Here is a 115,343-nt window from a genome sequence, read left to right on the forward strand (position 1 = left end):
GCCTCGTATTCTGTACGGAACTCAAGGGGGAGAAGGACAGCCTCAGACGCAAACGGCGATTTTAACCCGAATGATTGACTATGGCATGGATCCTCAGCAGGCGATCAACGAACCGAGATGGCTGTGGGGGAGAACGTGGGGGACGAGCACATCGGATTTGAGAATCGAAAACCGGGTTGACTTACGGACGATTGAAAGGTTGAAAAAGGCGGGTCATGCGGTCCATGCGGTGGCTGACTTTGACGGAGTGATGGGGCACGCGCAGGCGATACGGATCGACGATCAAAACTTTTTGCGCGGAGGAGTCGATCCGAGAGGCGACGGCGCAGCAATTGGCTGGTAATTCGATTAATATGATTCAAATCATCTAAATGAATCGGGGAATGGATATGGCGGGTAATGGAAAATTTGCTGATGATTTCTCTTTAACGAGAGTTCCGCAAGAAGCGCGTTTGCCCATGTGGGAAATTCTGCTGGTGCGCATTGGCGCACAGACCGCTTTGTCTCAATTGATGCTCGGTGCTGCGCTTGGTTACGGGATGACTTTTTGGCAGGCCGTGGCAGCGACGATATTAGGAGGCGTGCTGTTAACCGTCATTAGTCTGTTTCTCGGGATCGCGGGGGCCAAGGAGGGGCTCTCTACAAGTCTCCTTGCCCGGTGGGGCGGTTTTGGTACCTATGGATCGTCCATCATTAGCGCAGTCATCGCGATCGGACTGATTGGCTGGTTCGGCATCCAAAACGGGGTGTTCGCCAAAGCGTTGAATCAATCCGTAAACGGTGCATTAGGCTTGCCATTATCCGCTGTCATTACCGGGTTATTCGTTACGTTAATTGTCGTTTTCGGTTTTAAATGGTTAAGTTGGACGGCCAGAATTGCTGTTCCAGGCTTCCTGCTTGTCGTTTCATACGGATTTTACCATGTATTGCGGGAGAATTCGTTAACGGACCTGTTATCCTCTCCGGCGCCGGGGCCCGCCATTGCGTTGGGAACGGCGACAACGATGGTAGCCGGCAGCTTTATGGTAGGGTCGATCATCACCCCGGATATGGGCCGATATTGCCGAAGCAACAAAGATATGTTCTGGATTATCGTAATCGGTACTTTTATTGGCGAATTAGGCGTTAATATCATTGGCATCCTATTGGCTCATGCGGCCAGAAGCTCCGATGTCCTGGATATTATGCTGAAAACGACCGGCTGGCTGGGAGCTGCCATTGGCGTGCTCGCAACGGTGAAAATTAATGATTTTAACCTTTACTCCTCTTCGTTAAGCATCACCAACGTCATTGATACCTTATTTAAAAAGAAGGTTAACCGGGGACTTGTCACGCTCATTATCGGATTAATCGGCACCGTTCTTTCCGCGATTGGTATTTTAGGAAAGTTTCAAGGTTTTCTTGTGTTTTTGGGTGTGTGGATTCCCCCGGTCGCCGGAATTATTTTGGTCGACTATTTCATTCTTAAAACAAGCAGAAATCTCCTCGATGCCACTCGGCCGGAAGGGAAGCTTCCAGCTTCTGCAGCGCGGATAAATCCGATTGCATTAGTTGCATGGATCGTCGGTTTTTTGGTTGGTTATTTTGTGCAGTTCGGCATTCCTTCCATCACTTCGCTGCTTGTGAGCAGTGCCGTTTATTATGTCGGGATGCTTTTATTGAAAAGGCGGCATGTCGTGATCGTTACGGAAGCAAACCATGGGATCAAGTGAGGGCGAGGAAGTAATGCGAGAAAAGGCTACGATGATAATCTCATCGCAGCCTTTTTTTTCGTTTATCCTGAATGGACGATACAGCTTGTAAACTGCTCCTGAAGCCATTTCTTATCCAGATTTTTGCCGATAATAACGAGCTCGGTGCGAATAGACTCTTCCGGTTTCCATTCCCGATCCGCTATCGACTGAAAAAAAGAATGGACCCCTTGGATGACGACTCTTTTCGGCTCATTGTTAATATTCAGGATGCCTTTATAGCGAAACGTATCCTCTCCATGGACGGAAAGCCAGGCAGCAAGACATTGTTCAAGCTTCCGCTTATCCAAAGGGCGTTGTTCCTTAAAAACAAACGATCGAATATGCGGCTCATGTTCATGGTCCGATGCAACGGCTGTCTCTTTCATCGTCGTATTTTTATTCAACTGGAATGCGTTCAAGTTCAAAATGTTATCAACGGCAATGATCGATTGCCTTGTATGGAATATCAAGGCCATGGGGTTGATACGCTTCAGGCGATTCTCGAGATGCGGAATCATTTCCGCTTCGATAAGATCGGTTTTATTGAGCAAAATCACGTCTGCATAAGCAATCTGCTTGTGCACTTCAACTGTTTTATCCAAATGAAGACCGACATGGAACGCATCGACAAGTGTAACGACCCCATCGAGCCGATAATGTACGGCCACTTTTTCGTTTGTCATAAACGTTTGAACGATAGGGGCAGGATCGGCTAGCCCGGAAGATTCCAGAAGGATGTAATCGAAGTCAAGCTTGCCCCCGTTGCCGTCGTTTTTCGAGCGGTATAATTCAGCAAGGACGTCTATTAAATCTTCGCGTACGATATCGCCGTTGTTTGAATGACTTCTAAGCGTGCAGCAGATGCAGCCGTTGTTCATTTCCACGACTTTTTCCGCAGATTGGACAATCAGCCGAGTATCAATTCCGACCTCACCGAATTCGTTAACGATAACGGCTATTTTTTTTCCGTGGTCAGCAGTTAGAATATGGTTCAGCAAGGTGGTTTTACCCGCGCCCAAAAATCCGGTAAGGATGGTAACGGGGATTCGATTATCAATTCGGGCTCGTACGGTCATCATGCGCACACTCCTTCTTTATTTTACGATGTAGCATTATTTGAATAATTGGGGTAAAATTGTTTAAGCAACGGCCTATTTATTAAACAATCGATAGAAATATGATTTACAATGGAAAGGGACATGAGCCATGGAATTCGAAAAACTCGATTCAATCGATAGAACCATTTTGGAACATCTGACCGAGAATGGCCGGATCAGTTATGCAGAGCTGGGGCGAATTGTCGATTTGACCAGAGCGGCAGTCCGTGACCGGATCAATTCACTCGTGGAACAGGGCATCATCGATAAATTTACGATTATTGTCAATCCGCGGAAAGCCGGCAAAACGCTTTCGCTTTTTTTCGATATCGAGGTGGAATGGAACAAATTGTTGTCCGTTGCGGATAAGGTAACTCAAATCGAAAATATAACCAATGTCTATCAAATGAGCGGCAAACCGAGCTTGCACGTGCACGCGTTAGTCGATGACCAGGAACAAATTGAAGCGTTATTAAGAGATTTGAGAGTTATTGACGGAATCACCTCCATAAAATCGGATATTTTGCTGACGCGGTTTAAAGAAAGAGGTTCATTTCTCGTTTGAAATATCGCGGCATTTCCTGGTTGCAAGAGCCCTTATAGGCTCTTTTTTTGTTTGTAATGATAATTACAATGTATCATATTTTTTATTACATTGTAAAGTATTTAATATTAATATAATTACAATGTATATAATATCGAGTAAATTATGATTTTTTATTTACAATGTATATCTAATGTTGCGTCTGAACCAAACAACGAAAAAGACGGAGGGGCAATGCAGCGGCTTCGATGCGCGTACGGTTGACGTTGTCGTGAAGGGAGAGCAGAAGCTATGCATCTTTGAATGGCCCGGGTAGACATTTCCTCATGCGGCGGAACGATGGATGCGTTCCGACCTCGGTCGGGGAAAATATACGGCGCAGGTCCAACGCAGGGTGCACGATGAGATGTTATACTCTTACTAAATTAACGATCCAGAGGAAAAAAGAGGAAGATAAGGGTCATCAAATTCGGGAGGTCATGATGAACAAACGTGCGGGTATCTTGCTGATTGCGGTAGGGGTCATCCTGCTGGTGCTAACTTTTACGAGCAAAGGAGGATATGCAAATTCGTGGTTCAGCTTCGGTACGGAAGCGATTGATTTGGAACAAACGGTGGAACCGGCAGGCATCGCCAAGCTGAACGTCAGCACCAACAGCACAGATGTCGAGCTCGTACGCGGCAGCGGCAGCGCCGATCAGATTCAAGTTCGGCTGGAAGGGAAAGTGCGCTCTGGCGCCGCCGATCAGACGAAACTCGTCGTGGAACCGAAAGGCGAGACGTTATCGGTCGGGGTGGAAAGACCGCGCGGGTATAATTGGGGCTTCTATGTTCCGGAGGTAACGCTCGTCGTTGAGCTGCCGGAAAAGCAGTGGGATACGGTCAAGATTTATACGGGCAGCGGCGATCTTACGGCCGATGAGCTGAGCGGCAACTCGGTAACCGCAGAGGTACGGAGCGGCGATATCGATTTAACGAATATCAAAGCCGCCGATCTTAACGTTTCGGCGAGCAGCGGCGATGTAACGGTCACCGGGCTGACGGCCGACGAAGCGAGTCTCGAAGCCAAATCCGGCGACATTACCGCGCAGCGGTATTCCGCCGGCAGGCTTGCCGTTCATGCGAGCAGCGGCGACATTAAACTGAAGGATGGAGAAGCGGCTCTAGTTGGAGAAACGAGTTCCGGCGATATTGACATCGACGCGGCCGGGTTGCTGCACAATACCGATCTGAACGCACGCAGCGGCGATGTAACGGTGAAGCTGTCCAGCCCGCCGCAGTCGTTGGCGGTCGATTTCGAGAGCAGCTCGGGGGAAGGCCGGATTCAATGGGACGGCATGAAGTACGAAGAAAAGAACGACGAGGAGAACCGGATCAAAGGCTCGTTCGGCGCGGGTGACGTCAAGCTTACCGTCCGCATCAACTCCGGCGATTTTGATTTGCAAGAAGGCTAAGTGATCATAAGCTGGTCCGTGATTCGTGGTTAGACCTGAATCACGGTTTTTTTCATTGTTATGCGAATCTAAGTGGATCTAGCGCATGGCTGGCAGCGATGGGGCCGGAGGTTCAGCCGTCGCACCTCATGCGGGGAACTTCGCCACGCGACGTTCGAGAGCTAACGGCTTGCACGGCCGTTATTATGCTCAAAATGCCCTTTGCAAAATGTAGCGGTTGTGAGAGACCTTATTTGATGGTTTTCGGCCAAATAGGACTATTATTGCAACCAATAGCTGCGCTCATCTCCGTTAGAACATCAAAACGGTCATTTTCATCAAATTAGCAGCTGTGGCAGCCGTTAGGAAATAACCCGGCATCCATCGACTCCCTATCCGGAACGAATCGAACCGGGCAGAGTCGAACGGAGTCTAAACGTGTGGCATCTCGCTGATTTCCGCTTTACGTCGAAATAAATGGGGAGGATGTGAGCTTGGAGAAGCAGGAGACATGGAAACAGCGTGGTGTTGTGAAGCGAGAATTAAAAGATCACGTTCATTTGCTTGTTGATAAGGAAATTTGATCGGCGGATATGCGGCTTTTCCGTTTTTCGTTGGCAAGTTGTGGGTACATGGGAAGGGTGACGACCAAATGAAATTCATGCCGGAGGAGATGAAAAGTATGGAGGGTGCTGCTCGCGAACAAACGGAACAAATTGCAAGCCGTCTGTCGAAACGTAAGGTCCGGCTGCCGGACGGAACGTCTTTGCCTTGTATCGGGCAAGGAACTTGGCAGATGGGGGATGATCCGTCCGCGCGTAAAGAGGAAATCAGGGCACTGAGATTCGGTGTGGAACTTGGCATGAAGGTCATTGACACCGCCGAGATGTACGGGGACGGAAGAGCGGAAACGCTGGTCGGAGAAGCGATTCGGGGCGTAAGAGACGAGGTGTTTCTCGTATCGAAGGTGCTTCCCCACAATGCGGGGGGCAGCCGCCTCGCCCGCAGCTGCGAGCAAAGCTTGAAGCGGCTCGGCACCGATGTCGTTGATCTCTATCTGCTGCATTGGCGCGGCAGCGTGCCTCTGAGCGATACGGTAGAGGGGATGGAGAAATTGGTGCAGGCGGGCAAAATTCGCCGCTGGGGTGTATCGAACCTGGATACCGACGATATGGAGGAGCTGTTCAAGCTGGCCAAAGGAACCCACTGCGCCACCAACCAGGTACTGTACCATCTCGGCTCACGCGGCATCGAATTCGATCTGCTGCCCTGGATGCGGGAGCGCAGCATGCCGGTTATGGCCTACTGCCCACTGGCACAGGCCGGTTCACTGCGCCGCGGAATGACCGATCATCCGGTCGTGAAGGAAATTGCCGCGGACCATAACGCCTCTGCGCTGCAGCTGCTGCTGGCATGGTGCGTCCGCGGCGGGAATGTGCTCGCCATCCCGAAAGCGTCGACAACAGATCATGTGCTGGACAACGCCAAGGCGGGCATGATCGAGCTGTCGCCGGAGGAGCTGGCGCGATTGAATGACATTTTTCCGGCACCGACGGAGCAGGTGCCACTGGACATCGTGTAGCGGTTGTTGAGACGAGTTACCAGACCTAGTTCAGCCGGATTTTATGGCTCCCCGACGAAGAAGGAGACGAAGGACGGCTGATGCACGATGACCGCCGTTCTGACGCTCGGCGTCTCAAGGAAAGAAGGATCGGCGGAAAGCGCAGCGGCAGATCGTATCCCGTATAAACGCAGCCGAAGCGGCTTAGCGCTTCAGCGGATAAGACCGTTTTCCGCACGGAGATTGGGCCGGAAGGGAAACGGTCTTTGTGTTGTGGGCAGGTCCGAGTACTGGTTTTTTCATCATCTTCAACGGCCCTGCAAAGCCTTCGTTTTTTTCCATTCTTCATGCAATTGCCAAACACGCTTCCATAACAGCTCCCGCTCCAGTATGCTATAATTCAGCAGCTTCTCATGGAACACGTCTCCTAATACTTCTAGCCACTGTGACTTGGTGTATAATTCGATTTTCTTTACACCGTCATGGTCCCGTTGACTCCAAATACAGCCTCTTAGCTCGTTGCTTCCCGCAGCGTGCCTGTGGCGAACGAGAAACAGATTGATCCAAGGTGATTCCGAAGACAAACTGTAAAATGAATGATTCGGTTTAAACACTTCCAGGTCATGTACTGGCTCGAAGTCATAATCCGCACCAGCGGAAGATCCTAACGGATCATGCTCAAGCCTCCAGCCCTTTGGTTCAACCTCGGACGGAGCAACCTTATACAGGAAAGGTCCTTGCCGATAAGAGCCAATTACAAGCGGAAGCGGCTCATACGGCATATCCCCAATACCCACGTCAACAATCAATCGTTCCTCTTCCTGCTGTTCATTCGTCAATGTGACGGACAACCCGAGATGAAAAGAGTTAATTCGCGGCTCTTGACCAAGCGGCTGGACGCCGGCTCTGTGCCAAGAAACCTGATAGCCAAGCGATCGAAGAAGCTCTCCGAAAGCCGTTCAGGTGAAAACAATATCCGCTTCTCCCGTTAATCATAAGCTGAATGGAGGAGTGCAGATCAATAGGTGCCGGATTGCCCGCCACGATATCGACCGTTTGCCACGGAATGAATTCGACATGCGCTTTATGCAGTTCGAAAAGAAAGGATAGAGTAGGCGGTTGTATATCCGTGAATCCAAGACGATTTAAATAGCCTTTCATTTCGGCGTTTGTCATCATATGAAAGTACCTCCTTTGTTATTTAGTGTCTGCAATTATGGCCCTCGCACTTAAGTTAGCTAATATCTATTTGTTGTTTATAGATTATCGCGGAATGATTTTGTCAGCCATAGAAATATTTCGAACTGTACCGATACAAACGGCCCTGTCGCAGATGCTGCGAACAGAGGGGCAGGCACAATGCTGCCGGATCACTTGCCGTTCAAAACGATTGACAGTCCATGTGAGATGCATATATAATGTCTATAAGATAATAATTATTATAAACAAGTACTAATTTTAAAATTTACTCCAAGAGGTGACCCGGATGACTGAACGCCATTATTTGACGACAAACCAAGGTGCCCCCGTAGGCGATAACCAAAATTCCCGCACGGCCGGACAACGTGGTCCGACGCTGCTTGAAGACTATCATCTGCTTGAGAAAATCGCTCATTTCGACCGGGAGCGCATCCCGGAACGCGTCGTCCATGCGCGCGGCGCAGGCGCATACGGCACATTTGTTACCGAGCATTCGATGAAGCGTTATACGAAAGCAGACTTTTTGCAGGATGCAGGTACGCAAACGCCGGTATTCGTCCGTTTCTCCACCGTTATTCATGGTCAAGGCTCGCCGGAAACGGCGCGCGATCCGCGCGGGTTTGCGGTTAAATTTTATACGCAGGAAGGCAACTATGACTTGGTTGGCAACCATCTGCCGGTCTTCTTTATCCGCGATGCGATCAAATTTCCGGACATGGTGCATTCGCTCAAGCCGGCACCGGACACGAACGTGCAAACTCCAGACCGCTACTGGGATTTCATGTCGCTCTCGCCGGAGTCGACCCATATGATGACCTGGGTATTTTCCGATTACGGCACGCCGGCCAATTACCGTGAAATGAACGGATTCGGCGTTCACGCCTTCAAGTGGATCAACGGGTCGGGCAATTACGTTTATGTAAAATACCACTGGAAGCCGCAGCAGGGCGTGCGGAACTTGTCCCGCGCGGAAGCGGCAGTCGTTCAGGGACAGGATTTCAGCCATGCGACCCGCGATCTGCACGAGCATATCGACGCCGGCAATTTCCCGAAATGGGATCTGTACGTGCAGCTGCTGCAGCCGGAGGATGCGGATTCGTTCGACTTCGATCCGCTCGATCCGACGAAGGTGTGGCCGGAAGATTTGCTTCCGCTGCATAAGGTCGGCAGGCTGGAGCTGAACCGCAATCCGGACAACTTCTTTGCGGAAGTAGAGCAGTCGGCTTTCTCGCCGAGCGTGCTCGTGCCGGGGATCGAGCCTTCCGAGGACAAGCTGCTGCAGGGACGTCTCTTCTCTTATCCCGATACGCAGCGGTACAGACTCGGGGCCAACTACCTGCAAATTCCGGTCAACTGTCCATACGCGACGGTGCGGAACCATCAGCGCGACGGCGCGATGCAGGTGAAGCAGCAGCCGTCTCCGGTCAACTATGAGCCGACCCGTCATGAGCAGTCTCCGCAAGAGGCGGAGCAGTACCGGGACAGCAAGATGCCGCTCGCCGGCACCGCCGGACGCCAAAAGATCGACAAAACGAACGATTTCGCGCAGGCGGGAGAAACATTCCGCAGCTTCAGCAAGGAAGAGCAGGATAACCTGATCGGCAATCTGGTCGCGGATCTGGGCGGCGTGCACGAGCGGACGAAGCTGATAGCCATCTGTAATTTTTACCGGGCGGACCGTGAATTCGGCGAGCGCCTGGCAGCAGGATTAAACGTCGATATTTCAGCTTACGTTCAGCACGTTAAAGGTTAATAACGTATATGAAGGTTAAGGCTGGACAGGAAGGTTGGAGATGATGCAATGGAGCATCGCGATCTGGACACAGCAATGAAGAAGCTGGAAGAGCAGCATATCCGGCTGACGCCGCAGCGGTATGCGGTGATTGAATATTTGTACGCCAGCCACAGTCATCCGACGGCGGAGGACATTTATCAGTCGCTCGCCCTGAAGTACCCCAGCTTGAGCGTCGCAACGGTATACAACAACCTGAAAGTGTTCAAAAAGCTGGGGCTTGTAAAGGAATTGACGATGGGAGATTCCTCCCGCCGCTATGAAGCCGTCACGACGGAGCATTATCACGTCATATGCAACGAATGCGGCAAAGTGGTCGATGTCGACCTGCTGGAGCCGCTTGCTTTCAAGGCGCAGATCGAACGCGAAACCGGTTTTGTGATCGATATCCACAATGTGGACATGCACGGCACATGCCCGCAATGTTTAAAAATAAATTGAATCGTGAAAAGGGATCTCATTTCGCGATGTATGATGCGGCTGCGCCAAGGCGCGCCCGCTGCCTGAACCCGGCTTAAAACGGCCGGCCGTTATCTTGCCGAACCCGATTGAACCAAAGAGCCCTCCGGTAATGGAAACCGGGGGGCTCTTTGGCGGACCCCCTTGCAGGCGTCAACGTTCTGCCATTTTTCGATAGAAGAGTCGACAGACTGTATGTGATATGATAGAGAAATACGATTCTAGGTGGAATTAGGTGTACGTAATGGAACTGACGGACCTCTCGTCCTATTTTACCGAACAAAATATTCGCGAACTGCTGGAGCGATACCGCTCCTTCGGCCCGCTGCCGGGCATCGCGCTCACCTTTCTGAAGTCGTTCGTCCCGCCGCTGCCAACGCTGCTCATCGTGGGCATCAATGCGGCCGTATACGGCCTGTGGCCCGGTTTCTTATACTCGTGGCTCGGCATTGTGGGCGGCAGTATGACGACCTTTCTCATCGTCCGGGCAATGGCCGCTCATCCGTTCCTGGAACGTTGGGCACGCAGGCCCAAAGTGGCAAAACGATTGAAATGGATGCGCCGCAACGCGTTCGGTTATGTGTTTTTGCTCAGTCTGTTTCCGGTCGGACCGTTTGTCGTGGTCAATATGGCGGCGGCAATCGCGCGGATGCGCATCCGCTCGTTTCTGATCGCCGCCGGAGCCGGCAAAGGCGTTATGGTATTTTCCGTCTCGTATCTCGGTCATGATGTCGGGAGATTGCTGAAGGATCCTCTGCAGATTGTGTACGTGGTGTTGTTCGTGGCCGCTTCTCTGCTCGTCAGCAAGCGGATCGAAGCTTATTTTGCGGGCAAGGAATCGGCCGGGAAAGAGACGGGAGGCAAGGAAGCGGCGCGCAGGGCCGACGTTACAGCCGGGAACAGCCGCGACGCTTAAGCTTGAGGCGCCCACGCCGATGAAGGTGACGGCAGCCGTTTCGGCTTCGGTTTAAAAAAAGAGTCTTTCTCCCGAAAAAATGGAGAAGGACTCTTTTTTAATTTATAGAAGCGAGAGATGCGATTTTATTCGGTTTGTGCGCCGGCTGCGAGATTTGGTTCAGCCGTGCGCTGCGTCGATACCGCTTTGCGCCCTTTTACGAGGAAATAGACAATTCCAATCGCATAGATGGCAACGACGATCGTCCAAAGCGGCATCGCGGTGCCGAACAGCGGCAGGTCGGTCGTAATGAGGCTGTAGCGGATGACGCAGTAGAGGAACAGCAGTCCCAGTACAAGCGCAATCGCGGGCACGATCGGAAACGACACTCTGAACGGGCGCTCCAGTGACGGCTCCTTGCTGCGCAAAATGAAAAGCGAGATCATGCTGAGCACATACATCAGCACGGCGCCGAACACGGAGAGCAGAATGAGGGCATTGGCGAACGATGCCGACCCCGCGCAAATGACGCCGATGGCTCCCGGCAAAATCAGTCCCCATACGGGAATGCCCTGCTTGTTCAGACGGGACAGAAATTTAGGAAAATAACCGGCACGCGACAGGGCGTACGTTTGCCGGGAATACCCGATAATGATGCCGTGCAGGCTGGCAATGAGGCCGAACAGCCCGATAATCGTAACCGCGATCGTCACCCAGCTGCCTTCGCCGTATACGCTGCTGAGCGCCTGCGGCAGCGGATAGTCGGCCGGCTTGCCGTTGCCGCCTCCAAGTCCGGCCGTCACAAGCAGCGTCAGAACGGTAGCGGCTGCAAGCGTCAGAATGCCGGTAATGAAGCCGATCGGAATGTCGCGCTTCGGATTTCGCACTTCCTCGGCGGCCATCGCGCCGCCTTCGATCGCAAGGAAGAACCAGATGGCAAACGGAATGGCGGCAAGCACGCCGGAGGCGCCGCCGGTAAACGCGTTTTCGTTGAACAGGTTGTCCATTGTCACGTGCGGCAGACCGGCGCCGTAAAACAAGGCGAGTCCGGCCAAGGCGGCGACGGTGGCGATCAGCTCGATCAGCGCAGCTCCTTTCATGCCGACCATATTAACGAGAATGAACAGGATAAATACACCGGTCGTCACATAAACTGTATTTGCGGCCGGGATGAGAAAGTGGACGTAAGCGCCGGTGGACACCGCGATGGCCGGAGGCGCGAACACGAATTCCATCAGACAGGCGATGCCGGTCATAAAGCCGCCGAAAGGGCCCATCGCCCTTGCCGCATATTCGGACGGCCCTCCGGCGTGCGGAATCGACGTCGACAGCTCCGCATAGCTGAAGATGAAGCAGGCAAAAAATACGGTGACAAGCAGCGAAGCGATCGCCATTCCGATAATGCCGCCCTCGGAAAACCCATAGTTCCACCCGAAATATTGTCCCGAAATAACCATACCGACGGCGATGGCCCACAGATGCACCGGCTTAAGCGTTTTGTGCAAACCTTGGTTCTCCATACGTTACCACTCCTTTAATTGTTTAATTGGGAAACTGTAAACGGTGTAAATCTTCTATGAGGTAAAAGCTTTCTCTACACGATAAGCTTCACGCCGCTCACCTGCTGCTCGATCATTTTGCGCAGCAGCGTGCCGATGTGCGCGCCGGCCTCGACCGGCGGAGTGCCGCCCCGGTGGATGTTGGAGATGACCATCCGGTCGGAATCTTTGCGGCCCGGCTGCGGGCGGAAGCACATATAAGCGCTCATGGACGAGGCCGTGACGAGACCGGGGCGTTCGCCGATCAGCAGTACGAGCGTTTCCGGCTGCAGCAGCCGGCCGATGTCGTCCATGCAGCCGACGCGCCCGCCGGTGACGAAAAACGGCGTTCCGGCCGCCAGCCCGTTCGCTTCAAGCGAATCGGTCAAAGCGGGCAAAATGTCATCCAGATTGTCTTCTACTGCTTTGGCGCTGAGACCGTCGGAGACGACGATCTGCACCTGCGGTTTCATGACGCAGCCGAGCACAATCGCCTCTTCCGCCTCGGGTGTCAGCACTCGGCCGCTATCGGGCCGTTTCAGATAGTGATCCTTGTCCCGGTATTGCGTTTCGACGGCGAACAGACCGAACTTTTCAAGAAAAGCGGCTGGAACCGTTCCGTATACCGCATCGACCGCCTCGGCGTGGTCAAGCCGCAGCTTCAGCATTTCATGCGTCAGCGGCCGGGTTCCCGTCCTTCCGACGTTCAGCCGCGCCGGCGTCTGTTTCATCAGGTTCGCGAACAGCGCCGAGGCCGCTTCCAGATCGTTGTTTCGCATTTTTAGTCCTCCTTAAGTTTTGCGAAGCAAAAACACTTCGAAAGCATTAAAAGACAAATTTGCTGCCGTCGCCCGCTAGGCGCGTCAACCTTCCTCCAGAGAGGATGCCGTTCTTCTCCAGCCAGCCTTCGAACGCCGGAGCGGGACGCTTCTGCATCGCTTCGCGAATGGTGGCGATATCGTGATAGCTCATCGACTGGTAGTTCAGCATGCAGTCGTCAGCCATCGGTACGCCGATGACAAAATTGACGCCCGCCGACGCGAGTGCGACGCCAAGTAGCTCCATGTCGTTCTGGTCGGCTTTAATATGGTTCGTGTAGCAGATATCGACGCCCATCGGCAGACCGTGCATTTTTCCCATAAAATGATCCTCCAGGCCCGCGCGGATGACCTGCTTGCTGTCGTACAAATATTCCGGCCCGATAAATCCGACAACCGTGTTCACGATGAACGGCTTGAACCGTCTGGCCAGACCGTAGCAGCGCGCCTCCATCGTCAACTGGTCAATGCCGAAGTGGGCGTCCGACGACAGCTCCGAGCCTTGACCCGTTTCGAAATACCAGCGGTTCGGCCCGGCGCCCGTGCCGCGCTCGCGAATAAGGGCGTCCGCTTCATTCAGCAGAGCGAGGTCGATGCCGAAGCCGCGGTTGCCTTCCTCGGAGCCGGCAAGACTTTGGAACAGCAAATCCGAAGGCGCTCCCTCCGAGATGGCTCTCATCTGCGTCGTCACGTGGGCGAGCACGCAGTTTTGCGTCGGAATGGACCAGTGATCGATCGTTTCGGCGGTCGCATGCAGCAGCGCTTTGATCGTCTCCGTCGTGTCGCTGACGGGATTGATGCCGATTACGGCGTCGCCGATGCCGTAGCTGAGGCCCTCGAACAGCGAAGCCTTCATTCCGCCGACATGGTCGGTCGGGTGGTTCGGCTGCACCCGCGAAGCGAGCGTTCCGCGCTGTCCGATGGACGTCCGGCACGTCGTAATCACTTCGATTTTACCGGCGGCCTGGATCAGATCGAGATTGGACATCAGCTTGCACACGGCAGCGATCATCTCGCTCGTCATTCCTTGGCCGATGCGCAGCATCTCACTGCCGGAAGTTTCGGAAGCGAGCAAAAACTCGCGCAGCTCCGCGACCGTCCAGCCGCGGATGGAAGCAAACACTTCCTCGTCCACATCCTCTTCGATGACGCGCGACACCTCGTCCTCCTCCGGCGGCAGAAGGGGGTGATTGCGGATATCGCCGAGCGTAACGCCGGCGAGGACATACTTGGCGGCGATTCGCTCCGTCGTATCCGCCGCCGCAATTCCGGCCAGCTCGTCGCCGGACTTTTCTTCATTCGACTTCGCCATGACTTCCTTTAAATCCCTGAAGCTGTAGGGGGTTCCTCTTAGCAGCGTTTGCAGTTTCATTTGGGCTCACCTTCAATCGTTGGTTTGGTGAATACGAGCGTCTTGATGACAACCGGCACGATATCCTCCTTCAGGGGCTCCCCGACATCCAAATAATCGCCGCTTGCCGGCAGCAGCTGGTCGATGCATACGATGCGCCAGCGGTCGGCGGCCTTTTTGCGCAGCGCGTGGCCGAGCGATTTGCCCATGTCGCGTTCGCAGACGACAAGCAGAAGGCCGGCTTCAGGCGCTGCGGAGCGGTAGCTGTCCGCAATAACGGACGCCAGCCGCTGCGTGCGGCGGTAGGAGCAGTAGCCGTCCGCCCGAATCGCCAGCGCGAAGGGCGGGTCCGACGGCGCCGTGCCGTAAATGGCGAGCGCGGCGCTCATCGCGCGGCCGATTTCCGCACGCAGCAGTTTCTCGTCCGCGCTCTCGCCCTCCGCTTCATCCGGAAGCCGGCAGACGGCGGCGGGCGCGTTGCGGATCGGCAGCGCGCCATCTTCGCAGTACAGCGTCGCGCCGCTTACTTCCGTCGTCTGCGTGCCGGCGCCGATGACGGTCGCCCGCTCGGCCTGCTCAGCGGGCACGATCGGAACGCCGGATTGTGCCGACAGCTCCGTGAGCGCCGCCGCGAGCAGCGGGCCGATGTCGCCGTAGCGCGCCGTCTCGGTAACCGAGAGCGGGGGGGAAGCGCGCATCATGCCGCCGACGCCGCCGGAGATCCAGATCTCGTCCGGGACGGGAAGCCCCTTCGCCGTGCCGCTCACAAGCAGGGGAGCGACGGCCGGATCGCCGCCGCGTTCACCCATCACGATGGAGATGAGCGCATCCGCCATCGCGCGGCAAAGTTCCTGCAGCTGAGCGTAGCCGGCGCATTCGCCGGGCTCAAGAGCGGCGAATGCCGGATCCGGCCCGCCCGGAGGCGGCACCGTTTTTGGCGGCGCAGCCGCCGCCAAACCGGAATGCCCATGCGCGCTTCGCGCCGCTTCGGGGCGGCCCGCCGCGTTCGGTGCCGCAGCCGTTTGACTTGCTTCGCCCTGCACGTTCGGCGCCGTATCCGCCCGACCCGCTTCGCTCTGCGCGCTTTGAGCGGGTTCCGCGCCGCAAATTCCCGCTTCGCGCATCCGCTCCAGCCATCGGCTTAGCGGCTCGGCGACATACTCGACCGTTCCGCTTTCGCTCAGCCGGACGAGCCGGCCGCCGATATGCAGCGTCACGGTCGCGATCAAATCGCCGTCCAGGAAATAAGCGGCGTTCGCGGTGCCGCCGCCGATATCGACGTTGGCGATGATGCCGCGCTTGCGGAGCGAATGCGCCTGCGCGCCGGACCCTTTGCCGGCGAGCAGCGATTCCAGATCGGCTCCGGCGGTGGCGACCACGAACGGTCCGGCATGGCTCGCCACCAGGTGCACAAGCTGCTCCGCGTTCTTTTTCGTCGCCGTCTCGCCCGTAATAATAACCGCTCCGGACTGCACGTCGGCCGGCACAAGTCCTGCCCGTTCATATTCTTCCGCCAGCAGCCGGGAGAGTGCTTCGACATCGATTCCGGTCGGGCCGCTCAGCGGAGTCGTATAGATCGGGCTCATATACTGAATCTCGCGCTGAGTGATCTCGTAGCGCGGCAGCGAGAAGCCGCCCGAGATGAGGGAGAGCTTCAGCCGCGAAAGCACCCATTTGGTCGTGCTCGTTCCCAGATCGATGCCGACGCTCGTAATCCATTGTTCCTGCATATGGCTGTTTCACCCCTTTTCAGAAAGAAAAAAGACGCTTCGAATCCGCAAGGCATACCGCTCCCGTGAGAGGTCAGGCTGCTTGCGTCATCAAAGCGTCATTGCTTTGTCGTTCATGTATTCACTTGTCACCTTTGGCTTGTTCAAATTCGCGGATGATACGGTCCGCAATTTGCTTAAGGCCGGTCCTCTCGCGCATGCTAAGGCTGCGAAGCTCTCCGAAGGCGGTCTCTTCATCGAGACCATCCCGCTGCATCAGCAGTCCTTTCGCTTTGTCGATCACCCGGCGCTCTTCCATCTTCGTCTTCAGCTTGCGGACATCGTCCCGAAGCTCGCGCATTCTAAGCTGCTGGGAGAGGGCGATCTCAACCGCCGGAAGCAGCGTCGCTTCCGTGAACGGTTTGGCGACGAATCCCGCCGCGCCCGCCTGCCTTGCCTCCGCCGCGCATTCCTTGTAGCTGTAAGACGTCAGAAACACGATGGCGGGATCGTACCATTTGCCGATCTGGACCGCGGCCTTGATCCCGTCGATATCGGGCATGCGCACGTCCATCACGACCAGGTCGGGCTGCCGCTCGTAGCCGATCCGGATCGCTTCCTCTCCGTTACGGGCGTGGATAATGTCGGCATACCCGGCTTCCCGCAGCATTTCCTCCAGATCGAGCCGGACGATCGGCTCATCGTCGGCGATCATGACGACAACGTTTCGATTCATAGCGTCAGCCCTCGATCGGAAAATGGATCGTAACGGTGCAATAGCCGCTTCCGGCTTCGCGCCGCAAGCGCCCGCGCAGCTTTTCTTCCGCCAGCAGACGGATGATCACGAGCCCGAGCTGCCCGCTTTCGCCTGAAACGGCGGGAGCGGTGAGGGCGGTGGGACCGTCCGGAGCTGCGGAAACTGCAGGGGCTGCGAAAACTGCAGCATCTGTGGAAGCCGTAGGATCTGCAGATGCTGTACGATCTGCGGGAAAGGCTGCAGCAATCGGGTTACCCGCCGATTTGTCCGTCACCGTCGGAGCGCCTAAGCGCTCCTCCCAAACAAAATGCGCTTCGCCGCCGTCCGCAGGCCGCAGCATAACCGTTATGGCGCAATGGCCGCCGGGAAGCGCCGCATGTTTGACCGCGTTTTGCAGCAGCTCGTTCATGATCAGCGCAAGCGTGGAAAATTGCCCGGAGACCAGCTCCAGCGGCCGAACGTCCCAGCTAAGCTTGATGCGCTGGTCCGGCTGCGCCATCGCGCGCAGCATTTCCTTGCCGATCCCGGCAAGTGCCTCGGCCGCAGCTACTTTTTCCCCGCCCGATTCAGCCAGCAGGCGATGAATGCGCGCCATGCCTTCAATCCGGCTCAGACTTTCATCGAGCGCCTCGCGCACGGACGGATCGGCATGTCTGCGCTGCTGAAGCCGCATCAGGCTCGCGATCGTCTGCAAATTGTTGTCGATCCGGTGCTGAATTTCGCGGATCACGACCGATCCGAGCAGCAGCTGGCGCTCCTTCTCTTTCACTTCCGTACGGTCGCGCAGCAGCACGACGGTGCCGCCTCGCACATCACCCCGGTACAGCGGAATCGTGCGCCGGGTATAAACCCGGCCTTCAAGCAGCAGCTCGCTACAGTCCGCGCCCTCGTACAGCCACGAAGCCTTCCCGGACCCGCAGCCGATCAGGCGCCGGCCGTGCTCGTTGGCGTAGCGGATCCGGTCCTTGTTATCGAGCAGCACGACCGCTTCCTCGAACAGATTCGGAATGTCGCTCTCCGTAAAAGATTCCGCCAGCAGCATTTCGGTCATATAGGCGTTGGAGCGCTCGAGCGCTTCGATGCTGATCTGCTGTTCGACCACTTCCGTCATATCCTGCTCCTGAATGAGGACGGCGACGACGTTTCCCCGTTCCCCGAAGACCGGCACGACGTTTTGGCGGATCGGAACGCCTTCCTGCGAGACGCCTCTTGCGTCCGTCACCGGAACGCCGGTTGCGAATGCTTGAAACACGCCTGGTTCGTTGACCTCCAGCGCCGCTTCCCCGACAATGTCCCGGGCATAGAGCGACGGGGCGGCCGACGGCCTGCTCTGGGCGACGACGATGGCGCCGCCGCCGTCCTTGCTCAGACAGTCGATAAAAACGTCCGCGCGCGACAATTCGGCCATCATGGGCAGCTGCTCGGCAAGACGCTCAATAACCGCGATATCGCCATCGTCCAGAAGCGTCAGTTCCGTGCACAAAGCACGGATCGTTAACAGTTTGTTGTCGAAATATATGAATTCATCCACTCGCTATCACTTTTGATTAATTAACATTAGCTGACCTTTATTATATGCGTTTTCCAATTTTAGTGTCAATATAATTGACACGGGCACTCTGACGCTCTTTTCCATGCCATTCGACAGCTTCAAACCGTGATCTGCCGCGTGCGGGAAGAGGTTCCCGCTGAGGGATTTCCGTATTCATCCCGGCTTTGCAAGCGGAGTCGTTCGATTTTTCTGTGTCGAGACTTCCGTGAATGCCTGTTTGGCGTGTTTCTGAGCGAAGGGGATAATGCTCCAAAGAATCGCAATAGACTGACACCTTGCTTACAACCTCTGCACTTGAAACGCCGCAGCGCGGGTAATACTACTACAGGCCGGCAATTCGGGAAGCAGTGGGCTTGGACAGGCATGAGATAACAGCGGGCATGGGATAATAGCAGACAAGGAATGCAGCAAGGAATTATAGAAAGGATGGGAGAACGCGATGGAAGAGCCGGTAAAAGTGGACAATGGCTACATCATTCGTGACGGTAACGAAACGGTGGCGGAAATTACGTATGTGAGGGAAGGCGAAGGAACGCTGGTCATCGACCATACCTATGTCACGCCGGAGCTGCGGGGAGGGAAGGTGGCCGACAAGCTGCTCGGTCTTGTCGTGCAGGAGGCGAGGGATACCGGGAAAAAGATCGTCCCCGCCTGCGCGTACGTATTGGCGCGGTTTAAGCGCGACAAAGGATTCGCCGACGTGTGGCAGCGCTAGAAGAGGGGAGAAGCTCTTTTCGGCGGCAATAGCCCACGCCGGTCCGTCTATTGCCCTCGTTTGCAAAAAAAACAAGCACCTGCATGTAAGGTGCGGCTTTCGTTAAGCCGCAGCCTGTAGCAGGTGCTTGTTTGCATTCGCATTCAACTGAACAACCTTATTTTTTGCGCAGCTCGAAAAACTCGCATTCCCCGCGGGAATGATACGAAATATCACTGACGCTCGTCTGCAGCACGACGGTCGTCTCGTCAAAGCGGATCATCGGGCTGCCGGATTCGATCATATGGTCGCCCTGGAAGACGCGCACCGCAAGGCGAAGATCCATCGCTTCCTGGAAATCGGCGTCGGTAAGTAAACGGCGGATATGTGCCATCGAACAACCTCCTCGGTTCCCTATTATATCACAACGGGGAGTGCGTCTTCGAAGCGGTCCAATCGCCGGGAATGAAACGTAAATTGATACATTTTCCGGTTGCGCTTCGCCTGGATAAGGTGGCCTTATGGGGTGCGTATGATAAAATATAATGTGACAGATGGAAATGATGGACAAGGTCAAAGTAAGCTGCGATCAAGAAACGGACAGACGACAATGGAGGAGATCGGATGGAAGCTTTTGGTCATATTAAAGGGACGGCTGAAATGAATGTCATTACGCGCAGACGCGAAGAGCTGCTGATGTACATGCCGCCGCTTACGCAAGGAAAGGAAAAGCTGGAAGCTTACTGGCAGCCGCAGCTGCAAGCTGCATCAGCCAAGCCTCTGCGCGGTGCGCGGAATCGTACGGAGGATGACTTTTTTCCCGGAACGGAAGTGTACCGGGTTTCCTATGAAGGCTATGACGATACCCCTCTGCACGGATGGTTTATGGTGCCGCCGGTCCGCAGCTCGGACAAGCTGCCTTGCATCGTCATCTATCCCGGATATACGTCGGACAGCGGCTACCCGGACAAGCACGCATCCTGGCTGCTGCAGGGCTTCTGCGTATTTGCGGTTGATGTGAGAGGGCAGGGCGGAGAAACGGGAAACCGGCTCCAGGCAGACAGCGGCCAAAGCAAAGGCTGGATTACACAAGGAATCGCAGACGGAGGAACGCCGTATTACTTGGCGGTCCTTATTGATGCGCTGCGGGCGATTGAGTTTGCGGCCGAACAGCCTGAAGTCGATCCCGCGCGCATTGTCGCGGCCGGAGCGAGCCAGGGCGGCGGACTCGCCCTCGGCGCCGCGGCGCTGAGCGGGATGGGCAGGGAAGCGGCAGCTGCGGGTACGCCTCCTTCCTTCACACCGGTGCGCGCCGTGCTGGCCGATATTCCGAATCTGTGCCATCTCGATTACGCCATTATGCATTCCACCGGATCGATGACGGAAGCGGCCCGTTATTTGAACCGTTATCCCGACCGGCTGCCGGACGTGCTGTGCAATCTGGCCCGTTTCGATATGATGAATCTGGCGTGCTGCATTAAAGCTCCGGTGCTGATGTCCGTCGGCTGGAAGGACACGGTCTGTCCGCCGGAAACGGTTTATGCCGCATATAATCGGATTCACGCGGTGAAAGCAATTCGCGATTACCCGTTTGCCGGCCACGAAGTTCCGTCTTACCACAGTCTCGAACGGATGCGTTTCCTGCAGAAACATCTCTAGCTTGCAGGCGCAAGGCCTTCCTAAAAGGGCTAAGCAGTATGAGTCTCTCAATCAAACAAAGAAGCTTCCAAAACTACGAATGAAGTGGTTTTGGAAGCTTCTAAGTGAACTCAATTGTATCTATTTAACAAAATTTTTTGATTATTTTCATAGGATTCCTTCTAGGAGTTTTCTCATATTTCACCGCGAAACATTCGATCGCTGATTAAGGCAGCGATCGAATGTTTTTGCTGATCGAAAAGAATAGATTCCGGACATTATTCCGTTTTCAGCTTCCTACGCAGCTCGGCAAGCTGCTCGTCGAGAATTGCCGTCCGTTCCTGCTGGGCGGAGGCTGCGCCTGCGTCCTGTGCGCCGGTGCCGGATGCGCCCCCGGCAGACTGGCCGCTGTAAACGCCGTACGTGCCGCGACTTTGTTTGGACAGGTCCAGCTGCGCTTCCCACTGCAAAATCTTTTCCTCGACGCGTCCGAAACCGCGCGCCGCCGCTCCGTGATGGATGCCGCTGCTGAAGCTTGGCGCAGAGGTGCGGGACTCCGCTTCCGCCTTCTTGATGCGGGCGGACAAATCTTCACGTTTCTTAAGAAGCGTCTCGTATTCCGCTTTCGCCTCATCCAGCTGCTGCTCCAAAGCGGCAATCTGCATGGACGCCGTGTCGTACAGGTGCTTGTACTCGGCCGACTGCTCGGTATAACGCAGCCTGGCTTCCAGCGCCAGCCGCGCTTCGGCTTCGAGCCCGGCGCTCATCGCATCCGCGGCTTTGGACTGCTGCAGTTCGGCGAGCTGAACGCATTCCTCCAGGCGGCTGTTGTACGCTCTGGAAGCCGCTTTCAGGCGCGCCAGCTCGCTTTTCAGCTGATCGATATCATCCTCCATATTCCGCACATATTGGTTCATCATCATGACCGGGTCTTCCAGCTTGCTCAGCACTTCGTTGGCTGTTGCTTTGGTAAGGTTCAAGATTCGTGCTAGTACGCTCATGTCAAGGTACGCTCCTTTTGTAGGTAAGAATTTAACGAGACCTGATATTAATTCCGTTGACTGTTCATGCTATCATCAGCCCGACTTTAATAATGCGTGTGGGAGTGAGGAAAAATAACCTCATCATAGGGCGCTTTTGGAACGATAATGCTCGATGCGGCATAGATGAGCAGCGCGCTTCCGAAGCTGCAAATCGCCGTAATGACAAGTGCCGCTCGAACGATCGTGGGGCTGATGCCCAGCCATTCGCCGATGCCTCCGCACAATCCCGTCAACCTGCTGTTTCGTGTGGAACGATATAAAGGTTTCATTGCTAACCGACTCCTTTTCGAATTAACTTTCGCTTGTATAGGTTTATTGTAAACGGATGCGGGGGAAGACGACACGGACCGCGGGTGGTTTTCGGCACTGGTCTTTAGGCGGGGAGGTGCTCCGACTGCAGTCTGTTAGGGTAAAAGTAACCGCTTTCAATTAAGGCCTGTACTCTATTCTTTCAATAATTCCGCGAATCTATCAAGCTATTCGTCTATACCTTTCATAATGGAATACATAGAATATCGTATCTTAAATGAAAGGTAGGAAAAGCCATGATAAAAAAAGCACGCACTAAATGTTTCGGCGGTTATATGGGAGGCGGCAACGTCGGCGGTTTAAGCGGCAGCAACAAATCCAACAGATCCGACCGCGGCAGACTCGACCCGTTCTTTGGACCTTCGCTCCAGCAGCGCCTTCGCGGCTGGGCTATAGCAAGCACGCTCGTTGCGGTTCAACTTGAAAAGAAAAAGCTTGTCGGCCAAATTATCAGTGTAGATGGAAACGGATTCCAAATGACGATCATTGACCGCGACCGCAGATTCGACAACCGCACCAACGGCAACAGAAGCAACAACAGCCATCGCAGCCGCTTCCCTGAAGGTTCCATCGTGTTTGTCAGCTTCAAACAGGTGAATGCTATCGCCGCTATTCATTGATCATTGGTCACGTAAATAACGCCGAAAGGGGCTGCCCCGCAAGTCATTTCAAGAGACTTACGGGGTAGCCCCTTCGCTTATGGCAACGCCGCACGACCATACATTGGACAGGCTATGCTTTTCCTTTATATTGAAGGCCGAATGCGGCCTGGATAAAGCGCGACACTTCGGTTTTGCGCCCACGATAATATGCGGGGGAGCTGATCAGCAGCTCTTCCTTGGCCCTTGTGACGGCAACATAAGCGAGGCGCCGTTCTTCCTCGAGCGCGCTTGCGATTTTGTCGGCGGCCGAGGCGCCGGGTACATAGTCGGGCAGCTTGTCGGCATCGAGCGCCAAACTGTGGGGGAGGATGCTCTCGGAAGCGCCGATCAGCACGACGGCCGCAAACTCCAGCCCTTTCGACTTATGGATCGTCATCAGCTTGACCGCATCGGCGTCGTCATGGCGGTCGGCGCCTTTCATCTCCGCGTGCCGGGCGATCAGCCCGTCGACGAAAGCGACGAAGGCGGACACCTCCGTGAAGCGGCCGGCGGACGACTCCAGCTCATCGAGCGCCTCCTTGACCGTTTCCTTCTGGGCGGTCTCGGGCAGATGGCCTTCCGTTTCAAGGAAAGCGTCATAAAAATCGCGGCGCATCCGCTTGATCGCCTCTGCGGGCTTCATCCGTTTCAACATTTTGATGAACGCGATCCGCGCCCGGATTTTCTCCTGCTGGAACTCTTTCAGCCCTTCCAGCGAAACAAGATGAATGAGCGGGCCTTTCTTCGGTCTCGGGGCGTCGAGCGCCCGGATATGGGCCATTCCTTTATGGCGGTTTACATACAGCGTGTGCAGCATCCCTTCCATCGCGTCAAAATTCCGCCGGTCAAGCGACAGCCGCAGGCAGTCTACCAGCGGCTTGACGGCAGGCTGCTCGTAGAACAGCTCACCGGTTTCCGTGTACAGAAACGGGATGCCGGACAGCACGAGCGCCTCGAACATCGCCCGCGCGCTGCTGGCCGTCCGGTACAGCACCGCGAAGTCGCCGTAAGCCCGCGCGCCGCTCTCCACCCGCGCCCGGATATGGGCAGACACCGCTTCCGCCTCCTGATCCGTGCTCCCGGGCGTGATGTACTGCGGCTGCGCCGCCCCTTCGGCGGCAGCCTGCAGCGTCTTCGGATGCCGCCGTTTGTTGTGGCGGATCACTTCGTTTCCGAGTCCGACAATACTGGCCGAGGAACGGTAATTGACGTCGAGCGTGACGGTTGCCGCTCCGGGAAACGCGTCCCGGAAGCCAAGAATGTACTCGCTGCGCGCGCCGTTGAAGCCGTAGATCGTCTGGTCGTCATCGCCGACGGCCATCAGGTTGCCGTGATCGCTGACGAGCAGCCGGATCAGCTCGTACTGCAGCCGGTTCGTATCCTGGAACTCGTCGATCATGACATAACGGAACCTGCGCTGCAGAGACCGCAGCAGTTCAGGCTGCTCCAGCAGCAGCCGGTGCGACCAGAGCAGAATGTCGTCGAAGTCCATGCTCCCGCTCGTTTCTTTCCAATCCTCATACCGAAGCAGCAGCGCCTTCAGGCTGCGCTCGGACACCGTCCCTTCGGGCAGGCCGGCAGCGCCGTTCCCGTTCAGCTTGGCGTCAGATAGAACGGCAAGCGCCGTCTCGGGCTGAAATTCATCCTTCAGCCCCATCTCCCGCAGCATCGCTGTCATGACGGCTTGCGGCTTGGCGCCGCCGCCGATCACCTCGTGCCGGAAGCCGCGGCTGCGCAGCAGCTGCAGGAAGAAGGAATGGAAGGTGCGCGCGGTGACGCCCGCGGCTTGTCCGGCCGTGATGCCGGGCAGGTAAGAGATGCGCGCTTTCATTTCCGCTGCCGCCTTGACGGAGAACGTAACGAGCAGAATCGAGCGCGGATCGGCGCCGCGCACCCGGATCAAGTAGCCGGCGCGGCTGACAAGCACCGACGTCTTGCCCGATCCGGCGCCCGCAAGCGTAAGCAGCGGCCCGTCGCCGTGGCGCACCGCCTCGATCTGCGCCCGGTTCAGAAACAGCCCGCGCTGCTCGAGCGCCCGGAAGTAGCCGCTGTCTTCCGCGCTGTCCGGAACGAGCTCGGCGCTGCCGCGCCCGTCGGCAAGAGGCGCGAGCGGAATGGCGCGTCCGGCTGCTCCGAGCGGTCTTTTGAAGGGAGTCAAAGGTTTGGCGGGTGACGCCTCTCCTGCCGGCTTGGCCGTAGCTGCAGGGGTGCTTGCGCCGGCAGAGACCGGTTTGAATGATGATGATGTTTCGGAACTCATATTGGAACACCCGTTCTATTAGAATATCGTTCCCTAAGCTTACCGGAAAACGCGGCTGCGTACAAACACAATGTTATTCAAAGAACATTGTTGTACAATAACAGAGATGTGACGGTCCGGTCTTATCGACATTTGATAAAGGGATGAGGTTTTCGAGGTACCGACAGGGGGAAAATAATGGCTGTACTGATGAACGAACAAATTAAGGCGTCCGAGGTGCTGCTGACCGGCATCGACGGGGAGGAGCTTGGGGTTATGCCGCGCGACGAAGCGCTCGCGCTGGCGCGGCGGCACAAAGCCGACCTCGTCTGCCTGTCGCTGATGAGCAGCCCGCCGCCGTGCAAGCTGATCGGCAAGGGGACGGCCAAGGAGGCCGCGCTGCGGGAAAAAAGAAACACCGATCCCGGGCGTACGCTCAAAGTGAAGGAAATCCGCCTGACGGTCGGCATCGAGGACCATGACTACGATACGAAACGGAGGCAGGCGGACAAGCTGCTTACATCGGGACATCCGGTGCAGCTTGCCGTCCGGCTGCAGGGACCGAAGCAGGGCGCGGAAGCGAAGGCGCTGCTGGAGCGGCTGTCCGCCGACTTGTCCGCTTCGGGCAAGCGGGCGACCGGCATTCAGGTCAGCGGCAAAGGAGCCGCGGTGCAGCTTAATCCGCTGCGCTGACGAATGCCGGCGCCGACAAAAATTAAAGGAACGGTTGAAGAGCAGACTGCCGGGTGCAGATCTGCTCTTTTTCCATTCTTATTATCGAGGATGAGGAAGGCCTTTTTTGTTTAGTGGATCGTAGACTCATTAGCAACGCTTAATTTTAAGTATTCTAAAAATACATGTTCATCCGTCCATAGCCTCAATCCATCTGAAGACATATCGTTTAATATTAAATTACTAAGCACGTATTCTCCGTCATTGATAAATATTTCAACGGCACCTCTGTCCACTAAAATATTTAACTTCATTTTTCCCTCTATCGGGTTAACGATAACTTTTTGTTGTCTATTAAACTCTTCAACATCAATCTTTATTCTTGAATTTTGCCTATCAAATACAAGTTCATTGATTGATTTATCGTATATGATATCGGTATGCTGTCCATCCCCATCTCGAAGAGAAAACCCAAACTTTCCTTCCGTCAAATCTGCTACGTCTATTTTTGCCTCTATCGAATAAGAAAGCCCATGAAAATCTTTAAAAATATTCTCTTGATCAGAGTATATATTTGTCCCGCTTATATCCATTATAGTAGGGAAATTATCTTGAAGATTCGAAACTGGTTTTTGAACCAGCTTTAATCCGGCCGGTGTTGTTTTTAACCGTATTTCTCTTACAATGCTCGTGTTTCCATTGAACGTATCCCATGGAAGTATTCTTGCGTAATTCCAATTATTCATCCACGAAATAAAATATCTGTAGTTCCCGTTTGTATACGGAGTATCCCAGGTGGTGCCTGTATAGGAGTCTGCACCCCGTTCCAGCCATTCGACAGGCGTTTCAGCGTAAAATTCCCTTCCATCAAAATCACCTACAAAGTAACTCGAACCCGTTGTTAAACCATAATTAAAGCCGTTACCTCCGATCATCAATACCCATTTTTTATTGCTGCTATTTTCATCTACATTCAATTGAAACAAGTCGGGGCATTCAACAAGTCCTATATCCTGTCTGACATAGGAAGAAGCATACTCCCAATCTTTTAAGTTAGAAGATGTATAAAACCCCACTTTATCCTTTTCTGCTAACAGCATGACCCACTTTTGTGTTTGTTCATGCCAAATGATTTTTGGGTCTCTAAAATCGGCGCTACCCGTTGGATTATGCTGTACGATACCATAATATGCAAATGAATTCCCGCCATCTGTACTATACCAAAGGTGTGTAGACTGTCCTTCAAACGGCATCGTTACTAGCGCGATCACGGCATTATTACCAAATCCTGCTGTGTTATTCACATCGATAACCGTACTACCCGTCCAAGGATCTCCATATGGAGTTTTATATTTTTCAATAGCTACAGGCTTTCTTTCCCAGTGAACTAAATCTGTAGACACCGCATGTGCCCACTCGGTACCATTTCCACCACTTGAATAATCTTTGTTATAAAGAAAGTATAAATGGTGTTGACCGTTGATATATAAAGGTCTCTGTATGTCGTTCATCCACTCTACCTCAGGCGTAATGTGATACAGAGGACGGTGTAATTCACCCTCTGCATAGACTCCTGTCGATTCAAAAGAAAATATTAATCCAACAAGGGCAACACCGAATAGAAGTATTTTTTTCACTTAAACATCTCCTCGTTTTACTTTTTGTATTGCTGTATAGTTTCATGTTTAAATATCAAGATAATTATTGTGGAACGGCCAACGTATGCAAATCTTCGGTGAAGGGTAGGAGGGGGGCGCGGTGCAGGTTTTGTTTGTGAAGTAACCTTACGCAAAATGCGCGGGGTGACTACACATTTCTTATTACAAATTGGCGTAATGATCGCGAATATAAGTGACTCAGCAAAAATAGGGAAGTCATTGAATGGAACCGTAGATAACAGCACCGCGCTTGCCAAAATTGCGGTTTAAAAAGTATTTTTGATCTTGTTTTTCATTTGAACATCTCCTTTTTTTTGTATTGCATTACTATGAAGCATACTTCTCCCTATTCTCGCCTGTGCGCGGCTTGTTCTCGGTAATAAAATTCCGCTCTACGGTTCAAACGCTGCTTTCGTATATTTGGGCTTACCCTTGTTATCGGTTTTATCGCTTTTTATATTTATCTCCTGCGGATCGGCGAGTACAAAAAATGATATATGCTCCCTGTACCCGGAGAGTTTACATCTATAGCTATGGACAACCGCTTTAGGCATACTGCCCTGTACAATTGCCATGAGCGGCTTGTATGCTGGATTACGCCGCGGATCTTTTGTAGGGGGATTCATCGGCTTCGTCATTTTTTTGATTTTGGCCGGCATCAGCTGGTTGACACGGAGACGATAATGCCGGTTGGGGAAAAATGTGGTGTTGAACTTAGAAATATAAAGCGGAAAAGGGGGACTGGAAAATGGAATATGTTATTCCGTTTGCGACTGCAGTAGCGATTTTAGTAGTACATGTCGTGGAACGCGATTTGAAACCGGTCAGTTATATCAACGCTGCCGCGGTATGCGTTCTTTTAATCGGTTGGCTTTTACGCAATCTATACCAAAAAACCGCCCTATCCGGCGGTTCAAATCGGCACCTAGACGTGTTCAATTTCAGCTCACCGCCATTTATAAGGGTGGCTTGTTTTGCGTTCCCGCTGTCCGCCGCCGTTCATCCGTGTGAGAAGCGCTGGCGGTAGCTGCGCGGCGAAAGCCCTTCGTACTTCGTAAAGCAGGAGGCGAAATAGGCCGCCTGGTTAAACCCGACCTCGCCGGCGATGCGCGAGATCGAGTAATCGGTACGCAGCAGCAGCAGCTTCGCCTGCTCGATCCGGTAGCGCAGCAAATATTCGACCGGCGAGCACCCGAATTCCTTCTGCATGCAGCGGGCGATATAGACCGGGTGAAAATTAAGGCTGTCCGCCATCGCGCGGATCGTAATATCGTCTCTGAAGTTGCGCCGCAAATAAGCGGCCGCCAGCTCGGCGCAAGCCGCCGCGGGCTGCGAGCCGGACGTGTCGATCGAAGCGGACAGCAGCATCAGCAGCTCCTGAAACAGCAGCTGCTGCTTCCACATCGCCCCGCCAAGCGCCCCGCTCTCGTACAGCGCCGTAAGCCGCTCCGCGAGATCGAATATTTTGGCCGGTTGAGCCATAAGGGCGAACTGCGGCAGCTGGACCGAAAACGACTCCGCGAAGAACTTGTATGCATCGGGATCGACAGCCTTTTCCCGGCTTCGTCCCGGCGGTGTAACCTTCTTGTCGGTCGTGTTCCACAATCCGGCCGTATGAAAATGGAGCCAGTAGTAGCGCGTCGTCTCCCTGCACGGCTCGATCCCGAAATGATGGCAGTCCGGGCGGAGAATGAGCGAGTAACCGGCCGACACTTCATAGCGCCGGTCTTCCTCGCCGACGTACAGGCAGCCCTCCTGCACCATCAGCAGGTCGAACACCCCGATGCCGCGGCGGTTCACATGTTTGCTGCCCGGTGGGTCCAATCCTAAACCGCTGCTGATATAGTGCGGAAGCGGGGGGACGGTGAATTGAAGCAGCTCCAACGATAGGCACCCCTTTCATCCGATGAGAGGTTTCAAAATTATAAATTCCAGTTCAAAATGTGATACCTTAACCGCAGTATAGCATCTATAATGTGATCTGAATATATCGTCCCCGACGCTGATCACGGCCGGATGCGGAAGGGATGGCTGGAGGTTTATTTTGTGAAGGGTATGGATAAAAAATACAACTTGTGGGTGCTGTCATGGCCGATTTTCATCGAGCTGCTGCTGCAATTTTTGCTGGGGACGGTCGACACGCTCATGGTCAGCCGCGTCTCGGACGACGCGGTAGCCGTCGTCGGCTTTGCCAATCAGCTGTTCGCGGCGCTTACGACGCTGTTTACAATCGTAGCGAGCGGGGCGGGCATTCTCATTGCCCAGAAGCTGGGCGCGCGCAAGGAAGAGGACGCGCGGACGATCTCCGTTATCGCGGTGAAGGCCACCTTCGGCATCGGTCTTTTGCTCAGTATCGTGCTGATGGCGATGCCGCGCACGATCGCCTTGGCGCTGCAAATGCCGGAAAGCCTGCTCCCGCTGGCTGACACTTATATATCGATCGTGGGCGGCGGCATGCTGCTCACGGCGCTGATGACAACGCTGAGCACCGTCATCCGCAACACCGGCAATACGAAGGCTCCGATGGTGACGGCGATCGGCATGAACGTCGTGCATATCGTATTGAACTACGGGTTTATTTACGGGGCGTTCGGTCTCCCGCAGTGGGGACTGACGGGCGTTGCGTTGTCGACGCTGGTCAGCCGCCTTCTGGCCACGCTGCTGCTGTTCTATATGTTCATTTATGCGTTCGAGCGGAAAATGTGGCTTCCCGATTTGAAGCTGTGGCACCGCGGCTTGTTCCGCGAAGTGATGAATATCGGTTGGCCGCTCGGCGTCAACATGGCCAGCTGGGTGTTCTCCCAGCTCGTCATTTACGTATTCCTGAACATGCTTGGTCCGAAAGAGCTGGCCGCCCGGACTTACATGAACTCGCTGGAATCGTTCTGCTTCCTGCTCGGCTTCTCCCTGGCGTTGGCCGGCCAGATCAAGGCAGCCTATTTGTACGGGGAGGGAAGAATGCGGGAGGTATCCCAAACCGCCTTCCGGATGATGCTGGCCGGGCAGATTGTCGTCATCGTCAACGCATTGATCATTTTTATATTCGGCCGGCAATTGCTCGGATTTTTTACGGACGATCCGGAAATCATTGCGCTCGGCGCGTCGCTGCTTGGCCTCAACCTGCTGCTGCAGCCCGGCAAAATGCTGAACATGGGGCTTGGCGACACGCTGAATGCGGTCGGGGACACACGCTTTGTGATGAAAATATCGCTGTTTTCGATGTGGATCGTTTCCGTAGGTATTTCCTATGTGCTTGGGGTCGAGCTGGGCTGGGGGCTGATCGGCATTTATGTGTGCATGATCGCCGACGAATATTTGCGCGGCGCTCTCTGCTTGTGGCGCTGGCGCAGCAAGAAGTGGGCACGCGGTGTTAATCCCGGCCCGGCGGCGCCCGGTACGGGAGCGGCGGCGGAAGCGTAACACGAGCGGAACCGCTGACGTCAATTGAATCATGGAAGAGGGAACCTCAAGGAGCGGGTATGGAACCGGTCCTTGAGGTTTTTTTCTGCATGCGGGCAGCCCCTCCCGTAATCGTCCAGCCCGGCGCAACGCCGCTGCCCTGTCGCGGAATTTGGAAAGCGATTGGGCAAAGCGAGACCGTCTGCCGATTCAATTAAAACCTTCAAGTACTATCTCATACTTTTCGTTACGGAATCCTTGGATGGCCTTATCGAACGGATCGCAACTTTAGCACTTGCATTAATGTTATACAATTGAGATATCCAGTCATTCATGCAAAACGTAACAACAGCTGTGAAAATCGACGAACGAAATGGAGGAATCTCGTTGAACAATGCCAGCGTGATCACAGGCGCACGCGAAACAACCTGCAGAACGTATCGCTTGCCATACCGAAGCACAAGCTGGCCGTCCTGACCGGACCGTCCGGCTCAGGCGCAGGTTCTGGCTCCGGCATAAAGCCGCGGTTAAAAGGCTGAAGATCAGGCAGCGGAGCAGGCCCTGGCGGTCATCTCTACGCCGGGGTCAAATCCGTCGCCGGTCAAACCCGCCGTCGGGGTGGAATCCGCCGCCGGGCAAGTGATTGACAACGACTATACGAAATAGAGAGAAAAAGGAGAATTTAAATGAATGCTGTAGATGCGGTCAAAACGCCAAGCTTGTTTGCGAACCGCTTTTTTCAGACGATATTGCTTTCCAATGTGATGCTGCAGATCGGTATCTGGGTGCGCAATTTCGCGATTTTGATGCATGTGGCTGACAAGACGAACGAGGATCCGCTTGCGATTTCGCTTATTTCCGTGGCGGAGTTTGCGCCGATCTTCATCTTTTCCTTCATCGGCGGCACGTTTGCGGACCGGTGGCGGCCCAAACGAACGATGATCTGGTGCGACCTGCTGTCGGCAGTTTCCGTATTTGTCGTGCTGCTGACCTTGCTGCTGGAAATTTGGCAGGCGGTCTTTTTCGTCACGCTCGTATCGGCGATTTTGTCGCAGTTTTCCCAACCATCCGCCATGAGGCTGTTCAAGGTGCATGTGCCGGGCGAGCAGCTGCAGCAGTCGATGGCGCTGTTCCAATCGTTAGTCGCCGTGTTTATGGTAGTCGGGCCTGCGCTCGGAGTGTTCGTTTACCAGCAATTCGATATCTCGTGGGCGGTTGCCATTATGGGGATCGCGTTCCTGCTTTCAGGCCTCGTACTGTTCCGGCTTCCGGCGGACAAGGCGGAGGGCGGGACGGAAGCGCCGCCGCAAAAAGGACAGTTCAGGCGCGAGCTGTCCGAGGGGGTCAGTTACATCCTGAACAGTCCGGTGCTCAAGCCTCTCGGGCTGACGTTCATCCTGGCGGGCATCGCAGTCGGCATTTCCCAATCGCTCGGTCTGTTTGTCGTGACCGAACGGCTTGACAAGCCGAAGGAGTTTCTGCAGTTTATGATGATCGTCAACGGAAGCGCCATGCTGCTCGGGGGCGGAGTGATCGCAGTGATCGCCAAGAAGATTTCGCCGCAGCAGCTGCTTGCTCTTGGCATGCTGGTCGAAGGGCTGTGTACGATCGGCATTGGCTTTTCTCAAAATGTAGCGCTGACAATGGCGTTACAGTTTCTGGCCGGCTTCTTCTTCCCGACGATTCATATCGCGATCAGCACCATGATCCTTAAATGGTCGGATGAGTCTGTCGTCGGGCGCGTTAACGGCATCCTCAATCCGCTGTTCGTCGGCACAATGACCGTGATGATGCTTTTGGCCGGCATGATCAAATCGGTACTGCCGCTCCAAATCATCTTTGCCCTCTCTGGCGCGTTTATGTTGATCGGCATGACGGTGCTGATCCCCCTCTTCTGGCTGAAGGCGCCGGAATCGGAAGCTGGCGCGGCACAGCCTCATTAGCCGGAGAGCATGGAACGATGCCGGACCATGCGCGCCGATAGGTTTTTAACGTTGGGTGCATGCTCAGGCATTTTAAGCCGGCGGCAGACGCACATACGGAGCGAAAACGTATCATAGTTCAAGGATCGGGCGCTCGAGGATCAGGTGCTTCGGTTTCGTATCCTATTGTATCCTGCGAGCAGAAAAGGTACATTTACATCGGATACTCATTTTTTGTTCGGAAGTAATCGATGAAGATTAGACAGCTGCTTAAAATGGATTCCTGCAGCCCGTCGCTCCGTTTGGGGCCAGAATAAGCCGGAATATACGGTGCGATTAGATCGAAGACGAAGGGGACATCGGCGGTGATAGAAGCAACGCTTGCCAGGCTCGATAATATGCTCATTTTGGACCGGACGAACGACTTGTCGGAGCCGGACGTGCTCTACCCGTTTGCTCTGGATGAGCTGCTGTGCAAGCGGACGGGCGAAGGAGGGCCGGCGATTTGTCATCTATGGCGGCATCCGCGCGCCTTCGTCATGGGGATGAGAGACAGCCGGCTTCCGGGTGCGGCAAGTGCGGCGCGATGGCTGGAAGCGGCAGGATATGCGGTTGCGGTCCGCAATTCCGGCGGCGCTGCCGTTCCGCTCGATTTGGGCGTGGTCAACCTGTCGCTTATTTTGCCCCATGCAAAACCGAACGCCTCCCATTTCCGCGATGATTTCGAGCATATGTACGGGCTCATCGCTCAAGCTCTGGCCGGCAGCGGGCGGACGGTCGATAAAGGAGAGGTGAAGGGGGCTTTTTGCCCTGGAGATTACGACTTGAGCATAAACGCATTCAAGTTTTGCGGCATTGCGCAGCGGCGGCAGCTGCGTGCCTTCGCTGTTCAAGCATTCGTGATCGCGGGAGGCTCGGGGAAAGACCGGGCCTCTCTGGTGCGTGAATTTTACACCCGCGCGGCCGAAGGTGCCGACCCGGCGAGCTATCCGCAGGTGACGGAGGACAGCACCGCCAGCTTAAACGAGCTTGCCGGTATTGGACCCGATGCGCCGGCCGTATTCGCTGAGGCGGTCAAACGGACGATTCGACAGCGGCAGACCGAACAGGGAATGGCAGCCGCAGCGGCATCGCTGCAGCTTCCTGCGCCGGATGAAGTGCGCGAGATGGCAAAGTCGATGCGGGAGCGGTATTCGATTTCCGGCTAGAGCCGAGCATGCGAACGGCCGGGTCATAGAGGAAACATACCTCTAATGCTCCGCCAGATGGGTTCAAAGCAAGCAGGCTATCGTCCCTTCCGCCAGAACGGTGGAGGGGACGATAGCCTGTAATCGTCGGCAACCATCGGCCACCGTCGGAAATATCCGCTCAGCTAAACTGCCACGCGGCCAAACTCAAACTGCCCCATTGATAGCTCCGGTGCAGCAGCTGCGCTTTGCGGTTCGCATCGCCGCTTCCCATTGCAAGGAGCAGCGGAATAAAATGCTCGTTGGTAGGCACAGACCGGCTGGCGTTAGGAGCGAGCTCTTCATAGCGGAACAGTTCTTCGGTGTTCCAGTTTTCCAAACGCTCCTGTATCCATTGATCGAATTCGAGCGCCCATGAATCGACCGTTTCGGCTCCGGCGCCCCATTTGATTTGCCGCAGGTTATGCACGATCCCTCCGCTGCCAATGATCAGAATATCCTGCTCCCGCAGCTCTCCCAGCGCTTTACCGATCTCGTACTGCTGCTCATTGCTCAAATAACGGTTCACCGACAAAGCCACCACGGGAATGTCCGCATTCGGAAAAATGAGCTTCAGAACGGCCCATGCCCCGTGATCCAAGCCCCGGCGGGTATCCAGCCGGTTGCCGATACCGGCTCCGCTTAGCAGAGCCGATACCTGCTCGCTCAGCGGCACGTCGCCGGGCGCCGGATAAGTCATTTGATACAGCGCATCCGGGAAGCCGGAGAAATCGTAGATCGTGCCGTGCGTTTCAACGGAGCCAACTTCCTGTATCCGGCTTTCCCAGTGAGCGGAAAAAATGACGATCGCCTTCGGCTTCCGCGGCAACGAAGCGGCAAATTGTTTTAAAAACCGGGTATATTCATGGTCTTCAATGACGAGCGACGGTGCTCCATGCGCAAAAAAGTAAGAAGGAATCACGTGTTATCACTCCATTTCCACAGCCCGAAGGCTGTCTTCAAGCAACCAATTCAACACATCCTGCCGGTTCGCCTCTGTTACTTCATGACCCGAATGATAGGTTCGGAAGATGGTACGGTCGTTCAGCGCTTTGAAATAGGCGGCCGTTTCGTTTCCGATGTTTACCGGGAACACCCGGTCGAACTCACCGTGCGAGATAAAGACGGATACCTCTTCAACGCTGCGCAGGGCATATTCGCTCTTTACAAAAGCAGGCACATAGCCGTTCAGCGCCACAATCCCTTTAAGCCGGTCGCCCAGCGTCAGCGCGAGTGTCATCGCCAGAATCGCCCCTTGGCTAAAACCGAGCACATAGCGCCGCGATGCGTCGATCGCATACTTGGCCGACGCCTCATCAATGAACGCTTGCAGCTTCAGGACCGCCTCATCGAACATTTCCCGTATCGGGTTACCCAAGCTTTTCAGCTCATAATATTGATACCCAGCCCCCAATGGAAGATCGCCGCGAATCCCGATAATAATGAACCGATCTTGCAAAGGCTCCACCAGTCCGAACATATTCCGCTCGTTCGAGCCTTTGCCATGAAGCGTGAAAATAACCGGATACCGCTTCGCTTCGTCATAGCCTTCGGGAAGATGAATGTCATACTTATAGGGCTGTTTCATTCGTTTTGCTTCCCTTGTTAAATAATACGCTGTCCAGCGACCAGCCCGTTTTATCCGCCAGCACCAGATACAAGGCAATCATCATGAATGCGAGATCGAGCTCGTAGCCTGCGGCTTGACCGTTGCCGAGCAAACCGGCGGGTAATTTGACGGAAAATATCGCACCGAGCATAATCACGATAAATAAGACGGAGACGTAACGCGTAAATAAACCCAATATCAGCATAATGCCGCCGACCAATTCGATTATTCCCACAATATAAGCCAAAAACCCGGGAAGCTGAATGCTTTCAAACCATCCCGCCACATTGCCAAGCCCCATGTCCAGTTTGCTGATGCCGTGCGCCAGGAACAGGATGCCAAGCACCACTCTCATTAAAGTTGTAGCCACGTTCGTTCTCATGAACTTCTCGCCTCCATTTTATAAGTAATATTAATGTTTTATTTATAAGAATAAAATACATAAGCTGAACTGGTATGTCAACAAAAATATTGATAATATATAATTATATTTTCTATAGCTAATATTTTGATAGGGCTTTGCATGGAATGATTCGTCGGGTAATGGAAAAATGGTATGATGAGGATAGATCTGCGGCCCCATTATTTCAGCGAGGTGATTGCTTGTGGATATCGGCTCCACGATCCGCGCGATCCGTAAACGAAAAAATATTACGATCGCCCAAATATGCGAACAAACAGGATTGTCCCAAGGGTTCATGAGTCAGGTGGAAACGAATAAAACTTCCCCTTCGATTGCAACGCTGGAAAGCATTGCCGAGGCGCTCAAGGTGCCGCTTGCTTATTTGCTGCTTCGAAAAGAAGAACGGATGCACATCGTGCGCAAGGAAGAACGCCGGCACACCTCGAGCGGCCCCGAGCATTTAAAGGTGTCCCATGTAGGTACGACCAAACATATGCGCATGATGCTCGTCGAGTTCCCTCCGGGCTCATCGACCGGCGAGCTCCCGCACGCCCATGAAGGCGAAGAAGTGCATTTGGTGCTCCAGGGCAAAATCTATGCGGAGCAGGGCGAAGAAGGCGCTGTACTGGAAGAAGGCGACTCCTTTTGCTGGAACGCGTGCACGCCGCACAAAGTCAAGAACGTTGGCGATGAGGTTGCCATCGTACTGATTTCCGTTTATACCGAGGAACAGGGCGACTGGAAGGTGATCTAGCGCCGAATTGGAATCGGAGGTACCTCATATCATCCCGATCGGAGCAGCAGCAGCGGATATATCCGCGAACTTCGACCTCATCTGAACGGGAGCACCCCGGCAGGTTCCCAAATCCGCCGCGGTATGCTATAGTACGGAAAGGACAATTGAAGAAGAAGTCCGGCGGTTTTCCCGTTATCGGGGCGAGCGCCGGGAGAGGTTCGCGAACTCCCTCTATAAAAAACTAAGACAACGACGTCCGTCTGCAGGACGCTCGTTTCTTTTGTTCGGCGTGAAGCGGCATATCGCTTCACGCCGTTTCTTTTGCGCCCAGGGTTTGAAGCGGAAACTTCCTTCTTCTTTTGCATCGGGAGCTGCGCAAGGGCTCCGAAGTTCGAGTCGGGGCGGCATTCCTTCACGGAGGCGGAAGCCCTTCGCGGAAAGGCGGAGGACCTCCACGGACGGACGGAAGTCCGCGTCGCGGAAAGGCGGAGGACCTCCACGGACGGACGGAAGTCCGCGTCGCGGAAAGACAGAGGCCTTCGACGGGCGGACGGAATCCCTTCGCGGCACCCGGAATGAAAAGAACGAGAGGATGATCGGATATGAAAGAGCAAAAAGAAAAGGATAAAGCGATCGTTGTGTTCAGCGGCGGACAGGACAGTACGACCTGTCTGTTCTGGGCGAAAGAACGGTTTCGGGATATCGAGGCCGTCACCTTCAACTACGGCCAGCGCCATGCGCAAGAGCTCGAGGTGGCGGCCGGCATTGCGAGCGACCTAGGCGTGAAGCATCACGTGCTGGATATGTCGCTGCTGAACCAGCTGGCGCCGAGCGCTTTGACGCGCGAAGATATTAAAGTGGCGGATGCTCCTAAGGAGGGCGGATTGCCGTCGACGTTCGTGGACGGCCGGAATTTGCTGTTCCTGTCGTTCGCGGCTGTACTGGCCAAAGGCGTCGGGGCGAAACGGATTGTTACCGGCGTCTGCGAGACTGATTTCAGCGGGTATCCGGACTGCCGCAACAGCTTTATTCAGTCGCTGAACGTGACGCTGAACCTGGCGATGGACTACCCGTTTGTGATCGAGACGCCGCTGATGTGGCTCGATAAAGAGCAGACGTGGGAGCTTGCCGACCAGCTCGGCGCGTTCGACTATGTGCGGGAGCGCACGCTTACGTGTTATAACGGCGTCATCGCCGACGGCTGCGGCGAATGCCCGGCCTGCAAGCTGCGGCGGCGCGGACTGGATGCTTATGTGTCGCGGCGCGGCGCGGCTTCCGCAGCGGGCGGATCGGAGGGATCGCGATGATACAGCAGATTTATCCAGCGCCGTCGCATAGCTACCGCTACGAATTGAACAAGGATATGCAGTTTGCCGCGGCGCATTACATCCCGGCCGAAGAGGCGGGAAAGTGCAGCAGAGTTCACGGGCATACGTATTTCGCCAATCTGACCATTGCCGGAGACGAGCTGGACGAGTGCGGGTTTTTGATCGATTTTGCGGTGCTGAAGCGGCTCGTGCACGACCGGTTCGATCATCGGCTGCTTAACGACGATACGGAGCTGTTCGACTCGAAGGACGGAAGCCGCTTCCCGACAACGGAAGCCGTTGCACGCATCGTCTGCGAGCTCGTGCAGCAGCATCTGGATACGCGGCCGAACCGTCCGCGCTGCATCCAGGTTTTTTTGCGGGAGACTCCGACCAGCTACGTCATTTACCGTCCGCACCCGGAGGTCCGTCATGAGCGCTGACCGCAAGCCGGCTGGCGCAATCGTCCAAGGAGCGCACGACGCCGAAGCAGCCGCGGGCCCGGCTTCGCGCATCCCGGTGCTGGAAATTTTCGGACCGACGGTGCAGGGAGAAGGCATGGTCATCGGGCAAAAAACGATGTTCGTACGGACAGCCGGCTGCGATTACAGCTGCTCCTGGTGCGATTCGGCGTTCACTTGGGACGGCAGCGCCAAGGAGGAGATCCGGCTCTTGACGCCGGAGCAAATCGACGCTGAACTGCGGGAGCTGGGCGGCGGCGCTCCCGGCCACGTTACGCTGTCGGGCGGCAATCCCGCCCTGCTGCGGCAGCTCGGGCAGCTGATTGAGCTGCTGCATGAAAGCGGGGCGGCGGTGGCGCTGGAAACGCAGGGCAGCCGCTGGCAGGACTGGTTTGTCGCCGTCGACGAGCTTACGCTCTCCCCCAAGCCGCCTAGCTCCGGCATGAAGACCGACTGGGCGGTACTGGATCAAATCGTAAGCCGGCTTCAGGACGCCGGCAGCCGATTCAGCTTGAAGGTCGTTATTTTCGACGAAGAGGATCTGCGCTACGCAGCCGGTGTACACGAGCGATATCCGGCGGTTCCTTTTTTCCTCCAGTCGGGCAACGACCGGCTGCTGGAGCCGGACGCGGGCGAATTGCTCCGTCATTTGCAGGCGCGTTACGAATGGCTCGTGGAGCGGGTCATGGCGGAACCGGGATGGAAGCAGGTGCGGGTGCTGCCGCAGCTTCATGCCTGGATCTGGGGCAACAAACGCGGCGTGTGAGCCGAACGGAACGAACGGAACGGACGATATTAAGACAGAAGCAAAGGAGATGAGAGCAATGGAAGGACGCACAAAAGAAGAGCTGCAGGGAGTGACGCTGCTCGGCAACCAGGGAACGAAGTACAAGTTCGAGTATACGCCGGAAATATTGGAGAGCTTTGTGAACAAGCATCCGCAGCGGGATTATTTCGTCAAGTTCAACTGTCCGGAATTTACGAGCCTGTGCCCGATGACCGGACAGCCCGATTTTGCCACGATCTACATTTCATATATTCCCGATCAGCTGATGGTCGAGAGCAAATCGCTGAAACTGTATTTGTTCAGCTTCCGCAATCACGGCGATTTTCACGAGGACTGCATGAACATTATTATGAACGATCTGATCGCACTGATGAATCCGCGATATATCGAGGTGTGGGGCAAGTTCACGCCAAGAGGCGGCATTTCCATCGATCCGTACTGCAACTGGGGACGCCCCGGAACGAAATACGAGGCGATGGCCGACCATCGGCTGATGAACCACGATCTTTACCCGGAAAAGGTGGATAACCGCTAAATCCAAACTCATTGTGAATGTAGGAAAAAGCGGATAAGCGCAAATCCAAAACTCATTCCGAGTGAAGTGAAAAAAGCGGGTAATCGCTAAAACCGAACTCGTTCTGAGCCAAGGGGATAATACCCAAAAGGACGGCGCAGCAGCTATACCTTCCATGCACATGCACAATGAACCATGCATCCCGCATTCAAATTTATTCTAAGGCAGAAAAAAAGACGGTCCCGCGTTTGCGCGCGGTGAAGCCGTCTTTTTCTTTATTGGAACCTCTCATACTTTACGCCCCAAAATGACCAAATCCCGGTGTACGCCGTCGAGAATGGCGACGCCCGGCAGACGTCCCCAGCGCTCGAAGCCGTACTTGTCAAACAGGCGCAGGCTCGGCTCGTTATGGCCGAACACAAAGCCGACGAGCGAATGCAGACCGAGCCGCGGGCTTTCCGCCAGCGCCTGCTCCAGCAGCGTGCGTCCGATTCCTTGCGACCGGTATTCTTCAGCGATGTAGATGCTCAGTTCGGCGGTGCCGTTGTAAGCGGGACGGCCGTAGAAGGACTGGAAGCTGAGCCACGCGATGACGCGGTAGTCCTCTTTCATCACCCACAGCGGCCGGAAATCCGGCGAATGCTCGTGAAACCAGGGCAGACGGTCGGCAACCGTGACGGGTTCCAGATCGGCCGTGACCATCCGACCGGGAACGGTCTCGTTATAAATGGCGACGATCGCATCCAGATCTTCCAACGATGCATCGACAATGATTCGGCGATTGTCCGGCATTAAGGAAGCACCTTGCCTCTTGAAGCGGTGTATAGATTGTACCACTCGCTGCGTGTCAGACGAAGCCGGGCTGCGTCCTTGCAGGCACGGATACGTGCGGGATTGCTCGTCCCGATAACAGGCTGAATGGCGGCCGGATGCGTCATCAGCCAGGCGAGCACGACCGCTTCTCGGGTCGTCCCTTTTTCTTCGGCCAGCCGGCCTACCAGCTGCGCGGTTTTCTTCACATGATCCGGCTGGTCGTCCAGCGGCCGGCCGGAGAACAGCCCTTTTGCAAGTGGACTCCAAGCCTGCAGCTGAATGTTCTCCAATCGGCAAAATTCAAGCGTTCCTTCCGGAAAGACGTTGTCCTTCGCCGCTTCCTGATTCACGTGCACGCCCGTTTCGAGAAATCCGATCCGCTCCAGGCTCATCTCAAGCTGATTGGCTACGATCGGTTCCTCCGTATAAGCCTGCAGCAGCCGGATTTGACCGGCGCTCATATTCGACACGCCGAAATAGCGCACTTTACCGGATTCCTTCAGACGCGCAAAAGCGCGGGCGACTTCCTCAGGCTCCATCAGCGGATCGGGGCGGTGCAGCAGCAGAATATCGAGGTATTCCACACCGAGCCGCTGCAAAATCCCGTCTACGCTGCTTGTAATGTGCGCCTCCGAAAAATCGAAATGGTTGGAGCCGTCCTCGCCGCTGCCCAGCTTGATGCCGCACTTGGACTGGATGATGATCGATTCGCGCAGGTCCGGCTTGTCCCGCAAAATCTGTCCGAAGACTTGTTCGGCCTTGCCCCTTGTATAGATGTCCGCATGGTCGAACATCGTAATACCGCTTTCAAGAGCGGCTTCAACCGCCGCATGCCCTTCTTTTATATGCTCCGCTGTCACCGGGCTGTTATCCCAGCCTCCGCCAAGCCCCATACAACCGAGCACAAGCTGGCTGGCGGCCAGTCCCCGCTGCTGGAGCGGAATCGGCTTTATTGCGTTCATCAATGCTTCACTCCTCCTGGTATAAAAAATGCATATGTACCGATTTTGTATGCACATGTACATCTTTGTATTCGATTACGCTGCGGGCAATTCCTTTGGAAAATGGAATAATGAGATGAAGACGTTACGTTGGAAACGCATCCAGATCGATATCCGCTTGCGGATAGGCCAGCGACAAGTCTTCCATCGCCGACACGATGATTTGCAGCGTCAAATAGTTCCGGAACCACCGGTTGTTGGCGGGGACGACATACCACGGCGCGGCGTCGGTCGTCGTACGGTCGAATACGTCTTCATAAGCTTTTCGGTAACCGTCCCAGTAACGCCGCTCCTGTAGGTCGCTGATATCGAACTTCCACAGCTTCTCGGGGTCCTGCATCCGTTCCTTGATTTTTTCCAGCTGGAACTCCGGGGATATGTGCAGAAAAATTTTGACCAGCAGCACGTTTTGCGACTGCAGCATTTTTTCGAAATGCTGAATATGCTTCATCCGGCTGCGCGCTTCTTTATCCGATACGAGGCCGTGAACTCTAGTGATGAGCACTTCCTCGTAATATGACCGGTTAAAGGCGGTCATGTAACCTTTGGCCGGCACGAGCCGGTGCGTCCGCCACAGAAAGTCGTGGGCGCTTTCTTCGACGGTCGGTTTCTTGAAGCTTTCGGCGCGGAAGCCGTTCGGGTTCAGACCGGAGAGCACCTTTTTCACGACGCCGTCCTTGCCGCTGCAGTCCATTCCTTGGAACAGGACCAGCACCGCATGCATTTTGGACGCAAACAGCTTATCCTGCAGCTCCTTCAGCTTGTTTTCCAATCGATCAAAATCTGCGCGGATCTCATCCTTGTCTTTTATGCCGCCCGTGTCTTCAGGATCGAACGCTTTCAGCTTCGTCCGCTTTCCTTTTTGCAGCCGATATTGGTCCAGCATCGTCGAAAATCCCGCCTTTCGTATTCATACTGTAAGGTTACCACACCCGCGGATCGTGTAAACGAAAAATACCGCACCTTTTGACGGGTGCGGCATGTGAAGATAATGGCTGGAAGCTAGGAATGATCCGGCAGCTGTGTCATGTAGCTGTCCGACAGAAGCAGCAGCTCAAGTGCGCGGTTATAGGCATCCTCAGAAATAGAAGGGGAGGAGGATGACGTTCCCCCTGCGAGCGGATATACGGTGCCGTCGCTGTATTCGCTGCCGGGGATGAACAATGCGTCGTCGCCAATGAACGATCCGGACGGCAGATAGTAACGTTCCGGAATCAGGTTGTGACTCTGGTTCAGCAAATCCTGGCCCAAATGAAGCTGGTCTGCAAGCGACACGCCGGTTAAGTTGGCGACGGTCGGCAAAATGTCGACCTGACCGCCCACTTGCGGTAGAACCTCTCCTTTTGCCAGCCCAGGGGCGGCCAATATGAGCGGAATGTTGATCATATCGGTATAACCGTATTCCCGGCCGTAAATTTCGCTCATCAGCTCTTTTTCGTGGCTGTCAAGCGAATAGATCGGCAGGCCTAGATGGTCGCCGTAGAGGAGCACGACGCTGTCATCCCACAAGCCGGATGATTTCAGCTTGTCGATGAACTTGCCGAGCGCGTAATCAGCGTAGCTCTGTGCACGGAGGTAATCGCCCACGAGTGTATCGGCATACCGCTCGGGGAGCGTAATTTTGTCCTTCTCGTGCGGAGTCGAGAACGGGTGATGGGCGGTCATGGAGATGACCTGCGCATAAAACGGCGCGCCTTGCTCATTCATTTCGGCAAGCTTGTCGGCGGTTTTGTCGTACAGCACTTCGTCGGAAGCTCCGAAGAACACTTTGTCTACGTCGCCGAAGTATTCTTTGTCGTAATACTTGTCAAAGCCAAGCGCCTTGTACAGTTCGCCGCGGTTCCAAAATTCCACCACATTCGTATGGAAAGTAGCCGAATTGTAGCCGGCCGATTTCAACAGCTTCGGCAAACTCGGCAGCGTTTTGTAGGCGTAGGACATCGTTGCCGCTCCGCTGCGCGGGATGTAGAAGGATGTATTGACGACATATTCGGCATCGGACGTGTTTCCTTGGCCGACATTTTGATAGAAATGATTGAAATACGTGTTTTCCTTGGCCAGCCGATTCATCGTCGGCGTTATTTCCTGGCCGTCAATCTTCAAATTGATCAGGAAGTTCTGGAATGACTCCATCTGGATAATGATAACGTTCTTATCTTTGGCCACCCCCGCATATTGCGGATGCTGCGGTTCCGAAATTCCTTTAAGCTGATTGACTCTCTCTTGCGTAATGGACGACGGCGCCTCCAGCTCTTCTTTTTCCGGTGCAAGCAGCACATAGGCTTCGTAATTCAATATGCCCATCTCTTCCGCCTTTGTATGTTCATTCATACTGGCCCGGTTTGGCACAATGTTAAAAAGGCAGACGGCGACGGAGAAGGCGAAAAGGCCCGCATAAACGCTCTTCCTTATTTTGGGATTCCCCATCGGCCTGATGTTGTTGAAAAGCTGCTTTCGTTTTACAATTAACATGTAGATGAGCACGACAACATCCAGAAAAATAAACAGATAATACGGATCCATTAGTGAAAACACGCTGTTGCTGACGGCTGTTACCTGATTGGCCTGCTGAAGCGCATGGTAAGTCGCGATGACGCCGTAATACTTGAAATACATAAAGACGGCAAACAAAATTCCGGTCATGACCAGATTGGCGATTACGTAGTAGAGAACTTTGCGTCTGGACGCGAATATTTCGATCAGACAGAACACGATCCAGACGAACGGCATTTCGGTCACGACAATCGTCCATGAAGGACCGTCATCGAATACGACGAACCAGGCAAGCGCGCTCTTAAGCAGTAAGATAAGCGAGAAAAAAATAAATGTCCGGGTTGCAAGAAACCGGTAAAGACGGGTGGATTGCACGCTCAATCTTCCTCTCTCGGTGACTTGGAAATGTAACTTTTTTGTAAACCCAACGAGCTCTATTCTACATTATGAATCGGCTTCTAACCATTGTCAAAATTTAGGGCAGCATACACATTTCAGGTTTTTTTAAGTAAAGACCGCTATAATCAATGGCACGATGGGAGGACCGGTAATGGACGACAACCAATTGGAAGAATGGAAGTACATGATGCTGTTTTACAAGTTCGCCTTGGACGGAGTGAGCACGAAGCTGAAAATTTTAAACGAAGAATTTCAATTTATACATGACTACAATCCGATCGAGCATATTAAAACGAGACTGAAATCGTTAGCGAGCATCCGGGAGAAGCTGGGGCGCAAAGGCCATGAAGCGACGATCGAAAATGCAAAGGCTTACATTCGTGATATTGCAGGCGTTAGGGTCATCTGTTCCTTTTCCACGGACATTTATAAAATTTATCGGGCGATCAGCGGACAAAGCGACATCCGGATCGTGGAAGTGAAGGATTATGTGACAAATCCGAAGGAGAACGGCTACCAGAGCGTCCATATGATTGTGGAGGTGCCGGTGTATTTGACCGACCGCACCGAGTATACGAAGGTGGAGATTCAGATCCGTACGAGCGCAATGGATTTCTGGGCCAGTCTGGAGCACAAAATATATTATAAATTTAATTCCGATGTGCCGGACCATATCCGGCTGCAATTAAAGGAGTCGGCGGATTTGATCGCTTCGCTGGACCGTCGGATGCTGCAGCTCGGTGAGGAAGTGCAGTCGTACAGGCCGGATGCTCCCGCCCGCGCCGAAGCCCCACTCGCCGAAGCCGAGAGCGGCGAAGGAATCGAACGCATATTTGCGATGGGAGGCAGCGGAGAGCAGTCTGTGCGGCGGTAATTCCGGGTGAGATTAAGCAAAACCTTATTCGATAACGATGAAAATGAAAAAGCATCGAAGCTTCGTCTGCGTTTTCAGATGTCCTTCGATGCTTTTTTGGATTTGCCAACGCTTATTTGGATTGCCAACGAATTTATCGGCTCTTGCTGCCGTCTTCGGGAACACCTTCATCGGGCTTGTAGGCGGGGAGGGAACGGACATAGCTGTCGGACATCTGCAGCAGCTTTAATGCCCGATCGAACTCGCTTCGGGTAGATCTAGTTTGATCCGCCTCCAGTGTACTTGCGGCATTGCCTGATTTATCAGCCTTCGTCAGCGGAATGCTCCGCCCGTCCGAAAACCCGGCGCCGGGAATGAAGATCTCCCTGTCGTTAATGAACGAGCCTGACGGCAAGTAATATCGTTCCGGCAGCAGATTATGCTGCTGGTTCAGCAGATCCTGCCCGAAGTGAACCGTACCTGCGAGCGAGATGCCGGCCAGATTGGCAATGGTCGGCATGATGTCGCTCTGGCCGCCCGTCTGCGTCAATACCTGCGCTTTCAGTGCGCCCGGTGCGGAAATAATGAGCGGAATGTTCATCATCTGCGCATCATTATAATCGCGGCCGTTCAGCTCCTTCAGCAGGCTGAGGTCGGTCTTCGAAAGCGAGTAGATGGGCAGGCCCATATGATCGCCGTATATAACGATCGTGCTGTTATCCCATAATCCGCCGGCTTTCAATTCATCAAACAAAACGCCAAGCGCGTAATCCGTATAGTTTTGCGAGTAGATGTAATCGCCGACGAACGTGTCTTGGTAACGATCGGGCAGGCTGATTTTGTTTTTTGGTTCCGGCAAGTTAAAGGGGTGATGCGACGACATGGAAATAATCATTGCATAAAATTTTTTGCCCGCTTCAGCCTGCTTTTTCAGCTCGGCAACTGTTTTTTTGTACAGCACCTCATCGGAAGAACCGAAATGCACAATATCTTCATCCCCGAAAAATGCCCGATCGTAATAGCGGCTAAAACCTAGCGCCTGATACAGATTTTTGCGGTTCCAGAACGCAACGTCGTTCGTATGGAAGGTAAGCGCTTCGTATCCTTGTGCCCGGAACAGCTTTGGCAGACTGGGCAGCGCTTTGTCGGCATAAGCTTCCGTCGCGGGAACACGGAGCGGTACATATAAAGACGTATTCGTCAAAAACTCGGCGTCCGACGTATTGCCGGACCCCGCCTGCTGGTAGAAATGAGGGAAATAGACGCTTTCCTTCAGCAGTTTGTTCAAATTGGGTGTAATTTCTTTGCCGTCAATCGTTTTGTCCAGCAGAAAGTTCTGGAACGCCTCCAGTTGTACGACGATTACATTCCGTCCCTTCGCAGCGTCTTTGCCGACCGGATTGACGACCTCCGAAATCCCTTTTAGTTCGTTAATTGCAGATTGATTTACCGATGCGGGATTGAGCAGTTTCTCGTTGCCGCCGGTCGCCATCAAGAAAACTTCGTAATTTAAAATGCCCATCCTCTCATTCTGCACGAGTTCGTTGGCAATGCCGCGATTCGGCCAAACAATAAGGACGCATATGGCAAACATGGAAACAAAAAGCGCAAAGGGAGCCCCTAGAGGCTGAAACCGGCGGTTCGATAATTTGTTCCAGGAATGCCGGATTTTTTTGTTGAAAATAAGAACAAGTGCTGCCGCGACAATATCGACATAGATAAGCAGAAAATAAGGGTGCAGCAGCTGAAACACGCTGCCTTTAACTTCCGCCACCTGGCCAATTTGCATCAGTGCATGATAAGTGACGATAATGCCAAAATATTTGTAATACATAATGACCGCAAAATAAACCGTCGTCAGCAGCAGGTTCACGATCAGGTATACCGCCAGCTTGCGTCTGGACGCAAACAGCTCGACAAGCGCAAATGCCGTCCATATCGAAGGAAGGCCGGTAAGCAGTGGCCGCAGCAATTCCCCGTCATAGATGACAAAGGCGGCCAAGTATATTTTAAAAATCATTGTGATGGTAAAAAGAACAAAAGGGCTGAACCAAAACGTTTTTTTCGAAAATCCGCTAAGCAACCTACTCCACCCCATCTTGCGCCTCATAACCGTGACGCGGTCAACGATTGCGGCGAGAATCAAATATGAACCCATTTATTGTATCGGTCAGCCGCTCATAATACAACAATCCATCATACAACAATATTAATTTAAGCCATTTGCTGGGATTGCACATTGCTCTTCCAGACGCGTCTAAAAGAAAGCATCCCAATACCTCCCAGTGGTGGCTCTACGATATAGTGATTGTAAGAAGTGATTTCTAAATAGCAATTTAAGATAACGATTCCTAGATAACGATTCCTAGATAACGATTCCTAGATAACGATTCCTAGATAACGATTCCTAGATAACGATTCCTAGATAACGACTTCTAGATAACGACTTCTAGATAACGACTTCTAGATAACGGCTTCTAGATAGCGATTTCTAGATAGTGTTTTCTAGAACCTTTGGAGTATTATCCCCTTGACTCAGGAAAGTAAGAAGCAGGGTTCACCCCCAATTATTAATATGAATATGACCATGCTGCCTCAGAATTACATACGATCGATCCGCCTCGGTTGAATATGACCATGCTGCCTCAGAATTACATACGATCGATCTGCCTCGGTTGCCATATGACCGAACTGCCCCAGAATTAGACATGATCAATCCGCCTCAGAGTTACATAAGATCAAGCTGTGCCAGTTACATAAAGATCAAGCTGCCCCAAAGATGATCAAACTCCTCCGATGACAATATAATTAGGATATAAAACATTCGCACCATATGCTAAACAACAAGCCATCTAACAAGCAAGCAAGGATCATTCAATGGGATTAAACCGGAATTAGCCGGAATGCCGAAAGGAGTCGGGGGCATAGCTGCCCGATTGTCAGATGAATGGACAGGGTGAGCTTGTAGCACAGGCAGGGATACGACGAACCCAACACCCTAGGAACATTCGGATGGATGCATGCAAAGGTGAATTGAGGTGCGGGATAATGGCCCGTCGGAAGAAGGGCATCGATGAGTTCCGTTCAATCGATAACAAAACTCATCCAAATAAAGTTGGAGGTGTTTTCGGCCAATTCCGCGGAATTTTTGGTGAAGCCACGATCTGACGGTATTCCGCCATTGTTTAAATCGGGCGTTGCGATGAAGCCGGAAATACGACTTGGAGATGTCCGGTTGTTCGGATGAACGATCCGTGTAAAGGCCGGTGAATGCGCTCAAGCCTGATCGGGTCAACATTTTGCAGTGAAGGTGGGCCGGCTCGACCAGTTTAATTTTTACGCGGGAGGGGACATCGGCCTCCTGAAGAGAGGCAGCGATAATAACGGGATGTTCTTTAGGGTGCAACTCGAAGGAAAAGTTATGCGGTCGGCCTATGAAAGCGAGTTCTCCAACGATTTTGGCGGAAAGCGGCTGGCTGTCTTCTGCTCTGCTGATGAAGTTCCGCACTTTGTGCAGCATTGACCAGGCCGTTTTGTAAGTAACCTGTATTTCAAGGCTCAGCTCAGTTGCGTTGATTCCTAGTTCATAGTCGGACCATTGAATGAAGGCAAAAAGCCATTTGCGCAACGGGAGACGACTTCGCTCCAAAGCGGTATCCGCAGTGAGCGTTGTTTGATGGCGGCATGCACGGCACTCATAAAGAGGGGTTCTCCGGGAACGAATGATATAAGCATGACGATAACTGCAGCGGGGGCATATGAAGCCTTCCGGCCACTTGACCCGAAAAAAATAGTCGTAGCAGGACTCTTCATTTGGATATTGATCGCAAAATGACTGAAATCGTTCACCCATAGCCTAAGTCCCTCCTAAAAAGCGTCTGCGGTTCGCTCCCGTCCTGGCTCTCCGATCGAATTGGAATAATTATCTTGGAATAAGCGTCCTCCGGATGGAGAAATTAATAGGAACATTTGTTCTCTATATTGATATTACCAAACATTCGTTCTTTTTTCAATTAAACTAGAAAATTTTTTGGATTAGAAATTTTGTTTGTTGATCGGTTTTTGGTGATGGGGATTATGAAAAGTTGTCTCCTGTTTGAATGGTAAAAAGCTGATCCTGCACAGGTTAAGAAAGTCAATCCATAGCGTTTTTGCGCATTATTTTACGGGAGGAAACATAAATTATAATTTCATTTAATCGAATAAATAATGGTACTTTTAAAACTTCAACATAATAAAACAACTATTAGAGAAAGAGTTTATACCTATAAGAACCGTAATTTCGTATGAGAGGTAACGAATCTGCGTGATGGGAATAATATTAAGAAAGCCAGGTCTGAGAGAAGAAAAAAATGCAGGTGATAATCGCGTCTGAAAGAAGAAAACATGCGCAAGTGACACGCCTGAGTGAAGAGAATAATGTTCAAGTGAGACGCCTGATTGAAGAAATCGATGTCCAAGTGACGCGTCTGAGTGAAGAGAATAATATTCAAGAGACACACACGAGCGAACTAAGCGATGCCCGAGTGACATACCTGAGTGAAGAAAGCAATGCCCGAGTGACACGTCAGAGTGAAGAGAACAACGCTCAGGTGTCACAACTGATAGAAGAAAACATACGAAAGTGATAACGTTTGAGGGGAGAACGTGTACAAGAGTCACGTCTGAGAGAAAAGAACGATTCAGGTGATCGCTTCTGCAAGAGGAGAACGATGCGCAAGTGATTACTTTTGAAAGAAGAGAACATGCTCAAGTGACATGTTTGTGAGGAGAACAATGCTCAAGCGGTGGTGTATCAGTGAGTGAAGGGGAGGCGACAACGTTTCTGAGTAAAGGGGATAATGCTCCAAAGGAAAAATAGAGAGTACTACCTCCTGCGGAAGTTCTGCGGAAAATGCTGCGGAAATTCTGAGGAATTATTGCAGAAAATGCTGCGGAAGTGCTGAGGAAGTGCTGCGAAAATTCTGAGGAAGTGTTGCCCGAAGTGTTGCCCGAAGTGCTGCCCGAAGTGCTGCGGAAGCGGGTGGCGGCGTGATCTCATCCACGGTAAAAATGAGCGGCTCGTTCGATGCCAAATTTTGTCCAATGGATTTCGAGCGTTGCATAAGGAAGCCGAAGACGGTATAATAATGGGAACAAACATTCTTATGTTGTGGATTGTCTATATTATTGCAAAAAATGGGTATACAGTTTAATAGGCCTTCTAATCATATATTTCAAACCGGACGATTCAGACAAGGAAATGACAGGCCGGTTTTTTCATTGTTTCCGCAAGGAAATATCAATCAATTTATGAAATCGGGGTGTTTGTTGTAGATGGAACAAACGGCTTTAATGGATAAAAAGTTTGAGCTGAAGTCCAGCTATACGCCCCAAGGCGACCAGCCGGAGGCGATCCGGCAGCTCGTTGAAGGCGTGAAAGAGGGCAAGCGGCACCAAACGCTGCTCGGCGCAACCGGAACCGGGAAGACGTATACGATTGCCAATACGATCGCGCGGCTGAACCGGCCGACGCTCGTGATCGCGCACAACAAGACGCTGGCGGCTCAGCTGTGCAGCGAGTTTCAGGAATTTTTCCCCGACAACGCCGTTTCGTATTTTGTCAGCTATTACGACTACTATCAGCCGGAAGCGTACCTTCCTTCGACCGATACCTATATTGAAAAAGATTCCAGCATTAACGATGAGATCGACAAGCTGCGCCACTCTGCGACCAGTTCGCTGTTTGAGCGCCGGGATGTCATTATCGTTGCGAGCGTTTCGTGCATCTACGGTCTCGGTTCACCAATCGAGTACAACAGCCTTGTTCTCTCGCTGCGCAAAGGAATGGAGAAGCCGCGAGATGCGATACTGCATAAGCTCGTGGACATTCAGTATCAGCGCAACGACATTAATTTTGTACGCGGCACGTTTCGGGTGCGCGGCGATATTATCGAAATTTTCCCGGTGGCGAACAATGAGCGGGCGATTCGAGTGGAGCTGTTCGGCGATGAGATCGAGCGGATTACCGAAATCGACGTGCTGACCGGCGAAATTGTCGGCGAACGCGATCACGTCGCTATTTTTCCGGCATCCCACTTTGTCACTCATGAAGATACGATGAAGGTGGCGCTGAAAAACATCGAGCGCGAGCTGGAAGAGAGGCTGGAGCAGCTGAGGGAGGCAGGCAAGCTGCTGGAAGCGCAGCGGCTGGAGCAGAGGACGCGCTACGACATCGAAATGATGCAGGAAATGGGTTTTTGCTCCGGAATCGAGAACTACTCGGGACCGCTCACGTTTCGGGACCGCGGCGCGACTCCATACACGCTGATGGATTATTTTCCCGACGACATGCTTGTTGTTATAGACGAGTCGCACGTGACGCTGCCGCAAGTGCGCGCCATGTACAACGGCGACCGGGCCCGCAAGGAAGTGCTCGTTGATCACGGCTTCCGGCTTCCTTCCGCGATGGACAATCGGCCGCTCAAGTTCGAGGAGTTCGAGCAGAAGGTGGATCAGGTGATCTACGTATCCGCTACGCCAGGGCCCTATGAACTGGAGCACTGTCCGGAGATGGTGCAGCAGATTATCCGGCCGACGGGGCTGCTTGATCCGATTATCGAGGTGCGCCCGACGAAAGGGCAAATCGACGATTTGCTCGGCGAAATCCGCGATCGCATTTCCAAAGACGAGCGCGTGCTTGTGACGACGCTGACGAAAAAGATGGCGGAGGATTTGACCGATTATTTAAAAGAAGTCGGCATTAAGGTTCGTTATTTGCATTCCGATATTAAGACGCTGGAGCGGATGGCGATCCTGCGCGATTTGCGCCTTGGAACGTTTCACGTTCTGGTCGGCATCAACCTGCTGAGGGAAGGGCTCGACCTGCCGGAAGTTTCGCTCGTGGCGATTTTGGATGCCGACAAGGAAGGGTTTCTGCGGTCGGAACGGTCGCTTATCCAAACGATCGGGCGCGCGGCGCGCAACGCGGAAGGCCGAGTTATTATGTACGGCGACAAGATAACCGAATCTATGAATCAGGCCATAAGCGAGACGGCACGCCGGCGCTCCATTCAGGTCGCTTACAACGAGAAACACGGCGTGACGCCGCAGACGATCCGCAAACGGATCTACGAGGTGATCGAGGCGACGAAGGTAGCGGAGCAGAAGGCCGATTATTTGACGGGCGCCGCAGGCAAAATGACGCGCAAAGAGCGGCAAGCGCTAATGAACCGGTTGGAAGCGGAAATGAAGGATGCCGCCAAAAACCTCCAGTTCGAACGCGCCGCCGAGCTCCGGGACGCGCTTCTGGAATTGCGTGCTGAGGATAGCTGAGATGCATGACAGGTCCGTGTTTGGGGCGGACTTGCAAGTTTGCGAGCCGTACTTTTTTCAGTGCTGTAATTGATTTAACGATACAAATATATAAAAGGTGCACACGTTTTTCCTGAGGAGGGGACCTATTGGCCAGCGACCGTATTGTCATCAAGGGGGCACGCGCCCACAATCTCAAAAATATTGACGTCACAATCCCGCGCGACAAGTTTGTCGTTCTAACGGGCCTTAGCGGCTCCGGCAAATCGTCGCTTGCCTTCGATACGATTTACGCCGAAGGACAGCGCCGTTATGTGGAGTCGCTGTCGGCTTATGCACGGCAGTTTCTCGGTCAGATGGAGAAACCGGATGTGGACTCGATCGAAGGGCTGTCGCCCGCAATCTCCATCGACCAGAAGACAACAAGCCGCAATCCGCGTTCCACCGTCGGGACGGTAACGGAAATATACGACTACTTGCGGCTGCTGTTCGCGCGTGTAGGCAAACCGCATTGCCCGCAGCACGGAATCGAAATTACGTCGCAGACTGTCGAGCAGATGGTCGACCGGATTATGGAATATCCGGAACGGACGCGGCTGCAAATATTGGCTCCAATCGTTTCCGGCCGAAAAGGCGAACATTCAAAGCTGCTGGCCGACATGCAGAAGCAAGGGTTCGTGCGTGTCCGAATCAATGGAGAGTTAAACGACCTTAGCGAGAAGATCGAGCTGGAAAAAAACAAAAAGCATAATATCGAAGTGGTCGTGGATCGGATCGTTGTGAAGGAGGATGTCCGATCGCGGTTGGCCGATTCGCTCGAGACGGCTCTTAATTTGTCCGGAGGGCGCGTACTGGTCGACGTTATGGAGAAGGAAGAGCTGCTCTTCAGCTCCAATCTGGCTTGTCCGGTCTGCGGATTCAGCATCGACGAGCTTTCTCCGAGAATGTTTTCGTTTAACAGTCCGTTCGGAGCTTGTCCGGAATGCGACGGTTTGGGAGCCAAAATGGTCGTTGACCCCGATCTGCTCATCACCGACCCCGGCAAAACGATCGATCAAGGAGCATTCGAAGCTTGGGCGGGAAGCACCTCCAACTACTATCCCCAGTTTATGGCGGCAGTGTGCAAGCATTACGGCATTCCAACCGATGTTCCAGTCCGTGATCTTGCTCCGGAACAGATGAAGAAGCTGCTGGACGGAACGGGAGGAGAACGCGTTCGTTTTGTGTATGAGAATGATTTCGGCCATCGGAAGGAAGCCTACGTCCCGTTCGAAGGCATTACCCAAAATTTGGAGCGCCGTTACCGCGAAACCGCTTCGGACTCCATGCGGGAATATATCGAAGCTTATATGAGCGCAAAACCTTGCGGAACCTGCAAAGGCGACCGGCTCCGTAAGGAGAGCCTGGCCGTTACGGTAGGCAATGAAAATATTGCGCATGTGACGACGTTGTCCGTCGGGCAGGCGCGCCGTTTTTTTGACGAGTTGACGCTGTCGGAAAAGGACCGCGCGATCGCAAATTTGATTTTGAAGGAAATTAGCGGCCGCCTCGGGTTTCTCGTCAATGTGGGACTCGATTATTTGACGCTGAGCCGTGCCGCCGGCACGTTGTCGGGCGGAGAAGCGCAGCGGATCCGTCTGGCGACGCAGATCGGCTCGAGTTTGATGGGCGTGCTGTATATTTTGGACGAGCCCAGCATCGGGCTGCATCAGCGGGACAATGACCGATTGATCCAAACGCTGGAGCATATGCGCAATCTCGGCAATACGCTTATTGTGGTCGAGCATGATGAAGACACGATGCTGGCCGCCGACTACATTATCGATATTGGGCCGGGGGCCGGCATCCGCGGCGGAAATGTCGTTGCGATGGGTACGCCGAAGGAAGTGATGGCCGATGAGAACTCGCTGACCGGCGCTTACTTGAGCGGGCGTAAATTTATCCCCGTTCCGCAGCAGCGGCGCAAGACGGGCGAGAAGTGGCTGGAAGTGCGCGGGGCGAAGGAAAACAATTTGAAGAACGTGAATGCGAAAATTCCGCTCGGCGTGTTCACGGCGGTTACCGGCGTGTCCGGTTCCGGGAAGTCGACGCTGGTTAATGAGATTCTCTATAAAACGTTGGCACGCGACTTGAACCGGGCGAAAGCCCGTCCCGGACAGCATAAGGAAATTCGCGGTCTGGAGCAAATCGACAAGGTCATCGAAATCGACCAATCGCCGATCGGACGGACGCCGCGCTCGAATCCGGCGACTTACACCGGTGTATTCGACGATATCCGCGACGTATATGCCTCCACAAACGAGGCGAAGGTACGCGGTTATAAGAAAGGCCGCTTCAGCTTCAACATTAAGGGCGGCCGTTGTGAAACATGCCGCGGCGACGGCATCATTAAGATCGAGATGCACTTCCTGCCCGACGTCTATGTGCCGTGCGAGATTTGCAAGGGCAAACGGTACAACCGCGAAACGCTGGAAGTGAAGTATAAAGGAAAAAGCATTTCCGAGTTGCTGGAGCTGACGATTGAGGATGCGTGCGAATTTTTCCGCAACATTCCGAAAATCCACCGCAAGTTGCAGACGCTGCTCGATGTAGGGCTGGGGTATATGAATCTCGGTCAGCCTGCGACGACGCTTTCCGGCGGCGAAGCCCAGCGGGTGAAGCTCGCATCCGAGCTGTACCGGCGCAGTACCGGCAAGACGTTTTACATTCTTGACGAGCCGACGACCGGTCTTCATGTGCACGACATCGACCGTCTGCTGCAGGTGCTGCACCGGCTTGTCGACTCCGGCGAAACCGTGCTCGTCATCGAGCATAATCTCGATGTCATCAAGACCGCCGACTACTTGATCGACCTCGGACCGGAGGGCGGCAGCGGAGGCGGAACGATCGTTGCGACCGGTACTCCGGAGCAGGTTATCAAAGTAGAAGGCTCCTACACCGGCCGCTACTTGAAACCGATCCTGGAGCGGGACCGCAAGCGGACGGAAGAAGCGGCGCTTAGCCGCGAAGACGAAAGTGTGGCGGCAGCTGCCGCCGATTAACGGAATCGAAATAACGATTGTCAGTGGATACGAACTGAATTGCGACAACTGAAGGAGAGAACCGAAGCGCTTGATCTGAATTGCGAGAAGATCGGTGTTAAGCGTGAACGGTACTACAAGAAAGTGCGGCACTAAGTGCGGTACTACAAGAAATTACGGCACTAAAAGAAATTACGGCACTAAAAGAAACTTCCGAACGTTCTAGAGCGGATTCCATCCTGTTGGAGGAAGTCGCCTGGAGGGCCGGAAGTTTCTTTTTTCAGATAGAATGATCAATAATATCGGATGAAAGAAAGGACTCCCCTCCACCGGGGTCAAGTGCAATCGGAACGGCGTAGATGATATGGAGAAGATCGCTCATTTGCTGAGACCGGGTAAAATAGCCGTTTTCCGAAAACCATTGCAACAACCGGGAACGATCGGCGTAATATTGCTGCCTAATGAAATCGACCCACTCCGGCTTGTCTTCCCGGCTAAGGTTATCGATATAAGCGGCCCGCTCCGCTTCGTTTTCAAACATTAAATCGGCGATGCAAATTCGTCCGTGAGGATTCAGCACCCGGCGCATTTCCGCCAAAGCGAGCAGCTTCTGCTCTTCGGTCAAATGATGCAAGGCGTAGCTGGAAACGGCAAAATCAAAGCTGGAGTCGAGATACGGGATGGCCAAAAAATTGCCCAGCTTCGTTTCCATCTCCGGAAATTTGCGCCTGCACATCTTCAGCATTTCTTTGGACTGATCAATTCCGGCCATGGCAATGCCGCATTCCATGAACAGTGCCGCCAAATTGCCGGTTCCGGTCGCGATGTCCAGCCCTTTTTCCCCTTTAATAGGGTGAATCCATTCGCGGATTAACTTCAGCGTCCGTTTATATTCCGGATGTCTGTTAAACGATTGTTCGCCGGTGTGCAGAACCAGCTCATCGTGAAAGGAAGCCTGCCGGTCGAAATCCCATTGATCCCGCCAGGAGGAGCGCTGGTCCCGCAGCCGTTTCAAGCCTTGCGCCAGTTGAAAAATATCGTCCCATGCGAGCGACCGGTTCGCTTTCAACTGCGAGATCATCCCGTCGGCCGCTTCGATGTTCAGCTTTAATTCCACCCACTGCGAAAACATGACCGAACGCTGAAGCTCCAGCGCATAAAGAACCTCATCCTGCTCGCCGCGGTCCAGCTCCTCCAGCACCGACTTGATCTCTTCAAGGGACATGCCGACCTCCCTCAGCGAAATAATCGTCTGCAGTCGGCGCGCATCCTGTTCGGTAAAAATCCGGTAGTTGTTGTCGGGGTGCTTGGATGGGGATAAAATACCTTTCTCTTCATAAAAACGGACGGCCCGTGGCGATATGTTCAATTTATCCGCAAGCTCTTTGATTCTCATTGTCTTCACATATTACCGCTCCTTGATTTAAGTCTTAAGTCTGCTTCTATCATAAACCTTAACGCTGCGTTAATGTCTATGAAAAAGTGGCGGCCGTACCGTCCGTAAAAAAGCTTCTTGCCAGAATATCGGGTAAAAGATACCATAGAATAAAACAGGGTTTGTGTTAAAAAAGGAGGAAATTCCGATGTTCATCGCAGCGGAAGCGGCGAATGCCGCCTCAAGCACAAGCAACTTTAACGTCTTTGATATTTTCATGATTTTGTTCACGATTATCATTGCGTGGGGGCTGTTCAGACTGATGGGAGCAAAGCCGAAGCGGAATCTTTTTGCAATCGGTTTCACGGCAGTCTCGCTCGCTGTTTTTTTGTTTATCGATTATGTAATGGTTTTCAAAGTCTGGTTGAGCTGAGTCCGCATAATCGAAAAGATCTGATGGAAAGTAGTTCACAGCCGTAAAGTGTCGCAGCCGTGAAGAGGCACAATCGGGAAGAGGGGCAACCGAGAAGAGGAGCAACCGAAAGAGGCGCCACCTGGAACATACCGAAAAAGCCTGTCCCCGATTTTTGGGGACAGGCTTTATTTAGATCGTGTTATACCCACCACATTTGGCCAAGCGGTTCTTTGATCAGCACCTGCTGCAGGTTTTCCACCGCTTTGGTGAAGCCTTCCTCGACGGACATCAGGCCGTCCTCGTGCTCGATGCTGACGACGTAATCGTAGCCTACGAGGCGCAGCGCGCTGATGATGTCGGCCCATACTTTCAGGTCGTGGCCGTAGCCGACGGAACGGAACTGCCATGCGCGGTCCAGCATAAGCGAGTAAGACTGCATATCCGTTACGCCGTGGCGGTTGACGTTGATCGGGTCGATCGTCGTATCTTTCGCATGGAAATGGTGAATCGCGTTTTCGCGCCCTAGGATATGCACGGCCTGAACGGGATCGATGCCCTGCCACCACATATGGCTCGGGTCAAGGTTCGCGCCGATCGCCGGCCCTGTCGCTTCGCGCAGGCGGAGCAGCGTTGCGGGAGTATGAACGGAGAAGCCGCCGTGCAGCTCCAGGCCGATTTTGACGCCGGCTTCGGTTGCGACCGTGTTCAGCTCGCTCCAGTAAGGGATAAGCTTCGCTTCCCACTGCCATTTCAAAATTTCCTGGTAATCGTTTGGCCAAGGGGCAATCGGCCAGTTGGGATATTTAGCGTCTTCGTGGTCGCCCGGGCAGCCCGAGAAGGTGTTGACGACCGGAACTTCGAGACGGTTCGCCAGCTCGATCGTTTTGCGGATCACGGAATCGTGCTCCTGGGAAATCGCTTTTTGCGGGTGCAGCGGGTTGCCGTGGGCACTGAGCGCGCTGATCGTCAGGCCGCGGGACTCAACCACCTGTTTGAACGCCTTGCGCTTGCCTTCGTCGGCGAGCAGCTCGTCAAGATTGCAGTGCGCGTTGCCGGGATAGTTGCCGGTGCCGATCTCAATCGCTTCCAGCCCCTTGGAGGCAATATAGTCAAGCGATTCCTCAAATGTTTTTTGTGCGAAAAGAACCGAAAATACACCCAGTTTCATCGATCTCGTACCTCCTGTATATCGTTACGGATTCATATGCAACAAACAAATTGATTATAGCATGCCCATCTTTATCAAATCAGCCTGTAATGAAGCAAAAAGGCAAAATCGCATAAGAAGTCGGCTAATTGCTAAAGCGTTTTCTCTTCAGCTTGCCCCGCGTTGTTTCACAGTTTGCCGCGGGCCTGTTCCGCAGCTTGGGGACGACCGCTTCATGCCGCCACTTCATGGAGCATTGCAGTCGATCGTCCGTTTTGAACGCCGCATGCTGATGCGGGCATCCTATAGATTGGAATGGAATCCCCGCTTCAGGTCTGTTAAACTGAAGAAAAGGGCGGACGTTGGCAAAATTGCGCAAAACTAAGCTCATGCTTTCGAAGTGTTTTTGCATCCGCAAAAACTAAGCTCATGCTTTCGAAGTGTTTTTGCATCCGCAAAAACTTAAGGAGGATTAACAACGTAATATGACCGTTTCAATAAAAAGGGAAGATATTGAGCTGCTGGCGCCGGCGGGCGACTGGGATTGTATGCGGGCGGCGGTCGCGAACGGGGCGGACGCCGTTTTTTTCGGCGTGGAGAAGTTTAACGCGCGTGCGCGGGCGAACAATTTCCGGGTGGACGAGCTGCCGGAAATTATGGCTTTTTTGCACAGCTACGGGGTAAAAGGGTTTCTGACGTTTAACATATTGGTGTTCGAGGACGAGCTGCGGGATGCGAAGCAGTTGATCGACAGCTGCATCGACGCGGGCGTGGACGCCGTCATCGTGCAGGATCTGGGGCTGGTGAAGCTGATCCGCGAAATATCGCCGGACTTTCCGATTCACGGCTCGACCCAGATGACGATTACGTCTCCGGAAGCCGTCGAGTTTACGAAACCGTTCGATATCGAACGGGTGGTGCTTGGCCGGGAAAACAACTTGAAGCAAATTCGCACAATCGGCGAGCAGGCGAAGCTGCCGATGGAGGTGTTCGTTCACGGCGCGCTGTGCGTATCGTATTCGGGGCAGTGCCTTACATCGGAGATGTGGGGCGGACGCTCGGCCAACCGCGGCGAATGTGCGCAGGCTTGCCGCCTGCCGTACGACCTGATGGTCGACGGCGAGCAGAAGCCGATGGGCGATATCGCTTACCTGCTTTCGCCGAAAGATTTGGCGGCGATCGACATCGTGCCGGAGCTGATCGAAGCGGGCGTAACGTCCTTCAAAATCGAAGGCCGGCTAAAAAGCCCGGAGTACGTCGCAAACGTCGTCTCCAAATACCGCAGCGCCATCGACCGCTATTTCGAGGGCGATACGACCGGTCCGACGAAGGAAGAGGTGCGGGAGCTGCAGCAGAGCTTCTCGCGCGGTTTTACGCACGGTTTTCTGAAAGGGACGAACAACAAGCAGCTCGTGGAGGGCACGTTCCCGAAGAGCAGGGGCGTTTATCTCGGCCGGGTGGAAAAAGTGCTGCGCGACGGCGTCGTCTGCCGGATCGAAGTGCCGCTTAAGCGCGGAGACGGCATCGTGTTCGACGCCGGAGATCCGACGCAGAAGGAAGAGGGCGGCCGCGTCTACGATATCCGCCGTCAGGGCGTAAAGATCGAAGGCGAAGCGCAGGAAGGGACGCAGCTGGAGATCGTGCCGGGACGCAATGACGTCGCGCTGCGGCGTGTCCATGTCGGCGACCGGATTTGGAAAACGAGCGATCCGGCGCTGGACAAGCGGCTGCGGGCGACCTACGAGACCGAGAAGCCGTACCGGGTATTCCCGCTTCGTGTTAAGGTAGAGGGCAGAGCCGGTCAGCCGCTGCGTACGTGGTGGACCGACGTGCAGAAGGGTACGACCGTACAGGTGGACTCGGAGCTGCTGCTCGAAGAGGCGCAGAAACGCCCGATGGATCAGGCGTTTCTGGCCGAGCAGCTTGGCCGCCTTGGCGGCACGCTGTTCCAGCTCGATTCGCTCGAGATTGATCTGCAGGGCGAGCTCATTGTGCCGGTGCGGGAACTGAACCGGATGCGCCGCGAGGCAGTCGAGCAGCTGGCGGGCGAGCGTCCGAAGCCGCCGGTGTACGTGAAGAGCGACGTCGACGTATATGGCGGCGCTGCGATGCGCACAGGCGCGGCATCGCCGGCAGCGGATAACCGGACGGAGCAGACTGATGCCCTTGAAGTGAACCGGCTCGGCGAGTTGGCGCCGTTAACGTCGACGGCTGCTCAGTCTGGCGCCGCTCCCGGGCAGCAGGCGGCGCTGACCTCGCTTTGCCGCAGCCTTGAGCAGGTGGAGGCGGCCGCGGCGACCGACGTGGCGATGATTTACGCCGACTTCGAGTTCATCAAGCAGTTCCCGGCGGCGATCGAGACGGCCCGCCGCGCCGGCAAGCCGATTGCGCTGGCGACGCCGCGCATTCATATGCCGGGCGAGAACGGCTATCACGCCAACATTTTGAAGCTGGCGCCGGATGCCGTGCTCGTGCGCAACACAGGCGCGCTCTATTATTATTTGCGAGCCCGCGCCCAAAATCCGGGAGCGCCGTTTCCGCAGCTGATCGGCGACTTCTCGCTCAACATTGCCAACCATAAAACGGTGGAGCTGTTCGCGGAAGCGGGCCTTGACCGGATGACGCCTTCGTACGATCTCAACATCCAGCAGATGGTCGATCTGCTTGGACGCGCGGATACGTCTAAGCTTGAGGTCGTCATCCACCAGCACCTGCCGATGTTCCATACCGAGCACTGCGTGTATTGCACGTTTATAAGCGAAGGAACGGATTACACGAACTGCGGACGCCCGTGCGAGGAGCACCGCATTTCACTGCAGGACCGGATCGGCATGTCCCATCCCGTCCGCGTGGACGAAGGCTGCCGCAACACGGTTTACAACGCGATCGAGCAGTCCGGGGCGGAATATGTCCGCAACTTTTTGGAATTGGGCGTACGTTCCTTCCGGGTGGAGTTTCTGGAGGAGAGCGCGGACAAAGTGGGCGAGGTGCTCGGCCTTTACCGCCAGGCGCTCGACGGCAAGATCAGCGGCACGCAGGTGTGGCGCAGCCTGAAGGCGACCAACCAGCTCGGCGTGACGCGCGGACAGTTGGTGAAATAAAGATCGGAAGCGGGATTGTAAAACAGGATAAGAACGAATCGATAAGTACAAAAACAGGTAGAGCGATACAATGAGATGAAACAATAAAACGAAACAATACGATTAAATGAAACAAAGCAATGGAAGCGTCAAGACAAGAACGATACAAGTAAGGCTATCCTCTGCAGCTGAAGCGGCAGGGGATAGCCTTTTTTTGTGTCAAGCCTTCAAATCTTGAGCCGCTTTGCGCAGGCAGTCTTCGAAGGTGCCGGCAACGATTTCCATCGGGATCGCCAGCATCAGGTTGAGCGGCAGGCCGAAGTTTTCGACGGTCATGCCGTCTTTGTACGTGCCGGCCGCCGGGTCGATATCTGCGCGGAGCTTCTGCTGCTGCTCGCGGCCGTCGGCAATGTAGCCGTACAGCTTTTTGCCCCGGGCGTATCCATATCCGCATTCGAACACCGTTCCCGAATCCGGTTCAACGCCGCGGAAAGGATTAAGGTTGGCGATGATGAGGTCGGCTTTGTCGATCAAGCGGATGTTGCCTTCAAAAATCGCTTTGGCCGTATCTGTCCTGTCGGGCAGCGGCTGGATCTCTTTATCGAGGGGATAGAGCCCTTCGAGCCCATACTGTTCGCATAACGCTTTCATGCGTTTGCCGTATTCGGCTGCATCCGGCCTGAACACTTCGAATCCGGCGAGATAGGCTTTGGGCCGTTTTTGCTTGGCATTGTCGTTTGAGTTCATTCGTTCTCCTTTCTAAAAAAAGCGGGCTAGCGGCGCATTTGGCATATGCTGCGATTCCGGCATACGCTGCGAATTCGGTAAACAGCTGCCATAGGGCAACCGGATCGTCTTCGGGCAGTCAACCGTTCGCGCCGCGCGGCGTTTCTATTTTTACTATCATAGAACGATATTCATGGCAGTTCAATCCGAAGGCCCGCCGAAAGGGCCGTACAGCAGAAAATCAGCCGGAAAAAGGCGGAAATTGACACCCCCGAACCGTTCCCCTAGACTGGGAGAAAGAAGATGGATGCGGGATGCGCATCGGCTTATTTTTCATGAAGCGAGGACTTTCAATGCAGGCATATCCTTTTTTTACATGGCGTCACGTGTTCAAGCTGGATCCGGACCGGGAAATCAGCGAGGAGACGCTGGATGCGGTATGTACCTCCGGTACGGACGCGGTGCTCGTCGGCGGCTCCAGCGGCGTGACGTTCGACAATACGGTGGAGCTGATGTCGCGCATCCGCCGCTACGAGGTGGACTGCGCGCTGGAGGTGTCCGGCAGCGAAGCGGCGGCGCCGGGGTTCGATTATTATTTCATCCCGATGGTGCTGAACACGTCCCAAATCGATTGGCTGAGCGGCAAACAAACGGCGGCGCTGCGCGAATACGGACCGTTTATTCCGTGGGAAACGACGGCGGCCGAAGGCTACATTATTTTGAATCCGGACGCGGAAGCGGCCCGATTGACCGGGGCGCAGACCGGGCTGGACGAGCGGACGGTGCTCGCCCATGCATTGATGGCCGACAAGCTTATGCGGCTGCCGATCGTCTATTTGGAATACAGCGGCCGCTTCGGCGATATGGATCTGGTTTGCAAGGTCGGTTCGGAGCTGAGCGGGGCGCGGCTGTTTTACGGCGGCGGCATCGACGGGGCGGATAAAGCAAGGCAGGCTGCTGAGGCTGCCCATACGGTCGTGGTCGGCAACGTCGTATATGACAACCTTGAAGCTGCGCTGCAGACGGTGCGCGCGGTCAAAGATACGTTTTGCCTTTTGCCATCGAAAACAAATTGACACCCGTTCTGTCGTTGTCTAGACTAAAGAGAAAGCGAACAAAAGGCGAACAGAACGAGCATTAAGCGATAAAGGAGCAATATTAATATGTATAACGCAATCGGCATCGATGCGGCGGTGCAGAAGCTGAATCCGCCGCAGCGGGAAGCGGTGCAGCAGACGGACGGGCCGCTGCTCATCATGGCGGGCGCGGGCAGCGGCAAGACGCGGGTGCTCACGCACCGCATCGCCTATCTGATCGAGAAGCGGCGGGTGGCGCCATGGAGCATATTGGCCATAACGTTCACGAATAAAGCGGCGCGCGAAATGCAGGAACGGGTGGCGCAGCTGGTCGGCCCGATGGGCACGGACATTTGGGTGTCCACGTTCCACTCGATGTGCGTGCGGATTTTGCGCAAGGACATCGACCGGATCGGTTTTTCGTCCAACTTTTCCATTCTCGATTCGGCCGACCAGCTGTCGGTTATCCGCGGCGTGATGAAGGATCAGAACATCGATACGAAAAAGTTCGAGCCGAAGGCGGTCCAGTCCGTCATCAGCAGCGCGAAGAACGAGCTCATCGATCCGGCGCGCTTCGAGCGCAAGGCGGGGGCGGACTATTTTCAAAAAATCGTCTCCGACGTTTACAAGGCGTACCAAAAGCGGCTCAAAAGCAACAACTCGCTCGACTTCGACGACCTGATCATGATGACGACCCAGCTGTTCAAGGACATGCCGGAAGTGCTGGAGTTTTACCAGAACAAATTCCGCTTCATTCACGTCGACGAATACCAGGATACGAACCGGGCGCAGTATATGCTGTGCCGGATGCTGGCCGACAAACACCACAACATCTGCGTCGTCGGCGACAGCGACCAGTCCATTTACCGCTGGCGTGGGGCCGATATTACGAACATTCTCAACTTCGAGGAAGACTATCCCGAAGCGAAGACGATTATGCTGGAGCAAAATTACCGCTCGACGGCCAACATCCTGAACGCGGCGAACGCGGTCATCGCGCAGAACTCCAGCCGCAAGGACAAGAAGCTGTGGACCGACCGCGGGGCGGGCGAAGCGATCACGGTGTACCAGGCCGATTCCGAGCATGACGAAGGCTACTTCATTACCGGCGAAATCCGGCGCGGGCGCGAGGGCGGACGCAACTATGCCGACCATGCGATTTTGTACCGGACGAACGCCCAGTCGCGGGTAATCGAGGAAATTCTCATTAAATCGGACATTCCGTATCAAATCGTCGGCGGCATCAAATTCTATGACCGTAAAGAGATTAAAGACCTGCTTGCGTACCTGCGGCTCATTTCCAATCCCGACGACGACATCAGCCTGGAGCGGATTATTAACGTGCCCAAACGCGGCATCGGCGATACGACCGTCGGCAAGCTGGCGGCCGAGGCGGCGCGCAGAGGCGTGTCGATCCACAGCGTGCTCGGCGATCTGGGCGGCGTCGACGTGAACGGACGGACGCGCGCCACGCTGCTGGAATTTAAAGCGATGGTCGATAATTTGCGGGCGATGGTCGATTACCTGTCGGTCACGGAGCTGACGGAAAAAGCGCTCGAGATGTCGGAATACAAGCTCGAGCTTGTGCGCGAGAACACGCTGGAGTCGAAGGCGCGCCTGGAGAACATCGACGAGTTTCTGTCCGTGACGATGGAATTCGAAAACCGCAACGAAGACAAGTCGCTGGTCGCGTTTCTGACGGATCTGGCGCTGATCGCCGATATCGATTCGATGGATAAAAAAGACGACGAGGCGGCCGGCGACGCCGTCGTGCTTATGACGATGCACAGCGCGAAGGGGCTGGAGTTTCCCGTCGTGTTCATCATCGGCTGCGAGGAGGGTGTATTCCCGCACAGCCGCGCCTTCCAAGACAACGACGAGCTCGAGGAGGAGCGCCGGCTCGCTTATGTCGGCATCACCCGCGCGGAGCAGCGGCTGTTCATGACGTGCGCCCGCATGCGTACGCTGTTCGGGCGCACGAATTCGAATCCGCCTTCGCGATTCCTGGATGAAATCCCGGAATCGCTGAAGGCGGGAGCCGTGTCCGGAGGCCGCTTCGGCGCCGGACGGTACGGCGCCGCGGCGCCCGCAGCCGGAGGCTTCGGGTACCGCGGCGGCAGCGCCGCAGGCGCCCGCTCTTCCGCGCCGCAAGGCTTCGGCGCGGGCGCGCGCAGCCGCCCCGGAGCCGGCGGGGCGGCCGGGGCCGCCGCAGGCGGCAGCGGCGTGCGCGTGAGCACGCCGCTGAACGCCGCCCGGGCGGCGGCTGGCGCGGCCGGCGACGCGCCGCGCAGCTTTGCCGCGGGCGACAAGGTCGCGCACGCGAAATGGGGCTCCGGCGTCATCGTCTCCGTCAAAGGGACGGGAAATGACACCGAGCTGCAGATCGCCTTCCCGGCGCCGGTCGGCCTCAAGCGTCTGCTGGCGAGCTTTGCGCCGCTCGAGAAGGTGTGATCCCGCGCCCGGCTTCACGGCGCGCGGTCAAGAGGCCTCAGCGCCCTCCTTTTTCACGGACTGCGAAGCTGACGCTGTAATCACCCAATCGCAACCGGTATTTCACTCGCGGCGCGTTTCGATGCCGCATGACGGCTGTCGGCACCTCGATTGCAGAACGTAACGTTTATCATTCACAAGGGCGGTTTCAGACTTCAAAGCGAAGGCCGGAGCCGCCCGGTTTTTAGCGCAACAGAAAGTTAATCTACGCTATTCTGATCAAGCGTAAGGACTTTCTGTTCGGCTTGAAAAGCTCCGCTAAAGCCGGGGCATTCTTCTTCGAGAAGAGAAGACTTCGCTAGAAGTTTATCTTACTAGATAAGAAAGTATAAAGTTTCACGTTTATGCGTTCTTATCTTTCAACGCGAAACGTATGGCCGCCCGTTAAGACGGCGGCAGGCGTTTCTACATGCATAAATTTGCGGATAAAGGATGGGGATCTTACATTGGACCCTCGAATGGAACTGGAGACGCAAGCGGATCCGGGGCTGATCGCCCGCATGCGCGAGCTGGCGGAAGAGCTCACTCTTCACAATTACAACTATTATACGCTGGACAACCCGACGATCAGCGATGCGGAATATGACAAGCTTTACGACGAGCTGACCGCGCTCGAGCGGGAGACGGGTGTTGTGCTGCCCGAATCGCCCTCCTTGCGCGTCGGCGGGGACATTTTGAAAGGATTCGAGCCTTACCGGCACCGCGCCAAGCTGTGGAGTCTCGACAAGGCGAAGGACGACGAAGGGCTGCTTGCTTGGAACGCCCGCGTTCTGAAAGGAATTGCCGATTACAACGCCAAGCATCCCGAGGAGGAGCCGCTTCCCGCTCCGTCATATGTGGTCGAGCTGAAGTTTGACGGCCTCACCCTCAATTTGACGTATACCGGCGGGCAGCTCGTGCAAGCGGCTACACGCGGCAACGGCACGGTCGGCGAAGGCATTTTGGCCCAGGTCAAAACGATCCGTTCCGTACCGCTGCGCATTCCGTTCGACCAAGGGACGATCGAAGTGCAGGGCGAAGGTATTATGAACCTTTCCGTGCTGGAGAACTACAACAAGACGGCGGTCGAGCCGCTGAAAAATGCCCGCAACGCCGCCGCCGGCGCCCTGCGCAACTTGAATCCGCGCGTCACGGCGGAGCGGAAGCTGAGCGCTTTTTTCTATAATATCGGATATGCCGAGGGCGTCGAACTTGGCGACCATGCGGAGCTGATTCAGTTTTTGCGCGATAATCGCTTCAAAGTGAACCCTTATATCGCGTACTTTAACGATATCGAGGACGTCCGCCAGGAGCTGCACCGCATTGCCGTCATGCGTCCGGACCTGGACTATTTGATCGACGGGGCGGTCGTCAAGCTGACCGACATGCGCACGCGCAGAGCGCTCGGGTATACCGACAAATTCCCGCGCTGGTCCGTCGCGTTCAAGTTCGAGGCGGAGGAGACGACGACCGTGCTGGAGGCCGTGACTTGGAACGTGGGCCGTACCGGCAAAGTGACGCCGCTGGCACGAGTGGAGCCGGTCGAGCTTGCCGGCGTTACGGTTCAGAACTGCACTTTGAACAACGTCGGCGATATCGAGCGCAAAGGGCTCAAATACGGTCTCGGCACCCGTGTGTTCATCCGGCGTTCAAATGACGTTATCCCGGAAATTCTCGGAAGAGCCGACGAAGACGAACAGGGCGAAGAGATCGTCTATCCGGAAAGCTGTCCTTCCTGCGGCGAGCCGCTCGAATATCGCGGGGCCCATCTGTTTTGCCTGAACAAGCTCGGCTGCCGTCCGCAAATTATTGCGCGCATTACTCACTTCGCTTCCCGCGATGCGATGGATATCGAGACGTTCAGCGTCATGACGGCCGATCAGCTTCATGAATCGTGCGGCGTCAACGACCCGGCCGATCTGTACGATCTGACCTACGACGATTTAATTAAGCTGGACCGCTTCGGGGACAAAAAGGCAAGCAATCTGCTCGAAGCGCTTGAAAAATCGAAAGAGCGCGACTTGGCATCATTTCTGAATGCGCTGGGCATCCCGAATACGGGCAAAGCGACGACACGGATGCTTGCCGATCATTTCGGTTCGCTGGATGCGCTGATGAACGCCGACGCGGAGCAGTTGGTTGCGCTTCCCGATGTAGGGGGGATCGTGGCCGAGAGCATTGTCGGCTATTTCGCCGACCCGCTCAGCCGCGCCAGCATATCGCGCATGCTGGCTAAAGGCGTGAAGGCCGAAGCGCCGCAGGCTCCAGCCGCTGCGCCGGCCGACAGCGTCTTTAGCGGCAAGACGGTCGTTCTGACGGGGACGCTGGCGACGATGACCCGCGACGAAGCGGCGCGGCTGCTGGAGGCCGCCGGGGCGAAAGTGACGGGCAGCGTGTCCAAAAAGACCGATTATGTCGTTGCCGGCGAAAATGCCGGAAGCAAGCTGACCAAGGCGCAAGACTTGGGCATTACCGTAATCGACAACGAAGTCGAGCTGAAACGAATGCTGGGACAGTAACGGGCAGACGCCTTGAAATCCGGCGAGATTTCAAGGCGTTTTTGCCTGGTCGCCCATCAAGACGGCGGCAGCCGTTTCTGCTTGCTTTAACATGACCGCCGTTTAATTTAGTGCTAGCGAAACGCTGATCATGTTGTTACTTTATGTCTTTAAAAAGGATGAACGATCGGGAACCGGAACAAGGATTTTGACAGGGTATCGGCTCAGTTAACGAATTGAGCAAGCGTTATATGATCGAAACTGGACAATCGTACATTCTAACGAATCCTGCAATCGTTATCCCTTCCATTTGACCACAATCAGAGGCTCTGTTCTACGAATAGTGACACTGGGATTCGTTAAATCCGGAATGAGCACCATTATTCTGAAATAACGACTGTCAGGAGCCTGTCGATTAACTGTTCATAACTTCGGAAATCTGCGGGAGACCACAAAATGTATGCGAAAAATCATACATCATGAGCGGCACACACACCGAATGAGTTCGATTCTATGCGAAAATTCATATACAAAACGTGATTTGAGCCCTGATTCTGTATATGTATCCGAAAAAACATATACATTCTCTGCATGTGTCCGTTCACATTAAAACTGTCCACAATGAATCGACAGCCTCGTCAGGTTCGTTACAACAGGCTTTCGGGTTAACCTAGGAAAAAAAAGCTTGCATTCATTATTCTCCTGTGTTAAATTATTTCTTGCCGCTTCGACGACATCGCTCAACGGTTGAAACACTTTCTTAAAAAAGAAAAAATAATTGTTGACAACGAAACGCGAAGCTGATATCATAGTTTCTTGTCACGCCGCAAACATGGCGGGGCGAGAGAGCAAGCAAGTTCTTTGAAAACTGAACAAATGAATCATGTTTTAATCCGACAATGTTTTAAATGAGCTAAACAAGCTTCTTATAGAAGTAAACACTTTTATGGAGAGTTTGATCCTGGCTCAGGACGAACGCTGGCGGCGTGCCTAATACATGCAAGTCGAGCGGACTTGAAGGGAGCTTGCTCCTGGATGGTTAGCGGCGGACGGGTGAGTAACACGTAGGCAACCTGCCTGTAAGACCGGGATAACCTTCGGAAACGAAAGCTAATACCGGATAAGCGGTTCCTTTGCATAGAGGAACCGGGAAAGACGGCGCAAGCTGTCACTTGCAGATGGGCCTGCGGCGCATTAGCTAGTTGGTGGGGTAACGGCTCACCAAGGCGACGATGCGTAGCCGACCTGAGAGGGTGATCGGCCACACTGGGACTGAGACACGGCCCAGACTCCTACGGGAGGCAGCAGTAGGGAATCTTCCGCAATGGACGAAAGTCTGACGGAGCAACGCCGCGTGAGTGAGGAAGGCCTTCGGGTCGTAAAGCTCTGTTGCCAGGGAAGAATGTCGTGGAGAGTAACTGCTCTGCGAATGACGGTACCTGAGAAGAAAGCCCCGGCTAACTACGTGCCAGCAGCCGCGGTAATACGTAGGGGGCAAGCGTTGTCCGGAATTATTGGGCGTAAAGCGCGCGCAGGCGGCTTTGTAAGTCTGGTGTTTAACCCTCGGGCTCAACCTGAGGTCGCATCGGAAACTGCAAGGCTTGAGTACAGAAGAGGAAAGTGGAATTCCACGTGTAGCGGTGAAATGCGTAGAGATGTGGAGGAACACCAGTGGCGAAGGCGACTTTCTGGGCTGTAACTGACGCTGAGGCGCGAAAGCGTGGGGAGCAAACAGGATTAGATACCCTGGTAGTCCACGCCGTAAACGATGAATGCTAGGTGTTAGGGGTTTCGATACCCTTGGTGCCGAAGTTAACACAGTAAGCATTCCGCCTGGGGAGTACGCTCGCAAGAGTGAAACTCAAAGGAATTGACGGGGACCCGCACAAGCAGTGGAGTATGTGGTTTAATTCGAAGCAACGCGAAGAACCTTACCAGGTCTTGACATCCCCCTGAATCCGCTAGAGATAGCGGCGGCCTTCGGGACAGGGGAGACAGGTGGTGCATGGTTGTCGTCAGCTCGTGTCGTGAGATGTTGGGTTAAGTCCCGCAACGAGCGCAACCCTTAGGTTCAGTTGCCAGCACGTAAAGGTGGGCACTCTGAAACGACTGCCGGTGACAAACCGGAGGAAGGTGGGGATGACGTCAAATCATCATGCCCCTTATGACCTGGGCTACACACGTACTACAATGGCCGGTACAACGGGCTGCGAAGCCGCGAGGCGGAGCCAATCCTATAAAGCCGGTCTCAGTTCGGATTGCAGGCTGCAACTCGCCTGCATGAAGTCGGAATTGCTAGTAATCGCGGATCAGCATGCCGCGGTGAATACGTTCCCGGGTCTTGTACACACCGCCCGTCACACCACGAGAGTTTACAACACCCGAAGTCGGTGGGGTAACCGCAAGGAGCCAGCCGCCGAAGGTGGGGTAGATGATTGGGGTGAAGTCGTAACAAGGTAGCCGTATCGGAAGGTGCGGCTGGATCACCTCCTTTCTAAGGAATTAAACCGGTCCTGCGAGGACCGGATAAACGTCGGGTAGAACGCCTCTTATAGAGGCGGACATGATTTCATTTGTTCAGCTTTGATGGAATTTGCTGTGGGGCCATAGCTCAGCTGGGAGAGCGCCTGCCTTGCAAGCAGGAGGTCAGGAGTTCGATCCTCCTTGGCTCCACCAACTTCAACTTCGGTTGAATGTCCATCATTTGCACCTTGAAAACTGGATAGCGAAAGAAATGCTGAAACATCCTTTAGCTGTAATAAATGTGCCGAGCGAAGGTTGTTCGAATGACAAGCGACTTTTGCAGACGTGTTTCCACCGCGTTAGCGTGTGATCAAAGAAACAGGGCTGCAACGGAGACGTCATCGAACCAACCGGAAAGCTTATGCTTTCGAAGCGACGTTGCGTTGCAACGTTTTAGGTTAAGCTAGTAAGAGCGCACGGAGGATGCCTAGGCGCCAGGAGCCGAAGAAGGACGTGGCGAACGACGAAATGCCTCGGGGAGCCGTAAGCAGGCTTTGATCCGGGGATGTCCGAATGGGGAAACCCGGCTGCGGTAATGCGCAGTCACTCCTGACTGAATCCATAGGTCAGGTTGAGGCATACCAGGGGAACTGAAACATCTAAGTACCCTGAGGAAGAGAAAACAAAAGTGATTCCGTCAGTAGCGGCGAGCGAACGCGGATTAGCCCAAACCAGGAAGCTTGCTTCCTGGGGTTGTGGGACGTCTCACATGGAGTTACAAAGGTGTTGGTTAGGCGAAGAGGTCTGGAAAGGCCCGCTAGAAGAGGTAAAAGCCCTGTAACCAAAAGCCAGCACCCTCCGAGACGGATCCCGAGTACCGCGAGACACGTGAAACCTCGTGGGAATCCGGCAGGACCATCTGCCAAGGCTAAATACTCCCTGGCGACCGATAGTGAAGCAGTACCGTGAGGGAAAGGTGAAAAGCACCCCGGAAGGGGAGTGAAACAGATCCTGAAACCGTGCGCTTACAAGAAGTCAGAGCCCGATCTATGGGTGATGGCGTGCCTTTTGTAGAATGAACCGGCGAGTTACGTTCACGTGCAAGGTTAAGGTGGGAAGCCGTAGCCGCAGCGAAAGCGAGTCTGAATAGGGCGAATGAGTACGTGGATGTAGACCCGAAACCGGGTGATCTACCCCTGTCCAGGGTGAAGGTGCGGTAACACGCACTGGAGGCCCGAACCCACGAATGTTGAAAAATTCGGGGATGAGGTGGGGGTAGCGGAGAAATTCCAATCGAACCCGGAGATAGCTGGTTCTCCCCGAAATAGCTTTAGGGCTAGCCTCGGTCATTATGCGTCGTGGAGGTAGAGCACTGATTGGGTGCGGGGCCCGCCAAGGGTTACCAAGTCCAGTCAAACTCCGAATGCCATAGACGTAAGACCGGGAGTCAGACGGTGAGTGCTAAGATCCATCGTCAAGAGGGAAACAGCCCAGATCATCAGCTAAGGTCCCCAAGTGTGTGTTAAGTGGGAAAGGATGTGGAGTTGCCCAGACAACCAGGATGTTGGCTTAGAAGCAGCCACCATTGAAAGAGTGCGTAATAGCTCACTGGTCGAGTGACTCTGCGCCGAAAATGTAACGGGGCTAAACACACCACCGAAGCTATGGCAACGCGTATCCTTCGGGATACCGCTTGGGTAGGGGAGCGTCGTGTATAGGTTGAAGTCAGACCGTAAGGACTGGTGGACGGTACACGAGTGAGAATGCCGGTATGAGTAACGAAAAGATGGGTGAGAATCCCATCCGCCGAAAGCCTAAGGGTTCCTGAGGAAGGCTCGTCCTCTCAGGGTAAGTCGGGACCTAAGGCGAGGCCGAAAGGCGTAGTCGAAGGACAACAGGTTGATATTCCTGTACCACCGTAATCCGCTATGAGCGATGGGGTGACGCAGAAGGGTAGTGACGCGAGCTGATGGAATAGCTCGTCCAAGCAGTGAGGCTGGTTGATAGGTAAATCCGTCAACCGTTAAGGCTGGGCTGTGATGGGGAGGGAAAATTACAGTACCGAAGGTCATGTGCTCCGGCTGCCGAGAAAAGCCTCTAGCCAGGAGAAGGTGCCCGTACCGCAAACCGACACAGGTAGGCGAGCAGAGCATGCTAAGGCGCGCGGAGTAACTCTCGTTAAGGAACTCGGCAAAATGACCCCGTAACTTCGGGAGAAGGGGTGCCTCGGTAGGGTGAATAGCCCGAGGGGGCCGCAGTGAAAAGGCCCAAGCGACTGTTTAGCAAAAACACAGGTCTGTGCGAAGCCGTAAGGCGAAGTATACGGGCTGACGCCTGCCCGGTGCTGGAAGGTTAAGGGGAGCGGTTAGGAGCAATCCGAAGCTGTGAACCGAAGCCCCAGTAAACGGCGGCCGTAACTATAACGGTCCTAAGGTAGCGAAATTCCTTGTCAGGTAAATTCTGACCCGCACGAATGGCGTAACGACTTGGGCGCTGTCTCAACGAGAGATCCGGTGAAATTTTAATACCTGTGAAGATGCAGGTTACCCGCGACAAGACGGAAAGACCCCATGGAGCTTTACTGCAGCTTGATATTGGACTTGGGTACGATCTGTACAGGATAGGTGGGAGCCTAGGAAGCCGGAGCGCCAGCTTCGGTGGAGGCGCCGTTGGGATACCACCCTGATCGTACTTGAGTTCTAACCCGCTACCGTGAAACCGGTAGGGGGACCGTGTCAGGCGGGCAGTTTGACTGGGGCGGTCGCCTCCTAAAATGTAACGGAGGCGCCCCAAGGTTCCCTCAGAATGGTTGGAAATCATTCGCAGAGTGCAAAGGCATAAGGGAGCTTGACTGCGAGACCTACAAGTCGAGCAGGGACGAAAGTCGGGCTTAGTGATCCGGTGGTACCGAATGGAAGGGCCATCGCTCAACGGATAAAAGCTACCCTGGGGATAACAGGCTTATCTCCCCCAAGAGTCCACATCGACGGGGAGGTTTGGCACCTCGATGTCGGCTCATCGCATCCTGGGGCTGAAGTAGGTCCCAAGGGTTGGGCTGTTCGCCCATTAAAGCGGTACGCGAGCTGGGTTCAGAACGTCGTGAGACAGTTCGGTCCCTATCTGTCGTGGGCGTAGGAAATTTGAGAGGAGCTGTCCTTAGTACGAGAGGACCGGGATGGACGTACCGCTGGTGTACCAGTTGTTCCGCCAGGAGCACCGCTGGGTAGCCAAGTACGGACGGGATAAGCGCTGAAAGCATCTAAGCGTGAAGCCCCCCTCAAGATGAGATTTCCCAGTATGTAAGACCCCTGGAAGACGACCAGGTTGATAGGTTCGAGGTGGAAGCGCGGCAACGTGTGCAGCTGACGAATACTAATCGGTCGAGGGCTTATCCTAATGGGTTTTCCAAGTGAGGAAAACCGCAAGGCATATGATTCAGCTAAGGAAACACAAGCAATCTTTCGCATCCGGTTTTCAAGGTGTAAAACCTTAATGTTCCGAAGAGGAACCCGTTTGGTGGCGATGGCGGAAGGGAACCACGCGTACCCATCCCGAACACGACCGTTAAGCCTTCCAGCGCCGATGGTACTTGGACCGCAGGGTCCTGGGAGAGTAGGACGTCGCCAAGCACGAGGAACCCGCTGCATTCGCAGCGGTTTTTTTGTTGTACTCGAACAAAGCAGCATTTTGTTGTACTCGAACAAAGCAGCATTTTGTTGTACTCGAACAAAGCAGCATCGTGCTGTTGTATTGCGAAGCTGGAGATGGTGTAGTATTCAAGCGGAACCGTATCGTGCTGTTATTTTCAAGCGACAGTATGATCTATTATTCTCATTGCCTGATATTAGCAGTTATGCCATAATAACTGCTATTGGAGGTGGGAGAATTGGAAATTCGCGTTCTGCGAGCGGATGAATTCGATCTTTATCTTGAACTGGCTCAATATGCGTTTCAAATTGAAATGACGGAAGAACAAACGAACGATGCGCGCGGGCGCTTCAAGCCGGAGCATGTAACCGGTGCATTTGAGGACGGGAATCTGGCGGCGATGCTGACGATAATCCCGCTCGACATCTATCTGCAAGGGGCAAAGGTTCAAATGGGCGGAGTCGCCGGGGTCAGTTCGTGGCCGGAGAAGCGCCGGCAGGGTTGCGTCGGCAAGCTGATTGCCCATGCTTTGGAGCAGATGAGGAGCAGCGGGCAGACCGTATCGATGCTGGCGCCGTTTTCGTTTTCTTTTTATCGCAAATACGGATGGGAAATGGCATTTGAACACAAGAAATATACGATTGCGACGAGCTTTCTGCCGCCGAGAATCGATACCGGCGGGAGAGTGGAGCGCAGAGATAACGATCGGGAGCTGGTAGCGGAAATTTACGAAGCGTATGCCAGCCGCTACAACGGGACGCTGTCGCGCTCCGCAGAATGGTGGACAACGTCCGTTTACCGCCGTAAAAAAGGCTCGACTGCCGTATATTTCGGAGCGGACAATCGTCCTTCCGGCTATGCGATTTACAAAGTTCAAGACCGGAAATTGACGATTCACGAGCTGGTTTATTTAGATGAAGAAGCTCGCCGCGCATTGTGGACTTTTTTTGCCAATCACGATTCGATGATCGATGAGACGGTCGTAACCGCTCCCGCAGACGACGATTTGCCGTTTCTGCTGCCGAATCCGCGCATAGGACAGGAAATGGTCCCTTATTTTATGGCGCGAATTGTAGATGTGGAGCAGTTGGTGAACATGTATCGCTTTGCCGAAGGTGTCCGCGGCCACTTTACGCTCAGGCTCACCGACTCTTATGCTCCATGGAATGAAGGGGTTTGGCGCTTCACTGCAGACGGCAGCGGCGGCGCTGCCTTAGAGCTTGAGCGTGGAGCGGATCCGGTCAGCCCGGAAACAGAGAGCGAAACGGCCGCCACACTTGAGCACTACGATCACGATAATGAACTTACTTGCGGAATCGAGACGCTATCGGCGATTTTGTTCGGCTTCAAGCGTCCGCTTGAGCTTGTGCGCGCCGGACGTTTGAACGGTTCGCTTGATTCGGCCGAGCTGCTCGAGAAGTTGATTCCCCGCCGCAGCACTTATTTGCTTGATTTTTTCTGAGCCTATTTCGCCGTATTTGCCCGCATTGCCTCATCGTGTCAAATTCCGGACAGCTGCAGCTTGCAGCTGTCTTTTTTGCGCCGTGAATCCCGCGGAATGTATCGACAGCTGCATAAATGTATAAATAGGCGCAGCCTGTATCAAGATGTTAACAAGATCATAAAATAAATAACGCAGGCTAATCCCCTTGACCTTTTGGAAAAAAGGCGTATAATTATCATTAAAGTCAAAGAAAGTCAAAGTCAGTTGCTTCCTTTCTCCGGTTCCGGGCAATAATGCCCTGCTGCGGGGGAACACTATCGGCAATGCTTTGGCGCTTTGGCGCAACCGCTACATCGTCTCTTTGTTGGCAGTATTAGGGAGGTTGGGCATTTGCGTAACATTTCCGATTCTTTGGAGCAGTATCTGAAACAGATCCTGCAGGAAAGCCCGGAAGGCGCGGTTGAAATTCAACGCAATGATTTGGCGGACCGCTTCTCTTGTGTGCCTTCGCAAATCAACTATGTCATCAGTACGCGATTTACACTGGAGAAAGGGTACCTGGTTGAAAGCAAGCGCGGCGGCGGCGGATACATCCGCATTCAGCGGGTGGAGCTGCCGGCCCTTAAAGCGATTCAGGGGCACATCAGCCAGACGATTGGCGAGCAGGTGGACCAGAATGCGGCGGAAGGGCTTATTTACCAGCTTGAAGAAGCGGACCTCATTTCCAGGCGCGAAGGCAATCTGCTGCGTGCGGCGATCTGCCGCGAGGCGCTCGCACTTAAACTGCCGCTGCGCGATGAAATCCGGGCCAGATTGCTCAAGGCGATGCTGATTTCATTGCTGATGAAATAGAGCCCTTCACTTGCGGGCTTTCGTCCATCAGCGGGCGGTATTTGCGGAAGGAGGAGACAGATTGCTTTGTCAGGAATGCGGCAAAAGGCCGGCTACACTTCATTTTACGAAAATCATAAATGGGGAGAAGACGGAGTTTCATATCTGCGAATCGTGTGCACGGGAAAAGGGCGACAGCATCCCCGGCGCTCCGAACGGCTTCTCCATTCACAGTCTGCTGTCGGGACTGATGGATTTCGATCCTTCCGGGGGGGCGGCGGGCCTCGGCTCGAAGCCGCAGACGCTGCGCTGCGACGAATGCGGATTGACTTACGGCCAATTCAGCAAGCTGGGCCGTTTCGGCTGCAGCTCCTGTTACCGTCATTTCGGGGAAAGGCTGGATCCGCTGTTCAAGCGGGTGCACGGCAGCACGGTCCACAGCGGCAAAATTCCGAAACGCTGCGGCGGACGTATCCAAACCAAACGGGAGATCGACCGGCTTCGTCATGATTTGCAGAGCTCCATTGAGCGGGAGGAGTTTGAAGCTGCCGCCAGCCTAAGAGACCAGATCCGCGAGCTGGAAAAGCAAATTGCGGAATCCTAGTCCTTCAAAGGAGCGCGAATCTTAGTCTTTGAATGATGCCACTATATCTCCAGCGGATGGCGCAGCCGCTTGCTGGCGGGTAACTTTTATGAAAAAGTGATCCGGGTAAAGATAAAAAAGAGGGTTTTTGCACATCGACGCAGAACGTGAAGGAGGGGATATTCTTGGCAAAACACCGTTTTGCCCAGGAAGCGCTGAGCGAATGGATGAAGGGCGGCGGTCCCGATTCCGACATCGTGTTCAGCAGCCGGATACGGATCGCGCGCAATTTGCGCCATAAGCCGTTTCCCATGCTCGCGACGAACCAGCAGTCCCAAGACGTGATGGAGCAGCTCACAGCCGTAGCCCGGGAGGGCAAGTTGAATAAAGTCGGCACATTCGAAACGATTATTTTGTCCGACCTTAGCGAGTTGGAGCGGAGGGTGCTCGTCGAGAAGCATCTGATCAGTCCGGGTTTGGCCAACGAATCGCGAAGCGGGGCGCTCATATTGAGCGACAACGAATCCGTGAGCATTATGATTAATGAAGAAGACCATTTGCGTATCCAATGTTTGTATCCCGGCTTTCAAATTCAGGAAGCCTGGTCGTTGGCAAGCCGCATTGACGATATTTTTGAAGAAGCGGCCGATTATGCGTTTGACGAAAAAAGAGGGTATTTGACCAGCTGTCCGACCAATGTCGGAACGGGCATCCGGGCATCGGTAATGATGCACCTGCCGGCACTGGTGATGACCCAGCAAATCAACCGCATCCTGTCGGCCATTACTCAGGTCGGCCTGGCTGTCAGAGGACTTTACGGCGAAGGCAGCGAGGCGATCGGGAACCTGTTTCAAATTTCGAACCAGATTACGCTAGGACAGTCGGAGAATGAAATTATTACGAATCTGTACAGCGTCGTCCGGCAAATCATCGAGCATGAGAAAGCGGCGCGCGAGCGGCTGATGGCGGATTCCAGGCTGCGCATCGAGGACCGGGTCAGAAGATCGTACGGCATTTTGTCCTATGCGGCGATTATGGATTCCAAAGAGTCGGCGCAGCGGCTGTCGGATGTCAGGCTCGGCATCGACCTCGGCTTGATTAGCCAAGTTTCGCCGCAGGTAATGAATGAATTGATGGTTATGACTCAACCGGGCTTTTTGCAGCAGGCTTTTGATGAAAAAATGAATCCGGACCAGCGCGATGTCCGCCGCGCGGAACTGATCCGCCGGCAGCTGGTTCCCCGATCCGAACATGGAGGTGCATTGGAATGATGTTTGGAAGATTTACGGAACGCGCTCAGAAGGTACTTGCTCTTGCTCAAGAGGAAGCGGTACGTCTTGGACACAACAATATCGGCACGGAACACATTTTGCTCGGCCTGATCCGCGAAGGCGAAGGCATTGCGGCGAAAGCGCTGATCGGCCTCGGCCTCGGCCTTGAGAAAATCCAGGACGAAGTCGAAGCGCTGATCGGACGCGGGCAGGAGCAGCCGACGAACATCGCCTATACCCCGCGCGCGAAAAAAGTGATCGAATTGTCGATGGACGAAGCCCGCAAGCTCGGCCATACGTATGTCGGCACGGAGCACATTTTGCTCGGCCTCATCCGTGAGGGAGAGGGTGTAGCGGCACGTGTGCTGAACAACCTCGGCATCAGCCTGAACAAAGCGCGTCAGCAAGTGCTGCAGCTGCTCGGCAGCAGCGAAGCCGTTTCCAGCAGCCACGGCGCGCCGGCGAACGTGAGCACGCCGACGCTTGACGGTCTGGCCCGCGATTTGACGGCAACCGCACGCGACGGCAACCTCGATCCGGTTATCGGCCGCAGCAAAGAAATTGAACGCGTCATTCAAGTGCTCAGCCGCCGCACGAAGAACAATCCGGTGCTGATCGGCGAGCCCGGCGTCGGCAAAACGGCGATTGCCGAAGGGCTGGCGCAAAAAATTATCGCCAACGAAATTCCCGAAACGCTGCGCGACAAACGCGTCATGACGCTCGACATGGGCTCGGTCGTGGCGGGTACGAAATACCGCGGCGAATTCGAGGACCGTTTGAAAAAAATTATGGATGAAATCCGCCAGGCGGGCAACATCATCCTGTTCATCGACGAGCTGCACACGCTGATCGGCGCAGGCGGCGCGGAAGGGGCGATCGACGCCTCCAACATCCTGAAGCCGGCGCTGGCGCGCGGCGAGCTGCAGTGCATCGGCGCGACAACGCTCGACGAATACCGCAAATATATCGAGAAGGACGCCGCTCTTGAGCGCCGCTTCCAGCCGATTACGGTCGATCAGCCGACGCCGGAAGAAGCGATTCAAATTCTGATGGGACTGCGCGACCGTTACGAAGCGCATCACCGCGTAAAAATTACCGACGATTCGATCGTTGCGGCGGTTAAATTGTCGGATCGCTACATCACCGATCGTTTCCTGCCGGATAAAGCAATCGATCTGATCGACGAGGCGGGCTCCAAAGTAAGACTGAATTCGTACACGGTTCCGCCCGATCTGAAGCAGCTCGAAAGCCGTCTCGAAGACGTGCGCAAGGAGAAGGACGCCGCCGTACAAAGCCAGGAATTCGAGAAAGCGGCCGCTTTGCGCGATACCGAACAGAAGATTCGCGAAGAGCTCGACGTGACGAAGAACAACTGGAAAGAAAAACAAGGCCGTACCGACTCCGAAGTAACGCCGGAAGACATCGCCGAAATCGTCGCAAGCTGGACCGGCATTCCCGTCAGGAAGCTGGCTGAAGAGGAAACCGAGCGTCTGCTCAAGATGGAAAGCATTCTGCATGACCGGGTTATCGGCCAGAACGATGCCGTCAAAGCGGTATCCCGCGCAATCCGCCGCGCCCGTGCCGGACTGAAAGATCCGAAGCGCCCGATGGGCTCCTTCATCTTCCTCGGCCCGACCGGCGTCGGTAAAACGGAGCTGGCACGCGCCCTTGCCGAAGCGATGTTCGGCGACGAGAACGCCGTCATCCGGATCGACATGTCCGAGTACATGGAGAAGCATTCCACTTCCCGTCTCGTCGGAGCGCCTCCGGGATATGTCGGCTACGAGGAAGGCGGCCAGCTGACCGAGAAAGTCCGCCGCAAACCGTATTCCGTCGTGCTGCTCGACGAAATCGAGAAGGCGCATCCGGAAGTATTCAACATTTTGCTGCAGGTGCTGGAGGACGGCCGTCTGACCGACTCCAAAGGACGCGTCGTCGACTTCCGCAACACGCTGATAATTATGACGTCCAACGTCGGTGCGGATCAAATCAAGCGCAATTCGACGCTCGGCTTCACGGCTTCCCAGGATGCCGGCCGCGAATTCACGCTGATGAAGGACAAAGTAATGGGCGAGCTGAAGAAAAGCTTCCGTCCGGAGTTCCTGAACCGGATCGACGAATCGATCGTGTTCCATTCGCTGGAGCAGGAGCATATCACCGAAATCGTGACGCTCATGTCCGAAGAGCTGCGTAAACGGCTGCGTGAGCAGGAAGTGGATTTCACGCTTACCGATGCGGCGAAATCGTTCCTCGCCAAGGAAGGGTTCGACCAGCAGTACGGTGCCCGTCCGCTGCGCCGGGCCATTCAGAAGCATATCGAGGACCGTCTGTCCGAAGATCTGCTGCTGGGCAAAATCAACAAAGGCGACACGCTCGTCATTGATGAAAAAGAAGGCACGCTGACCGTAGAGCCGGTCGGAGCGGGATCCTCGAAGTCGTAAACCACTTTCTAATTCATATACGATTAACGTAAGGCGGCGGCCCTAGTGAAGGGGCGCCGCCTTTTTTTGTCCGGAAGAACGCGTTCCTCATTTGTTCCGGCAAGGGGATAAATGGTAATCTGATAGAAGAAAGCGCCAGTAGTGGAATCCAAACTCGAGGAGGTATGGATATGATCGTTGTGACCAACACCATTCAAATTAAGAAAGGGCACGGGAGGCAGGTGGCCGCGCGGTTCAAAAACCCGAAGGGCGTTCATACGATGCCGGGTTTTGTGAAAATGGAGCTGCTTTTGTCGGAAAGCGGCGAGGAGGCGGAAGAGCTGAAAGTGGTGACGACCTGGCAAAATAAAGCCTCTTTCGACAACTGGGTGAACAGCGATTCGTTCAAGGAAGCGCATGCCCGCCGTTCGTCCGCGGGCACGGGCGGGGGACATCCGGGAGGAAAGCCGCCGGAGCATGCCGGCAGCCATCTGAGCAGTCCATCGCAAGGTCAAGGCGGGCATCACTCCGCAGAGCAGCCACAGGATCAGAGCGGACATCCCGGCGGGACGGCTGCCGGTCCGGGACCGATTATGCTCGGTTCGAAGCTGTCGATTCATGAGCTTCTGTTTACCCAGGAAGCGGTTTCCCCGACATAATATCGCCGCCGTATCCGTTCTTTTTCGAACGGGTACGGCTTTTTTGTTGCGAACAGGCGAATCCGTATATTTTCGTACAATGAGGGTTTATTGCCGCTTGCATAAATGGTAAACTTTGAAGGGTGATGTCAATTCTGTCAAAGGAGCCGCTTATGGCAAAAGTGAAAGTGAAATTTATTTGCACGGAATGCGGCACCGAATCGCCCAAGTGGCTCGGCAAATGCCCTGGCTGCAGCGCGTGGAATACGATGGCGGAAGAGAAGGAAACCGTTGTCAAAACGCAAGGCGCATTTGTTACGGGAAACGGGACGAAAGAAAAGCCGCGTTCCATCATAGATATAGAAAGCGGGCGCGAGCCCAGAATCGAGACACGCCTGAACGAATTGAACCGCGTGCTGGGCGGCGGCGTCGTTCCGGGTTCCCTCATTCTGGTCGGGGGCGATCCCGGCATCGGCAAATCGACGCTGCTGCTGCAAACGTCGCATGCGCTGGCCGATACCGGACTTAAGGTGCTGTATATTTCCGGTGAGGAATCGGTGCGGCAGACGAAGCTGCGGGCTGACCGTCTCGGGGCGCTGTCGAAGTCGCTGTTTGTACTGTGCGAGACGAATATGGAGCATATTAATGAAGCGATCGACTCGCTGGGTCCGGACTTTCTCGTCATCGACTCCATTCAAACGGTCTACGAGCCGAGCGTCCAATCGGCTCCGGGTAGCGTGGCCCAGGTGCGGGAGTGCACGTCGCACTTTATGCGGCTGGCGAAAGTGAAAGGGATTGCGACCGTGCTCGTCGGCCATGTGACCAAAGAAGGGGCGATCGCCGGCCCGAGGCTGCTCGAGCATATGGTCGACTGCGTGTTGTACTTCGAAGGCGAGCGCCATCATTCCTACCGCCTGCTGCGGGCGGTCAAAAACCGCTTCGGCTCCACAAACGAAATCGGCATTTTCGAGATGGGAGAGGACGGCTTGACCGAGGTGTCCAACCCGTCGGAGCAGTTTCTGTCTGAGCGGCCGCTCGGCGTCTCCGGCTCTACCGTAGTGGCCAGCGTCGAAGGAACGCGGCCGGTGCTGGTGGAGCTGCAGGCGCTTGTGGCGCCTACCCACTTCCCGTCGCCGAGACGGACGGCAACCGGCGTCGACCACAACCGGATGGCGCTCATCATCGCCGTGCTGGAGAAGCGGATTGGCATGTTTTTACAGACGCAGGACGCTTATCTTAATGTCGCCGGAGGCGTCCGGCTCGATGAGCCGGCCGTCGATTTGGCCGCGGCGGTCTCGCTGGCGTCGAGCTTCCGGGATGCGCCGACGCGCCCGTTCGACGTCGTCTTCGGCGAAGTAGGGCTTACGGGCGAGGTGCGGGCCGTGTCGCGCGCGGAGCAGCGGGTTAAAGAAGCGGAGAAGCTCGGTTTTAAGCGTGTTATTATGCCGGAAAAAAGTCTAAAAGGGTGGAAACCGCCCGCAGGCATTGAAATCATCGGCGTCGGAACGGTTTCGGAAGCGCTGAAAGCGGCGCTTGAATAGGGGGCACAACAACTGATGAAGGAACAGAGAGAGCAGGAAACAATGAACCAGCTGCTGCCGCTCGTTGCGCCGGGAACCGCATTCCGGGAAGGGCTGGAAAATGTGCTTCGGGCCAAGACGGGGGCGCTGATCGTCGTCGGTTACAGTCCCGAAGTGATGGAAGTGGTGGACGGCGGATTTTCGATCAATTGCGATTTTTCACCCAACTATTTATATGAATTGGCCAAGATGGATGGGGCCATTATATTAAGCGAGGACATGCGCCGCATTCTGTACGCCAATACGCAGCTTATTCCAGACAGTTCCATTACGTCGATCGAGACGGGAATCCGTCACCGGACGGCGGAACGGGTTGCCAAGCAGACGGGCAAGCTGGTCGTGTCCATCTCGCAACGGCGCAACGTGATTACGCTGTACCAGGGCAATTTGCGCTATTCGCTCAAAGATATGGGTGTCATTTTGACAAAAGCAAACCTGGCCATCCAAACGCTTGAGAAGTATAAAGCGGTGCTGAAGCAGGCATTCACCAATTTGTCGGCGCTGGAATTCGAGGAGCTCGTTACGCTGCAGGAGGTGGCCCATGTCATCCACCGGGTGGAGATGGTGCTTCGCATCAAGATGGAGATTAAGCGTTATGTCAATGAGCTGGGAACGGAAGGGCGCCTGATCAGCATGCAGCTGGAGGAACTGATCGTCGGCGTTGAAGAGGATGCATGGTTCCTGCTTAAAGATTACGTTCGCGACAACAATGACGAGAAAATCCGTGAAATCCGGGGTTCGCTGAAAAAATTGAGCAACGACGATCTCCTTGACCGGACGCAAATTATCCGGCTGCTCGGTTACCCGCAAGGTGCGGCAATCGCCGAAGAAGCGGTTTCTCCGCGCGGGTACCGGTTAATGTATCGTATCCCCCGTTTGCCGATCGTCATCATGAACAATCTGGTCGAACGGTTCGGCCATCTGCCGCACATCGTCATGGCGACGATTGAAGAGCTGGATGATGTGGATGGGATAGGAGAGGTTCGGGCACGGGCGATTAAGGAAGGCTTGAAGCGGATTCAGGAACAAATGTTCATTGACAGGCAAATATGAATCCCATAGAATTGGTTAATGTGATCGGACGGCTGGATGTATATGGAATTGGGCGTTGCCGGAACGCCTGCTGCATTTAAGGGCACAGATGAGATGAGGTGATCGCGATGTTTACAAAATCCATACCGAGTCTGTTTACGGTAGGTAATCTGTTTTTGGGGATTATCGCCATCATATTGGTGTTTAACGATAAACCGGATTATGCGGCCATGATGGTCATTATCGCCATGCTGCTGGACGGAGTGGACGGCCGCGTCGCGCGAGCGCTTAATGCGCAAAGCGAGTTCGGCAAGGAGCTTGATTCGCTGTCGGACGTCATTTCATTCGGAGTGGCGCCGGCCTTTATTATGTACGTGGTCGCATTTCAGGATATGAATTCGGCTGCGGCCTGGATCGTAACGGCAATTTTTCCGATCTGCGGGGCGCTGCGGCTGGCGCGGTTCAACGTCATTTCCGGCATTCCCGGATATTTCGTCGGGCTTCCGATTCCGGCTGCAGGCGGCGTACTCGCTACGCTGGCTTTGTTTCAAAGAGATATCCATCCGTGGATTTTGCTGGCCAGTACGCTTGCGCTTTCGTTTCTGATGGTAAGTACGGTGAAATACCCGAACTTCAAAAAGCTCGGCATTCCGAAAGGGGCCATTTGGGTTATCCCCTGCATTGTGGCGCTGGCCGTTGTGCTCGGCATTTTGTTCCCGAACCATTTGTCCAAAATTATTTTTGTGCCGCTGCTGCTTTATGCGCTGTACGGCCTAAAAAAAAACGTTAGTGTGCCAATGAGAAGACTGCGCCGCAAGCGCCGGGCGTCTCAGCTGCCGGACGATACCGTGCAGCCGAAGCGCTCGGTGTAACGGGCGGCTGCAGGCAGACTTCGCGAAACAAAAAGGCTGCACCTTCAAGCGTCAAACTTGAAGGTGCAGCCTTTTTCAATTATTTGCATGCCGCTATAACGCCGGTACGTCTTAAGTCAAATTAAACAGACCAAGCGTCGAGCATTTGTCTGATTCTTTCGCGACAACTTCGTCAAGGTTGATTTCCAGCAGATTGCAAAGCGCAGACATGTAGAACAGATTGCGTCCAAGCTCGGCTTTGAGCACGTCGCGGCAATGCTCGCATACGTGTCCTTCCATATGCGTTTCCAGCAACGCCTTGGCATCTTCGAGCTCGGGGTCTTCCGAGTATTGCTGTTTGCGGGCATTGACTTCGATACAACCGCATTCGGTTACCGCCTTGGCGACCGCGCGGTTGACGGAAGCTCCGGTCTGGCCGTATTTGGACAGCACGTCAAGCACACTTCGATGTCGGAGCAGCAATTCCGAAACCTGCTGCTGAAATTGGTTTAGCGTTGGGGCGCTCATCAGTTCCACCTCTTTCGTCAATTTGCCACTGGTTCTATTATAAGCCTGGCAGTAAATGATTTCAAAAAACTTTTCCGATTCTGAGAAACCCTTCATGCCGCGCCCCTGGCCAACTAGGGCAAGGGAAAGCAGGGGCTTCTTTCCTCGAAATGTATGCTTGCCCATCTCTTCCATAAGTGGGACGGCGTTTTTGTTATGGCCATAGGTTTTTGCTCAACCTCTGACGTAGGGGGAGTCTTCGAGCAATGAACGTCAGCGAACGATTTATGAAACTGGCTTAAAGAATCGTAAAACCGTTATTTCAGGAATATTAGACTTCTTGAGCGGTAACGAACCCTACAATCATTATTTCAGCAAAAAACAACCTAACCGAGTCAATAGGAATAGAATAGTTACGCTACGATTCGTTAGAGCTTGGAAGAGGTTCAATATGCACAAATAACGATAACTCGGTTCGTAAGCCGCGTCAGGGTGAATTCCCTGGCGGTTTTTCTTAGCTGAATAAAAATGTCGATCCGCGGACGGTTAGCCTCCGGCAGATATGACCATAATTGCTAATGGAGGTGAAGGAAATGGTAAAACGTATTTTACAACTTATCGGTATCCTATTTGGCGGTATAGCCGGTTCCCAGGCTTACGGCTGGTTTGGCGGCGGCTCGGCCAATCTGGCGGCTTACGGCATTATGACCAGCTCCTACGGCTATTACACGTATGTGGCGATCGGCGCATTGGGAGGCTACATGCTGATGGCGGCTTTTTCCGGGCGGATCATCGGCTGGATCGGCGAAGGCGCGAGACGGACGGCGGAGCTGCCGACCGCGGACCTGCTGTCCGGAGCGGCGGGGCTGACGATGGGATTGGCGCTGTCGGCGCTGCTCTATCCGGCGCTCCCGGATTTGAAAGGGGTCGGCGCGCTGCTGCCCGTCGTGGTGACGTTCACGCTCGGACTGCTGGGCCTTAATGTCGGGCTCCGCAAAAAGGAAGAGCTGGAAGCCGGCGTTGCGTCGCTGCTGCAAAAGCGTCAGGAACCGGAACCGCAGGCGGAGCCGGTGAACTTCGAAGAGCATAAAATTATGGACACCAGCGTCATTATCGACGGCCGCATCGCGGATATTTGCAAAACCGGGTTTATCGAGGGAACGCTTGTCATTCCCGAATTTGTGCTGGAAGAGCTGCAGCATATCGCCGATTCGTCGGATTTGCTTAAGCGCAACCGCGGACGGCGCGGACTGGACATTTTAAACAAAATCCAAAAAGAGCTCGATGTGAAGGTGCTCATCTACGAAGGCGACTTCGAGGAAATCGGCGAGGTGGACAGCAAGCTCGTGAAGCTGGCCAAAGTGCTGCGCGGCAAAGTGCTGACCAACGACTTCAATCTGAACAAGGTGTGCGAGCTGCAAGGCGTGTCCGTTCTGAATATTAACGACCTGGCCAATGCGGTGAAGCCGGTCGTGCTCCCGGGCGAAGAAATTATCGTACAGGTGATCAAGGACGGCAAGGAGCACGGGCAGGGAGTCGCTTATCTCGATGACGGGACGATGATCGTCGTCGAAGGCGGGCGCGATTATATCGGCATGACGATGGAAGTGCTGGTGACGAGTGTGCTGCAGACGTCCGCGGGCCGGATGATCTTTGCCAAGCCGAAACTGTTGGAAAAAGCGCTGTAACGAGGTATGATAGTAACTGCTTGTATGAATCCGGGCAGCGGGGCATTTACATACCGCCGGATAGGCCCGGCGCATACGGACGTTACAGCGGGGCGGGTTGCTTAACATGAACATAGAGTCTGGGGAAACCGCGCCGCGCGGCGCGAATGCGGCGGACCGCGGCGGCGCGTGCCGCGAAGCGGGCGCAGGCGTGCAAGGACGCTGGGGCGCGGTCATCGTAGCGGCAGGACGGGGCAGCAGGATGGGTACCGCCGAGAGCAAGCAGTTTTTGCAGCTGGCGGGCATGCCGATCTTGATTCATACGCTTCAGGTGTTCCAGGAGATGGATGAAATTGCCGAGATTGCGCTCGTGACCGGCTCCGGCGATGTGCAGCGGTGCCGGGATCTGGCGGAACGCTACGGGCTCAGCAAAGTAAGCGCTGTGCTGGCAGGCGGCAGCGAGCGGCAGCATTCGGTGCGGTGCGGGCTGGATGCGCTTGGAACCCAATGGGCGCTTGTCCATGATGGCGTGCGCCCTTTCGTTACGCCGGAAGCGGTGCGTGCCTGCTGCGCAAAAGCGGAAGAGACCGGCGGCGCTGTGCTGGCCGTCCCGGTTAAAGATACGATCAAGCAGGTCGGAAGCGACGGCATCATTGTGTCGACGCCTGACCGTCGGAGCTTGTGGGCGATCCAAACGCCGCAAGCTTTTCGGCGTGCGCTGCTGCTGGAAGCGCATAAGCGGGCGGAGGCGGATGAGTATGTCGGAACCGACGACGCTTCGGTCGTAGAGCGGCTTGGCGTGCCGGTGGCGGTGGCGCAGGGGGAATATACGAATATAAAAATTACGACGCCGGACGACCTTCCTTATGCGGAATTTTTACTGAATCAGCGGCGGCAACTTGCGGGAGGAGACGATTTATGATTCGGATTGGACAAGGCTTTGACGTGCATCAGCTCGTGGAGGGCCGGCCGTGCATCATCGGCGGGGTCACCATCCCGTACGAGAAAGGGCTGCTCGGGCACTCCGATGCGGATGTGCTGCTGCATGCGATATCCGACGCCATTTTGGGGGCGCTTGGTCTCGGGGATATCGGCAAGCACTTTCCCGATACCGATCCTTCGTTCAAAGATGCGGACAGCCTGAAGCTGCTCGAGCGGGTATGGGAGCTTGCGAAGCAGCGAGGCTACAAGCTGGGCAATGTCGATTCCACCATCATTGCGCAGCGGCCCAAGATGGCCCCTTACATTCCGCAAATGGCGGAAATCATTGCGCGCGCGCTGGAAGCCGACATGTCGGCGGTAAACGTCAAAGCGACGACGACGGAGCAGCTCGGATTCACCGGGCGGGGCGAAGGAATTGCGGCGCAATCGGTTGTCTGTCTGGTGAAGGATATGCTATCATCTTAGAATCATTCATACGAGGGAAACAGGAAACGATCAATGCTTCCGAAGCGTCTTCGCTTCGCTGAAGCTGGAGGGGGATTCGGCTATGTCTCAGGAAGTAAGGGTGCGTTACGCGCCGTCGCCAACCGGGCATCTGCATATCGGCAATGCGAGAACGGCGCTGTTCAACTATTTGTTCGCCCGCAATCAGGGCGGCAAATTTATTATCCGGATCGAGGATACGGACGTGAAACGGAATGTGGCCGGCGGAGAGGAAAATCAGCTGTCCTATCTGAAATGGCTCGGCATCGACTGGGATGAAAGCATCGACATCGGCGGCGGCTACGGTCCTTACCGCCAGACGGAGCGGCTCGACATTTACCGCGAATATTGGCAGGAGCTGCTCGATAAAGGCCTGGCCTACCGCTGCTACTGCACGGAGGAGGAGCTGGAGCGCGAGCGCGAGGAGCAGCTTGCCCGCGGCGAAACGCCGCGCTATTCCGGTGCGCACCGGAATTTGACCGGGGAGCAGATCAAGGCGTTTGAAGCGGAAGGACGCGTGCCGAGCATCCGTTTCAGGGTGCCGGAAGGACGCACGTATACGTTCGATGACCTGGTCAAAGGCAGCATCAGCATCGATACGGAAGGAACGGGCGATTTCGTCATCGTCAAAAGAGACGGCATTCCGACCTACAATTTCGCTGTCGTCATCGACGATTACTTGATGAAGATTACTCATGTGCTGCGCGGAGAGGACCATATTTCCAATACGCCCCGCCAGCTCATGATTTATGAAGCGCTCGGCTGGGAGCCGCCGCGTTTCGGCCATATGACGCTTATCGTGAACGAAAACCGCAAAAAGCTGAGCAAGCGCGACGAATCAATCATCCAGTTCATCGAGCAGTATGACGACCTCGGCTATTTGCCGGAGGCGCTGTTCAACTTCATCGCGCTGCTCGGGTGGTCGCCGGAAGGCGAGCAGGAAATGTTCACCCGCGAGGAACTGATCGAAGTGTTCAACGCGTCCCGTCTCAGCAAAAGCCCGGCCGTATTCGATACGAACAAGCTCAGCTGGATGAATAACGAATATATGAAAAAAATGGATCTGAACCGTCTCGTCGACATGTGTCTGCCGCAGCTGCAGACAGCCGGACGCGTTCCGCAGGAGCTGGATGCCGCAGGGCGGGAGTGGGTAACCGATCTCATATCGCTCTACCAGGAGAAGCTGCGCTGGGCGGCGGAAATCGTTCCGCTGACGGAATTGTTTTTCGCCGGCGCGGTTGAGGACGAAGCCGAGGCGAAGGAGGTGCTTGCGGAAGAACAGGTGCCGCAGGTACTGGATTCGCTGCTCAAGGCGATCGGATCGCTGGAGCCGGGCGCGTTCGGACCGGATGAAATCAAAGCGCTGATCAAAGCGGTGCAGAAGGAGACCGGCTTTAAGGGCAAGCAGCTGTTTATGCCGATCCGCGCCGCGCTGACCGGGCAGACGCACGGCCCCGATTTGAACCGCACGATTGCGCTGCTCGGACGGGACAAAGTGACCGCGCGGTTGAGCGGGCGCCTGCAGAAGTAACAAAGCGGGCAGGGAGCGGGAAAGCTGCCGGCAGCCTTAGGGGTGGACGAGCAGCCGGATCAGGGCTTTGCAGGCGCTTCATTTGACATCTTGCACTTTTTCGGCAATGGGTTATACTGATACTTAACAAGATCAACGGTCACAGGCTTGGAACAGGAGAAGTCCGTTAATACCGGGATATCAGAGAGGACAACCGTCATGACGATCCCGCGTCCGATTATTCGGGTGCGGCAAGGAAGGGCGGCTGCGAGTTGTCCATTCCGGCTGCGGACCGTGCACCTGGGAGCTTTGCTCCGAGCCCGCCACTCTTTCGGCAAGCGAATGGCTGCGGCAATTGCTGCGCGCTTTACGAAAGATCAGCGGGGGTAGGCGGCAACGTCAGCGCCGGCGTTAACGGCGGCTAAAGACAGGATTGTCCGAATGGGGCAGCCTGCCTGTCGCGGGAGGATGAACTTGACTCGCGACTGGCATGACGGCTGGCTCTGACGGGATCCTAAGCAGAGTGGAACCGCGCCAAAGCACGCCTCTGCAGCTATCGAAGCTGCGGAGGCTTTTTTCGTTGGCTTCAAGGGGATGTGCGCTTGACGCGGGCCGAAGGGGATGAGAAGATGTTTCGCCATATCCGATCGGATATCAAGGCGGTATTCGAAAACGATCCGGCCGCCAGAAGCATATTTGAAGTCGTATTCACTTATTCGGGGCTGCACGCGATATGGGCCCACCGGATCGCCCACTATTTGTTCGTGAAGAGATGGTATACGGCTGCCCGAATCATCTCGCAAATCAGCCGTTTTATGACCGGCATCGAAATTCATCCCGGAGCGGTGATCGGCAACCGGCTGTTCATCGACCACGGGATGGGCGTCGTCATCGGCGAAACGTGCGAGATCGGCGACGATGTCGTCATTTACCAAGGTGTTACCTTGGGCGGAACGGGCAAGGAGAAGGGCAAGCGGCATCCGACGATCGGCAATAACGTCGTCATCGGTTCGGGCGCGAAAGTATTGGGATCGTTCCGCGTGGGCGATAATTCCAATATCGGCTCCAACGCGGTCGTCCTGCGAGAGGTGCCGGAGAGCAGTACGGTCGTCGGCAATCCCGGACGGATCGTCAAACGCAACGGCGAGCGGGTCGGGGACCGTCTGGACCACACGAAGCTGCCCGACCCCGTAATCGAAATGTTTCGCAGTATGCAGGATGAAATCAATCAGTTAAAGGCCGAGGTGGCCCGCCTGAACAAAGAAGCGGAGCAGCCGGCGGCGCAAGAACCGGAGAAAATGCCGGTAGGTGGAGGCGAAGGTTAGAGAATGAGTCTTGAAATTTACAATACGATGAGCCGCTCCAAAGAAACGTTTGAGCCGATGGAGCCGGGCAAAGTCAACATGTATGTGTGCGGTCCGACCGTTTACGACTATATTCATATCGGCAATGCGCGGCCGGTCATCTTTTTCGACGTCGTTCGGCGGTATTTGGAAGCGGTCGGCTACGAAGTGAATTACATCGTCAATTTTACCGATGTGGACGATAAGCTCATCCGCAAGGCGGAACAGCTCGGCACGACCGTGCCGGAAGTGGCGGAGCGGTTTATCGCCGCCTTCAACGAAGACATTGCGGGTCTTGGCGTGCGCAAGGCGACGCTCAATCCGCGCGTGACGGGCAATATCGACGAAATTATCGCATTCGTGCAGGGGCTTGTCGACAAAGGGCTTGCCTATGAGAGCGAAGGGGACGTCTACTTCCGCACACTCAAGTTTCCCGGTTACGGCAAGCTGTCCCACCAGAACATGGAGGAGCTGCAGTTCGGCATCCGCATCGAGGTGGGCGACCGGAAGGAGAACCCGCAGGACTTCGTCCTCTGGAAAGGGGCGAAGCCGGGAGAAATTTATTGGGACAGCCCATGGGGGCAGGGACGCCCGGGCTGGCATATCGAATGCTCGGCGATGGCGCGCAAATATTTGGGCGATACGCTCGATATTCACGGCGGCGGACACGATTTGCAGTTTCCGCATCACGAATGCGAAATCGCGCAGTCGGAATCATTGACCGGAGAACCGCTTGCCCGCTACTGGATGCATAACGGTTTCATTAATATCAACAATGAGAAAATGTCGAAATCGCTCGGTAACGGCGTTATCGTGCATGATCTGCTGAAGGCGATCAAACCGGCGGCGATCCGCTATTTCATGCTCTCGGCGCATTACCGCAGCCCGCTCAACTTCAGCGACGATACGATCGCGCAGGCGGAGAATAGCGTGGAGCGCATCGCCAACTGCCGTTCCAATCTGGAGCACCGTCTGGCGGCGCTTGGAACTTCGGACTGCCTGGACGCCGCCATCGCAGCGGAGGAGCCCGCTCCTGCAGAGAAGGGACTCCGGGCCGTCCGGAAAACCGGCGAAGCGGAACTGGATGCGAAGCTTGATGCGCTGGCGCAGCAGTTCATCGCGAAGATGGACGACGATTTCAACACCCCCGATGCCATTACGGCGGTATTCGACACCGTTGCCGAAGCGAACTTGTATTTGCAGCGTCCGGTCGTATCGGCGCAGGCCGTCCATTCACTGCTCGATTTGCTGCTGGCGATGGATGAGGTGCTCGGTCTGCTGCCGGCGCAGGAGGAAGGCGCGGGTCTGCTGGACGAGGAGATCGACCGGCTCATTGAGGAGCGGACGCAGGCGCGCAAAGCGAAGAACTGGGCGCGCGCCGACGAAATCCGCGATACGCTCGCGGAGCAGGGCATTGTGCTGGAAGATACGCCGCAAGGAATCCGGTGGCGCCGCAAATGATCGAAAGGTCGCAGCCTGAGCTGCTTCACCACGAACCGGCCAAGGCGCCGGGACTGATGAATCCCGTCGTTCTGGCTTACGCCGGGGACGCGGTGTTCGAACTGCTTGTCCGCCAATATTTGATATCGAAGCCGAACCATAAGTCGAACCATCTCCACCGGGAGGCGACGCAATATGTTTCGGCGAAGGCCCAGTGCGCGCTGCTGCAGCGGTGGGCGCCGCTGCTGACCGAAGAAGAGGCGGATATGGTCCGGCGGGGACGCAACGCCAAGTCGGGATCGGCGCCGAAAAATGCCGATCCCGCCGATTACCGGCAGGCGACGGCGCTAGAATGTCTGGTCGGTTATTTATATTACATGGGACGCAGCGACAGGCTGCGCGAGCTGATGGCGGTCGCTTTCGGGGAAGACGGAGGCAATAGCGGAAAGGAGAAAGGTGATGGCCAAGGGGCAACATAACGGACATGAGAACGAAGAGGCGCAGCAGGAATGGATTGCAGGCAAACACCCGGTTCTGGAAGCGCTCCGTTCCGGACGCGAGCTGAACAAAATCTGGATCAGCGAAGGCGCGCAGAAGCAGGCGATGACGCCGATTATGGCGGAAGCGAAAAAACTGGGCATCGTCGTGCAGACGGTGGACAAGCGGAAGCTGGACGCCATGTCGGCAGGCGTGCCGCATCAGGGCGTTGTCGCACAGGCGGCGGCTTACCGCTATGCGGAGGTTGAAGATCTGCTGCAGCGGGCCAAGGACAAGGGCGAGACGCCGTTCTTGCTGCTGCTGGACGAAATCGAGGACCCGCACAATCTCGGTTCGATTCTGCGTACCGCGGAATGTACGGGCGTGCATGGCGTCATTATTCCGAAGCGACGCTCGGCGGGTCTTACCCAGACGGTCTGGAAGACGTCGGCGGGAGCGGCCGAACATGTGCCGGTGGCGCGCGTAACGAATTTGGCGCAGACGATCGAAGCGTTGAAAGAGGATGGGGTTTGGATCGCCGGAGCGGACGTCGCGGCGGAACAGGACGTGTACAAGACCGGCTTCGATCTTCCGCTTGGGCTTGTAATCGGCAATGAGAGCAAAGGCATGGGACGGCTGATCCGTGAAAAATGCGATTTTCTCGTGAAGCTTCCGATGCTCGGCAAGCTGAACTCCTTAAACGCTTCGGTGGCGGCCGGAGTGCTGATGTACGAAGTCGTCCGCCAGCGGCGGGGCGGCTGAGCCGATGAGCCGGCAGGGCGATGTGCTGCTGGTGGACGGCTACAACATCATCGGCGCCTGGCCGGAGCTGGAGCGGCTGAAAGATAAAGGTCTCGAGGAAGCCCGAGACAGGCTGCTCGATATGCTGGCCGATTACCAGGGATTTACCGGCATGAAGGTGTACGTCATTTTCGACGCGCATCAGGTGCCGGGGCTCGGAGCGACGTACAAGCAGCATCAATTAAACGTTGTGTTCACGAAGGAGAAAGAAACGGCGGACGAGTGCATCGAGCGGCTCGTCTCCAAGCTGTCGGCCCGGCGCCGGAATATTTATGTGGCGACCTCCGACCTGGTCGAGCAGCATGTGGCCTTCGGCAAGGGCGCGCTGCGCTTGTCGGCCCGGGAGCTCCTGCTCGAAATTAGGCAGAACCGCAAAATGATAGATGAATCGTTGCGGCATGACAAGCCGGCTGAGCGCAACACGCTCGACAGCAAGCTGAGCCTGGAGCTGCGCACGCTGCTGGAGCGAATGCGCCGTGGAAAATAAAGGGTGTGAACTAACATAACGGGAACATAACGGGAACAAGTGTTCAGCAGCCCATTTTTGCTAGAAAATCCGAATATTGTCGCTGCGATCGGTTGACGGTTCAAAGTGCCATCCTGTATACTGATTCTATATTTCGGGTTGGTCACTTCCAAGCGGATGAATTCAACCGAACAAGGGACAAGCGGATGTTGGTATTATCATTCTATTAAAAGCAGTGCACGCCTTGCAGGCCGGAGGGATAGTTCGTGAGCATCGACCTCAAAGAATGGAGCATGTACGAGTATGAGTGCCGAGCGGACGAAGACGTTGTGGAAGCGGTACGGGATGGCGATGGCGAGGCGCTGGAATATCTGATTAATAAATACCGGAATTTTGTGCGGGCGAAGGCCCGTTCTTATTTCTTGATCGGCGCCGATCGCGAAGATATCGTACAGGAAGGCATGATCGGTCTTTACAAGTCGATTCGTGACTTCAAAGGGGACAAGCTGGCTTCGTTCAAAGCTTTCGCCGAACTGTGCATCACCCGCCAAATCATTACCGCCATTAAGACCGCAACCCGCCAGAAACATATTCCGCTCAACTCCTACGTATCGCTGGACAAGCCGATTTATGACGAGGATTCCGACCGGACGCTGATGGACGTGATCTGCGGCACGCGCGTATCGGATCCGGAAGAGTTGATTATCAATCAGGAAGAGTTTATCGGGCTGGAAGACAAAATGTCGGAGATCCTCAGCGATCTGGAGCGCAAAGTACTGATGCTTTATTTGGACGGACGTTCTTATCAGGAAATAGCCGTCGATTTGGATCGGCATGTGAAGTCAATCGATAACGCCTTGCAGCGGGTAAAGCGCAAACTTGAGAAATATTTGGAAGTTCGCAATGTAAGCAGCTAGTGAATACGGCCGAGCCGGGCGCCGTCCTCTTGCTCTTAGGAGCGGGAGAGGGCTTAAGACCGGATCGAAAGAGAAGGCTCGGACGCGAGTCTTTTTTTGTTGGGTGAACGACCGGTCCTTCATTCTCGCTTTTGCGCCTGCGGCGTTCTAGCTTTTGCAAGAAGGGAACGGTTCCGGCTTGTCGGATGGACCGGCAGTCGAAAGGTTTGATTTTGCGAATATCTGGCAACAATCAATAGAGAGACCGTTGTTCAAAGCCTCCGACAGCCGCGCAGCCGGCTTTTTTGCGTTTGAAGCAGCCGGTATCCTCCCGAAATCCGTCTAATCTTTTCATTGACACTGAAAATGCCTTGTGATAAAGTGTTCAGGTGACCTAAATATACGCCACATCTTTGCTCTCAGGTCTTGAGTCGTTTTACGATTCGACATATAGATTTACAGTAAGCAGTTCGGGAGGTGTACTTCAATGCGGGTTATTATTACGCTGGCTTGCACAAACTGCAAACAAAGAAACTATACGAACAGCAAGAACAAACGCAATCACCCCGACCGCATCGAGATGAGAAAGTTCTGCAAGTATTGCAACGAACATACTCCTCATCGCGAGACGAGATAGTCATTTGGAGGTATGGAAGTGTCGTTCTTGGCGAAAATGAAGCAAAGCTTCGGATCGACGTTTAGTTTTTTTGCCGACAGCTGGGCGGAACTGAAGAAGGTCCGCTGGCCAAACCGTAAAGAGTTGACAAGCTATACGATCGTCGTACTGTTTACGATCGTGTTTGTGACGATTTACTTTTGGCTTCTTGACATCGGGATCTCGTCATTGGTTGAACTGATTGTTTAAGAAGGGTCCAAAGGTGGATTGGGATGGAAAAAAGATGGTATGTTGTTCATACTTACTCCGGCTATGAGAACAAGGTGAAAGCCAACCTTGAGCGCCGAGTTGAGTCGATGGGCATGGAGGATAAAATTTTCCGCGTGCTCGTTCCGATGGAAGAAGAAGTGGTGAACAAAGACGGGAAGAAAAAAACCGTCATGCGTAAAGTTTACCCCGGCTACGTTCTTGTGGAAATGATTCAAACGGACGACTCCTGGTATGTTGTTCGCAATACGCCCGGCGTAACCGGATTTGTCGGATCGACCGGATCCGGATCGAAGCCGGTACCGCTGCTGCCCGATGAAGTGGAGCAGATCCTCAAACATATGGGCATGGAGGAACCGAAGCCGCAGATGGACTTCGAACTGAAGGAATCCGTTCGCGTCAAAGTAGGTCCTTTTGCTAATTTTGTCGGTACGATCGAAGAGATTTTGCTCGACAAAAGCAAGCTGAAGGTGCATGTTAACATGTTCGGCAGGGAAACCCCGCTTGAGCTGGATTACACTCAGGTGGAAAAGATATAACAATCCGGTTTCCGGATGCGCCGGTGCCTCCGGCGGGGCGTAGAACGCCAGCGTTCTTCCGCTTAAGTGAACTTCGGGATAGGAGGTGTATATCATGGCAAAAAAGGTCATTAAAATGGTCAAACTGCAGGTTCCTGCAGGCAAAGCGAACCCGGCGCCGCCAATCGGTCCAGCACTCGGTCAAGCAGGCGTTAACATCATGGCTTTCTGTAAAGAATTCAACGCCCGTACCGCCGATCAAGCAGGCTTGATTATTCCGGTTGTCATCACCGTATTTGAAGACCGTTCCTTCACGTTCGAGACGAAAACGCCTCCGGCGGCAGTTCTGCTGCGTGTGGCTGCAGGAATCGAAAAAGGTTCCGGCGAACCGAACAAGAAGAAAGTCGCTTCCGTTAACCGTACGAAAGTGCGCGAAATCGCGGAGCAAAAAATGCAAGATCTCAATGCGGCTTCCGTTGAAGCGGCAATGCGCATGATCGAAGGCACCGCTCGCAGCATGGGCGTTACCATCGTCGACTAATGTGCAACACGTTTTATTAAGGCACGCCTGAGGGCGTTGCCTGCCAATGCGGAATGATTTTGTTCTGCAGTGGGAGGATACCTTTAGAAAGGTGTTCCGTTATAACCACAAAGGAGGAGAATAAACATGGCTAAACACGGCAAGAAGTACCAAGAAGCTGCGAAGCTGATCGACAGCGAAGTGACTTATGACGCTGCCCAAGCGATTGAGCTTGTCAAAAAAGCAGCAACGGCTAAGTTCGATGAGTCCATTGAAGTTGCCGTCCGTCTGGGCGTAGACCCGCGGAAACAAGACCAAGCGGTGCGCGGTGTCGTTGTACTCCCGCACGGTACTGGTAAAACGAAACGCGTCCTCGTGTTCGCCAAAGGCGAAAAAGCGAAGGAAGCGGAAGCTGCAGGCGCTGATTTTGTCGGCGATGCAGACATGATCAACAAAATCCAACAAGGTTGGTTCGACTTCGATGTCTGCGTAGCTACGCCGGACATGATGGCTGAAGTCGGTAAACTCGGCCGGATTCTCGGCGGTAAAGGCCTTATGCCGAACCCGAAAGCAGGCACCGTAACGTTTGACGTTACGAAAGCCGTGCAAGAGATTAAAGCCGGTAAAATCGAGTACCGCCTTGATCGTGCAGGTCAAATCCATGCGCCGATCGGTAAAGCATCGTTCGATGCGGAGAAACTCACTGAGAATCTTCGTGTTCTGATCGAAGCGCTGAACCGTGCAAAACCGGCTGCTGCCAAAGGGGTTTACCTGAAAAACATCGCTGTATCGTCCACAATGGGACCTGGCGCCCGTGTGAACACAGCAGCATTCCGTTAATCTTTAGCGGAACTGACATTCGCATACGCATACCGTAGACAGTAGGTGCCTGAAGAGGCTTAATTTCCTACCGAGGTGTTATGATAAACGTTTGAAGCTGCGGGTTTTCGGACTTTCGCAAGTGGAACGGACCATCATGGCCTTCGCTAATGTCGCGGAGGCCTTTTCTCATGCACCGATGGAAAAGGGAGCCAGCAAGGGATGCATTGAAATAAGTACGGGAGGTGTACAGTTTGGCAAACGCAAAAATCATTGAATCAAAACAACAAGCCGTTTCCGAGATTTCCTCGAAACTTCGCGGAAGCTCCTGCACGGTTGTAGCCGACTACCGCGGTTTGAACGTTGCTCAAGTAACCGAGCTTCGCAAACAGCTGCGTGAAGCGGGTATTGATTTTCAAGTGTTGAAAAACACGCTCGTTCGCCGCGCAACGGCTGAAGCGGAACTGACGGAGCTTGATTCCGTTCTGACAGGCCCGACGGCAATTGCATTCGGCGGCGAGGACGTTGTAGCTCCGGCCAAAATTCTGAGCGATTTCGCAAAGAAAAACGAAGCGCTGAAAGTTAAAGGCGGCGTCGTTGAAGGCCGCGTCGTTGATGTGGAACAAATCAAAGCGCTGGCGGCTCTGCCGTCCCGCGAAGGCTTGCTTTCCATGCTCCTCAGCGTGCTTCAAGCGCCAGTGCGCAACTTCGCGCTTGCGGTTAAAGCCGTTTCGGAGAAGAAAGAACAAGAAGCTTAAGATTCATTTCGTCCTCTCTTCCGCTTAAGTAAGGCGGAGGTATAAGTGATCTGGCCTCATAGGCCGCAAACAAAACAACCAAAAAAATTAGATATTATGGAGGTTTAACCATGAGCAACGAGCAAATCTTGGAAGCCATTAAAGGCATGACGGTTCTGGAACTGAACGACCTGGTTAAAGCAATTGAAGAAGAATTCGGCGTAACGGCTGCTGCACCGACTGTTGTAGCTGCTGGCGGCGGCGCTGCTGAAGCTGCTGAGCAAACTGAATTCGACGTTATTTTGACGAGCGCTGGCGCTTCCAAAATCAACGTTATCAAAGTTGTTCGCGAAATCACAGGTCTTGGCCTGAAAGAAGCGAAAGAAGTTGTTGACAACGCTCCGAAAGCACTGAAAGAAAAAATCGCTAAAGAAGAAGCTGAAGCGATCAAAGCTAAGCTGGAAGAAGCAGGCGCTTCCGTAGAAGTGAAGTAAGTTTCTTTCTGATCGTTCCAAACCCCTTGAAGCGTATCGCTTCAGGGGGTTTGTTGTATAATGGAACCGATTGAAATGTAACGGCTTTGTTTAGGGAATCCTAATCTGACAATCTGTTACCAGCGTTTGCAATAAACGTAAAGGAGGCTCACGGATGTCCGACCACTACTATTCGCGCACGCCGCAGACGAGTCACGACCGCAAAATTCATGAGACCGTGCTGCGCGATATGACGTTGAAATTTGAAACGGACGCGGGCGTTTTTTCCAAAAGCGGCATCGATTACGGGAGCCGGGCGTTGATCGAGCGGCTTGTTCTGGACCCTGCAGACCGCGTGCTCGATGTCGGCTGCGGCTATGGTCCGATCGGTCTTACAGCCGCCCGGCTTGTGCCTGAAGGACATGTCACCTGTATCGATATTAATGAGCGGGCGATTGAGCTCGCTGCGGGCAATGCGAAGCGCAACGGCATCGACAATGTGACGGTCAGGCAGAGCGATCTCTATGAAGCGGTCCGCGGACAGCAGTTCGATGTCATTCTGACAAATCCGCCGATTCGTGCGGGCAAGGCGGTTGTGCATCGCATCTTTGAAGAAGGGTATGACCTTCTGCGACCAGGCGGCAGCATGTGGGTCGTCATTCAGAAAAAGCAAGGGGCGCCTTCGGCCGAGGCGAAGCTGGAAGCCGTGTTTGGAACGGTCGAAGAAATCGGGAAAGATAAAGGCTACCGGATCTTGAAGGCAGTAAAGACGATGGAGTCGTAAGTGTCAGGCTGCCGTAACGTGAATACGATCGCGAAATCGGCAGCCGGATTCGCGATGGAAAGCGGCGCGGTTGCGAGATCGTCTCTTGAAAAACCATCGTCTCGTGAGAATACGAGTCCGCAAATTCGGCCGGAATGCCGATGGGCAGTAGGCAAAAAGAATCGCTGGGGGCATCAATTAGATCATTGACTCGAAATTGTTGTTGTGGTATCATTATAAAATGTCAGCCTTAAAATAGGCTCAATGTCTTCAGTTGGTTAAAGTGTCAAGCGCGATTTTTTGGTACGGGATGAATAAAGAATTGCCGTTTGACGTATAATGTTTACGTTTTAGGTAAAATTACATGATAGGAGACCGATGCCTCCCGTGCGGTGTATTGCGGTTTCAGGTCGGAAACGCGCTCTTTTTTCGAACTATTCGATAAGGGCTTTTCTTTATTTGCCACATTGGACAATGGGTTCAGCCCTAGCGGAATGAATCTTTGTCTGGCGTCAAATGAAGTTATGATAGTTCCATACCGCGGTTTCGGTTGGGAAAACTTATCAAGCTGTGAAGCACACATGAGGGGTGAGGTTAAGTTGGCAGGACAACTTGTTCAGTATGGTCGACGCACACGGAGAAGTTACAATCGTATCGACGAAGTGCTCGAGGTCCCGAACCTGATTGAAATCCAACAAAAGTCTTATGAAAAGTTTCTGGACAACGATTTGCTCGAATTGTTCCAGGACATTTCGCCAATTCAAGACTTTACGGGAAATCTTTCGTTGGAGTTCATTGATTATAGTTTGGGTGAACCGAAATATTCGGTTGACGATTCGAAGGAACGCGACGTTACGTACGCTGCTCCGCTTCGCGTTAAAGTGCGTCTTCTTAATAAGGAGACGGGCGAAGTAAAGGAACAGGAAGTGTTCATGGGCGATTTTCCGCTGATGACGGAGACCGGCACGTTTATTATTAACGGCGCCGAACGGGTTATCGTCAGCCAATTGGTCCGCTCTCCCAGTGTTTATTTCAGCACGAAAGTCGACAAGAACGGCAAACGTACGTACACGGCTACCGTGATCCCGAACCGGGGCGCGTGGCTGGAGCTTGAAACGGATGCCAAGGACATCATTTATGTCCGGATCGATCGTACTCGGAAAATTCCGGTCACGGTGCTTCTGCGTGCGCTCGGATTCGGCACCGATGCCGAGATTCTGGATCTGCTCGGCAACGATGAATATATCCGGAATACGCTGGACAAAGACAACACGGATTCGACGGAGAAAGCGCTGATCGAAATTTACGAGCGCCTCCGTCCGGGCGAGCCTCCGACATTGGACAACGCGAAGAGTCTGCTTGTGGCGCGCTTTTTCGATCCGAAGCGCTACGATCTTGCGAATGTAGGCCGCTACAAAATTAACAAGAAGCTTCACATTAAGAACCGTCTGTTCAACCAGCGGCTCGCCGAAACGCTTGTCGATCCGACAACGGGCGAAATCATCGCGGAAGCCGGTCAGATGATCGACCGCCGTCTGCTTGACGATATTCTGCCTTACCTGGAGAACAACCTCGGGTTCAAAACGTACCATACCGCTAACGGCGTGTTGGATGCGGATAGTATTCCTCTTCAGGCGATCAACGTATTCTCGCCGATTGAAGATGGAAAAATTATTAAAGTGATTTCGAACGGCTTGATTGACAAGACCGTTAAACATATTACGCCGGCAGATATTATCGCTTCCATCAATTACTTTATCAATCTGCTGCATGGCGTCGGAAGCACGGACGATATCGACCACCTCGGCAACCGCCGTCTGCGTTCGGTGGGCGAGCTGCTGCAAAACCAGTTCCGGATCGGACTTTCCCGTATGGAACGGGTTGTGCGCGAGCGGATGTCGATTCAGGACGCCAACGCGATTACGCCGCAGGCTCTGATCAATATTCGTCCCGTTATTGCGTCGATTAAAGAGTTTTTCGGTTCGTCGCAGCTGTCGCAGTTCATGGACCAAACGAACCCGCTTGCCGAGCTGACGCATAAGCGCCGTCTGTCCGCTCTCGGACCGGGCGGTCTGACGCGTGAGCGCGCAGGCTTTGAAGTCCGCGACGTCCATCCGTCCCATTACGGCCGGATGTGTCCGATCGAGACGCCTGAGGGACCGAACATCGGCTTGATCAACTCCCTCTCGACGTTCGCACGTATTAACGAGTACGGGTTTATCGAAGCGCCATACCGCTGGGTCGATCCTAAGACCGGCGTTGTCTCGCAGCAAATCGCGTATTTGACTGCCGATGAAGAAGACAACTACGTCGTCGCCCAGGCGAACGCGGTCATCAATGAAGAAGGCAAGTTTGCGGAGGAATCGCAGATTGTCCGTTACAACAAACAGGCGGACAACATTCTGACGATGCCTTCCGACCGCGTCGATTACATGGACGTTTCGCCGAAGCAGGTTGTGTCGGTGGCGACGGCGCTCATTCCGTTCCTTGAAAATGACGACTCCAACCGTGCCCTCATGGGATCGAACATGCAGCGGCAGGCGGTTCCGCTCCTCATTCCGAAAGCTCCGCTTGTCGGAACGGGGATGGAGCATAAAGCGGCCAAAGACTCCGGCGTATGTATCGTGTCCAAATACGACGGCATCATCGAGCGCTCGACCGCGAACGAAATTTGGCTGCGCCGCGTTGAGACGGTCGACGGCAAGCAGGTGACCGGCGATCTGGTGAAGCATAAGCTGCACAAGTTTATGCGCTCCAACCAAGGCACATGCATCAACCAGCGTCCGCTTGCCCGCAAAGGCGACGTCGTCAAAAAAGGCGACATTCTTGCCGATGGTCCGTCGACGGAACAAGGCGAACTCGCGCTCGGACGCAACGTTGTCGTCGCGTTCATGACGTGGGAAGGCTACAACTACGAGGATGCCATCCTGCTGAGCGAGAAGCTCGTGAAGGAAGATGTGTACACGTCGATTCATATCGAGGAGTACGAATCCGAAGCGCGCGATACGAAGCTTGGACCGGAAGAAATTACGCGCGACATCCCGAACGTTGGGGAAGAAGCGCTCAAAAATCTTGACGAGCGCGGCATTATCCGCGTCGGCGCGGAAATTAGCGCAGGCGACATTCTCGTCGGCAAAGTGACGCCGAAAGGCGTAACGGAGCTGACGGCGGAAGAGCGGCTGCTGCACGCAATCTTCGGCGAGAAGGCGCGCGAAGTGCGCGACACGAGCCTGCGCGTTCCTCACGGCACCGACGGCATCGTTGTCGACGTGAAAGTGTTCACCCGCGAGAACGGCGACGAGCTGCCGCCGGGCGTGAACCAGCTGGTGCGTGCGTACATCGCCCAGAAGCGTAAAATCTCCGAAGGCGACAAGATGGCCGGACGCCACGGCAACAAAGGGGTTATCGCCCGCATCTTGCCGGAAGAAGATATGCCGTTCCTGCCGGACGGCACGCCGGTTGAAGTCGTGCTGAACCCGCTTGGCGTTCCGTCGCGGATGAACATCGGTCAGGCATTCGAGGTTCACCTTGGCATGGCGTGCAAGCTGCTCGGCATCCATGCGGCAACGCCGGTATTCGACGGCGCGCGCGAAGACGACGTGTTTGATACGATCGTGGAAGCGGGCATGCAGCGCAACGGTAAAACGGTGCTTTACGACGGCCGTACGGGCGAAGAGTTCGAACGTGAAGTTACGGTCGGCGTCATGTATATGATCAAGCTGGCGCACATGGTCGACGATAAAATCCATGCGCGTTCCACCGGTCCGTACTCGCTCGTTACGCAGCAGCCTCTGGGCGGTAAAGCTCAGTTCGGCGGCCAGCGTTTCGGGGAGATGGAAGTGTGGGCGCTGGAAGCATACGGCGCCGCATATACGCTGCAAGAGATTTTGACCGTGAAGTCCGACGATGTGGTCGGCCGCGTCAAAACGTACGAGTCTATCGTTAAAGGCGAGAACGTGCCGGAGCCGGGCGTTCCGGAATCGTTCAAGGTTCTGATCAAAGAGCTGCAGAGCCTTGGCATGGACGTCAAGATTTTGACTGAAGACGAAGAAGAGATCGAAATGAAAGAAATCGACGATGAAGAAGACGGTGCGGGCGACAAGTTGAACCTGAACCTGGAAGGCGCCGAAGTCGGCGTCGAATAAGCCATATTTGACGAAGGAGGGTTGCTCCTTGTTGGACGTGAACAACTTCGAGTACATGAAAATAGGCCTTGCCTCCCCGGATAAAATCCGTTCGTGGTCCCGCGGAGAAGTTAAGAAGCCGGAAACGATTAACTACCGGACGCTGAAACCCGAGAAAGAAGGGCTCTTCTGCGAGAAAATATTCGGGCCGACCAAGGACTGGGAATGTCATTGCGGCAAATACAAACGGGTTCGGTACAAAGGCGTCGTCTGCGACCGCTGCGGCGTCGAAGTAACCCGCGCGAAAGTGCGCCGTGAACGGATGGGCCATATCGAATTGGCCGCTCCCGTATCGCATATCTGGTACTTTAAAGGCATTCCGAGCCGGATGGGGCTGGCGCTTGATATGTCGCCCCGTTCGCTGGAAGAGATCATTTATTTTGCATCTTATGTCGTAACCGACCCTGGTGAGACGCCGCTGGAGAAAAAACAGCTGCTCTCCGAGAAAGAATACCGCAGCTACCGCGAGAAGTATGGCTACGGGTTCCAAGCGGGCATGGGTGCGGAAGCCGTCAAGAAGCTTCTGCAGGATATCGACGTGGAGAAAGAGCTCGACACGCTGAAGGAAGATTTGCGCACGGCTCAAGGCCAGCGCCGCAACCGGGCGATCAAGCGTCTCGAAGTCATCGAGGCGTTCCGCAACTCCGGCAACGAGCCGGAGTGGATGATTCTCGACGTGCTTCCGGTTATTCCTCCGGAGCTTCGTCCGATGGTGCAGCTTGACGGCGGACGTTTCGCAACGTCCGACCTTAACGACCTGTACCGCCGCGTCATCAACCGGAACAACCGTCTGAAGCGCCTGCTTGATCTGGGCGCGCCGGACATTATCGTGCAGAACGAAAAGCGGATGCTGCAGGAAGCGGTTGACGCCCTGATCGACAACGGCCGCCGCGGCCGCCCGGTTACGGGTCCCGGCAACCGTCCGCTGAAATCGCTCAGCCATATGCTGAAAGGTAAACAGGGACGGTTCCGTCAGAACCTGCTCGGTAAGCGGGTCGACTATTCCGGGCGTTCCGTTATCGTCGTCGGACCGAGCCTGAAGATGTATCAGTGCGGTCTGCCGAAAGAAATGGCGCTGGAGCTGTTCAAGCCTTTCGTCATGAAAGAACTGGTGAACAAAGGTCTTGCCCATAACATTAAGAGCGCGAAGCGCAAAGTGGAACGTGTCAGCCCGGAAGTATGGGACGTTCTTGAAGAAGTGATCAAGGAGCATCCGGTTCTGTTGAACCGTGCCCCCACGCTTCACCGTCTCGGCATTCAGGCGTTCGAGCCGATCCTTGTCGAAGGCCGCGCCATCAAGCTGCATCCGCTCGTTTGTACTGCTTATAACGCGGACTTCGACGGTGACCAGATGGCCGTTCACGTTCCGCTGTCGGCGGAAGCGCAGGCGGAAGCGCGCTTGCTTATGCTCGCTTCGGGCAACATTTTGAACCCGAAAGACGGCAAGCCGGTCGTTACGCCTTCTCAGGATATGGTTCTGGGAAGCTTCTACCTGACGATGGACAACAAAGAAGCGAAAGGCAGCGGCTCCGTCTTCGCAACGGTAAACGAAGCGATTTCGTCTTACCAGCGCGGTGTTGTCTCCCTGCACGCGCGTATCTTTATTCCGGCGCACGTGCTGAACAAAAAGACGTTTACGGAAGAACAGCAGAAGTCGCTCATTTCGACGACCGTCGGTAAAGTAATCTTTAACGAAATTTTCCCGGACACGTTCCCGTACATCAATGAAGCAACCAAAGCGAACCTGCTTCATGGAACACCGGATAAATATTTTGTGTACGAAAAAGGTACCAATCTGGGCGAGTTTATGGATAACGTACCGCAAATGGGTGCGATAGGCAAAGAGTACCTTGGATACGTTATCGCTGAGTGCTTCCGCCAGTATCATACAACCCAGACGTCGATAATTCTCGATAAGATCAAGCAGCTCGGATTCACCTACTCGACCCGTGCGGGGATTACGATTGCGGTTTCTGACGTTGTCGTACCGCCGGAGAAAGTGGAACTGCTGAAAGAATCGGAAGAGAAGGTCAAAGTCGTTATGAATCAGTACCGCCGCGGCCTTATCACGAACGAAGAGCGGTACGACCGGATTATCGAGATTTGGAGTAAATCGAAAGACAAAATTACCGATATCCTCATGAAATCGATGGACCGCTACAATTCCATCATGCTCATGGTAGACTCTAAGGCGCGGGGTAACAAATCGCAGATCACCCAGCTGGGCGGTATGCGGGGTCTGATGGCCAACCCGTCGGGACGTATTATCGAGTTGCCGATCAAATCGAACTTCCGTGAAGGTCTGACGGTCTTGGAATACTTCATTTCGACGCACGGCGCGCGGAAAGGTCTGGCCGATACGGCTCTTCGGACCGCCGACTCCGGTTACTTGACCCGCCGTCTCGTAGACGTCGCGCAGGATGTCATCGTGCGCGAGGACGACTGCAGAACCGACAAAGGCTTTACCGTCAGCAAAATTCAAGACGGCAAAGAAGTCATCGAGGATCTGTACGATCGTCTGGAAGGACGTTATTCGTTCGAGACGATCCGTCATCCGCAAACGGGCGAAATTATCGTCAACCGCAACGAACTGATCGACTCGAGCAAAGCTGACGCCATTATCGACGCTGGCATCGAGACACTGCAAATTCGTTCCGTACTGAGCTGCCGCGCCCGTCACGGCGTATGTAAAATTTGTTACGGTCGGAACCTGGCAACCGGTAAACACGTCGAAATTGGGGAAGCGGTCGGCATTATCGCCGCTCAATCGATCGGAGAACCAGGAACCCAGCTGACGATGCGTACGTTCCATACCGGCGGCGTTGCCGGCGACGACATTACGCAAGGTCTTCCGCGTATTCAGGAACTGTTCGAGGCACGCAATCCGAAAGGTCAAGCGATTATTACCGAGCTTGACGGTGTCGTGAAGAGCATCCGCGAGACGAAAGACCGCCGCGAAATCGAAGTTCAAGGCGAAGCGGAATCGAAAGTATATTCCGTCACGTTTGGTTCCCGTATCCGTGTTACCGAAGGCCAGCATCTTGAAGCGGGCGACGAGTTGACCGACGGTTCCATCGACCCGAAAGAGATGCTGCGCATCAAAGGTATCCGCGGCGTGCAAAACTATATCCTGCAGGAAGTTCAGCGCGTTTATCGGAACCAGGGCGTAGAAATCAACGACAAGCACGTAGAAGTCATGATCAAGCAGATGCTTCGCAAAATCCGCATCGTCGATGCGGGAGACACGACGCTGCTTCCGGGCGCATTCGTCGATACGCATGAATACGAAGCGGCTAACCGCGACGTTATTTTGTCAGGCAAGGAACCGGCTGTAGCCAAACCGGTGCTGCTTGGTATTACAAAAGCATCCTTGGAGACCGACTCCTTCCTGTCGGCCGCATCCTTCCAGGAAACGACGCGCGTGCTGACCGACGCCGCCATCAAAGGCAAAGTCGACCAACTGCTGGGCCTCAAAGAGAATGTCATTATCGGCAAGCTCATCCCGGCCGGGACCGGTATGAACCGCTACCGCAGCATCCGGTTCAAAGGAATGGAAGAAGAGGAAGTTGTAGCTGAAGTTGAGTTTGAAGACGAAGAGATGTCCGTACCTGTCGAGTCTTAAGCGTTAGCGCAGATCTAACCGTTAACCTTTCGTTTCCATGAAGGCAGAGGAGCCGCTTTAGCCGTTGGCAAGCGGCTCCTCTGCCGGAAATAAAGGTGCAGGAAAAATGATAAACGCTTCTTGACAGAGATAGGAGTCTAGTGCTACTATATCGAAGTATGCCTTGAAGGTATCTCTGTGCTTGTATAAGGATGGTGATTCCATGCCATACAAGATCGGCACGAAGCAGACGACGAAGATGGTCGAGCAGCGCAAAGCGACCTGCGTCTATGCCGCCCGCGATGCAGATCCGCGGATGATAACCAAGTTGGTCCAGCTGTGTGAACGTGAAGGGGTTCCGATCACGTGGTATGACACCATGTTGAACCTCGGGGAAACATGCGGTATCGACATCGGAGCCGCAATGGCGGCAGTGGTGCCTGAAGAGGAATAAGAAACGTTCGTTTTTGTCGGCTTTCCTTGAATAAGGTTGACTGGCAGAAATTTTTGTTTGCTTCTTTATGAACCGCCTGGATCTGTGGGCTTAACAATTCAGGCAGAACGTTTGGTTTTATTCGTAAGGGAAGGGGGTGGCAACATGCCAACAATTAACCAATTGGTCCGCAAAGGCCGTCAGGCTAAAGTGGTCAAATCGAAATCGCCAGCTTTGCAAAAAGGTTTCAACGCCCTGAAACGTGAGGCAACCGACATCAGCGCTCCTCAAAAACGCGGTGTCTGCACTCGTGTAGGTACGATGACTCCGAAAAAACCGAACTCCGCACTTCGTAAATATGCGCGTGTACGTCTGACGAACCGCGTAGAGGTTACGGCTTACATCCCGGGTATCGGTCACAACTTGCAGGAGCACAGCGTGGTGTTGATCCGCGGCGGCCGGGTAAAAGACCTTCCGGGTGTACGTTATCACATCGTTCGCGGCGCTTTGGATACCGCTGGTGTTAACAACCGGAAACAAGCTCGTTCCAAATATGGTGCGAAACGTCCGAAAGTTAAAAAATCGTAAATCCCTTGAACGGATAACGAACATTTAATATAACAGAAAGGGGGACACTGCACATGCCTCGCAAAGGTCCTGTAACGAAACGCGATGTGCTGCCGGATCCGGTTTACAATAGCAAACTGGTTACCCGCCTCATCAATCGTATTATGATCGACGGCAAACGCGGCGTTGCTCAAACGCTGTTGTACGATGCATTCAAACTGATTCAAGAACGTTCCGGCAAAGATCCAATGGAAGTTTTTGATGCGGCTCTGAAAAACATCATGCCTGTGCTGGAAGTTAAAGCTCGTCGTGTAGGCGGAGCGAATTACCAGGTTCCGATCGAAGTAAAACCGGAGCGCCGTACGTCGCTTGGTCTCCGTTGGCTCGTGAACTATTCGCGCAACCGCGGTGAGAAAACGATGGAAGAGCGTCTGGCTGCTGAAATTCTGGATGCTTCCAACAACACCGGTGCTTCCGTTAAGAAACGTGAAGACACGCACAAAATGGCGGAAGCAAACAAAGCGTTTGCTCACTACCGCTGGTAGAAACTACGCAAGTTAAATTCGAAGGGAGACAATTCCATGGCAAGAGAGTTCTCCTTGAAAGATACGCGTAACATCGGGATCATGGCGCATATTGACGCCGGTAAAACGACCACTACGGAACGGATTCTGTTCTACACGGGCCGTACCCACAAAATCGGCGAGGTGCATGAAGGCGCTGCGACGATGGACTGGATGGAACAAGAGCAGGAGCGCGGCATTACGATTACGTCTGCCGCGACGACCGCTCAGTGGAAGGGTCACCGCATCAATATTATCGACACCCCGGGGCACGTTGACTTCACCGTTGAAGTTGAACGCTCCCTGCGCGTATTGGACGGGGCAGTAGGGGTTTTCAGTGCGAAGGAAGGCGTCGAACCTCAGTCCGAAACCGTATGGCGTCAGGCTGACCGTTACGGCGTGCCTCGTATTGCTTACGTCAACAAGATGGACATCATTGGCGCGGACTTCCTCAACGTTGTCAAAGACATGCGTGAGCGTCTGCAAGCCAACGCGGTTGCGATTCAGCTGCCTATCGGCGCCGAGAACGATTTCGTAGGCGTCGTTGACATCGTCGAGCGCGTCGCATACAAGTACAAAGACGACCTGGGCAAAGAGCCGGAGCAAGTCGAAATTCCGGCCGACCTTGCCGATCAGGTTGAAGAACTCCGTACGGAACTGGTAGAGAAAGTTGCCGAACTGGACGAAGAGCTCATGATGAAGTATCTGGAAGGCGAAGAACTCACCGTTCCGGAACTGAAAGCGGCGCTGCGCAAAGGCGTTTGCGAAGTGAAGATCTTCCCGGTTATCGCAGGCTCCTCCTACCGTAACAAAGGCGTTCAAATGATGCTTGACGCCGTCGTGGATTACCTGCCGGCTCCGATTGACGTACCGGATATCAAGGGAACCCTTGAAGACGGAACGGAAACGGTCCGCAAATCTTCCGACGATCAACCGTTTGCAGCGCTTGCGTTCAAAATTATGACCGACCCGTTTGTCGGCAAATTGACCTTCTTCCGCGTTTACTCCGGCGTCCTGAACTCCGGTTCGTACGTTCTGAACGCCACGAAGGGCAAGCGCGAGCGGATCGGCCGTATTCTGCAGATGCATGCGAACAGCCGTCAAGAAATCAGCGTGGTTTACTCCGGCGATATCGCCGCTGCGGTAGGCCTCAAAGATACGACGACCGGCGACACGCTCTGTGACGAGAAGAATGCGGTTATCCTTGAGTCGATGAACTTCCCTGAGCCGGTTATCCAGCTTGCCGTTGAGCCGAAAACAAAGGCCGACCAAGACAAGATGGGTGTCGCGCTGCAGAAGCTTGCCGAAGAGGATCCGACTTTCCGTGCGCACACCGACGAAGAAACCGGACAAACGATCATCGCGGGTATGGGTGAGCTTCACCTTGAAATCCTCGTTGACCGTATGCTTCGCGAATTCAAAGTCGAAACAAACGTTGGTAAGCCTCAAGTTGCTTACCGTGAAACGTTCCGTGCAGCTGCTGATGTCGAAGGCAAGTTCGTTCGTCAGTCCGGCGGTCGTGGTCAATACGGTCACGTCTGGATTAAATTCGAGCCGCAAGAGGCCGGAGCGGGCTTTGTTTTCGAAAACAAAATCGTCGGCGGTGTCGTACCGCGTGAGTATATCGGGCCGGTACAAGCTGGTATCGAAGAGTCGATGAAAAACGGCGTTCTCGCCGGATTCCCGCTCGTTGATATTAAAGCGACGATCTTTGACGGATCTTACCATGACGTCGACTCCTCGGAGATGGCGTTTAAAATCGCGGGTTCCATGGCGCTTAAAGCAGCCAAGGACAAATGTAAGCCTGTTATTCTTGAGCCGATCATGAAAGTTGAAGTTACGGTTCCTGAAGAGTACATGGGCGACGTTATGGGTATGCTGAACTCCCGCCGCGGCCGCATCGAAGGTATGGATACGCGCGCAGGCGCGCAAATCATTCGTGCGAAGGTGCCTCTGGCTGAAATGTTCGGTTACTCCACAACGCTTCGTTCCGGTACTCAAGGTCGCGGTGTCTTCTCGATGGAGCTTTCCCACTACGAGGAAGTTCCGAAATCGATCCAAGAAGAGATCGTTTCCAAGAACAAAGGCGAGTAAGCGATTCAAGGTTTCCTTGGACCGGGAGAGTCTGCAGCGGAAGCACAGCGCTTTCCCGGAACATCACATACAACTTCCCATATATTAAGGAGGAATCAGTTCAATGGCTAAAGCTAAATTTGAACGTAATAAACCGCACGTTAACATCGGAACGATCGGTCACGTCGACCATGGTAAAACGACTCTGACTGCTGCTATCACGACTGTACTTTCCAAAAAGTACGGCGGCGCGGCTATCGCATTTGACCAAATCGACAAAGCTCCGGAAGAGCGCGAGCGCGGTATCACGATCTCCACTGCACACGTTGAGTACGAGACTCCTAACCGTCACTACGCTCACGTTGACTGCCCAGGTCACGCCGACTATGTTAAAAACATGATTACCGGTGCTGCACAAATGGACGGCGCGATCCTCGTTGTATCCGCTGCTGACGGCCCGATGCCGCAAACGCGCGAGCACATCCTGCTCTCCCGCCAAGTAGGCGTTCCTTACATCGTCGTATTCCTGAACAAATGCGACATGGTTGAAGACGAAGAGCTGCTTGAACTGGTTGAAATGGAAGTTCGCGACCTGCTGAACGAATACGAGTTCCCGGGCGACGACACTCCGATCATCCGCGGTGCTGCTCGTGAAGCTCTGCAAAACCCAGAAGGTCCTTGGGCTGAAAAAATCATCGAGCTCTTCGAGCAAGTTGACACTTACATCCCAACTCCGGAACGCGACACGGACAAACCTTTCCTGATGCCGGTTGAGGACGTGTTCACGATCACGGGTCGCGGTACCGTTGCTACGGGCCGTGTAGAGCGTGGCGTAGTTAAAGTGGGCGACGAGGTTGAAATCGTCGGTATCGCTGAAGAAACTCGCAAATCCGTCGTTACGGGCGTTGAAATGTTCCGTAAACTGCTTGACTCCGCTCAAGCAGGCGACAACATCGGCGCACTGCTTCGTGGTGTTGACCGTAAAGACATTGAGCGTGGCCAAGTTCTGTCGAAACCGGGTTCGGTTAAACCGCATACGAACTTCACGGCTCAAATCTACGTCCTGACTAAAGAAGAGGGTGGCCGTCACAAGCCTTTCTTCACAGGATACCGTCCTCAGTTCTACTTCCGTACAACTGACGTTACGGGTATCATCAACCTGCCAGAAGGCAGCGAGATGGTAATGCCTGGCGACAACATCACGGTTACGGTTGAACTGATCAACCCAATCGCGATCGAAGAAGGTACGCGCTTCGCTATCCGCGAAGGCGGCCGTACTGTAGGCGCTGGCGCCGTTGCTACGATCCAAAAATAAGTTTGTGCGGCACCAGCCGCGCTAACTGCGAAAGCCCTCACTCCGGTGAGGGCTTTTTTTCGTATATTAATAATGATAGAGTGCAATAGACATCGATTATGGAGAAAACAAAGCATGGAAAGGCACGGTTCGATTGGGCATTCGACTAACCGAAAATCGTGTTTCTTCTATTATAAAAGCAATAATTCTTCATGGAGAGCTGTCATTAAGAACAGGCAATTGATAACGGCCTATAATCGGTTTGAATTCAAGGGTGCAATTTACCCGCGAAGTATGGTATGATCGTCTTTGTGCGTTAAAAGCGTTGATGACGCAAAGTGAAAAGCTTCATTTTGGGACCATAATGTTTGGCAGTTTGATTTATTATGCCCCAAAAGAACTTTTTTGTTGCAATCATTCGCCTATTTCGCTATAATAGTGTCTGTTGGTCTGTGACGTTGCGATGATGTGAGAGGTTGCTGACACACCCGGCTCCTTTGCCATGGGGCATGTGTCGGGTCATTCTCGCGGAGTATGTCCGATACTAAATTGGGCGATAAAAGGAGGGACTTATATGGCAAAGCAAAAAATTCGTATCCGCTTGAAAGCATACGATCACCGCGTTCTTGATCAATCCGCAGAGAAAATCGTTGAAACTGCAAAACGTTCCGGGGCAGGCGTTTCCGGGCCGATTCCGCTTCCGACGGAAAAGCAAGTCATCACCATTCTGCGTGCGGTACACAAGTACAAAGATTCGCGTGAGCAATTCGAAATGCGTACACACAAACGCTTGATCGACATTGTGAACCCGACTCCGCAAACGGTTGATGCGCTGATGCGTCTGGATCTGCCGTCCGGTGTAGATATCGAAATTAAACTGTAGTTATACACGCAACTGATAAGGGAAAAGGAAAAGAGGTGTCAACATGAAAGGTATCTTAGGGAAAAAGCTCGGAATGACTCAAGTTTTTACCGCTGAGGGCAACGTAGTGCCGGTAACGGTTATCGAAGCGGGTCCTTGCGTCGTTCTGCAAAAGAAAGACCAAGACAACGACGGATACGAAGCCGTTCAGCTTGGTTTCTCCGATAAGAAAGAAAAACGGGCGACGAAGCCGGAAATCGGTCATGCGAAGAAAGCTAACTCGACTCCTAAGCGCTACGTTCGTGAAATTCGCGGCATTAATCTCGGCGAATATGAAGTTGGCCAAGAAATTAAGGCTGATTTGTTCGCAGAAGGCGAATTCGTTGACGTAACGGGTATTTCTAAAGGTAAAGGGTTCCAAGGCGTTATCAAACGTTGGGGCCAAAGCCGCGGTCCGATGGCTCACGGTTCGCGTTACCACCGCGGTCCGGGTTCCATGGGTTCCATCCAGGCGAACCGCGTACCGAAAGGCAAACATCTGCCGGGCCACATGGGTCATGAAACGGTCACGATCCAAAAGCTCGAAATCGTTCGTATCGATGCAGAGCGCAACGTACTGCTTGTTAAAGGTTCCATTCCGGGTCCTAAAAACAGCTTCGTGAAAATTAAACAAACGGTGAAAAAATAATCGTTTAAAGAAAGGAGGAACAAGCAATGCCTAAAGTAGCAGTGTTCAACGTAAGCGGCTCCCAAGTGGGCGAAGTGGAATTGTCCGAATCCGTATTCGGCATCCAGCCGAACGTTCATGTTCTGCACAGCGCGGTACTGCTTCAGCAAGCTGCTGAGCGTGCCGGCACGCACAAAACGAAAGGCCGCTCCGAAGTTCGCGGCGGCGGACGCAAACCGTGGAAACAAAAAGGAACGGGTCGTGCTCGTCAAGGCAGCATCCGCTCCCCGCAATGGGTTGGCGGCGGTACCGTATTCGGACCGACTCCACGTTCGTACGGCTTCAAACTTCCTAAGAAAGTTCGTCGTCTGGCGATCAAATCCGCTTTATCTTCCAAGGTGATCGACAACGGAATCATCGTTCTGGACCAACTGGCATTCGGTGCTCCGAAAACGAAAGAATTCGCAGCGATTCTGAACAACCTCAAAGTCGGCCGCAAAGCGCTTGTCGTAACGGCTGAATACGAGAACAACGTCGCTCTTTCCGCACGGAACATTCCCGGCGTGAAATTCGTCGCTGCAGACGGTATCAATGTTCTGGACGTTCTGGCGCATGATCAGCTGATCATCACCAAAGAAGCAGCCCTTAAAGTACAGGAGGTGCTTGCATAATGAAAGATCCTCGCGATATTATCAAGCGCCCGGTTATTACGGAAGAAACGAGCGAGCTGATGGCTAA

At 54.3% G+C, this 115,343-nt stretch carries 93 protein-coding genes, 1 tRNA gene, 3 rRNA genes, 2 pseudogenes, 1 riboswitch and 1 other annotated feature (2 of these 101 running past the window's edge); of the genes and pseudogenes, 72 read left to right on the forward strand and 27 right to left on the reverse strand.

Annotated features, from left to right (window positions below; genetic code table 11):
• A pseudogene (ggt, locus tag VN24_RS12145) lies at nt 1-343 on the forward strand (gamma-glutamyltransferase); it begins 1,237 nt to the left of the window's first position.
• A gap of 46 nt (nt 344-389) precedes the next feature.
• Complete coding sequence (locus tag VN24_RS12150; protein ID WP_045670625.1) at nt 390-1,712, forward strand: cytosine permease; 1,323 nt, start codon at nt 390-392, stop codon at nt 1,710-1,712.
• Nucleotides 1,713-1,774: 62 nt separating this feature from the next.
• Here VN24_RS12150 and VN24_RS12155 read toward each other — a convergent pair whose 3' ends face one another.
• Nucleotides 1,775-2,812: a CobW family GTP-binding protein gene (locus tag VN24_RS12155; RefSeq protein ID WP_238590893.1), complete on the reverse strand. Its 1,038-nt coding sequence runs from the start codon at nt 2,810-2,812 to the stop codon at nt 1,775-1,777.
• 127 nt (nt 2,813-2,939) lie between these two features.
• On the opposite strand from VN24_RS12155, the gene VN24_RS12160 reads away from it, so the two are divergent.
• The 3 genes from VN24_RS12160 (at nt 2,940) to VN24_RS12170 (ending at nt 6,389) form a co-directional block, all read left to right on the forward strand.
• On the forward strand, nt 2,940-3,395 hold the full coding sequence (locus tag VN24_RS12160) for an Lrp/AsnC family transcriptional regulator (protein ID WP_045670626.1): 456 nt from the start codon (nt 2,940-2,942) through the stop codon (nt 3,393-3,395).
• A 461-nt stretch (nt 3,396-3,856) separates the two neighbouring features.
• A complete protein-coding gene (locus VN24_RS12165; RefSeq protein WP_045670627.1) occupies nt 3,857-4,828 on the forward strand; it encodes a DUF4097 family beta strand repeat-containing protein in 972 nt (323 codons plus the stop codon).
• 631 nt (nt 4,829-5,459) lie between these two features.
• Nucleotides 5,460-6,389 carry an aldo/keto reductase gene (locus VN24_RS12170; RefSeq protein WP_238590894.1) on the forward strand — a complete coding sequence of 310 codons (930 nt, stop codon included), beginning with the start codon at nt 5,460-5,462 and terminating at the stop codon, nt 6,387-6,389.
• Nucleotides 6,390-6,676: 287 nt separating this feature from the next.
• On the opposite strand, the pseudogene VN24_RS12175 reads toward VN24_RS12170, so the two are convergent.
• Nucleotides 6,677-7,547 (reverse strand): annotated as a pseudogene (locus VN24_RS12175) (arylamine N-acetyltransferase family protein).
• A gap of 307 nt (nt 7,548-7,854) precedes the next feature.
• Between VN24_RS12175 and VN24_RS12180 the strand changes: the two are divergent.
• The 3 genes from VN24_RS12180 to VN24_RS12190 all read left to right on the forward strand — a co-directional run bounded on the left by VN24_RS12180 (nt 7,855) and on the right by VN24_RS12190 (nt 10,735).
• Entirely contained in the window at nt 7,855-9,321 is a 1,467-nt protein-coding gene (locus tag VN24_RS12180; protein WP_045670628.1) for a catalase, read from the forward strand.
• Between the two features lie 48 nt (nt 9,322-9,369).
• Nucleotides 9,370-9,801 carry a Fur family transcriptional regulator gene (locus tag VN24_RS12185; RefSeq protein WP_045670629.1) on the forward strand — a complete coding sequence of 144 codons (432 nt, stop codon included), beginning with the start codon at nt 9,370-9,372 and terminating at the stop codon, nt 9,799-9,801.
• Nucleotides 9,802-10,063: 262 nt separating this feature from the next.
• Nucleotides 10,064-10,735 (forward strand): TVP38/TMEM64 family protein, encoded by a 672-nt coding sequence (locus tag VN24_RS12190; protein WP_045673232.1) that lies wholly within the window; start codon nt 10,064-10,066, stop codon nt 10,733-10,735.
• Between the two features lie 125 nt (nt 10,736-10,860).
• Here the strand turns inward: VN24_RS12190 and eat are convergent, their stop codons facing one another.
• The 6 genes from eat to VN24_RS12220 all read right to left on the reverse strand — a co-directional run bounded on the left by eat (nt 10,861) and on the right by VN24_RS12220 (nt 18,418).
• On the reverse strand, nt 10,861-12,234 hold the full coding sequence (eat, locus tag VN24_RS12195) for an ethanolamine permease (RefSeq protein ID WP_045670630.1): 1,374 nt from the start codon (nt 12,232-12,234) through the stop codon (nt 10,861-10,863).
• Between the two features lie 74 nt (nt 12,235-12,308).
• Nucleotides 12,309-13,031 carry an ethanolamine ammonia-lyase subunit EutC gene (gene eutC, locus VN24_RS12200; protein ID WP_045670631.1) on the reverse strand — a complete coding sequence of 241 codons (723 nt, stop codon included), beginning with the start codon at nt 13,029-13,031 and terminating at the stop codon, nt 12,309-12,311.
• A 46-nt stretch (nt 13,032-13,077) separates the two neighbouring features.
• Nucleotides 13,078-14,442: an ethanolamine ammonia-lyase subunit EutB gene (locus VN24_RS12205; protein ID WP_045670632.1), complete on the reverse strand. Its 1,365-nt coding sequence runs from the start codon at nt 14,440-14,442 to the stop codon at nt 13,078-13,080.
• Nucleotides 14,439-16,151, reverse strand: a complete 1,713-nt coding sequence (locus tag VN24_RS12210; RefSeq protein ID WP_045670633.1) for an ethanolamine ammonia-lyase reactivating factor EutA — start codon at nt 16,149-16,151, stop codon at nt 14,439-14,441. The genes VN24_RS12205 and VN24_RS12210 overlap by 4 nt, the downstream gene beginning before the upstream one ends.
• A gap of 121 nt (nt 16,152-16,272) precedes the next feature.
• Nucleotides 16,273-16,866 carry an ANTAR domain-containing response regulator gene (locus VN24_RS12215; RefSeq protein ID WP_045670634.1) on the reverse strand — a complete coding sequence of 198 codons (594 nt, stop codon included), beginning with the start codon at nt 16,864-16,866 and terminating at the stop codon, nt 16,273-16,275.
• A gap of 4 nt (nt 16,867-16,870) precedes the next feature.
• The gene (locus VN24_RS12220; protein ID WP_045670635.1) at nt 16,871-18,418 is read right to left on the reverse strand and encodes a sensor histidine kinase; all 1,548 of its coding nucleotides are present in this window, start codon (nt 18,416-18,418) and stop codon (nt 16,871-16,873) included.
• A 460-nt stretch (nt 18,419-18,878) separates the two neighbouring features.
• Between VN24_RS12220 and VN24_RS12225 the strand changes: the two genes are divergently transcribed.
• Nucleotides 18,879-19,154 (forward strand): GNAT family N-acetyltransferase, encoded by a 276-nt coding sequence (locus VN24_RS12225; protein ID WP_045670636.1) that lies wholly within the window; start codon nt 18,879-18,881, stop codon nt 19,152-19,154.
• Between the two features lie 157 nt (nt 19,155-19,311).
• On the opposite strand, the gene VN24_RS12230 is transcribed toward VN24_RS12225, so the two are convergent.
• The gene (locus tag VN24_RS12230) at nt 19,312-19,527 is read right to left on the reverse strand and encodes a hypothetical protein (protein ID WP_045670637.1); all 216 of its coding nucleotides are present in this window, start codon (nt 19,525-19,527) and stop codon (nt 19,312-19,314) included.
• A gap of 230 nt (nt 19,528-19,757) precedes the next feature.
• Here VN24_RS12230 and VN24_RS12235 point away from each other — a divergent pair, with 230 nt between their 5' ends.
• Complete coding sequence (locus tag VN24_RS12235; RefSeq protein WP_338012233.1) at nt 19,758-20,792, forward strand: acetylxylan esterase; 1,035 nt, start codon at nt 19,758-19,760, stop codon at nt 20,790-20,792.
• 257 nt (nt 20,793-21,049) lie between these two features.
• Here the strand turns inward: VN24_RS12235 and VN24_RS12240 are convergent, their stop codons facing one another.
• Nucleotides 21,050-21,772, reverse strand: a complete 723-nt coding sequence (locus tag VN24_RS12240; RefSeq protein ID WP_045670638.1) for a PspA/IM30 family protein — start codon at nt 21,770-21,772, stop codon at nt 21,050-21,052.
• 86 nt (nt 21,773-21,858) lie between these two features.
• Nucleotides 21,859-22,083, reverse strand: coding sequence for a PspC domain-containing protein (locus VN24_RS12245; protein WP_045670639.1), 225 nt, complete (start codon nt 22,081-22,083; stop codon nt 21,859-21,861).
• A 276-nt stretch (nt 22,084-22,359) separates the two neighbouring features.
• On the opposite strand from VN24_RS12245, the gene VN24_RS12250 reads away from it, so the two are divergent.
• Complete coding sequence (locus VN24_RS12250; RefSeq protein WP_045670640.1) at nt 22,360-22,743, forward strand: hypothetical protein; 384 nt, start codon at nt 22,360-22,362, stop codon at nt 22,741-22,743.
• A gap of 112 nt (nt 22,744-22,855) precedes the next feature.
• Here the strand turns inward: VN24_RS12250 and VN24_RS12255 are convergent, their stop codons facing one another.
• Entirely contained in the window at nt 22,856-25,024 is a 2,169-nt protein-coding gene (locus VN24_RS12255) for an ATP-dependent helicase (protein WP_082083737.1), read from the reverse strand.
• A 177-nt stretch (nt 25,025-25,201) separates the two neighbouring features.
• On the opposite strand from VN24_RS12255, the gene infC reads away from it, so the two are divergent.
• Complete coding sequence (gene infC / locus VN24_RS12260) at nt 25,202-25,696, forward strand: translation initiation factor IF-3 (protein ID WP_045670641.1); 495 nt, start codon at nt 25,202-25,204, stop codon at nt 25,694-25,696.
• 110 nt (nt 25,697-25,806) lie between these two features.
• Here infC and VN24_RS12265 read toward each other — a convergent pair whose 3' ends face one another.
• Nucleotides 25,807-27,312, reverse strand: a complete 1,506-nt coding sequence (locus VN24_RS12265) for a glycoside hydrolase family 32 protein (protein ID WP_045670642.1) — start codon at nt 27,310-27,312, stop codon at nt 25,807-25,809.
• Between the two features lie 769 nt (nt 27,313-28,081).
• On the opposite strand from VN24_RS12265, the gene VN24_RS27375 reads away from it, so the two are divergent.
• The gene (locus tag VN24_RS27375; RefSeq protein ID WP_148505232.1) at nt 28,082-28,360 is read left to right on the forward strand and encodes a hypothetical protein; all 279 of its coding nucleotides are present in this window, start codon (nt 28,082-28,084) and stop codon (nt 28,358-28,360) included.
• Here VN24_RS27375 and VN24_RS12270 read toward each other — a convergent pair.
• Nucleotides 28,333-29,217, reverse strand: coding sequence for a helix-turn-helix transcriptional regulator (locus tag VN24_RS12270; protein WP_045670643.1), 885 nt, complete (start codon nt 29,215-29,217; stop codon nt 28,333-28,335). The genes VN24_RS27375 and VN24_RS12270 overlap by 28 nt on opposite strands.
• A gap of 171 nt (nt 29,218-29,388) precedes the next feature.
• Between VN24_RS12270 and VN24_RS12275 the strand changes: the two genes are divergently transcribed.
• The 3 genes from VN24_RS12275 to VN24_RS12285 all read left to right on the forward strand — a co-directional run bounded on the left by VN24_RS12275 (nt 29,389) and on the right by VN24_RS12285 (nt 33,862).
• Nucleotides 29,389-30,753, forward strand: a complete 1,365-nt coding sequence (locus VN24_RS12275; RefSeq protein WP_045673235.1) for an MATE family efflux transporter — start codon at nt 29,389-29,391, stop codon at nt 30,751-30,753.
• Nucleotides 30,754-31,418: 665 nt separating this feature from the next.
• Nucleotides 31,419-32,675 (forward strand): MFS transporter, encoded by a 1,257-nt coding sequence (locus tag VN24_RS12280; RefSeq protein WP_045670644.1) that lies wholly within the window; start codon nt 31,419-31,421, stop codon nt 32,673-32,675.
• 377 nt (nt 32,676-33,052) lie between these two features.
• Nucleotides 33,053-33,862: a lipoate--protein ligase family protein gene (locus tag VN24_RS12285; protein ID WP_052703200.1), complete on the forward strand. Its 810-nt coding sequence runs from the start codon at nt 33,053-33,055 to the stop codon at nt 33,860-33,862.
• A gap of 160 nt (nt 33,863-34,022) precedes the next feature.
• Here VN24_RS12285 and VN24_RS12290 read toward each other — a convergent pair whose 3' ends face one another.
• The 3 genes from VN24_RS12290 to VN24_RS12300 are packed head-to-tail and all read right to left on the reverse strand — an operon-like array spanning nt 34,023 to nt 35,871.
• Nucleotides 34,023-34,802 (reverse strand): DODA-type extradiol aromatic ring-opening family dioxygenase, encoded by a 780-nt coding sequence (locus tag VN24_RS12290; protein WP_045670646.1) that lies wholly within the window; start codon nt 34,800-34,802, stop codon nt 34,023-34,025.
• A gap of 6 nt (nt 34,803-34,808) precedes the next feature.
• Entirely contained in the window at nt 34,809-35,468 is a 660-nt protein-coding gene (locus tag VN24_RS12295) for an alpha/beta hydrolase (RefSeq protein WP_045670647.1), read from the reverse strand.
• The gene (locus VN24_RS12300) at nt 35,452-35,871 is read right to left on the reverse strand and encodes a DoxX family protein (RefSeq protein ID WP_045670648.1); all 420 of its coding nucleotides are present in this window, start codon (nt 35,869-35,871) and stop codon (nt 35,452-35,454) included. The genes VN24_RS12295 and VN24_RS12300 overlap by 17 nt, the downstream gene beginning before the upstream one ends.
• Nucleotides 35,872-36,094: 223 nt before the next feature.
• Between VN24_RS12300 and VN24_RS12305 the strand changes: the two genes are divergently transcribed.
• The 5 genes from VN24_RS12305 to queF all read left to right on the forward strand — a co-directional run bounded on the left by VN24_RS12305 (nt 36,095) and on the right by queF (nt 39,718).
• Nucleotides 36,095-36,646: a helix-turn-helix domain-containing protein gene (locus tag VN24_RS12305; RefSeq protein ID WP_045670649.1), complete on the forward strand. Its 552-nt coding sequence runs from the start codon at nt 36,095-36,097 to the stop codon at nt 36,644-36,646.
• A 189-nt stretch (nt 36,647-36,835) separates the two neighbouring features.
• Nucleotides 36,836-36,879, forward strand: a riboswitch (PreQ1 riboswitch).
• Nucleotides 36,880-37,230: 351 nt separating this feature from the next.
• Nucleotides 37,231-37,935 (forward strand): 7-cyano-7-deazaguanine synthase QueC, encoded by a 705-nt coding sequence (gene queC, locus VN24_RS12315; protein WP_045670651.1) that lies wholly within the window; start codon nt 37,231-37,233, stop codon nt 37,933-37,935.
• On the forward strand, nt 37,932-38,378 hold the full coding sequence (locus tag VN24_RS12320; RefSeq protein WP_045670652.1) for a 6-pyruvoyl trahydropterin synthase family protein: 447 nt from the start codon (nt 37,932-37,934) through the stop codon (nt 38,376-38,378). The genes queC and VN24_RS12320 overlap by 4 nt, the downstream gene beginning before the upstream one ends.
• A gap of 115 nt (nt 38,379-38,493) precedes the next feature.
• Nucleotides 38,494-39,162, forward strand: coding sequence for a 7-carboxy-7-deazaguanine synthase QueE (gene queE / locus VN24_RS12325; protein ID WP_045673236.1), 669 nt, complete (start codon nt 38,494-38,496; stop codon nt 39,160-39,162).
• A 49-nt stretch (nt 39,163-39,211) separates the two neighbouring features.
• Nucleotides 39,212-39,718: a preQ(1) synthase gene (gene queF / locus VN24_RS12330; RefSeq protein WP_193790112.1), complete on the forward strand. Its 507-nt coding sequence runs from the start codon at nt 39,212-39,214 to the stop codon at nt 39,716-39,718.
• Nucleotides 39,719-39,985: 267 nt separating this feature from the next.
• Here queF and VN24_RS12335 read toward each other — a convergent pair whose 3' ends face one another.
• The 4 genes from VN24_RS12335 to VN24_RS12350 all read right to left on the reverse strand — a co-directional run bounded on the left by VN24_RS12335 (nt 39,986) and on the right by VN24_RS12350 (nt 44,379).
• Nucleotides 39,986-40,489 (reverse strand): GNAT family N-acetyltransferase, encoded by a 504-nt coding sequence (locus VN24_RS12335; RefSeq protein ID WP_045670654.1) that lies wholly within the window; start codon nt 40,487-40,489, stop codon nt 39,986-39,988.
• Complete coding sequence (locus VN24_RS12340) at nt 40,489-41,472, reverse strand: aldo/keto reductase (protein WP_045670655.1); 984 nt, start codon at nt 41,470-41,472, stop codon at nt 40,489-40,491. Before VN24_RS12340 ends, VN24_RS12335 begins: the two co-directional genes overlap by 1 nt.
• Nucleotides 41,473-41,596: 124 nt before the next feature.
• The gene (locus VN24_RS12345; protein ID WP_045670656.1) at nt 41,597-42,397 is read right to left on the reverse strand and encodes a PPK2 family polyphosphate kinase; all 801 of its coding nucleotides are present in this window, start codon (nt 42,395-42,397) and stop codon (nt 41,597-41,599) included.
• A gap of 116 nt (nt 42,398-42,513) precedes the next feature.
• Nucleotides 42,514-44,379, reverse strand: a complete 1,866-nt coding sequence (locus tag VN24_RS12350; protein WP_045670657.1) for an LTA synthase family protein — start codon at nt 44,377-44,379, stop codon at nt 42,514-42,516.
• Nucleotides 44,380-44,554: 175 nt separating this feature from the next.
• Here VN24_RS12350 and VN24_RS12355 point away from each other — a divergent pair, with 175 nt between their 5' ends.
• Nucleotides 44,555-45,277 carry a GTP pyrophosphokinase gene (locus VN24_RS12355; RefSeq protein WP_420798617.1) on the forward strand — a complete coding sequence of 241 codons (723 nt, stop codon included), beginning with the start codon at nt 44,555-44,557 and terminating at the stop codon, nt 45,275-45,277.
• A 133-nt stretch (nt 45,278-45,410) separates the two neighbouring features.
• Here the strand turns inward: VN24_RS12355 and VN24_RS12360 are convergent, their stop codons facing one another.
• Complete coding sequence (locus VN24_RS12360) at nt 45,411-47,339, reverse strand: LTA synthase family protein (RefSeq protein ID WP_338012234.1); 1,929 nt, start codon at nt 47,337-47,339, stop codon at nt 45,411-45,413.
• A gap of 915 nt (nt 47,340-48,254) precedes the next feature.
• On the reverse strand, nt 48,255-49,109 hold the full coding sequence (locus VN24_RS26925; RefSeq protein WP_082083740.1) for a transposase: 855 nt from the start codon (nt 49,107-49,109) through the stop codon (nt 48,255-48,257).
• 499 nt (nt 49,110-49,608) lie between these two features.
• Between VN24_RS26925 and VN24_RS12380 the strand changes: the two genes are divergently transcribed.
• The 3 genes from VN24_RS12380 (at nt 49,609) to uvrA (ending at nt 55,590) form a co-directional block, all read left to right on the forward strand.
• Entirely contained in the window at nt 49,609-49,884 is a 276-nt protein-coding gene (locus VN24_RS12380; RefSeq protein WP_045670662.1) for a hypothetical protein, read from the forward strand.
• A 688-nt stretch (nt 49,885-50,572) separates the two neighbouring features.
• A complete protein-coding gene (gene uvrB / locus VN24_RS12385) occupies nt 50,573-52,570 on the forward strand; it encodes an excinuclease ABC subunit UvrB (protein WP_045670663.1) in 1,998 nt (665 codons plus the stop codon).
• A 128-nt stretch (nt 52,571-52,698) separates the two neighbouring features.
• The gene (gene uvrA / locus VN24_RS12390) at nt 52,699-55,590 is read left to right on the forward strand and encodes an excinuclease ABC subunit UvrA (RefSeq protein WP_045670664.1); all 2,892 of its coding nucleotides are present in this window, start codon (nt 52,699-52,701) and stop codon (nt 55,588-55,590) included.
• Between the two features lie 259 nt (nt 55,591-55,849).
• On the opposite strand, the gene VN24_RS12395 is transcribed toward uvrA, so the two are convergent.
• Nucleotides 55,850-56,965 (reverse strand): MerR family transcriptional regulator, encoded by a 1,116-nt coding sequence (locus VN24_RS12395; protein WP_082084223.1) that lies wholly within the window; start codon nt 56,963-56,965, stop codon nt 55,850-55,852.
• Between the two features lie 187 nt (nt 56,966-57,152).
• On the opposite strand from VN24_RS12395, the gene VN24_RS12400 reads away from it, so the two are divergent.
• Entirely contained in the window at nt 57,153-57,377 is a 225-nt protein-coding gene (locus VN24_RS12400) for a hypothetical protein (RefSeq protein WP_045670665.1), read from the forward strand.
• A 181-nt stretch (nt 57,378-57,558) separates the two neighbouring features.
• Here VN24_RS12400 and VN24_RS12405 read toward each other — a convergent pair whose 3' ends face one another.
• Complete coding sequence (locus VN24_RS12405) at nt 57,559-58,527, reverse strand: sugar phosphate isomerase/epimerase family protein (protein ID WP_045670666.1); 969 nt, start codon at nt 58,525-58,527, stop codon at nt 57,559-57,561.
• A 464-nt stretch (nt 58,528-58,991) separates the two neighbouring features.
• Here VN24_RS12405 and VN24_RS12410 point away from each other — a divergent pair, with 464 nt between their 5' ends.
• The gene (locus tag VN24_RS12410; protein WP_045670667.1) at nt 58,992-61,607 is read left to right on the forward strand and encodes a U32 family peptidase; all 2,616 of its coding nucleotides are present in this window, start codon (nt 58,992-58,994) and stop codon (nt 61,605-61,607) included.
• Between the two features lie 198 nt (nt 61,608-61,805).
• Here VN24_RS12410 and VN24_RS12415 read toward each other — a convergent pair whose 3' ends face one another.
• Nucleotides 61,806-62,333, reverse strand: coding sequence for a nucleoside 2-deoxyribosyltransferase (locus VN24_RS12415; protein ID WP_045670668.1), 528 nt, complete (start codon nt 62,331-62,333; stop codon nt 61,806-61,808).
• A 332-nt stretch (nt 62,334-62,665) separates the two neighbouring features.
• Here VN24_RS12415 and pcrB point away from each other — a divergent pair, with 332 nt between their 5' ends.
• From pcrB to pssA, 16 genes are all read left to right on the forward strand, one after another.
• A complete protein-coding gene (pcrB, locus tag VN24_RS12420) occupies nt 62,666-63,388 on the forward strand; it encodes a heptaprenylglyceryl phosphate synthase (protein ID WP_045673239.1) in 723 nt (240 codons plus the stop codon).
• Between the two features lie 87 nt (nt 63,389-63,475).
• Complete coding sequence (pcrA, locus tag VN24_RS12425) at nt 63,476-65,839, forward strand: DNA helicase PcrA (protein ID WP_045670669.1); 2,364 nt, start codon at nt 63,476-63,478, stop codon at nt 65,837-65,839.
• Between the two features lie 497 nt (nt 65,840-66,336).
• On the forward strand, nt 66,337-68,376 hold the full coding sequence (gene ligA, locus VN24_RS12430) for an NAD-dependent DNA ligase LigA (RefSeq protein ID WP_045670670.1): 2,040 nt from the start codon (nt 66,337-66,339) through the stop codon (nt 68,374-68,376).
• A 922-nt stretch (nt 68,377-69,298) separates the two neighbouring features.
• Nucleotides 69,299-70,849, forward strand: a 16S ribosomal RNA gene (locus VN24_RS12435).
• A 106-nt stretch (nt 70,850-70,955) separates the two neighbouring features.
• A tRNA-Ala gene (locus tag VN24_RS12440) sits at nt 70,956-71,031 on the forward strand.
• A gap of 243 nt (nt 71,032-71,274) precedes the next feature.
• A 23S ribosomal RNA gene (locus VN24_RS12445) occupies nt 71,275-74,214 on the forward strand.
• Nucleotides 74,215-74,330: 116 nt separating this feature from the next.
• Nucleotides 74,331-74,447, forward strand: a 5S ribosomal RNA gene (gene rrf / locus VN24_RS12450).
• Together the 16S, 23S and 5S rRNA genes with 1 tRNA gene alongside form the textbook arrangement of a ribosomal RNA operon.
• A 248-nt stretch (nt 74,448-74,695) precedes the next feature.
• Nucleotides 74,696-75,928 (forward strand): GNAT family N-acetyltransferase, encoded by a 1,233-nt coding sequence (locus VN24_RS12455; protein ID WP_238590895.1) that lies wholly within the window; start codon nt 74,696-74,698, stop codon nt 75,926-75,928.
• Nucleotides 75,929-76,300: 372 nt separating this feature from the next.
• Nucleotides 76,301-76,762 (forward strand): CtsR family transcriptional regulator, encoded by a 462-nt coding sequence (locus tag VN24_RS12465; protein WP_045670673.1) that lies wholly within the window; start codon nt 76,301-76,303, stop codon nt 76,760-76,762.
• Nucleotides 76,763-76,823: 61 nt separating this feature from the next.
• Nucleotides 76,824-77,345: a protein-arginine kinase activator protein McsA gene (locus VN24_RS12470; RefSeq protein ID WP_045670674.1), complete on the forward strand. Its 522-nt coding sequence runs from the start codon at nt 76,824-76,826 to the stop codon at nt 77,343-77,345.
• Between the two features lie 164 nt (nt 77,346-77,509).
• On the forward strand, nt 77,510-78,595 hold the full coding sequence (locus tag VN24_RS12475) for a protein-arginine kinase McsB (RefSeq protein WP_082083741.1): 1,086 nt from the start codon (nt 77,510-77,512) through the stop codon (nt 78,593-78,595).
• Nucleotides 78,592-81,036, forward strand: coding sequence for an ATP-dependent protease ATP-binding subunit ClpC (gene clpC / locus VN24_RS12480; protein WP_045670675.1), 2,445 nt, complete (start codon nt 78,592-78,594; stop codon nt 81,034-81,036). The genes VN24_RS12475 and clpC overlap by 4 nt, the downstream gene beginning before the upstream one ends.
• Before the next feature lie 170 nt (nt 81,037-81,206).
• Complete coding sequence (locus tag VN24_RS12485; RefSeq protein ID WP_045670676.1) at nt 81,207-81,674, forward strand: antibiotic biosynthesis monooxygenase; 468 nt, start codon at nt 81,207-81,209, stop codon at nt 81,672-81,674.
• 152 nt (nt 81,675-81,826) lie between these two features.
• Nucleotides 81,827-83,194 carry a DNA repair protein RadA gene (gene radA, locus VN24_RS12490; RefSeq protein ID WP_045670677.1) on the forward strand — a complete coding sequence of 456 codons (1,368 nt, stop codon included), beginning with the start codon at nt 81,827-81,829 and terminating at the stop codon, nt 83,192-83,194.
• 15 nt (nt 83,195-83,209) lie between these two features.
• Complete coding sequence (disA, locus tag VN24_RS12495) at nt 83,210-84,286, forward strand: DNA integrity scanning diadenylate cyclase DisA (RefSeq protein ID WP_045670678.1); 1,077 nt, start codon at nt 83,210-83,212, stop codon at nt 84,284-84,286.
• A 107-nt stretch (nt 84,287-84,393) separates the two neighbouring features.
• Nucleotides 84,394-85,137, forward strand: coding sequence for a CDP-diacylglycerol--serine O-phosphatidyltransferase (pssA, locus tag VN24_RS12500; RefSeq protein ID WP_045670679.1), 744 nt, complete (start codon nt 84,394-84,396; stop codon nt 85,135-85,137).
• A gap of 111 nt (nt 85,138-85,248) precedes the next feature.
• On the opposite strand, the gene VN24_RS12505 is transcribed toward pssA, so the two are convergent.
• Nucleotides 85,249-85,644 carry a nucleoside triphosphate pyrophosphohydrolase family protein gene (locus VN24_RS12505; RefSeq protein WP_045673241.1) on the reverse strand — a complete coding sequence of 132 codons (396 nt, stop codon included), beginning with the start codon at nt 85,642-85,644 and terminating at the stop codon, nt 85,249-85,251.
• A gap of 572 nt (nt 85,645-86,216) precedes the next feature.
• Here VN24_RS12505 and VN24_RS12510 point away from each other — a divergent pair.
• The 29 genes from VN24_RS12510 to rplW form a co-directional block, all read left to right on the forward strand.
• A complete protein-coding gene (locus tag VN24_RS12510; protein WP_045670680.1) occupies nt 86,217-87,311 on the forward strand; it encodes a PIN/TRAM domain-containing protein in 1,095 nt (364 codons plus the stop codon).
• 190 nt (nt 87,312-87,501) lie between these two features.
• Nucleotides 87,502-88,212, forward strand: coding sequence for a 2-C-methyl-D-erythritol 4-phosphate cytidylyltransferase (gene ispD / locus VN24_RS12515; RefSeq protein ID WP_193790129.1), 711 nt, complete (start codon nt 87,502-87,504; stop codon nt 88,210-88,212).
• The gene (gene ispF, locus VN24_RS12520; RefSeq protein ID WP_045670681.1) at nt 88,209-88,697 is read left to right on the forward strand and encodes a 2-C-methyl-D-erythritol 2,4-cyclodiphosphate synthase; all 489 of its coding nucleotides are present in this window, start codon (nt 88,209-88,211) and stop codon (nt 88,695-88,697) included. The genes ispD and ispF overlap by 4 nt, the downstream gene beginning before the upstream one ends.
• Before the next feature lie 82 nt (nt 88,698-88,779).
• Nucleotides 88,780-90,246: a glutamate--tRNA ligase gene (gene gltX / locus VN24_RS12525; protein ID WP_045670682.1), complete on the forward strand. Its 1,467-nt coding sequence runs from the start codon at nt 88,780-88,782 to the stop codon at nt 90,244-90,246.
• A gap of 608 nt (nt 90,247-90,854) precedes the next feature.
• Nucleotides 90,855-91,550, forward strand: a complete 696-nt coding sequence (gene cysE, locus VN24_RS12530; protein WP_045673243.1) for a serine O-acetyltransferase — start codon at nt 90,855-90,857, stop codon at nt 91,548-91,550.
• A 3-nt stretch (nt 91,551-91,553) separates the two neighbouring features.
• Nucleotides 91,554-93,029: a cysteine--tRNA ligase gene (cysS, locus tag VN24_RS12535; protein WP_045670683.1), complete on the forward strand. Its 1,476-nt coding sequence runs from the start codon at nt 91,554-91,556 to the stop codon at nt 93,027-93,029.
• Nucleotides 93,026-93,487: a Mini-ribonuclease 3 gene (locus tag VN24_RS12540; protein WP_045670684.1), complete on the forward strand. Its 462-nt coding sequence runs from the start codon at nt 93,026-93,028 to the stop codon at nt 93,485-93,487. The genes cysS and VN24_RS12540 overlap by 4 nt, the downstream gene beginning before the upstream one ends.
• On the forward strand, nt 93,468-94,247 hold the full coding sequence (gene rlmB / locus VN24_RS12545) for a 23S rRNA (guanosine(2251)-2'-O)-methyltransferase RlmB (protein ID WP_045670685.1): 780 nt from the start codon (nt 93,468-93,470) through the stop codon (nt 94,245-94,247). Before VN24_RS12540 ends, rlmB begins: the two co-directional genes overlap by 20 nt.
• Before the next feature lie 4 nt (nt 94,248-94,251).
• Nucleotides 94,252-94,773: an NYN domain-containing protein gene (locus VN24_RS12550; RefSeq protein WP_045670686.1), complete on the forward strand. Its 522-nt coding sequence runs from the start codon at nt 94,252-94,254 to the stop codon at nt 94,771-94,773.
• Nucleotides 94,774-95,018: 245 nt separating this feature from the next.
• Nucleotides 95,019-95,669: an RNA polymerase sporulation sigma factor SigH gene (gene sigH / locus VN24_RS12555; RefSeq protein ID WP_045670687.1), complete on the forward strand. Its 651-nt coding sequence runs from the start codon at nt 95,019-95,021 to the stop codon at nt 95,667-95,669.
• A 466-nt stretch (nt 95,670-96,135) separates the two neighbouring features.
• Complete coding sequence (gene rpmG / locus VN24_RS12560; RefSeq protein WP_045670688.1) at nt 96,136-96,285, forward strand: 50S ribosomal protein L33; 150 nt, start codon at nt 96,136-96,138, stop codon at nt 96,283-96,285.
• Nucleotides 96,286-96,303: 18 nt separating this feature from the next.
• A complete protein-coding gene (gene secE, locus VN24_RS12565) occupies nt 96,304-96,513 on the forward strand; it encodes a preprotein translocase subunit SecE (protein ID WP_045670689.1) in 210 nt (69 codons plus the stop codon).
• 23 nt (nt 96,514-96,536) lie between these two features.
• Nucleotides 96,537-97,070, forward strand: coding sequence for a transcription termination/antitermination protein NusG (nusG, locus tag VN24_RS12570; RefSeq protein ID WP_045670690.1), 534 nt, complete (start codon nt 96,537-96,539; stop codon nt 97,068-97,070).
• 94 nt (nt 97,071-97,164) lie between these two features.
• On the forward strand, nt 97,165-97,590 hold the full coding sequence (gene rplK, locus VN24_RS12575; RefSeq protein ID WP_045670691.1) for a 50S ribosomal protein L11: 426 nt from the start codon (nt 97,165-97,167) through the stop codon (nt 97,588-97,590).
• 126 nt (nt 97,591-97,716) lie between these two features.
• Nucleotides 97,717-98,409: a 50S ribosomal protein L1 gene (rplA, locus tag VN24_RS12580; protein WP_045670692.1), complete on the forward strand. Its 693-nt coding sequence runs from the start codon at nt 97,717-97,719 to the stop codon at nt 98,407-98,409.
• Nucleotides 98,410-98,423: 14 nt separating this feature from the next.
• Nucleotides 98,424-98,587, forward strand: a sequence feature (ribosomal protein L10 leader region).
• Nucleotides 98,588-98,642: 55 nt separating this feature from the next.
• Nucleotides 98,643-99,146, forward strand: a complete 504-nt coding sequence (gene rplJ, locus VN24_RS12585) for a 50S ribosomal protein L10 (protein WP_045670693.1) — start codon at nt 98,643-98,645, stop codon at nt 99,144-99,146.
• Nucleotides 99,147-99,256: 110 nt separating this feature from the next.
• Nucleotides 99,257-99,619 carry a 50S ribosomal protein L7/L12 gene (gene rplL, locus VN24_RS12590; RefSeq protein WP_045670694.1) on the forward strand — a complete coding sequence of 121 codons (363 nt, stop codon included), beginning with the start codon at nt 99,257-99,259 and terminating at the stop codon, nt 99,617-99,619.
• A 154-nt stretch (nt 99,620-99,773) separates the two neighbouring features.
• The gene (locus VN24_RS12595) at nt 99,774-100,382 is read left to right on the forward strand and encodes a class I SAM-dependent methyltransferase (protein WP_045670695.1); all 609 of its coding nucleotides are present in this window, start codon (nt 99,774-99,776) and stop codon (nt 100,380-100,382) included.
• A 560-nt stretch (nt 100,383-100,942) separates the two neighbouring features.
• Nucleotides 100,943-104,506, forward strand: coding sequence for a DNA-directed RNA polymerase subunit beta (gene rpoB / locus VN24_RS12600; protein ID WP_193790113.1), 3,564 nt, complete (start codon nt 100,943-100,945; stop codon nt 104,504-104,506).
• 28 nt (nt 104,507-104,534) lie between these two features.
• Nucleotides 104,535-108,167 carry a DNA-directed RNA polymerase subunit beta' gene (gene rpoC / locus VN24_RS12605; protein WP_045670697.1) on the forward strand — a complete coding sequence of 1,211 codons (3,633 nt, stop codon included), beginning with the start codon at nt 104,535-104,537 and terminating at the stop codon, nt 108,165-108,167.
• Between the two features lie 202 nt (nt 108,168-108,369).
• The gene (locus VN24_RS12610) at nt 108,370-108,600 is read left to right on the forward strand and encodes a ribosomal L7Ae/L30e/S12e/Gadd45 family protein (protein ID WP_045670698.1); all 231 of its coding nucleotides are present in this window, start codon (nt 108,370-108,372) and stop codon (nt 108,598-108,600) included.
• A 144-nt stretch (nt 108,601-108,744) separates the two neighbouring features.
• Nucleotides 108,745-109,167, forward strand: coding sequence for a 30S ribosomal protein S12 (rpsL, locus tag VN24_RS12615; RefSeq protein ID WP_045670699.1), 423 nt, complete (start codon nt 108,745-108,747; stop codon nt 109,165-109,167).
• A 53-nt stretch (nt 109,168-109,220) separates the two neighbouring features.
• Complete coding sequence (rpsG, locus tag VN24_RS12620; RefSeq protein WP_045670700.1) at nt 109,221-109,691, forward strand: 30S ribosomal protein S7; 471 nt, start codon at nt 109,221-109,223, stop codon at nt 109,689-109,691.
• A gap of 36 nt (nt 109,692-109,727) precedes the next feature.
• Nucleotides 109,728-111,803 carry an elongation factor G gene (fusA, locus tag VN24_RS12625; protein WP_045670701.1) on the forward strand — a complete coding sequence of 692 codons (2,076 nt, stop codon included), beginning with the start codon at nt 109,728-109,730 and terminating at the stop codon, nt 111,801-111,803.
• 103 nt (nt 111,804-111,906) lie between these two features.
• Complete coding sequence (gene tuf, locus VN24_RS12630) at nt 111,907-113,097, forward strand: elongation factor Tu (protein WP_045670702.1); 1,191 nt, start codon at nt 111,907-111,909, stop codon at nt 113,095-113,097.
• Nucleotides 113,098-113,650: 553 nt separating this feature from the next.
• Nucleotides 113,651-113,959 carry a 30S ribosomal protein S10 gene (gene rpsJ, locus VN24_RS12635; RefSeq protein ID WP_009589214.1) on the forward strand — a complete coding sequence of 103 codons (309 nt, stop codon included), beginning with the start codon at nt 113,651-113,653 and terminating at the stop codon, nt 113,957-113,959.
• A 43-nt stretch (nt 113,960-114,002) separates the two neighbouring features.
• Complete coding sequence (rplC, locus tag VN24_RS12640; RefSeq protein WP_045670703.1) at nt 114,003-114,626, forward strand: 50S ribosomal protein L3; 624 nt, start codon at nt 114,003-114,005, stop codon at nt 114,624-114,626.
• A gap of 26 nt (nt 114,627-114,652) precedes the next feature.
• Nucleotides 114,653-115,276 (forward strand): 50S ribosomal protein L4, encoded by a 624-nt coding sequence (gene rplD, locus VN24_RS12645; protein ID WP_045670704.1) that lies wholly within the window; start codon nt 114,653-114,655, stop codon nt 115,274-115,276.
• Nucleotides 115,276-115,343: the start of a 50S ribosomal protein L23 gene (gene rplW / locus VN24_RS12650; RefSeq protein WP_045670705.1), read on the forward strand. The gene runs 223 nt beyond the window's last position; only the first 68 of its 291 coding nucleotides appear in the window; it begins with the start codon at nt 115,276-115,278; its stop codon lies off the right edge, out of view. The genes rplD and rplW overlap by 1 nt, the downstream gene beginning before the upstream one ends.

This window comes from Paenibacillus beijingensis (genome assembly GCF_000961095.1).
GTDB classification, from domain to species: domain Bacteria; phylum Bacillota; class Bacilli; order Paenibacillales; family Paenibacillaceae; genus Paenibacillus_O; species Paenibacillus_O beijingensis.

Coding starts and splice junctions, on each gene's coding strand:
- VN24_RS12150 (WP_045670625.1), top strand. CDS start 390: ATGGCGGGTAATGGAAAATTTGCTGATGATTTCTCTTTAACGAGAGTT.
- VN24_RS12155 (WP_238590893.1), bottom strand. CDS start 2,812: ATGATGACCGTACGAGCCCGAATTGATAATCGAATCCCCGTTACCATC.
- VN24_RS12160 (WP_045670626.1), top strand. CDS start 2,940: ATGGAATTCGAAAAACTCGATTCAATCGATAGAACCATTTTGGAACAT.
- VN24_RS12165 (WP_045670627.1), top strand. CDS start 3,857: ATGAACAAACGTGCGGGTATCTTGCTGATTGCGGTAGGGGTCATCCTG.
- VN24_RS12170 (WP_238590894.1), top strand. CDS start 5,460: ATGAAATTCATGCCGGAGGAGATGAAAAGTATGGAGGGTGCTGCTCGC.
- VN24_RS12180 (WP_045670628.1), top strand. CDS start 7,855: ATGACTGAACGCCATTATTTGACGACAAACCAAGGTGCCCCCGTAGGC.
- VN24_RS12185 (WP_045670629.1), top strand. CDS start 9,370: ATGGAGCATCGCGATCTGGACACAGCAATGAAGAAGCTGGAAGAGCAG.
- VN24_RS12190 (WP_045673232.1), top strand. CDS start 10,064: ATGGAACTGACGGACCTCTCGTCCTATTTTACCGAACAAAATATTCGC.
- eat (WP_045670630.1), bottom strand. CDS start 12,234: ATGGAGAACCAAGGTTTGCACAAAACGCTTAAGCCGGTGCATCTGTGG.
- eutC (WP_045670631.1), bottom strand. CDS start 13,031: ATGCGAAACAACGATCTGGAAGCGGCCTCGGCGCTGTTCGCGAACCTG.
- VN24_RS12205 (WP_045670632.1), bottom strand. CDS start 14,442: ATGAAACTGCAAACGCTGCTAAGAGGAACCCCCTACAGCTTCAGGGAT.
- VN24_RS12210 (WP_045670633.1), bottom strand. CDS start 16,151: ATGCAGGAACAATGGATTACGAGCGTCGGCATCGATCTGGGAACGAGC.
- VN24_RS12215 (WP_045670634.1), bottom strand. CDS start 16,866: ATGAATCGAAACGTTGTCGTCATGATCGCCGACGATGAGCCGATCGTC.
- VN24_RS12225 (WP_045670636.1), top strand. CDS start 18,879: ATGGAAGAGCCGGTAAAAGTGGACAATGGCTACATCATTCGTGACGGT.
- VN24_RS12230 (WP_045670637.1), bottom strand. CDS start 19,527: ATGGCACATATCCGCCGTTTACTTACCGACGCCGATTTCCAGGAAGCG.
- VN24_RS12235 (WP_338012233.1), top strand. CDS start 19,758: ATGGAAGCTTTTGGTCATATTAAAGGGACGGCTGAAATGAATGTCATT.
- VN24_RS12240 (WP_045670638.1), bottom strand. CDS start 21,772: ATGAGCGTACTAGCACGAATCTTGAACCTTACCAAAGCAACAGCCAAC.
- VN24_RS12245 (WP_045670639.1), bottom strand. CDS start 22,083: ATGAAACCTTTATATCGTTCCACACGAAACAGCAGGTTGACGGGATTG.
- VN24_RS12250 (WP_045670640.1), top strand. CDS start 22,360: ATGATAAAAAAAGCACGCACTAAATGTTTCGGCGGTTATATGGGAGGC.
- VN24_RS12255 (WP_082083737.1), bottom strand. CDS start 25,024: ATGAGTTCCGAAACATCATCATCATTCAAACCGGTCTCTGCCGGCGCA.
- infC (WP_045670641.1), top strand. CDS start 25,202: ATGGCTGTACTGATGAACGAACAAATTAAGGCGTCCGAGGTGCTGCTG.
- VN24_RS27375 (WP_148505232.1), top strand. CDS start 28,082: ATGGAATATGTTATTCCGTTTGCGACTGCAGTAGCGATTTTAGTAGTA.
- VN24_RS12275 (WP_045673235.1), top strand. CDS start 29,389: ATGGATAAAAAATACAACTTGTGGGTGCTGTCATGGCCGATTTTCATC.
- VN24_RS12280 (WP_045670644.1), top strand. CDS start 31,419: ATGAATGCTGTAGATGCGGTCAAAACGCCAAGCTTGTTTGCGAACCGC.
- VN24_RS12285 (WP_052703200.1), top strand. CDS start 33,053: ATGCTCATTTTGGACCGGACGAACGACTTGTCGGAGCCGGACGTGCTC.
- VN24_RS12295 (WP_045670647.1), bottom strand. CDS start 35,468: ATGAAACAGCCCTATAAGTATGACATTCATCTTCCCGAAGGCTATGAC.
- VN24_RS12300 (WP_045670648.1), bottom strand. CDS start 35,871: ATGAGAACGAACGTGGCTACAACTTTAATGAGAGTGGTGCTTGGCATC.
- queC (WP_045670651.1), top strand. CDS start 37,231: ATGAAAGAGCAAAAAGAAAAGGATAAAGCGATCGTTGTGTTCAGCGGC.
- VN24_RS12320 (WP_045670652.1), top strand. CDS start 37,932: ATGATACAGCAGATTTATCCAGCGCCGTCGCATAGCTACCGCTACGAA.
- queE (WP_045673236.1), top strand. CDS start 38,494: ATGGTCATCGGGCAAAAAACGATGTTCGTACGGACAGCCGGCTGCGAT.
- queF (WP_193790112.1), top strand. CDS start 39,212: ATGAGAGCAATGGAAGGACGCACAAAAGAAGAGCTGCAGGGAGTGACG.
- VN24_RS12335 (WP_045670654.1), bottom strand. CDS start 40,489: ATGCCGGACAATCGCCGAATCATTGTCGATGCATCGTTGGAAGATCTG.
- VN24_RS12340 (WP_045670655.1), bottom strand. CDS start 41,472: ATGAACGCAATAAAGCCGATTCCGCTCCAGCAGCGGGGACTGGCCGCC.
- VN24_RS12345 (WP_045670656.1), bottom strand. CDS start 42,397: ATGCTGGACCAATATCGGCTGCAAAAAGGAAAGCGGACGAAGCTGAAA.
- VN24_RS12355 (WP_420798617.1), top strand. CDS start 44,555: ATGGACGACAACCAATTGGAAGAATGGAAGTACATGATGCTGTTTTAC.
- VN24_RS26925 (WP_082083740.1), bottom strand. CDS start 49,109: ATGGGTGAACGATTTCAGTCATTTTGCGATCAATATCCAAATGAAGAG.
- VN24_RS12380 (WP_045670662.1), top strand. CDS start 49,609: ATGCAGGTGATAATCGCGTCTGAAAGAAGAAAACATGCGCAAGTGACA.
- uvrB (WP_045670663.1), top strand. CDS start 50,573: ATGGAACAAACGGCTTTAATGGATAAAAAGTTTGAGCTGAAGTCCAGC.
- VN24_RS12395 (WP_082084223.1), bottom strand. CDS start 56,965: ATGAGAATCAAAGAGCTTGCGGATAAATTGAACATATCGCCACGGGCC.
- VN24_RS12400 (WP_045670665.1), top strand. CDS start 57,153: ATGTTCATCGCAGCGGAAGCGGCGAATGCCGCCTCAAGCACAAGCAAC.
- VN24_RS12405 (WP_045670666.1), bottom strand. CDS start 58,527: ATGAAACTGGGTGTATTTTCGGTTCTTTTCGCACAAAAAACATTTGAG.
- VN24_RS12410 (WP_045670667.1), top strand. CDS start 58,992: ATGACCGTTTCAATAAAAAGGGAAGATATTGAGCTGCTGGCGCCGGCG.
- VN24_RS12415 (WP_045670668.1), bottom strand. CDS start 62,333: ATGAACTCAAACGACAATGCCAAGCAAAAACGGCCCAAAGCCTATCTC.
- pcrB (WP_045673239.1), top strand. CDS start 62,666: ATGCAGGCATATCCTTTTTTTACATGGCGTCACGTGTTCAAGCTGGAT.
- pcrA (WP_045670669.1), top strand. CDS start 63,476: ATGTATAACGCAATCGGCATCGATGCGGCGGTGCAGAAGCTGAATCCG.
- ligA (WP_045670670.1), top strand. CDS start 66,337: ATGGAACTGGAGACGCAAGCGGATCCGGGGCTGATCGCCCGCATGCGC.
- clpC (WP_045670675.1), top strand. CDS start 78,592: ATGATGTTTGGAAGATTTACGGAACGCGCTCAGAAGGTACTTGCTCTT.
- VN24_RS12485 (WP_045670676.1), top strand. CDS start 81,207: ATGATCGTTGTGACCAACACCATTCAAATTAAGAAAGGGCACGGGAGG.
- radA (WP_045670677.1), top strand. CDS start 81,827: ATGGCAAAAGTGAAAGTGAAATTTATTTGCACGGAATGCGGCACCGAA.
- disA (WP_045670678.1), top strand. CDS start 83,210: ATGAAGGAACAGAGAGAGCAGGAAACAATGAACCAGCTGCTGCCGCTC.
- pssA (WP_045670679.1), top strand. CDS start 84,394: ATGTTTACAAAATCCATACCGAGTCTGTTTACGGTAGGTAATCTGTTT.
- VN24_RS12505 (WP_045673241.1), bottom strand. CDS start 85,644: ATGAGCGCCCCAACGCTAAACCAATTTCAGCAGCAGGTTTCGGAATTG.
- VN24_RS12510 (WP_045670680.1), top strand. CDS start 86,217: ATGGTAAAACGTATTTTACAACTTATCGGTATCCTATTTGGCGGTATA.
- ispF (WP_045670681.1), top strand. CDS start 88,209: ATGATTCGGATTGGACAAGGCTTTGACGTGCATCAGCTCGTGGAGGGC.
- gltX (WP_045670682.1), top strand. CDS start 88,780: ATGTCTCAGGAAGTAAGGGTGCGTTACGCGCCGTCGCCAACCGGGCAT.
- cysE (WP_045673243.1), top strand. CDS start 90,855: ATGTTTCGCCATATCCGATCGGATATCAAGGCGGTATTCGAAAACGAT.
- cysS (WP_045670683.1), top strand. CDS start 91,554: ATGAGTCTTGAAATTTACAATACGATGAGCCGCTCCAAAGAAACGTTT.
- VN24_RS12540 (WP_045670684.1), top strand. CDS start 93,026: ATGATCGAAAGGTCGCAGCCTGAGCTGCTTCACCACGAACCGGCCAAG.
- rlmB (WP_045670685.1), top strand. CDS start 93,468: ATGGCCAAGGGGCAACATAACGGACATGAGAACGAAGAGGCGCAGCAG.
- VN24_RS12550 (WP_045670686.1), top strand. CDS start 94,252: ATGAGCCGGCAGGGCGATGTGCTGCTGGTGGACGGCTACAACATCATC.
- rpmG (WP_045670688.1), top strand. CDS start 96,136: ATGCGGGTTATTATTACGCTGGCTTGCACAAACTGCAAACAAAGAAAC.
- nusG (WP_045670690.1), top strand. CDS start 96,537: ATGGAAAAAAGATGGTATGTTGTTCATACTTACTCCGGCTATGAGAAC.
- rplK (WP_045670691.1), top strand. CDS start 97,165: ATGGCAAAAAAGGTCATTAAAATGGTCAAACTGCAGGTTCCTGCAGGC.
- rplA (WP_045670692.1), top strand. CDS start 97,717: ATGGCTAAACACGGCAAGAAGTACCAAGAAGCTGCGAAGCTGATCGAC.
- rplL (WP_045670694.1), top strand. CDS start 99,257: ATGAGCAACGAGCAAATCTTGGAAGCCATTAAAGGCATGACGGTTCTG.
- VN24_RS12595 (WP_045670695.1), top strand. CDS start 99,774: ATGTCCGACCACTACTATTCGCGCACGCCGCAGACGAGTCACGACCGC.
- rpoB (WP_193790113.1), top strand. CDS start 100,943: ATGAGGGGTGAGGTTAAGTTGGCAGGACAACTTGTTCAGTATGGTCGA.
- VN24_RS12610 (WP_045670698.1), top strand. CDS start 108,370: ATGCCATACAAGATCGGCACGAAGCAGACGACGAAGATGGTCGAGCAG.
- rpsL (WP_045670699.1), top strand. CDS start 108,745: ATGCCAACAATTAACCAATTGGTCCGCAAAGGCCGTCAGGCTAAAGTG.
- rpsG (WP_045670700.1), top strand. CDS start 109,221: ATGCCTCGCAAAGGTCCTGTAACGAAACGCGATGTGCTGCCGGATCCG.
- fusA (WP_045670701.1), top strand. CDS start 109,728: ATGGCAAGAGAGTTCTCCTTGAAAGATACGCGTAACATCGGGATCATG.
- tuf (WP_045670702.1), top strand. CDS start 111,907: ATGGCTAAAGCTAAATTTGAACGTAATAAACCGCACGTTAACATCGGA.
- rpsJ (WP_009589214.1), top strand. CDS start 113,651: ATGGCAAAGCAAAAAATTCGTATCCGCTTGAAAGCATACGATCACCGC.
- rplC (WP_045670703.1), top strand. CDS start 114,003: ATGAAAGGTATCTTAGGGAAAAAGCTCGGAATGACTCAAGTTTTTACC.
- rplD (WP_045670704.1), top strand. CDS start 114,653: ATGCCTAAAGTAGCAGTGTTCAACGTAAGCGGCTCCCAAGTGGGCGAA.